At 32.0% G+C, this 115,343-nt stretch carries 101 protein-coding genes, 1 other RNA gene and 1 pseudogene (1 of these 103 running past the window's edge); 75 read left to right on the forward strand and 28 right to left on the reverse strand.

The annotated features are described in order from the left end of the window. Positions 1 to 383: 383 nt before the first annotated feature. Complete coding sequence (gene rpoN, locus BUR17_RS15090; protein WP_074231288.1) at positions 384 to 1,847, forward strand: RNA polymerase factor sigma-54; 1,464 nt, start codon at positions 384 to 386, stop codon at positions 1,845 to 1,847. A gap of 107 nt (positions 1,848 to 1,954) precedes the next feature. Here rpoN and BUR17_RS15095 read toward each other — a convergent pair whose 3' ends face one another. The 3 genes from BUR17_RS15095 to BUR17_RS15105 all read right to left on the reverse strand — a co-directional run bounded on the left by BUR17_RS15095 (position 1,955) and on the right by BUR17_RS15105 (position 4,789). Continuing rightward, positions 1,955 to 3,568, reverse strand: a complete 1,614-nt coding sequence (locus BUR17_RS15095) for an AMP-binding protein (RefSeq protein ID WP_074231290.1) — start codon at positions 3,566 to 3,568, stop codon at positions 1,955 to 1,957. A 62-nt stretch (positions 3,569 to 3,630) separates the two neighbouring features. Next, positions 3,631 to 4,305, reverse strand: a complete 675-nt coding sequence (locus BUR17_RS15100; RefSeq protein ID WP_074231292.1) for a beta-carotene 15,15'-monooxygenase — start codon at positions 4,303 to 4,305, stop codon at positions 3,631 to 3,633. Then, entirely contained in the window at positions 4,298 to 4,789 is a 492-nt protein-coding gene (locus BUR17_RS15105) for an RNA polymerase sigma factor (RefSeq protein ID WP_074231294.1), read from the reverse strand. The genes BUR17_RS15100 and BUR17_RS15105 overlap by 8 nt, the downstream gene beginning before the upstream one ends. Before the next feature lie 160 nt (positions 4,790 to 4,949). Here BUR17_RS15105 and rnpB point away from each other — a divergent pair. Beyond that, an RNA gene (gene rnpB, locus BUR17_RS15110) (RNase P RNA component class A) lies at positions 4,950 to 5,272 on the forward strand. Between the two features lie 3 nt (positions 5,273 to 5,275). Here rnpB and BUR17_RS15115 read toward each other — a convergent pair. The 3 genes from BUR17_RS15115 to BUR17_RS15125 form a co-directional block, all read right to left on the reverse strand. Then, positions 5,276 to 5,917, reverse strand: a complete 642-nt coding sequence (locus BUR17_RS15115) for a hypothetical protein (protein WP_074231297.1) — start codon at positions 5,915 to 5,917, stop codon at positions 5,276 to 5,278. Between the two features lie 14 nt (positions 5,918 to 5,931). Further along, positions 5,932 to 6,801 carry a polyphosphate kinase 2 family protein gene (locus BUR17_RS15120; protein WP_074231299.1) on the reverse strand — a complete coding sequence of 290 codons (870 nt, stop codon included), beginning with the start codon at positions 6,799 to 6,801 and terminating at the stop codon, positions 5,932 to 5,934. A 161-nt stretch (positions 6,802 to 6,962) separates the two neighbouring features. Beyond that, the gene (locus BUR17_RS15125) at positions 6,963 to 7,418 is read right to left on the reverse strand and encodes a DUF1573 domain-containing protein (RefSeq protein WP_074231301.1); all 456 of its coding nucleotides are present in this window, start codon (positions 7,416 to 7,418) and stop codon (positions 6,963 to 6,965) included. Positions 7,419 to 7,547: 129 nt separating this feature from the next. Here BUR17_RS15125 and BUR17_RS15130 point away from each other — a divergent pair, with 129 nt between their 5' ends. The 7 genes from BUR17_RS15130 (at position 7,548) to BUR17_RS15160 (ending at position 14,674) form a co-directional block, all read left to right on the forward strand. Beyond that, on the forward strand, positions 7,548 to 10,163 hold the full coding sequence (locus BUR17_RS15130; RefSeq protein ID WP_074231303.1) for a valine--tRNA ligase: 2,616 nt from the start codon (positions 7,548 to 7,550) through the stop codon (positions 10,161 to 10,163). Positions 10,164 to 10,258: 95 nt separating this feature from the next. After that, complete coding sequence (locus tag BUR17_RS15135; RefSeq protein WP_074231305.1) at positions 10,259 to 10,735, forward strand: hypothetical protein; 477 nt, start codon at positions 10,259 to 10,261, stop codon at positions 10,733 to 10,735. 51 nt (positions 10,736 to 10,786) lie between these two features. Then, positions 10,787 to 11,428 carry a DUF4241 domain-containing protein gene (locus BUR17_RS15140; RefSeq protein WP_074231306.1) on the forward strand — a complete coding sequence of 214 codons (642 nt, stop codon included), beginning with the start codon at positions 10,787 to 10,789 and terminating at the stop codon, positions 11,426 to 11,428. Between the two features lie 55 nt (positions 11,429 to 11,483). Then, positions 11,484 to 12,371, forward strand: a complete 888-nt coding sequence (locus tag BUR17_RS15145) for a ribokinase (RefSeq protein ID WP_074231308.1) — start codon at positions 11,484 to 11,486, stop codon at positions 12,369 to 12,371. A gap of 91 nt (positions 12,372 to 12,462) precedes the next feature. Beyond that, positions 12,463 to 13,305, forward strand: a complete 843-nt coding sequence (locus BUR17_RS15150) for an alpha/beta hydrolase family protein (RefSeq protein WP_074231717.1) — start codon at positions 12,463 to 12,465, stop codon at positions 13,303 to 13,305. Positions 13,306 to 13,398: 93 nt separating this feature from the next. Continuing rightward, complete coding sequence (locus BUR17_RS15155; protein WP_074231718.1) at positions 13,399 to 14,043, forward strand: HD domain-containing protein; 645 nt, start codon at positions 13,399 to 13,401, stop codon at positions 14,041 to 14,043. A gap of 40 nt (positions 14,044 to 14,083) precedes the next feature. Beyond that, positions 14,084 to 14,674 carry a hypothetical protein gene (locus BUR17_RS15160; RefSeq protein ID WP_084550668.1) on the forward strand — a complete coding sequence of 197 codons (591 nt, stop codon included), beginning with the start codon at positions 14,084 to 14,086 and terminating at the stop codon, positions 14,672 to 14,674. A 2-nt stretch (positions 14,675 to 14,676) separates the two neighbouring features. Here the strand turns inward: BUR17_RS15160 and BUR17_RS15165 are convergent, their stop codons facing one another. From BUR17_RS15165 to BUR17_RS15225, 14 genes are all read right to left on the reverse strand, one after another. Further along, complete coding sequence (locus tag BUR17_RS15165; RefSeq protein ID WP_074231310.1) at positions 14,677 to 15,567, reverse strand: DUF72 domain-containing protein; 891 nt, start codon at positions 15,565 to 15,567, stop codon at positions 14,677 to 14,679. 51 nt (positions 15,568 to 15,618) lie between these two features. After that, positions 15,619 to 17,214 (reverse strand): LytTR family transcriptional regulator DNA-binding domain-containing protein, encoded by a 1,596-nt coding sequence (locus BUR17_RS15170; RefSeq protein WP_074231312.1) that lies wholly within the window; start codon positions 17,212 to 17,214, stop codon positions 15,619 to 15,621. 34 nt (positions 17,215 to 17,248) lie between these two features. Then, positions 17,249 to 17,740 (reverse strand): hypothetical protein, encoded by a 492-nt coding sequence (locus tag BUR17_RS15175; RefSeq protein ID WP_074231314.1) that lies wholly within the window; start codon positions 17,738 to 17,740, stop codon positions 17,249 to 17,251. Between the two features lie 136 nt (positions 17,741 to 17,876). Next, positions 17,877 to 18,029 carry a hypothetical protein gene (locus BUR17_RS20765; protein WP_159437608.1) on the reverse strand — a complete coding sequence of 51 codons (153 nt, stop codon included), beginning with the start codon at positions 18,027 to 18,029 and terminating at the stop codon, positions 17,877 to 17,879. 92 nt (positions 18,030 to 18,121) lie between these two features. Further along, positions 18,122 to 18,454 (reverse strand): hypothetical protein, encoded by a 333-nt coding sequence (locus tag BUR17_RS15180; protein WP_074231316.1) that lies wholly within the window; start codon positions 18,452 to 18,454, stop codon positions 18,122 to 18,124. Positions 18,455 to 18,487: 33 nt separating this feature from the next. After that, complete coding sequence (locus BUR17_RS15185; protein ID WP_074231318.1) at positions 18,488 to 18,817, reverse strand: hypothetical protein; 330 nt, start codon at positions 18,815 to 18,817, stop codon at positions 18,488 to 18,490. A 27-nt stretch (positions 18,818 to 18,844) separates the two neighbouring features. Next, positions 18,845 to 19,285: a hypothetical protein gene (locus BUR17_RS15190; RefSeq protein ID WP_074231320.1), complete on the reverse strand. Its 441-nt coding sequence runs from the start codon at positions 19,283 to 19,285 to the stop codon at positions 18,845 to 18,847. Positions 19,286 to 19,291: 6 nt separating this feature from the next. Further along, complete coding sequence (locus BUR17_RS15195) at positions 19,292 to 20,794, reverse strand: hypothetical protein (protein ID WP_074231322.1); 1,503 nt, start codon at positions 20,792 to 20,794, stop codon at positions 19,292 to 19,294. A gap of 381 nt (positions 20,795 to 21,175) precedes the next feature. Then, positions 21,176 to 21,376 carry a helix-turn-helix transcriptional regulator gene (locus tag BUR17_RS15200; RefSeq protein WP_074231323.1) on the reverse strand — a complete coding sequence of 67 codons (201 nt, stop codon included), beginning with the start codon at positions 21,374 to 21,376 and terminating at the stop codon, positions 21,176 to 21,178. Next, a complete protein-coding gene (locus BUR17_RS15205) occupies positions 21,373 to 21,828 on the reverse strand; it encodes a hypothetical protein (RefSeq protein ID WP_074231325.1) in 456 nt (151 codons plus the stop codon). The genes BUR17_RS15200 and BUR17_RS15205 overlap by 4 nt, the downstream gene beginning before the upstream one ends. 158 nt (positions 21,829 to 21,986) lie before the next feature. After that, positions 21,987 to 23,645, reverse strand: coding sequence for a ribonucleoside-diphosphate reductase subunit alpha (locus tag BUR17_RS15210; protein ID WP_074231326.1), 1,659 nt, complete (start codon positions 23,643 to 23,645; stop codon positions 21,987 to 21,989). 499 nt (positions 23,646 to 24,144) lie between these two features. Continuing rightward, complete coding sequence (locus BUR17_RS15215) at positions 24,145 to 24,441, reverse strand: hypothetical protein (protein WP_074231328.1); 297 nt, start codon at positions 24,439 to 24,441, stop codon at positions 24,145 to 24,147. A 46-nt stretch (positions 24,442 to 24,487) separates the two neighbouring features. Then, positions 24,488 to 25,204, reverse strand: coding sequence for a toll/interleukin-1 receptor domain-containing protein (locus BUR17_RS15220; RefSeq protein WP_074231331.1), 717 nt, complete (start codon positions 25,202 to 25,204; stop codon positions 24,488 to 24,490). 18 nt (positions 25,205 to 25,222) lie between these two features. Then, the gene (locus BUR17_RS15225) at positions 25,223 to 26,197 is read right to left on the reverse strand and encodes a ribonucleotide-diphosphate reductase subunit beta (protein ID WP_074231333.1); all 975 of its coding nucleotides are present in this window, start codon (positions 26,195 to 26,197) and stop codon (positions 25,223 to 25,225) included. A 432-nt stretch (positions 26,198 to 26,629) separates the two neighbouring features. Between BUR17_RS15225 and BUR17_RS15230 the strand changes: the two genes are divergently transcribed. The 7 genes from BUR17_RS15230 to BUR17_RS15260 all read left to right on the forward strand — a co-directional run bounded on the left by BUR17_RS15230 (position 26,630) and on the right by BUR17_RS15260 (position 34,510). Beyond that, positions 26,630 to 27,319: an ABC transporter ATP-binding protein gene (locus BUR17_RS15230; protein ID WP_074231334.1), complete on the forward strand. Its 690-nt coding sequence runs from the start codon at positions 26,630 to 26,632 to the stop codon at positions 27,317 to 27,319. 98 nt (positions 27,320 to 27,417) lie between these two features. After that, a complete protein-coding gene (locus tag BUR17_RS15235; RefSeq protein ID WP_074231336.1) occupies positions 27,418 to 27,768 on the forward strand; it encodes a four helix bundle protein in 351 nt (116 codons plus the stop codon). A gap of 124 nt (positions 27,769 to 27,892) precedes the next feature. After that, positions 27,893 to 29,122: an ABC transporter permease gene (locus BUR17_RS15240; RefSeq protein WP_074231338.1), complete on the forward strand. Its 1,230-nt coding sequence runs from the start codon at positions 27,893 to 27,895 to the stop codon at positions 29,120 to 29,122. Between the two features lie 48 nt (positions 29,123 to 29,170). After that, positions 29,171 to 30,439, forward strand: a complete 1,269-nt coding sequence (locus BUR17_RS15245) for an ABC transporter permease (RefSeq protein WP_074231341.1) — start codon at positions 29,171 to 29,173, stop codon at positions 30,437 to 30,439. 117 nt (positions 30,440 to 30,556) lie between these two features. Beyond that, complete coding sequence (locus BUR17_RS15250; RefSeq protein WP_143747601.1) at positions 30,557 to 31,870, forward strand: hypothetical protein; 1,314 nt, start codon at positions 30,557 to 30,559, stop codon at positions 31,868 to 31,870. Between the two features lie 14 nt (positions 31,871 to 31,884). Next, positions 31,885 to 33,081, forward strand: a complete 1,197-nt coding sequence (locus tag BUR17_RS15255; protein WP_074231345.1) for an efflux RND transporter periplasmic adaptor subunit — start codon at positions 31,885 to 31,887, stop codon at positions 33,079 to 33,081. A 28-nt stretch (positions 33,082 to 33,109) separates the two neighbouring features. Then, on the forward strand, positions 33,110 to 34,510 hold the full coding sequence (locus tag BUR17_RS15260; protein ID WP_074231347.1) for a serine hydrolase: 1,401 nt from the start codon (positions 33,110 to 33,112) through the stop codon (positions 34,508 to 34,510). An 86-nt stretch (positions 34,511 to 34,596) separates the two neighbouring features. Here BUR17_RS15260 and BUR17_RS15265 read toward each other — a convergent pair whose 3' ends face one another. Then, positions 34,597 to 34,890 carry a hypothetical protein gene (locus tag BUR17_RS15265; RefSeq protein ID WP_074231349.1) on the reverse strand — a complete coding sequence of 98 codons (294 nt, stop codon included), beginning with the start codon at positions 34,888 to 34,890 and terminating at the stop codon, positions 34,597 to 34,599. A 605-nt stretch (positions 34,891 to 35,495) separates the two neighbouring features. Here BUR17_RS15265 and BUR17_RS15270 point away from each other — a divergent pair. The 50 genes and pseudogenes from BUR17_RS15270 (at position 35,496) to BUR17_RS15515 (ending at position 92,860) form a co-directional block, all read left to right on the forward strand. Then, positions 35,496 to 35,825 carry an ArsR/SmtB family transcription factor gene (locus BUR17_RS15270; RefSeq protein WP_074231352.1) on the forward strand — a complete coding sequence of 110 codons (330 nt, stop codon included), beginning with the start codon at positions 35,496 to 35,498 and terminating at the stop codon, positions 35,823 to 35,825. 71 nt (positions 35,826 to 35,896) lie between these two features. Next, positions 35,897 to 36,370, forward strand: a complete 474-nt coding sequence (locus tag BUR17_RS15275) for a DUF6428 family protein (RefSeq protein WP_074231354.1) — start codon at positions 35,897 to 35,899, stop codon at positions 36,368 to 36,370. A gap of 77 nt (positions 36,371 to 36,447) precedes the next feature. Next, on the forward strand, positions 36,448 to 37,059 hold the full coding sequence (locus BUR17_RS15280) for a low molecular weight phosphatase family protein (RefSeq protein ID WP_074231356.1): 612 nt from the start codon (positions 36,448 to 36,450) through the stop codon (positions 37,057 to 37,059). 4 nt (positions 37,060 to 37,063) lie between these two features. Continuing rightward, positions 37,064 to 38,092: an ACR3 family arsenite efflux transporter gene (gene arsB / locus BUR17_RS15285; RefSeq protein ID WP_074231358.1), complete on the forward strand. Its 1,029-nt coding sequence runs from the start codon at positions 37,064 to 37,066 to the stop codon at positions 38,090 to 38,092. 110 nt (positions 38,093 to 38,202) lie between these two features. Beyond that, a complete protein-coding gene (glyA, locus tag BUR17_RS15290; RefSeq protein WP_074231360.1) occupies positions 38,203 to 39,468 on the forward strand; it encodes a serine hydroxymethyltransferase in 1,266 nt (421 codons plus the stop codon). 143 nt (positions 39,469 to 39,611) lie between these two features. Continuing rightward, positions 39,612 to 40,079 carry a regulatory protein RecX gene (locus BUR17_RS15295; protein ID WP_074231362.1) on the forward strand — a complete coding sequence of 156 codons (468 nt, stop codon included), beginning with the start codon at positions 39,612 to 39,614 and terminating at the stop codon, positions 40,077 to 40,079. A gap of 75 nt (positions 40,080 to 40,154) precedes the next feature. Then, positions 40,155 to 43,238 (forward strand): putative Ig domain-containing protein, encoded by a 3,084-nt coding sequence (locus tag BUR17_RS15300; RefSeq protein ID WP_084550675.1) that lies wholly within the window; start codon positions 40,155 to 40,157, stop codon positions 43,236 to 43,238. Positions 43,239 to 43,247: 9 nt separating this feature from the next. Next, the gene (locus BUR17_RS15305; RefSeq protein ID WP_143747602.1) at positions 43,248 to 43,475 is read left to right on the forward strand and encodes a hypothetical protein; all 228 of its coding nucleotides are present in this window, start codon (positions 43,248 to 43,250) and stop codon (positions 43,473 to 43,475) included. Positions 43,476 to 43,777: 302 nt separating this feature from the next. Beyond that, positions 43,778 to 45,733 (forward strand): polysaccharide biosynthesis protein, encoded by a 1,956-nt coding sequence (locus BUR17_RS15310; protein ID WP_074231368.1) that lies wholly within the window; start codon positions 43,778 to 43,780, stop codon positions 45,731 to 45,733. Between the two features lie 116 nt (positions 45,734 to 45,849). After that, complete coding sequence (locus BUR17_RS15315; protein WP_074231370.1) at positions 45,850 to 46,659, forward strand: polysaccharide biosynthesis/export family protein; 810 nt, start codon at positions 45,850 to 45,852, stop codon at positions 46,657 to 46,659. Between the two features lie 21 nt (positions 46,660 to 46,680). Then, the gene (locus BUR17_RS15320) at positions 46,681 to 49,059 is read left to right on the forward strand and encodes a GumC family protein (RefSeq protein WP_074231372.1); all 2,379 of its coding nucleotides are present in this window, start codon (positions 46,681 to 46,683) and stop codon (positions 49,057 to 49,059) included. Positions 49,060 to 49,148: 89 nt separating this feature from the next. Then, positions 49,149 to 50,468 carry a nucleotide sugar dehydrogenase gene (locus BUR17_RS15325; RefSeq protein ID WP_074231374.1) on the forward strand — a complete coding sequence of 440 codons (1,320 nt, stop codon included), beginning with the start codon at positions 49,149 to 49,151 and terminating at the stop codon, positions 50,466 to 50,468. A gap of 69 nt (positions 50,469 to 50,537) precedes the next feature. Beyond that, a complete protein-coding gene (locus BUR17_RS15330; RefSeq protein ID WP_074231376.1) occupies positions 50,538 to 50,882 on the forward strand; it encodes a phosphomannose isomerase type II C-terminal cupin domain in 345 nt (114 codons plus the stop codon). Further along, positions 50,879 to 51,868, forward strand: a complete 990-nt coding sequence (locus BUR17_RS15335) for a mannose-1-phosphate guanylyltransferase (RefSeq protein ID WP_074231378.1) — start codon at positions 50,879 to 50,881, stop codon at positions 51,866 to 51,868. Before BUR17_RS15330 ends, BUR17_RS15335 begins: the two co-directional genes overlap by 4 nt. A 33-nt stretch (positions 51,869 to 51,901) precedes the next feature. Continuing rightward, complete coding sequence (gene wecB / locus BUR17_RS15340; RefSeq protein ID WP_074231380.1) at positions 51,902 to 53,023, forward strand: non-hydrolyzing UDP-N-acetylglucosamine 2-epimerase; 1,122 nt, start codon at positions 51,902 to 51,904, stop codon at positions 53,021 to 53,023. A 9-nt stretch (positions 53,024 to 53,032) separates the two neighbouring features. Beyond that, on the forward strand, positions 53,033 to 54,253 hold the full coding sequence (gene wecC / locus BUR17_RS15345) for a UDP-N-acetyl-D-mannosamine dehydrogenase (protein WP_074231382.1): 1,221 nt from the start codon (positions 53,033 to 53,035) through the stop codon (positions 54,251 to 54,253). Between the two features lie 48 nt (positions 54,254 to 54,301). Next, the gene (locus tag BUR17_RS15350; protein WP_143747604.1) at positions 54,302 to 54,901 is read left to right on the forward strand and encodes an acyltransferase; all 600 of its coding nucleotides are present in this window, start codon (positions 54,302 to 54,304) and stop codon (positions 54,899 to 54,901) included. A 48-nt stretch (positions 54,902 to 54,949) separates the two neighbouring features. After that, a complete protein-coding gene (locus BUR17_RS15355; RefSeq protein WP_143747605.1) occupies positions 54,950 to 56,179 on the forward strand; it encodes a lipopolysaccharide biosynthesis protein in 1,230 nt (409 codons plus the stop codon). After that, positions 56,176 to 57,480 carry an O-antigen polymerase gene (locus BUR17_RS15360; protein WP_074231389.1) on the forward strand — a complete coding sequence of 435 codons (1,305 nt, stop codon included), beginning with the start codon at positions 56,176 to 56,178 and terminating at the stop codon, positions 57,478 to 57,480. Before BUR17_RS15355 ends, BUR17_RS15360 begins: the two co-directional genes overlap by 4 nt. A 9-nt stretch (positions 57,481 to 57,489) precedes the next feature. Continuing rightward, positions 57,490 to 58,497: a glycosyltransferase family 4 protein gene (locus tag BUR17_RS15365; protein ID WP_074231391.1), complete on the forward strand. Its 1,008-nt coding sequence runs from the start codon at positions 57,490 to 57,492 to the stop codon at positions 58,495 to 58,497. A 26-nt stretch (positions 58,498 to 58,523) separates the two neighbouring features. After that, complete coding sequence (locus BUR17_RS15370) at positions 58,524 to 59,657, forward strand: N-acetyl sugar amidotransferase (RefSeq protein WP_074231393.1); 1,134 nt, start codon at positions 58,524 to 58,526, stop codon at positions 59,655 to 59,657. After that, complete coding sequence (hisH, locus tag BUR17_RS15375) at positions 59,654 to 60,268, forward strand: imidazole glycerol phosphate synthase subunit HisH (protein ID WP_074231394.1); 615 nt, start codon at positions 59,654 to 59,656, stop codon at positions 60,266 to 60,268. Before BUR17_RS15370 ends, hisH begins: the two co-directional genes overlap by 4 nt. Further along, positions 60,268 to 61,041 (forward strand): AglZ/HisF2 family acetamidino modification protein, encoded by a 774-nt coding sequence (locus tag BUR17_RS15380; protein WP_074231396.1) that lies wholly within the window; start codon positions 60,268 to 60,270, stop codon positions 61,039 to 61,041. The genes hisH and BUR17_RS15380 overlap by 1 nt, the downstream gene beginning before the upstream one ends. A 17-nt stretch (positions 61,042 to 61,058) precedes the next feature. Next, entirely contained in the window at positions 61,059 to 63,176 is a 2,118-nt protein-coding gene (locus BUR17_RS15385; protein ID WP_074231398.1) for a bi-domain-containing oxidoreductase, read from the forward strand. 3 nt (positions 63,177 to 63,179) lie between these two features. Further along, on the forward strand, positions 63,180 to 65,048 hold the full coding sequence (locus BUR17_RS15390; protein ID WP_074231400.1) for a heparinase II/III domain-containing protein: 1,869 nt from the start codon (positions 63,180 to 63,182) through the stop codon (positions 65,046 to 65,048). After that, on the forward strand, positions 65,045 to 66,280 hold the full coding sequence (locus BUR17_RS15395; protein ID WP_074231402.1) for a glycosyltransferase family 4 protein: 1,236 nt from the start codon (positions 65,045 to 65,047) through the stop codon (positions 66,278 to 66,280). Before BUR17_RS15390 ends, BUR17_RS15395 begins: the two co-directional genes overlap by 4 nt. Positions 66,281 to 66,305: 25 nt before the next feature. Then, positions 66,306 to 66,911 (forward strand): sugar transferase, encoded by a 606-nt coding sequence (locus BUR17_RS15400; protein ID WP_074231404.1) that lies wholly within the window; start codon positions 66,306 to 66,308, stop codon positions 66,909 to 66,911. 6 nt (positions 66,912 to 66,917) lie between these two features. Beyond that, complete coding sequence (locus BUR17_RS15405; protein ID WP_074231405.1) at positions 66,918 to 67,565, forward strand: acetyltransferase; 648 nt, start codon at positions 66,918 to 66,920, stop codon at positions 67,563 to 67,565. 9 nt (positions 67,566 to 67,574) lie between these two features. Then, a complete protein-coding gene (locus tag BUR17_RS15410; RefSeq protein ID WP_074231407.1) occupies positions 67,575 to 68,723 on the forward strand; it encodes an aminotransferase class I/II-fold pyridoxal phosphate-dependent enzyme in 1,149 nt (382 codons plus the stop codon). 424 nt (positions 68,724 to 69,147) lie between these two features. Further along, positions 69,148 to 70,584, forward strand: coding sequence for a lipopolysaccharide biosynthesis protein (locus BUR17_RS15415; RefSeq protein WP_074231409.1), 1,437 nt, complete (start codon positions 69,148 to 69,150; stop codon positions 70,582 to 70,584). Next, positions 70,581 to 71,663, forward strand: a complete 1,083-nt coding sequence (locus BUR17_RS15420) for a DegT/DnrJ/EryC1/StrS family aminotransferase (RefSeq protein WP_074231411.1) — start codon at positions 70,581 to 70,583, stop codon at positions 71,661 to 71,663. The genes BUR17_RS15415 and BUR17_RS15420 overlap by 4 nt, the downstream gene beginning before the upstream one ends. Positions 71,664 to 71,669: 6 nt before the next feature. Beyond that, a complete protein-coding gene (locus tag BUR17_RS15425) occupies positions 71,670 to 72,302 on the forward strand; it encodes an acetyltransferase (protein ID WP_074231413.1) in 633 nt (210 codons plus the stop codon). 113 nt (positions 72,303 to 72,415) lie between these two features. Next, a complete protein-coding gene (locus BUR17_RS15430) occupies positions 72,416 to 73,369 on the forward strand; it encodes a GDP-L-fucose synthase family protein (RefSeq protein ID WP_074231720.1) in 954 nt (317 codons plus the stop codon). 51 nt (positions 73,370 to 73,420) lie between these two features. Beyond that, positions 73,421 to 74,494 carry a GDP-mannose 4,6-dehydratase gene (gmd, locus tag BUR17_RS15435; protein ID WP_074231415.1) on the forward strand — a complete coding sequence of 358 codons (1,074 nt, stop codon included), beginning with the start codon at positions 73,421 to 73,423 and terminating at the stop codon, positions 74,492 to 74,494. 170 nt (positions 74,495 to 74,664) lie between these two features. Next, positions 74,665 to 75,672 carry a glycosyltransferase family 2 protein gene (locus BUR17_RS15440; protein ID WP_074231417.1) on the forward strand — a complete coding sequence of 336 codons (1,008 nt, stop codon included), beginning with the start codon at positions 74,665 to 74,667 and terminating at the stop codon, positions 75,670 to 75,672. After that, positions 75,657 to 76,779, forward strand: a pseudogene (gene wecB / locus BUR17_RS15445) (non-hydrolyzing UDP-N-acetylglucosamine 2-epimerase). Before BUR17_RS15440 ends, wecB (BUR17_RS15445) begins: the two are co-directional and overlap by 16 nt. A 181-nt stretch (positions 76,780 to 76,960) precedes the next feature. Next, positions 76,961 to 77,530, forward strand: coding sequence for a sugar transferase (locus BUR17_RS15450; RefSeq protein WP_317043318.1), 570 nt, complete (start codon positions 76,961 to 76,963; stop codon positions 77,528 to 77,530). Between the two features lie 15 nt (positions 77,531 to 77,545). Further along, positions 77,546 to 78,181, forward strand: coding sequence for a DUF3575 domain-containing protein (locus BUR17_RS15455; protein ID WP_074231420.1), 636 nt, complete (start codon positions 77,546 to 77,548; stop codon positions 78,179 to 78,181). Between the two features lie 225 nt (positions 78,182 to 78,406). Further along, positions 78,407 to 80,752 carry a GumC family protein gene (locus BUR17_RS15460; protein ID WP_074231421.1) on the forward strand — a complete coding sequence of 782 codons (2,346 nt, stop codon included), beginning with the start codon at positions 78,407 to 78,409 and terminating at the stop codon, positions 80,750 to 80,752. A 104-nt stretch (positions 80,753 to 80,856) separates the two neighbouring features. Then, positions 80,857 to 81,921 (forward strand): glycosyltransferase family protein, encoded by a 1,065-nt coding sequence (locus tag BUR17_RS15465; protein ID WP_074231423.1) that lies wholly within the window; start codon positions 80,857 to 80,859, stop codon positions 81,919 to 81,921. A gap of 51 nt (positions 81,922 to 81,972) precedes the next feature. After that, a complete protein-coding gene (locus BUR17_RS15470; protein ID WP_074231424.1) occupies positions 81,973 to 83,013 on the forward strand; it encodes an EpsG family protein in 1,041 nt (346 codons plus the stop codon). 1 nt (position 83,014) lies between these two features. Continuing rightward, entirely contained in the window at positions 83,015 to 83,872 is an 858-nt protein-coding gene (locus BUR17_RS15475; protein ID WP_074231426.1) for a glycosyltransferase family 2 protein, read from the forward strand. Positions 83,873 to 83,889: 17 nt separating this feature from the next. Next, entirely contained in the window at positions 83,890 to 84,642 is a 753-nt protein-coding gene (locus tag BUR17_RS15480) for a glycosyltransferase (RefSeq protein ID WP_074231428.1), read from the forward strand. A 66-nt stretch (positions 84,643 to 84,708) separates the two neighbouring features. Then, positions 84,709 to 85,470, forward strand: a complete 762-nt coding sequence (locus BUR17_RS15485; RefSeq protein WP_074231430.1) for a glycosyltransferase family 2 protein — start codon at positions 84,709 to 84,711, stop codon at positions 85,468 to 85,470. Between the two features lie 8 nt (positions 85,471 to 85,478). Further along, a complete protein-coding gene (locus BUR17_RS15490) occupies positions 85,479 to 87,410 on the forward strand; it encodes a right-handed parallel beta-helix repeat-containing protein (protein ID WP_074231432.1) in 1,932 nt (643 codons plus the stop codon). A gap of 84 nt (positions 87,411 to 87,494) precedes the next feature. Beyond that, complete coding sequence (gene rfbC / locus BUR17_RS15495; RefSeq protein ID WP_074231433.1) at positions 87,495 to 88,040, forward strand: dTDP-4-dehydrorhamnose 3,5-epimerase; 546 nt, start codon at positions 87,495 to 87,497, stop codon at positions 88,038 to 88,040. Between the two features lie 93 nt (positions 88,041 to 88,133). Continuing rightward, positions 88,134 to 89,522: an exopolysaccharide biosynthesis polyprenyl glycosylphosphotransferase gene (locus BUR17_RS15500; RefSeq protein WP_084550685.1), complete on the forward strand. Its 1,389-nt coding sequence runs from the start codon at positions 88,134 to 88,136 to the stop codon at positions 89,520 to 89,522. 128 nt (positions 89,523 to 89,650) lie between these two features. Continuing rightward, positions 89,651 to 90,952 carry a 30S ribosomal protein S12 methylthiotransferase RimO gene (gene rimO, locus BUR17_RS15505; protein WP_074231437.1) on the forward strand — a complete coding sequence of 434 codons (1,302 nt, stop codon included), beginning with the start codon at positions 89,651 to 89,653 and terminating at the stop codon, positions 90,950 to 90,952. A 518-nt stretch (positions 90,953 to 91,470) separates the two neighbouring features. Beyond that, entirely contained in the window at positions 91,471 to 91,842 is a 372-nt protein-coding gene (locus BUR17_RS15510; protein WP_074231439.1) for a septal ring lytic transglycosylase RlpA family protein, read from the forward strand. 646 nt (positions 91,843 to 92,488) lie between these two features. Further along, on the forward strand, positions 92,489 to 92,860 hold the full coding sequence (locus tag BUR17_RS15515) for a septal ring lytic transglycosylase RlpA family protein (RefSeq protein ID WP_074231441.1): 372 nt from the start codon (positions 92,489 to 92,491) through the stop codon (positions 92,858 to 92,860). Between the two features lie 51 nt (positions 92,861 to 92,911). Here the strand turns inward: BUR17_RS15515 and BUR17_RS15520 are convergent, their stop codons facing one another. Together BUR17_RS15520 and BUR17_RS15525 are read right to left on the reverse strand one after the other, a co-directional pair. Next, complete coding sequence (locus BUR17_RS15520; RefSeq protein ID WP_074231443.1) at positions 92,912 to 93,676, reverse strand: exodeoxyribonuclease III; 765 nt, start codon at positions 93,674 to 93,676, stop codon at positions 92,912 to 92,914. A 67-nt stretch (positions 93,677 to 93,743) separates the two neighbouring features. Then, positions 93,744 to 94,154: an MliC family protein gene (locus tag BUR17_RS15525; protein WP_074231445.1), complete on the reverse strand. Its 411-nt coding sequence runs from the start codon at positions 94,152 to 94,154 to the stop codon at positions 93,744 to 93,746. Between the two features lie 230 nt (positions 94,155 to 94,384). On the opposite strand from BUR17_RS15525, the gene BUR17_RS15530 reads away from it, so the two are divergent. Together BUR17_RS15530 and BUR17_RS15535 are read left to right on the forward strand one after the other, a co-directional pair. Beyond that, complete coding sequence (locus BUR17_RS15530; RefSeq protein ID WP_159437609.1) at positions 94,385 to 98,188, forward strand: hybrid sensor histidine kinase/response regulator transcription factor; 3,804 nt, start codon at positions 94,385 to 94,387, stop codon at positions 98,186 to 98,188. A gap of 96 nt (positions 98,189 to 98,284) precedes the next feature. After that, positions 98,285 to 99,532 (forward strand): LamG-like jellyroll fold domain-containing protein, encoded by a 1,248-nt coding sequence (locus BUR17_RS15535; RefSeq protein WP_074231449.1) that lies wholly within the window; start codon positions 98,285 to 98,287, stop codon positions 99,530 to 99,532. Between the two features lie 96 nt (positions 99,533 to 99,628). Here BUR17_RS15535 and porX read toward each other — a convergent pair whose 3' ends face one another. Further along, entirely contained in the window at positions 99,629 to 101,173 is a 1,545-nt protein-coding gene (gene porX, locus BUR17_RS15540; RefSeq protein ID WP_074231451.1) for a T9SS response regulator signal transducer PorX, read from the reverse strand. A gap of 247 nt (positions 101,174 to 101,420) precedes the next feature. On the opposite strand from porX, the gene BUR17_RS15545 reads away from it, so the two are divergent. From BUR17_RS15545 to BUR17_RS15575, 7 genes are all read left to right on the forward strand, one after another. Further along, positions 101,421 to 102,626 (forward strand): HD domain-containing protein, encoded by a 1,206-nt coding sequence (locus BUR17_RS15545; protein WP_074231453.1) that lies wholly within the window; start codon positions 101,421 to 101,423, stop codon positions 102,624 to 102,626. An 88-nt stretch (positions 102,627 to 102,714) separates the two neighbouring features. Continuing rightward, positions 102,715 to 103,746 carry a UDP-3-O-(3-hydroxymyristoyl)glucosamine N-acyltransferase gene (gene lpxD, locus BUR17_RS15550; RefSeq protein ID WP_074231455.1) on the forward strand — a complete coding sequence of 344 codons (1,032 nt, stop codon included), beginning with the start codon at positions 102,715 to 102,717 and terminating at the stop codon, positions 103,744 to 103,746. Then, positions 103,739 to 105,136 carry a bifunctional UDP-3-O-[3-hydroxymyristoyl] N-acetylglucosamine deacetylase/3-hydroxyacyl-ACP dehydratase gene (locus BUR17_RS15555; RefSeq protein ID WP_074231457.1) on the forward strand — a complete coding sequence of 466 codons (1,398 nt, stop codon included), beginning with the start codon at positions 103,739 to 103,741 and terminating at the stop codon, positions 105,134 to 105,136. The genes lpxD and BUR17_RS15555 overlap by 8 nt, the downstream gene beginning before the upstream one ends. Beyond that, positions 105,137 to 105,925 carry an acyl-ACP--UDP-N-acetylglucosamine O-acyltransferase gene (gene lpxA, locus BUR17_RS15560; RefSeq protein ID WP_074231459.1) on the forward strand — a complete coding sequence of 263 codons (789 nt, stop codon included), beginning with the start codon at positions 105,137 to 105,139 and terminating at the stop codon, positions 105,923 to 105,925. A gap of 16 nt (positions 105,926 to 105,941) precedes the next feature. Continuing rightward, a complete protein-coding gene (locus BUR17_RS15565) occupies positions 105,942 to 106,286 on the forward strand; it encodes a hypothetical protein (RefSeq protein WP_074231461.1) in 345 nt (114 codons plus the stop codon). 20 nt (positions 106,287 to 106,306) lie between these two features. Then, the gene (gene efp / locus BUR17_RS15570; protein ID WP_066678330.1) at positions 106,307 to 106,870 is read left to right on the forward strand and encodes an elongation factor P; all 564 of its coding nucleotides are present in this window, start codon (positions 106,307 to 106,309) and stop codon (positions 106,868 to 106,870) included. A gap of 267 nt (positions 106,871 to 107,137) precedes the next feature. Further along, on the forward strand, positions 107,138 to 108,040 hold the full coding sequence (locus tag BUR17_RS15575; protein WP_074231463.1) for an LpxD N-terminal domain-containing protein: 903 nt from the start codon (positions 107,138 to 107,140) through the stop codon (positions 108,038 to 108,040). Positions 108,041 to 108,755: 715 nt separating this feature from the next. On the opposite strand, the gene BUR17_RS15580 is transcribed toward BUR17_RS15575, so the two are convergent. The 4 genes from BUR17_RS15580 to BUR17_RS15595 all read right to left on the reverse strand — a co-directional run. Next, positions 108,756 to 110,216 carry a 5-methylcytosine restriction system specificity protein McrC gene (locus tag BUR17_RS15580; protein WP_074231466.1) on the reverse strand — a complete coding sequence of 487 codons (1,461 nt, stop codon included), beginning with the start codon at positions 110,214 to 110,216 and terminating at the stop codon, positions 108,756 to 108,758. A 2-nt stretch (positions 110,217 to 110,218) separates the two neighbouring features. Next, positions 110,219 to 112,063, reverse strand: a complete 1,845-nt coding sequence (locus BUR17_RS15585) for an AAA family ATPase (protein ID WP_074231468.1) — start codon at positions 112,061 to 112,063, stop codon at positions 110,219 to 110,221. A gap of 28 nt (positions 112,064 to 112,091) precedes the next feature. Further along, complete coding sequence (locus BUR17_RS15590; protein WP_074231470.1) at positions 112,092 to 112,784, reverse strand: hypothetical protein; 693 nt, start codon at positions 112,782 to 112,784, stop codon at positions 112,092 to 112,094. Positions 112,785 to 112,894: 110 nt separating this feature from the next. Beyond that, positions 112,895 to 115,343 carry the 3' portion of a type I restriction endonuclease subunit R gene (locus BUR17_RS15595; RefSeq protein WP_074231472.1) on the reverse strand. It continues 659 nt past the right edge of the window, so 2,449 of the gene's 3,108 nt are visible here — the last part of the coding sequence; the start codon falls outside the window, past its right edge — the gene reads right to left on this strand; it ends in the stop codon at positions 112,895 to 112,897.

Raw genomic sequence — 115,343 nt, forward strand, 5'->3', positions numbered from 1 at the left:
GATTGAGTGAGTATTCGTATGAAATAATTGCTAAAAATTCTGTTAATCATCAATCTTTATACGCTGAATTTTCTAGCCCGGATAGCAGCGATTACTCCGCAACATGAGATGGAGAGTTGGAGGAATTTAGAAATGGAAAAGCAACCGCGTGAGGAGTAATAGCGAATAGCCGGAACAAGCTTCTGAAATATTTAAAGTAAAATAAGGAGGATTTTTTGAATTATTTAGACAAAATATAAAGGTTATATTTTGTGCGAAAATAACCCAAAACATAATTGTATTGGCTTTATAAATTTTATACTACAAAAATCGTGCTAATGATGATTTTTCCAAAAAAAAATATTAAATTCGTAGATGTTATGTTAACAAACACAAAGTAGAATATGCTAAAACAACATTTACAACTTAAATTAGGACAGAAACTTGCTCCTCAGCAGATTCAGCTGATGAAGTTGATTCAGCTTCATACTTTGGAGTTTGAGGAAGAACTCGAAAGAGAACTTGAAGAAAATCCTGCACTGGAAGTAGCCAAGGAAGAGTCTAAAGAAGATGAATACTCAACTCTAGATGAAAGCTATGAAAGTGAAGGTACGGAAAGTATAGAAACTGATTTCGACGTCAATGAATATCTGTATGATGATGAACCAAGCTATAAAACGGCTTCAAGTAATTATTCTGCCGATGATGAAGATTTTGATAATGAAAGCCTCCTTACTGAAGGACAGTCGTTGTATGACTATCTAATGGAGCAAATCAACCTTGTCAACATCAATGATGAAGATCTGAAAATTGCTGAATACATTATTGGTAATTTAGACACTGATGGCTATTTGAGAAGAGAGATAAAGGCGATTGTTGATGATTTGGCTTTTTCACAAGGGATTTATACGACCAAAGAGAAAGTTGAAGATATACTTGAAAACTATATTCAGAAATTAGATCCATCGGGTGTTGGAGCAAGAGGTTTGCAGGAGTGTCTTTTACTTCAGATTGAGAAAAAAATCAGTTCTGATAAGGCGGTTTCTTTGGCTGCAAATATTTTGAGATATCAATTTGATGCGCTTACCAACAAGCATTACAATAAGATTATTCAGAAATATGATATTGAGGAAGAAGATTTGAAGGATGCTTTAGAGGAAATTTCAAAATTATCTCCAAAAGTAGGTGGAAACTTCGATACTCAAACCATTACAATCAATCAGGAGATTATTCCAGATTTTGTAATACAGGTGAAAGATGGGCAGGTTATCCCAATGCTTAACAGCAAAAATGCACCTACTTTAAGGGTTTCTGAAGAATACAAAGATATTTTAACTACTTATTCTCACGATAAAAAATCATCTGAACATAAGCAGGCTGCATTATTTATTAAGCAAAAATTAGATGCTGCAAAATGGTATATCGATGCTATTAATCAACGTCAGAATACTTTGCTTCAGACGATTAATGCTATTGTGAAGTTTCAGCACAATTATTTTATCACAGGTGATGAGAAGTCATTAAAACCTATGATTTTAAAGGATATTGCGGATATTACAGGTTTTGATATCTCAACGATTTCAAGAGTGGTTAAAAGTAAGTATGCAGATACGCCAAACGGAATTCTTTACCTTAAAGATTTGTTTTCTGACAGCTTAACCAATGACGATGGTGAAGAAGTGTCTACAAAAGAAATTAAAAATCATCTTCAGGAAGTAATCAGCAAAGAAAATAAGAGAAAACCTTTAACGGATGATGCTTTAGTCGTAATTCTTAAAGAACAGGGGTACAATATTGCAAGAAGAACAATTGCTAAGTACCGTGAACAGCTCAATATTCCGGTTGCAAGACTTAGAAAAGAACTTTAAAATAGAAAAAAGCATTTCAAAATCTGAAATGCTTTTTTTTTGTTTATTATAATTTTAATAAAATAGCCTAAAGCAAAGTGTTTTCTATGAATTTATTACCCACTATCTTATTTTTCTAAACCTAATTCTTTCATAGAAATTTCTCTCATTTCTACTTTTCTAATTTTTCCTGAAATAGTCATTGGGAATTCATCCACAAACTTCCAATACTTTGGGATCTTATAATGTGCAATTCTGCCTTTGCAGTATTCATTTAATTCTTCTTCTGTTACCGTAAATCCTGAGCGGATTTTTACCCAAGCCATTACTTCTTCTCCAAATTTTTCACTAGGCACTCCGATAATCTGAACATCTAAAATATTAGGATAAACATAAAGAAAATCTTCAATTTCTTTTGGCGAAATATTTTCCCCACCACGGATGATTAAGTCTTTTATTCTTCCGGAAATTGTGATGTAACCGTCATTGTCCATTACAGCCAAATCTCCGGTGTGCATCCATCTTCCGTCGTCGATTACTTTTTTGGTATTTTCCGGGTCGTTCCAGTACTTCAACATTACAGAATAACCTCTTGTAGAGAGTTCTCCATGTTCACCGCGATTTAAAACTTTACCATTTTCATCGATAATTTTTATTTCTAAATGATTCTGAACAGTTCCAACTGTACTTACTTGCTTTTCTAAAGGTGTTCCAATCAAAGTTTGCGTAGAAACAGGCGATGTTTCGGTCATTCCGTAGCAAATACTCATTTCCTTAATGTTCATTAAATTTTCGACCTTTTTCATGATCTCTGGCGGACAAACAGAACCAGCCATCACTCCGGTTCTCAAATTTGAAAAATCGTACTTATCAAAATCTTTCACAGCCAATTCAGCAATAAACATTGTAGGAACTCCGTATAAAGAAGTACATTTTTCATCTGAGACTGCTTTTAGTGTAATTTCTGGATCAAAACTATCATTTGGAATCACCATACAAGCTCCGTGAGAGGTACAGCAAAGATTTCCGATAACCATTCCAAAGCAATGATAAAAAGGAACGGGAATGCAGACTCTGTCTTTTTCTGTGTATTTTAAACGGATTCCGATAAAATAACCGTTGTTCAGAATATTATGATGGGAAAGCGTAACTCCTTTGGGGAAACCTGTAGTTCCTGATGTATATTGAATGTTTACAGGATCATCAAATTCAACTTTATTTTCAAAATCTTCAAGCGTTTCGTCTGAAATATCTTTTGAATTATTGAGGAAATTTTCCCAGGTCTCATCGAAAAATGTTTCTGATTTTAGAGTGGTGCAAAACTCTCTTGCATCAGCAATCATTTTTTTATAATTACTTGATTTAAAAGTCAGCGACGAAAAAATATGAGACATTTCCGACTGATTGATGACAAAAATTAATTCACTCGTTCTGTAAGCAGGATTAATATTGACTAAAATAATTCCAATTCTTGCCGTTGCATATTGAAGCAAGACCCATTCGTAGCGGTTTGCAGCCCAAACTCCAACTCTGTCACCAGATTTTACTCCTAGACTAATTAAGGCTTTGGCAACCTGAGTGGTTTGATTATAAAATTCTTGATAAGTAGCTCGATAATTTTGATGTACACAAATCAAGGCATCCTGGTCCGGAAATTTTTCAACAGTATTTCTAAGATTTTTCCCAATGGTTTCTCCCAACAATGGTATGTGGGAAGCTCCGTGAACATAAGATAAAGACATAAAATGCTAATTTGATAGAATAAAATTAGACATTATATCTTTAAAATAAGTCTTAAAAAGGCTTAATTTTCCTGAGATTCTATTTCTTTTAATTGATTTAAATTTTTATCGAGTCTGCTCATAATAATTCCATAAACCAATCTGTAGTATACCCAAATCAGAATAACGCACAATATTGTACTTACTATAATCCCAACAATAAATCCAGTAAAAGTCGAACTGTTAATTTCTATGTTTTGAACATTTAAAATATAAAAAGTAAAGCCGATTAACGCACTTATTAAGATTAATAATAATCCGATATTCGTTAAAATAAAAGCATTCACTGTTCTCTTAAAGGTAATTATTCTGATAATAAAAAGCTTAAGGTCTTCTTCAACTCTAATTTTCCGATAGTTTTGATAAAACTTAAATACGAAAAATCCGGTAACTACTAAACTCAAGATTTTTACAATTAAATAAATATTATCAAGTTTGGTAATAAGTTGGCTGTCTCTGTGAACTCCCATTTTCTCTAAAATACTCAAGAAACTATCTGATTCATTATTTTGTATAAGGTAAAATACACCCAAAACACTGAAAAGTAAAAACTCTACCACGCTAATCCAGAAAATATATTTCATGTAATTGCGTGATTTATTATTGAGCATTTTCAGAATCTCATTATTGTCGTATTTCTGTTTCACAGGCTGTTCTTGCCAGGTTTTCTTAAAGCTGTCTAAATCAAATTCAGGCATGTTTTTCCATTTTTTCTTTAAGGATTTTCTTTAATCTGTTCATTTTCACACGTGCATTTACTTCCGTAATACCCAAGTTTTCGGCTATATCCTTATAAGGCAAGTCGTCGAGATACATCATTACAATTGCCCTTTCTACATTTGGAAGGGTTTTTATTACGGTGTAAAGAAGTGAAATTTGCTGCTGTTTGTCATCATCATCTTCAACGAAATCTCTGTGATTGATGTCTAGCTCGTTAGTCTGTAAACTTTTACTTTTTTTTCTGAAAAGAGTGATGGCTGTGTTGAGTGCAACACGATACATCCAGGTAGAAATTTTTGAATTTCCTTTAAAAGAATCATAGCTTCGCCAAAGCTGTAAAACAATTTCCTGGAAAAGATCTTCCTCATCTTCCAGCGAATTGGTGTACAGACGCGATACTTTAATAATCAATCCCTGATTATCTTTTACAAGCTGTGCAAACTCTTTCTCTTTAGAAATCAAAATAAATGTATAACTGCACGAAGATAATAATTTTAATGTAACAATCTAACAATCTAACAATGTAACAGTCTAACAATTTTAAAATAAAATATAACTTCTTTTTAGATTGGTAAATTGGTACACTGCTACATTGTTAGATTAAATTGTATCTTTGCAGCCACGAGAAAATCGGCTTGTTGATTCTTGTTTCGGCAAGGGTAGGAAAGTCCGGACACCATAGAGCAGCAAAGCGGATAACATCCGTCATCCGTGAGGATAGGACAAGTGCAACAGAAAGCAGGTACAGTTCGGCTGTAGTGAAACCAGGTAAACTCTTTGCGGTGCAATGATAAGTATATCGGTTCTTTTCAGTAATGAAAATAGGGGCGGCTCGCTCTGAAAGCCGAGGGGTAATCAGCTCAAGTTTTGCAGCAATGTAAAACGTAGATAAATAACAGGCACTTTTTTAAAGTACAAAATCCGGCTTATAGATTTTCTCGTGTTTTTTTAATTGTTAAAATTCAGTTTTGCAGGCAAAATCATCTGAATATTTACTGGTCCTGAATTTATTGTCTTGTGATCAATAATATTATCTTTTCTGTAGAATGTTAACTGATTAGTAATTTTAAATTTTTCTTTATTTCCTATTTCTTTTTCTAGGATTTCTTTTATTTTACATCTTCTCTTTTCTCCGATGTCAGAAGAAATAGCACCGAGCAAATTTATATCAGATTTTTCTAACTCAACTATAATCTTAAAAGTTATAATTTTTCGTTTATGATTTTTGTATTCTATAATTTCATATTTTTTATCACCAATTTTTTTTATTTCATAATCATATTTATCTTTATCTTCATTGGAACTTAATTTAAAGGATTTTTTGTAAATAAAAGAGTATTTATCTTTGGTTGTCATATTTAAAAAAGAATGACCAACATTTCTTTTATTATCATAAACAGTAAATGTTAAATCTGAGTGACTAAAAGCAGTAATACTTTCATCAGAAGTATTCAACAATAAAGTCTGACTGCCTTTATATTTAATTTGTGGTACTTCATGATAAATTTCAACAAATGCATCAAACTTATACGTCTGTGAAAATCCTATTTTGTATAGAAAGAAAACAAATATTAGAATATATTTTTTCATCATTTTAAATTTTATTATTCACTTTCCAATTGTTTTTTAGCCTCATCCAGACCTTTTCTATCTTCTTTTGAAAGCTCAGGGAATTTCAAATCCATTTTTTCTAAAGTATCAATAATAATTTGCAAAGCCGAAAGTCTTGCAAACCATTTATTGTCCGCCGGAATTACATACCAAGGTGCTTCATCTTTTGAAGTTTCATTAATGGCAGTTTCGTAGCATTCCATATATTGGTCAAACAAAGCTCTTTCGGGTAAGTCTGCAGCCGAAAATTTCCAGTTTTTTTCCTGTTCGTTGATACGGTCTAAAAGCCTTTTCTTTTGCTCGTCCTTAGAAACATTCAAGAAAATTTTAATAATTGTCGTTCCATTTTGAGCGAGATGTTTTTCAAAATTTCTGATGCTTTCATATCTGTTTTCCCAGAATTTTTTATCAAAATCCTTTACAGAATCCCAGGTTTTTTCGCTTAAATTATATTCAGGATGTACTTTACAGACCAAAACACTTTCGTAATGTGAGCGGTTAAAAATACCAATCATCCCTTTCTGAGGTAAAGCTAGATAATGCCTCCACAGAAAATCATGTGAGTATTCTCTAGAACTTGGAGTTTTAAAACTTGTAACATTGCAACCTTGAGGATTTACACCTCCAAAAACATGCTCTATTAAACTGTCTTTTCCTGCGGCATCCATCGCCTGTAAAACTACTAACAATGATTTACTTCCGTCAGCATAAAGTTTTTCCTGAAGCTCTCTAAGCTTTTCTTTTTCCTGAATTAATAATTGTACACCTTCTTCTTTAGTGAGTTTTCCTTTATATTCTGTTGAAGATTTTTTTATTGAAAATTTTCCTTTAATTAAAAAGTCGCCTGAGAAATTATTATCCATGTTTTTTTATATGATTTAATGATTTAATGATTTAATGATTTAATTCAATAGATAAATGATGATGAGATTTCAATATATCTTAACTTTCTAACATCTAACAATATAAATGTAACAAAAAAACCGCCTCAATTGAGACGGTTTAAGAATTTTTTAAGTAAAAATTATTTTTTTGCAGCCATTTTAGCCGCTTTTTTCTCAGCTTTAGCCGCTGCTTTTTGTTCTGCAGCAGTTAATGGTTTTGGTTCAGGAGCATTAGGAGTTACTTCACCTTTAATGTAAATTACGCTTCTGCTATTTACAGGGTCATTAGAAAATACTTCAATCATTTTGTTGAATGGAGAAACACTTGCAGTGTTGTATCCAACTTTAATTTTTGCTGATTTTCCAGGTGCAATAGGAGCTTGGCTAAATTCTGGTGTAGTACATCCACAAGCTGGCTTTACATTAGAAATAATAAGTGGCTTATCTCCTGTATTGGTTACAGTAAAGAATCTTGTACCATCAGAATTTGGTTTAATTTGACCATATTCATAAGTAGTTTTGTCGAATGTAATTGTTTGTGCAGATGCTAATGCAAATGTTCCGAATAATGCAATTCCTGCTAATAAGTTTTTCATATTCTTGAAAGTTAATATGTTTGTTAGATAAATTTTGAGAAACAAAGTTAAAAATTATTTTAATTAGTGCTTACATTTTTTTACTTTAAACTATTTTTGCAAATTATAAGTTATAAGAAACCAGAATTTATGCAGATTTCAGAAAAGTATAATCCACAGGAAACAGAACAGAAATGGTACAATTACTGGCTGGAAAACAAATATTTCCACTCAGAGCCCAACGAAAAGCCACCTTATACGATTGTAATTCCGCCGCCAAACGTCACAGGAATTCTTCACATGGGGCATATGTTGAATAATACCATTCAGGATGTTTTGGCCCGTCGTGCAAGAATGCAGGGCTTTAATGCTTGTTGGGTTCCGGGAACAGATCACGCTTCAATTGCTACTGAAGCGAAGGTTGTTGCTAAACTGAAGTCTGAAGGAATTAATAAATCTGATATTACCAGAGAAGAATTTTTGAAACACGCTTGGGAATGGACCGACAAATACGGCGGAACAATTCTTGAGCAGCTGAAGAAACTTGGTTGTTCTTGTGATTGGGACAGAACCCGATTCACAATGGAAGAGTCTCTTTCTAAGCAGGTAATCAAATCTTTTGTTGATTTATACAATAAAGGATTGATTTATCGTGGCTATAGAATGGTCAACTGGGATCCGGAAGCGAAAACCAATATTTCTGACGAAGAAGTAATCTTTAAAGAGCAAAACGGAAAATTATATTTCCTTAAATATAAAATCGAAGGTACAGAAGAATTCCTTTCGGTGGCTACAACGCGTCCTGAAACTATTTTCGGGGATACAGCAATCTGTATCAATCCTAATGATGAGAGATATGCTCATTTGAAGGGTAAAAATGTAATTGTGCCAATTGTAAACAGAGTTATTCCGATTATTGAAGACGAATATGTTGACATCGAATTCGGAACAGGTGCTTTGAAAATTACTCCTGCACACGACATTAATGACTACGAAATCGGACAAAAACATCAGTTACCAATGATTGATGCTTTAGATGATGACGGAAATCTGAATGAGCACGGATTACATTACGCTGGAAAAAACAGATTTGATGTTAGAAAACAAATCGCGAAAGAATTAGAAGAAAATGATCTTTTGTTGAAAGCAGAAGATTATGTAAATAAAGTAGGAACTTCAGAAAGAACGGGTGCGGTTATCGAACCTAAAGTTTCTGTTCAGTGGTTCTTAAAAATGTCTGAAATTGGAAAGCCGGCTTTAGATGTTGTAATGGATGATGAAGTAAAATTCTATCCTGAGAAATTTAAAAATACCTACAAACACTGGATGGAAAACATCCGTGACTGGAATATTTCTCGCCAGCTTTGGTGGGGACAGCAAATTCCTGCTTTCTATTATGGTGATGGTGAAAATGACTTCGTAGTTGCCGAGACAATCGAAGACGCTTTGGCTTTAGCCAAAGAAAAAACTCGAAACCCAGAACTCGAAACTCGAAACTTGAGACAAGACGAAGACGCTCTTGATACATGGTTCTCATCTTGGTTGTGGCCAATGTCTGTTTTTGACGGGTTGAATAATCCTGATAATAAAGACATCAATTATTATTACCCGACTTCAGATTTGGTAACAGGTCCGGATATTATTTTCTTCTGGGTTGCAAGAATGATTATGGCAGGATTGGAATACAGAAAAGAAGTTCCATTCAAAAATGTTTATTTCACAGGGATTGTAAGAGATAAGCAGAGAAGAAAAATGTCAAAATCTTTAGGAAATTCACCTGATCCTTTAGAATTAATGGATAAATATGGTGCAGATGGCGTTCGTGTTGGAATTTTATTAAGCTCTGCGGCTGGAAATGATCTTCTTTTTGATGAAGATTTAATGCTTCAGGGAAGAAATTTCATGACAAAAATCTGGAGTGCTTTCCGTTTGATCAACATGTGGAATCATGAAGATAAGCCTGCAAATGCAACAGAAACTCAAACGATCGAATGGTTTGAAAATAAATTAAATAAAACGATTATTGAAATTGACGATCAGTTTGAGAAATTCAGAATTTCTGATGCTTTACATTTAATTTATAAATTAATTTGGGATGATTTCTGTGGTTCTTATTTAGAAGCAATTAAACCAAATTATGGGGAAGGAATTTCTAAAGAAGTTTACAATAAAACAGTTTCTCTTTTTGAAGAATTGATGAAATTAGTTCATCCGTTCATGCCTTTCCAGTCAGAAGAAATCTGGCAATTGATTTCGGAGAGAAGCATCGATGAGGCTTTGGTTATTGCTCAACAGAAAAAAGCAGAAGGATTTAATGAAGATATTATTAAAAACTTCGAAACAGCATCAGAAATTATTTCAGGTGTTAGAAATTATCGTCAGACAAAAGGAATTTCGCCAAGAGAAGCCGCTGAAATTTATACCAATGCTTCAGAATTTGCAAATGAACCTGTAATTAAGAAATTAGCCAATATTTCTGAAATTCATTTCGGAGCCAAAACAGATAAGCCAAGTTTCACGTTCCTTGTAGGATCTACCGAAGTTTCAATTCCATTAAGTGAAAACTTAGATTTAGGAGAAGAAAAAATTAAGACAGAAGAAGAATTAAAATATTTAAAAGGATTCTTGATTTCTGTTGATAAAAAACTTTCTAACGAAAAATTTGTTGCTAACGCAAAACCTGAAGTTGTAGAAAGCGAGCGTAAGAAACAAAAAGATGCGCAAGATAAGATTGCGATTTTAGAAGAAAAATTAAAAACACTCTAATATTTTATTTTTCTAACGTGTGTAGATATGCTCTTAAAACATATAAATTCCACTATGTTTGTTTTAAATGTAGAAAAACATTTAAACAAACTCCTGTGGATGATATTTTGTTGAGAATAAAAAAGGATAAAGTATATCAAGAACTGAACGGAAAGTCTATTAGAAAGGTAGGGCAAGTATTTACAAAAAAAGAAACAAACAGCTTAAAAGAATTATGTGATGAAATTGAAAGTAGAATTATAAAATGCCCTGAATGTACTGAGGCAATGGTTAATTTGGGGCATGATTTTAAAGCTCCAAAAGTATCTGCCAAAAAAGAATGGGAAATTATAGAGGGACTTTATAGAATAGGTAAAACTTTTTTCAGTTGTGGATGTGATGGAATTGGATACATTCCACAAAATGAAAAAGACTACAAAGATTACTTAGAAAAAGTTTTGACAGATTATGAAAATTCTATTAAATTTTATCAAAATGCTACTCCTGAAGAATATCCAGACAGAATTGAAAGGATGAATTATTGGAGTGAGAAAAAGCTGAAAATAGAAACAGAATTAAAAACACTAAAATAAAAATTCAGGTTAAGTCTCAAACTTAACCTGAATTTTAGCCTAATAATATAAATGACACATCTAGAAAACATACAAAAACTTTTCTCAAAAGACTTTGTAGAAAGTCCGTTATTGGAAAGTTTTGAAGTGGGAAAAATATACCTTTCCACCGGAAAATTGGTTGCTTGTGATCCTTTGATTACGAATGATATGCAACCTTTTTCTACTGAGTTTCCAAAAGGAGATTTTCAGGTTTTAATTCATAAAGAAAGAGAAAGTAACTGTGTTGCTTATGCAGAAATTGTATTTAGTGATGCAAAAATTTCATCATGGAAACTTGCCACAACCAAAGAACAAAATATAAAAGATTTAGCGGAAGGTGAAGTTTTTGGTTATCCTGTAGAAAGCGGAATGGGCTGTTTTATGGATGTACAGACTCAGGAACATCTTAATCTTCATGAGCAGAAACTTTTTCAGAGAAAAGGTGATGATTTTATGGGAATTTACGAAGAGTTTTTCCATGAGCATTTCTTTGATGAAAACGGTGCTATCGATCAGTTTGCATTTTTAAAACCTACTGAAGAAAATCCGGGAAATATTTTTGCTTTTGAAACTGGTTATGGTGAAGGCTTTTATGCAAGTTATATAGCTCTTGATAAAGAAAATAAACCGGTAAAAATTATTACTGAATTTATTGAGATATTAGTTAGCTAAAATTGCTTACATTTAAATAGTAGTTTTTAATTCAAAAGACTATCAATATATTATTATGAACTTTTCATCAGAGCATCCAAAGATTGTCGTTGTTGGCAGTTGTTCACTAGATTTGATATTGTATACTGATAAAATCCCGTCTCGTAATGAAACGGTGATGGCTCGTCATTCTGAAAATTATTTTGGTGGAAAAGGAGCTAATCAGGCAGTTGGTACCGCAAGATTGGGCGCTGCTGTTCATTTTGTTGGCTGTGTAGGGATTGATCCTTTAGGACAGCAGATCATGCGAAATCTTGTTAACGAAAATGTGAATGTAGGTTTTGTTTACGAAACAGATCAGGAATCTACAGGCATTGCTTATGTAACGAGTTGTAACGGGGACTTTTCTGTTGTGGTAGATTCTGCGGCCAATAAAAATGTGAAGGTAAAGCAAATTGATGATGCTGAAAGATATATTCACTCATCATCTCTTGTTCTTTTACAGCTGGAAATTCCAATGGAAGTTATTGAGTATACTGTAAAAAAAGCAAAAAGTCTTGGCAAAATGGTAGGTTTGTATGCATCTCCTGGGACAAGATTAAATGAACAGATTTTAGATGATGTTGATTTTATCATAGCCCGAAGCAATGAGCTTTCTATTATTTTTGGAGAAGACAAAAGAGAAGAAATTCTTAAAAAATATTTTAATAAACTTTTCGTAAGAGACGAAACCAATTCTACGATTTATTATGACGGAGCCGAAATGAAATATTTCCGCAACGAAAATGAAAGCATGGTCTACAAAATGGGAATGGGAGATGCCTTTACCTCTGGTTTTGCAGTGGCATTATGTCATAAAAATACCATTGAAGATTGTGTAAAATTCGGTAATCTGGTTTCTTCAAAAGTTTCTTTGGGAAAAGGTGCACAAATGGCGCTTCCTTACCTAAAAGATTTGATATAGATTTTATTTAATGCATATTGAAAAGTCTTTTAAATAGAGATTTATAAAACAAAAATTTCCACATTTGATGTGGATTTTTTTATTACGTCCCATGGAAAAACTGATACTTACCACAAAAGATCAATGTCAACTGACCACCCATCTCTTTAAACCTGAAAAATCTAATGATAAAATTATTCTGATCAATTCTGCAACTGGAGTGAAGCAACAGGTTTACTTTTCTTTTGCCCAATTTTTTGCAGAAAAAGGTTTTACCGTCATTACTTATGATTACCGTGGAATAGGGCTTTCAAAGCCTGAAAAAATGAAGGGTTTCAAAGCTTCAATGCGAACTTGGGGAAATGAAGATTTTAAAACTGTCACAGAATTTATTATTAAAACTTTTCCAGGTTATCAGAAGTTTTGTTTGGGACATTCGGTAGGTGCTTTAATCGTTGGAATGAATGAAAATTCTAAAATATTTGAACGGTTTATCTTCGTTGCCACCCAAAATGCTTTTATTGGAAACCTAAAATGGAATACAAAATTGGAAGCTTTTTTCGGTTTCGGATTTGCGCAGCCTTTTTTTACTGAGCTATTTGGTTATTTTCCAGCACATTGGTTTGGATTGGGAGAAAGTCTTCCAAAAAATTGCGCTTATGACTGGAGAACCTTAATTTTGAACAGAAAATCTACCGGAAAATTATTGCTTAAAACTCAAGATTATTCAAAAGAATTAAACCAAAAAGTGTTGGTTTTGTATGCTGAAGACGATGCATGGTTAACTGATAAAGGAGTGAAAAGTCTTCTAAATGATGTTTATTTTAATTTGAAGCCTGATTATAGAATTTTAAAGGCTTCAGAATCAGAAAAAGGTGAAATCGGACATGTCAATTTTTTCAGAAGTTATAATAAAAAACTTTGGAATATTATTTTGAATGAAATTAAAAATTAAGCAATGAAAATTCCCCTCCTTTGGAGGGGTGGCGAAAATTCGAAAGAATTTTTGACGGGGTGGTTTAAAAATAAATTATATCAAAATTCAAACATGAGCAACATCATACAAAACACAATACAATTTGTAAAAGAAAAACTAGAAGGAGCAGAAGCTGGTCACGACTGGTTTCACATTGAAAGAGTCTGGAAACTTTCTAAAAAAATTGCTCAGACCGAAGATTGTAATCTTGAAGTTGTAGAACTTTCTGCTTTATTGCATGATATTGCCGACCCAAAATTTCATAATGGAGACGAAACTTTAGCTCTGAAAATTTCAAGAGAATTTTTAGAAAGTCAGAATGTTGAAGAAAAAATTATTCAACAGGTTTTATTTGTTATTCAGAATATTTCATTTAAAAATAGGGGAGAAGCTCCCAAAGATTTACCTATCGAGCTTAAAGTCGTTCAAGATGCTGATAGAATCGATGCGATTGGTGCGATTGGTGTGGCAAGAACTTTTAATTTCGGTGGTTTTAAAAATAATCTGATGTATCATCCCGATATTCAGCCAAAATTGAATATGTCTAAAGAAGAGTATAAAAAATCGAACGGAACAACAATTAATCATTTCTACGAAAAACTGTTGCTTTTGAAAGACTTAATGAATACCAATGAAGGCAAAAAAATAGCCGAAGAAAGACATCAGTTTATGCTGACTTTCCTCGACCAGTTTATGAAAGAATGGAATGTAGATTAAGAATCTCATCAACAATCTTTAAATAAGTATCTTTGCACTTATGGGATTTATCATTTTTGTTATTTTTCTTTCACTTGTTTTCTCGCTCTTTTTTTCTAAACTGAAAAAAGGAAAGTTGGGTCAGTTGGCAAAACTTTTCAGGATTGCAAGTGTGGTTTTTGCGGTTTCCGTTTTTACGTATTGGTTTATCAAAAAATCTGTGATAGGAGTTGTAAGCAATTCTTTGTCATTACAGGTGATTAATAAACTTCCGCAACCTTTGGATTTTTATGTCATTAATGTCAATAATCTTGATAAAAATACGCCTTTAGAAACCAAGCATATCGGAAAAATCCGTCCCGAATATTACAGAGTTGAATATTTAAAAATGACTAAGTCTGATGAATATTGGGTTGCAGGATATTTAGGCAAAAAAAATCTCGTTTATTTTTCCCAACATTCTGTTCCCAATAAAAATATGGATCAGATGATTGAAGTTCAAAATTATATCAACCAAAGCGAAAAACTTTCTGCAATAGCTAAAAAAGAGATAGAAGAAGACAATTACCAAAATATGCTGATGGGAATTTGGGTAACGCTTTGTTTTCTTTTACTGTTCCTGAATTTTGTTCTTTTGGTAAGAAAGAAATAATTCTAAAATAAACTAGGCATATTTTCCTGTCCCATTTTTGGAACCTGAAGATCCGTTTTCCAAGCTTCATTCATCTTTTCAATAAAATAGGCTGAAAGAAGCGGAGATGCTTTTTCGATATTTTGATGCACGAAAAAATACAAATTCTGAAGACCTTCTTTTTTCCACGTCGTCAATCGGTCTAGCCAATCTTCCAATCGGGCATAATCTGATTCATGATTAGCACCGACATAACGGATAAAAGCATTTGGAGTCGTCAATCTCATGTGAAGCATATCTCGTCTTCCTGCTGTATCTACAATAATGTTCGTAATATTATTTTGCTCGAAAAGTTCGCAGGTTTTATCTAAAATTTCTTCATCAGTAAACCATTCTGTATTTCTGAGTTCGATGGCTAAAGGAACTTCTTTAGGCCATTTATTCACAAACTGTTCAAGCCTTTCGTAATCTTTTGGTTTAAAATTATCATGAAGCTGTAAGAAAACCATTCCTAATTTATCATCAAAATTAAGAACTGCCGTTGCAAACTGCGTTACCACATCATCAATATTCAAAAGTCTTCTGAAATGAGAAACGGTATTAGTGATTTTGGGAAAAAACTTGAAATTTTCCGGTGTTTTTTCTTTCCACGTTAAAACCTGTTCAGAACTCGGCATTCCATAGAAAGTCGCATTCAATTCAATCGAATTAAATTGTGTAGAGTAATAAGCCAATTCGTCTTTTGTACCTTTAGGATAAAAGCCTTTCAAATCAGTTTTATTCCATTTTGCGCAGCCAATCGAAATGTTTTCCAGTCCTTTTTTGTTTTGCTTTAAAATTTCTTTGGTTTTGGAATGATCTTTTGGTAAGGTAAAATCTATTTGTGAAGGATCTTCTACTTGTCCGAATTTCATATAAGCTCGAGGTTTTTGGTTTAAGGTTTAAAGTTATAGAAAAAACCTGAATTACATTTTAAAATTACGCGAAATAGGAATTTCTGAATTGTCTGACATCGTTATAAATTTTGACTGCGATTGTTTGATATAATTTTTATTGATGATATAAGAACGGTGACATTTTACAAAATTGGCGGGAAGTTCTTCTATAATATCGGCAAGTTTACCTCTTACAAAATGGTTTTTATTTTCAATGGTATGTACATTGAGATAATGGTCATCAGCTTTTATATAAACGAGCTGATCAAGGTTTATTTTGGTTTTATCTTTTAGAATAATGTTTTCTTTTTCGATAATTTTTTTCAGATTTTTTAGCTCATCGATTGTTTGAGTATGTTCTTTTTCAAGAGACTCTTTTTCAATAGACAGTTCTTTTTCCCGCATAATAAAAGAAATGAAGAAAAAACAAAAGTTGAGATTATCACAAATCTGCAGCAGAAGATAGGATGAATCTGAGATTTTTATCCAATTAGGATCGAGATTAATTAAATTGAGAAATCTTGGAAGTGCTACTTCAAACGAACTGATCATTGCAATAAAAACTCCAATAAAAAGATATTTTCGGTAACCATTTCTATGAAAATATGCAAAATAAAATACACAAGTTAAGGTAATGAAATCTACAATTGCAGCCGTATTAAGTATAAATCTGAAAACGGAGATTACTGTAGGATTATTAACGAAGGGTAAAGCTTCCACGAAAAACAGAATAACCCAAAAGATAGTAATCCCAACTAAAAAGCGGTATAAGAATGATTTTTTATCTAAATCAAAAAAACTGATAATCAAAAAATTAAATACAACAATAAATAAGTCTCCTAAAGCTTCATAAACCATTTTGTTGTTAATGAAAGATAGAAACCTAGTTTCAAAAACGATAATATGAATTTCATTCAGATAAAATAAAATGAACAAAAGACATTGCAACGAAAAGAAGAAATAAATTCTCTTGAATCCCAAAACATAAATTTTGAAAATCCCAAATATGAGCAGAGCAAACTGAAATCCTGCAATAAAAATGGTGAACAAAAAGTATAAGCTTAGAGGTTTGCTTTGTTTTTTTTCAATTCCTTTCAGGTATTTCGTTTCACTTTGAAGTTCAATTTCAGGAATCGGGAGAATGTATTTGTATTTTTTAAGATAGACAATATATTGAGAAATAGTATTTTTTTCAGGACTCAAAATAAGCTGTCTGTCATTATTCTTAATCGAGAAATCAGAAACTCTATTGGCATAACCTGTTTTTGCAATGAGCTGATAACGATTGTCTTTAAGCTCATAAGCCTGCATGTAAGCAATGTCTTCTTTGGCAGAAAGATAAAGATGCGTGTTTTTATCCTGGGTATTTAGAACACTGAATTTTATCACGGCATATTGCAAAGTATCCGGAATTGGATATTGTTTTAAACTAAGTTGATTAAAGGTTTTGAAATCTAACTGATTGATAAATTTTGGCGATAAATTTTCTTGATTGGTATATGCAATCTGAGCATTTTGATACAACGAAATACTATCTGTCTCTGCCGAAAATACAATGCTCTTCTGCTGCGAAAATAAAAACGTCTGGAATAATAATACTCCAAATAAGAACAAAAGTTTTGACATTTTTATGAGGCAGATTTTCGGTGACATTTTAACGTTATTTGTATTTCCAGGCGGTTGAAATGTTCAGAATACCATGAAAATCTAAATCTTCATCTCCGTTGATGTTTCTTACGATTTCAAAAACTCCGGCTTCATTTCCCACAACCACATTAAATTCAAACGCAGGAAAGTCTCCATTTTCATCAGGTTCTCCCAATGCGATAGAAACGTGACCATGAGGTCCGGTTTTGAATCTCCAGAACACAATATTTCCTTTTTCGAAAAGATCAGTTCTGTATTTTGTTTTTGTTCGTTCATAAAAATCAATTGCACCGGGATGTTTTGGTAAATCAAATTGAATGAGATATTTTTCTTCTAAAAGATGCAAAGTGTAACAAATTCCTGTCATACAATAAGGATCTCCCAGTTCTGCAAGCGGCATCCAAATATTAATTTTATCAATAAATGGTGAACGGTTTTGTCCGTCGGTTTCGGTTTCACCCTCAAACTGTCTGGCTTGAGTGATGATTTCTTGTATGATATCCATCACTTTATTAGTTTTATTAAATTTACATTTTTCTGATAAAAGCCCCGCAAATTTTTTGAAAATATACGAGGCTTGGGAAATGGTTATTGGGTTTTTGCTTAAATCTGTACTTATATTTCACTATTTAGAATAGATCTTACAGACTGCAAGATGATGTGGTTTTATTCTCGGAACTCGTACTTACACTTTGTCTCCCGTTGCAGTTAACGTATCCGTTTTTTCGGCAATCTAATCCTTCAAAACAGACTTCAGAAACCTCTATCCTGAATTGATCCGAATCGTTATTCACAATAATTGCTTTTGTAAGTCCAAAATCATTGGTATAAGATGCACCGGGATCAATATAATAAGTGAGAGTACCGTTTTGATTATTGTCATTACCTATACGATAAGCTTGTATCTCAACTGAACTGCTTTAGAATAATTATTTTTAAGTCTTACACCCCAAGAATAAAATTTTCCGTCTTTATTGTAGCCATAGTTTTTCACTGTAAAACCAAGGCTTCGGTAGCATTCATTTTCATATGCTCTTTCCTCCAAGTTAATCTTTTGTTTTGGTGGAGCTTCCTGTCTGTTGGGCTTATAACCTCCCGTTGCCAAACCGTATCCTTTTTTGTTCTCTGTTTTCGTCTGTGACAAAGCAATAAAAGGTACGAATGAAAAACATATTAATGTTATTAAAACATAGTTTTTTATAATTGTTTTATTTTTCATGAGATAAGATTTTAAATTATTTATGAATGGATTTTAGAAATCTGTTAAAGCGATAATCTCTTCAAATTTTTTAGGATTATCGATGTTTTTTATAGCATCGCGTAATGCTATTTTTTCAATCTTTTTTTTATCTGTAGCCAGATAAGTTTCATAAAGATCTCCATAACAAACTAGCATAATCTCTTCTTTCTGTGAGGTTGTATTTAGCTTGGTGAAAAGACAAGCTTCATTCTTGTCGTAGACATAGTAAGAAATTCCTTCTTTTTCTACTAATGCTCTTTTCAGCGTAATTGTATCTTGCAGATTTTGAGCACTGAATAACAAAATACCAAAGAGCAGTATTGAAGTGAATATTGTTTTCATTTTTTTTCATTTTTAAGGATTAAATATTTACCGTTGTCCACATCCATATCCAGGTCTGTTTACGCAATCTCTTGTTGTGGTAGATCCTGAAGATTTTTTTTGATAAGAATTTTGCTGTGCCTGGTTCTGAAGATTTTGGGTCACGTTATCCATCATAGAATTAAAGCTTTGCTTTCTTATTTCTGTAGCCTGTTGTTTTTGGCTTTCCAATAAATCAAGCTCTTGTTGGAGTTGTTCTTTCGAGTTTTGGGTAATCTGGCTCATCCAGCCGTTATATTGTTCCACATAGTTACCTCCTTTCATGGCAAGCGATACCAGACAATTGGTAAGGTTGTCATTTTGGGTATTGTTTTTCAAAAGATCGATCGTGTATCTTTTACATTCATTAAGTTTCGCAGTACCATCATCTTGTTGTGCATAGATAAAAGTGGTTGCAAAAACAGTTAAAAAAATTAGAATAGTTTTCATGATATTTTATTTTTGTAAAAGTTTTAAAAGTTCATTAGTGGTTTGGTTGATGGTATTGGTAAGCTCAGCATTTCTGCGGGCTTTTTCCTGTTCTCTCAATATATCTCGTTGTTTTTGTTCGGCAGCTGCTCTTTGATCTGCTAAAAGCTGTGCACTTTCTTTGGCTTGCTCACTTAATACATTTGCGGTATAAATTGTTTTGTCATAAAATTGAGTACGATGGGGTAATTTATTTTTCCCAATGGTTAATGCAAAATTTTGACTGGTAAGTGAAGGGAAATTTTCTATCACATTTTGGTAATATAGATCTGCAATTGCAGGGTTGTCATTATCTACACTATATTTCAGTCCTGCATATTCTTTAGATGTTTTATCATCATAGAAAATATACCGTATGGTTGCGCCTTTTTTCTTAATGATGAAAGTTGGGGTGTCATATACGTCACTTACTGCAAAATGATCATTCATATAGGCAATTCGATCTTCAAAAGTGAAACCGCTGTAGATTTCTTCCAGTTCATCGAGATACAATAAGCTTCCGTATACCAGTTTGTTTTCATTATCATTCGGAGATGCTACAGAATATAACTGGATTTGATTTAAACTTGGAGCAATACTCATCATCCTGTTATTTTTTCTGAAATAAGTAGTATTATAAACCGAATTGGTGTATTTCTGATTCCAGGTATTGTCTGTGAGTTTTGTTTTTATACTGCTAAATATGATAGCGTTTGGATTGGAGATGGTAATGGTGCTTTTTTTGTTTTCATTCATCATTATCGTCACTTCGGTACCCTGATTGTAATATAAAGTTTGATAATAGCTTATAAAATCATAAGCCGGAGTGTCTGTTTTATTGTAAACAGCTCGTTTTTTTGCAGACAAAAGTTTATATCCCATCTTGTTCATAAGTTCTGTTGCAAAATTTCTGTTTTCTGCAAACGAAGAGCGTAAAGTAAGTGAGTCTACAGGTGGGCTTGTAAGCAAAACAACAGGAACAAAAATTTCACAGCTGAAATATTCTCCGGAATTGATAGTGGCAAAAAGCTTCCCTTTTTTGTACAGAGAATGTTCTCCTTTTGTTTCCACAAGACTCCAGTTTTTAATACCTAATTTCTGAACGATTTTTGAAAGTAAATCATCGTTTGCAGGATAATTACTGAGTGAAAAACCTATAACCGCATTGTTTTTATCTCCAATTAAAGTAAACCTATAGCTGTTATCGGTAATCAAATGTTTAAAAATAGAATTTATAGTATCTGTTTTTTTAAGTTCTTGATCGTAGATATAATCTTTTTCATCTTCTACTTTTTTAAAAACAACTCCTATTTCTGATAGCTCTTCATCTAAAAGTAGAGTAGCTTCATCCAAATTTGTTTTAAAAATTTTTTCAATAAATGTGGTGGCTTCTTTTGGTGCAAGAGCTTTCTTTTTTGCTTGTGCATAGAATGTTTGTATCATTACGAAGAATACAAAACATATAATCGGAATTTTTGCTAAATTTTTCATGTTTTTGGTTTTTAAGGATTATGTAAAAATCAATAAATCTTCACACAAATGTCTGTCAAAAAACAAGCATTTCACGAAAAATGTCGTGAAATGAGTAATAAGTAGCGTGAATGGTAGTATGGAAATTTTATCTTTATTTAATGAAAAGCTTCTATGCTAAAATGGATTTTATTTTTAAAAATTGCAACAAGCTTAAAAGGGTTATTGGCTTTAGTAAATTGTATTTTACTTTATTTTTTAAGCAAAAAAAATCTTCGATAACTTTTTTAATTGAAATCGAAGATTAGAAGTAGTCAAAATATTTTTGACTTATATTTTGTTTGATTTTTTAAATGGATTTCTTGGAAGTCTAGAATTAAATAGGATCATTTTTTTTATAAGTTAATCCCCATCTTCCAGCTCAAAAATATCTTCCACTTTTTTGTCGAAATATTTTGCAATTTTCAATGCTAAAACTGTTGAGGGAACATACCTACCGGCTTCCATGGCATTGATGGTCTGTCGTGAAACCCCGATTTTTTTTGCCAAATCTTCCTGAGTTATATTCTTTAAAGCTCTTTCTATTTTAATGGTGTTTTTCATTTTTTAAGTAATAAATAATTAAATCTGAAAACATAAAGTACCAAAGGTAAAAACATAATCAAAATCATGGCGGTGAAGAATAATGTTCCAAATATGGTTAAAAATAAAATAAGAATGATAGAGTAGGTGACTATTAAGCTCCAAAATACAGATTTTAATCTTACACTTGAGATGTACTCATCTTCAATTTTTTCTTTTGAAAATCCTACCAATATTCCGCCGATGATAATTAAAATTCCAAAAAGATTTGGGAAAAAATCTATTGTTGTGGTCGTAAATAATGCCGAATCTTCATTACTCAAAGAAAATCCTGAGCTATAAAATACGGGTAACGAAATTTCAGTAGAATCGATAATTCCTGTCAATGAAATTATTCCTAAAATTAATGATGGAATAAAAATAAACCAGCCTATTTTTTTATAGCGGTTTGACAAAAGTTGTGATGTATTCATAATTGTATTTTTTTCATTAAAACAAATGTAAAGAATATTTTACATATTGTAAAGTTTATTTTACATTTTATTTAAAATAAAAACCGCAGAAAAAATTCTACGGTTTAAATATATTCACAGCCTAACTTGGCTCTTTAAACTTTTTACTTGGCTCTTTTTTAAGCTTCACACGCCGAACAGCTCACAAAATTCACCATCATTTCCTTAGAAACAGACGAACTTCTTTGGTAATATAAAGTTTTTACTCCTTTTTTCCAAGCTTCGATGTAAAGATAGTTAACATCTTTTACAGGCATTGTTGAAGGAATCTGTAAATTCAGAGACTGCGCCTGATCGATGTACTGTTGTCTTTGTGCAGCCTGAGAAATAATCTCCATTGGAGAAATTTCTTTGAATGTTTTAAATACTGCTTTTTCTTCGTCAGTCAATTCATTTAAATGCTGTACCGAACCGTGATTTAGCATAATTGTTCTCCAAGTATCTTCGTTGTCAAGACCTTTTTCTTCCAACAATTTAGCAAGATATTTATTCTTACGCATAAAGTTTCCTTTTGCTAAACCTGCTTTGTAGTAATTTGAAGCAAAAGGCTCGATTCCAGGAGAAGTTTGTCCCAAAATTGCTGAACTAGAAGTTGTAGGAGCAATCGCCATTGTGGTGGTATTACGGATTCCGTAACCTTTTAACAAGTCTGGTTCTCCGTAAATGTTTGCTAATTCTCTTGTCGCGATATCTGCCTGTTCTTTAATTCTTTTGAAAGCTCTTGCATTGAACTGAGTCGCCTCAAAACTTTCAAACGGAATCATGTTTTTCTGAAGGTAAGAATGGTAACCTAAAACTCCCAAACCAAGCGCTCTGTGACGCATTGCGAAGTTTCTTGCTCCTTGAAGATAGTAATTCCCTTCCGTTTTTTCGATAAATTCAGATAAAACAGCGTCAAGGAAATAGATTGCTAATTTTACAGCGTCAGTATCTTTCCACTCGTCATACAATTCTAAGTTCATTGAAGAAAGACAGCAGATGAAAGATTCTTCTCTTGTTGACGGAAGCATAATTTCCGAACAAAGATTACTTGCATTTACTGTTAATCCTAAGTCTTTATAAACCTGTGGCTTATTTCTGTTAACGTTATCGGTAAAGAAAATATAGGGTAAACCTTTTTGCTGACGGCTTTCCAAAACTCTTGCCCAGATTTTACGTTTATCCATATCACCGTCAATCATATCCTGCATCCAGTAATCAGGAACACAAATTCCGGTAAATAAGTTCTGAATCGGGCTTCCGATATCTTTAATAGATAAAAATTCTTCAATATCTCCGTGGTCAATATCCAGATAAGCTGCAAAAGCACCTCTTCTTACACCACCTTGAGAAACCACATCCATTGCGGTATCAAAAAGCTTCATAAAAGAAACAGCTCCTGAAGATTTTCCGTTGTCGGTTACGGCAGTTCCTCTATTACGAAGTTCCCCGAAGTACCCTGAAGTTCCGCCTCCGATTTTCGTTTGCATGATGACTTCACCCATTTTGTGGGTAATTCCTTCAATGCTGTCAGGAATATGTACGTTGAAACATGAGATTGGAAGACCTCTCTGTGTTCCCATATTTGCCCAAACCGGAGAAGAAAAGCTGATCCATCCTTTGGTGATCATTTCCTTGAAAGCAGGCTGTAATTCGGGTTTGTATAATCTTTTTGCAGCGGCAGTGGTGATTCTGTCAATCGCTCCGTCTACGGTTTCTCCTTTCAGAAGGTAACCTCTGTTCAACATTTGCTCAGATTCTTCGTTGAGCCACCAGATATTTGTATTTTGTTCTTCCATGTTCATTTATATTGTAAAATGTACGTTGTACATTGATTTTTTATTTTTTTAGGAGCATCACATTTTGTGCTTCTCCTCAATTTCCTACCTGTTTTCGCTACTCGCTTTTTTGTTATTGCGAACAACGTGAAGCCATCTGTTGAATGAGTTGTCCGTCGCAATAACAAAAAGAGCTCAGACACGCCGCTCAATCAGGGCTAAGACAACGGTTTGTTTTCTTTATTTCTGAACTTCGTCATTGCGAGGAACGAATCTTTTTTAAGTTTTGGCTAAAGCCAAATGCATTTTATCTTTTTGAAAATGGGCTAAAGCCCGTTTCTATTGATATTTTAACCAAACCTCACAGGTTTTTAAAACCTGTGAGGTTTTTTTGATGTAAAATTCTTTTCGTCATTACAAGTGCAAAGTAATTTTACTTAACAAATGCTTCGACAAGCTCAGCATGACATCGCTAATACTAACTGTTTCGGCGCTCGCTTCGCTCGCGCCTCTATTTTATTTATTCAACTCCAACAGACTTTAAAAACTCTACTTTATGAGAATCATTAAGTCCGCTTTCGTCTCTTACTCTTTGAAATTCTTTGAAGGACGGAATATTTAAAACCATATTCTGCACTTCTTCGTTTTCATAATTTGAAAAATGAACAAATGTAACGCCGTCTTCTTTTACAAAAACTTTATACTCAAATTTTGATTGATCCAAATTTTTAAAATCATTCAAAAACTTCTGAATATTGTTTTTGTTTTCAGAAACAAACTCAGGTTTTACAGTATAAGTTACGATTACATTGATCATATTTTATTTTTTTAGTCATTGCGAGGAACGAAGCAATCTTATGTTTTTACGCTTTAATTAATGTATCTTCAGGAGTGACCAATTCTGCTAATTTAGCGGCTATTTCTTCCATTGTATCCTCTGTAGTACTTAAACCACTTCTTGATCCAAGTAAAGGACTAACGTCACGTAAATTGTCATAAGTTGTATTGTGTACAATTGGAATTAGCAAATCACGCGCTAATAAAGCAGATAGTTCTTTATCTGCAATTCCAGCATTGTTAATGCGTTCAAGAAATGATGGTGTAACCAACACGATACCTACTTTAGACTTTGCTAATCCTCTATCAATTTCACGCATTAAAGGAGAACCTAATAAAACATCTTTTTCGCTAAACCACACAGAAACACCTTTAGATTCCAATAAATCGTGTAAATCTTTCGCTGGTCCTTTACGATCGTCCCAAGCATGACAAAGAAAAACATCACGTAAGTCGGGTAAAATAGAACGTTTTACAACATTTTCACGAACAGGTGTTAGAGTTCGTATTTCTTCTGGCGTGTATAATATTGTTGAGTTAGATGAAGACCATCGAGCTTTTACACTTCTTGATCTATTACCACTACTGCTTCCTGAGCTACCTGAAGGAGAGGAATATGAATAAGACGGTGACGAGTAAGATGGTGAGTAATAACTACGGTTGTAACGACTACTACACGCAGGACAGTTTTCTGCTGCGCTTGCGGAACGGTGTCCATAACGGGGAGCTGTACATCTTGCCATTTTGATAATTTTTATAAATTAAAATAAATCGTTCGCCGTAATACTCTTATCGTGCTTTGTATAATCTACCGGTCTTTTTGCAAAGAAATCATCCATAGAGTTCGCAAAAACTTCCTCTTCGAACCAAACCATCGGTCTGTATTGTTCCGGAGTGATGTTGTAACGAGTTGCCATATTGATTTTCTTTAAACTGTCGTCAACACGGTATTTCATAAAGTTTAACAAGTCTTCTTTTGTGAAAAAATTAAATTCACCCATTTCAAAAATCCATTCGATGATTTCACCTTCCAATTCGATAGATTGGTCAACCAAAGTGTAAATATCTTCAATATCAGAATCAGTCAAAAGATCAGGTTGCTCTTCACGGATTTTATTGATCAGATAAATACCTGCATTGGCGTGAATCTGCTCATCAATAGAAGTCCAAGCGATGATATTGGAAACATTTTTCATGTATCCTTTGAATCTTGTGAAAGAAAGAATGATTGCAAATTGTGAGAAAAGCGAAACGTTTTCTATCAAAATACTGAATAACAAAAGAGAAGACACATACTCTTTTGGAGTGGTAGAATTGGCGTGCTTCAAAACATTTGATAGGAAGTCGATTCTCTTTTTAAGAGCCGGAACTTCTACAACGTGAGTAAATGCTTCATTGTAACCCAGAACTTCAAGCAAACGAGAGTATGCTTCAGAATGACGGAATTCGCACTCTGCAAAAGTAGCTCCAAGACCGTTAAGCTCAGGTTTTGGCATGTGGTTGTAAAGATTTCCCCAAAAAGTTTTTACCGAAACTTCAATCTGGGCGATCGCTAAAAGTGCATTTTTTACAGCATTTTTTTCGTGCGGCTCAAGCTGCGACTGAAAATCCTGAACGTCTGCCGTGAAATCTACTTCCGAGTGTACCCAAAACGATTTGTTGATAGCTTCTGTAAACTGAAGAACTTCAGGGTACTCAAATGGCTTGTAACTAATTCTTTTATCGAAAATTCCCATATTATAAATTTTATGTCTTTTGTTTTGTCAAAAATAAAATTCTACAAATACAACCGTTGAAATGATAAGTATTTGATTTTTTGAAAGTTAATAAAGTGATTTTTTTATCTTGATCAGCAATTACTTTCTTTCAGAATCTACCTACAAAGTTAGAAAACAGAAGCCTATTTTAAAAGGGGTAAAGAGTAATTGGCTGACTTTTAACCTTAAAAGTTTTCCACATTTACATGAAACACCCTTTACCATTGGGTTAGAGGAACTTAAGTGCCGGAAACAAATTGTTGACGTTGATTTCGATTAAACAATATTTTTTAATAAACTGATATTTAATAATTTATGTATTAAACAGGCGTAAAATGAAAAGAATTTTTTAATCTTGTAACAAAATGAGAATAGTGGCTACTTATTAAGACATAAAACATCCAAAGCTTAATGTTAGTAATTCAGGATCTCAATAAATCATACGACACGGGCAAGAGTAAACTGCACGTTCTCAAAGGAATTAACCTCAATATCTCTGAAGGTGAATTTGTCTCTATTATGGGAAGTTCAGGTTCCGGAAAATCAACTTTGCTGAATATTATCGGAATTTTGGATGAAAAAGATTCAGGTACTTATGAGCTGGATGGAATTCCTATCGAACACCTAAATGAAGTGAAAGCTGCAGAATACCGGTCAAAATTTCTGGGATTTGTATTTCAGTCTTTCAATTTGATTGGGTACAAAACGGCTATAGAAAATGTAGCGCTTCCTTTATACTATCAAAATGTTTCAAGAAAAGAAAGAAACCAAAAGGCTTTAGAATATTTGGAGAAAGTAGGATTGGCACAATGGGCAAATCACTTACCGAATGAACTTTCTGGTGGACAAAAACAGAGAGTTGCCATTGCAAGAGCATTAATTACAGATCCAAAAGTAATTCTTGCCGATGAACCAACCGGAGCATTAGATTCAAAAACCACGCATGATATTATGAAGCTTCTTCAGGATATCAACAACGAAGGAAAAACAATCATCGTTGTAACCCACGAACCTGATGTTGCCGCTCAAACCAAAAGAAATGTCATCTTACGAGACGGAATTATAGAAAGTGATGAGTTTATAAAGCAGATTGTGCTTTAAAGGTGAATTGTGAATAGTCAATTTTGCTTCGCAAGTGAATTTACAAGCAATTTTAATAATTATAAAATAAGCACAAATGAATTTTAAAATGAGAAAAAATGTTTTTAAATCTCAATCATTATAAAATTGATGTTTACAAATCGGCACGAGAGTTAAGATTTGAATGTTATAAAATATTAAATAGACTTCCAATTGAAGAAAAATTTAATTTAAAAGATCAGATACGAAGAGCCTCAACATCTGTAGTACTGAATATCACAGAAGGGTGTTCAAGAAAATCTGAGACGGAAAGAAAAAGGTATTTTGAAATAGCAAGAGGTTCTGTTATAGAATTAGATTCTTGTTTTGATATTATTTTTGAATCCGAATATCTTACTTTAAATGATATGGAAAAGGCTGGAAGTAAATTAAAAACATCATTTATTCTTTTGAGTGGAATGTTGAAATAGTGAATGGTCAATTTTGCTTCGCTAGTGAATTTTTGAAGAGTTAAAATTAAAAATTGACTTGAAGAAATTGACAATTGACATTAAAAAATAATTGACTTTTTTACAAAGTAAAAAAAACAAAAATATGTTTGACCTAGATCGTTGGCAGGAAATATTCAGTTCAATTCGCAGTAATGTATTGCGAACGGTGCTTTCGGGCTTTACCGTGGCTTTGGGTCTGTTTATTTTTATTGTTCTTTTCGGAATTGGGAAAGGTTTGCAGAATGCTTTCACCGAAGGTTTTGCAAGAGATGCCCAAAACCTGATTTCTATTTTTACAGGAAAAACAACGATTGCTTACAATGGTTTGCAGTCTGACCGACAAGTTACAATGGATAATGATGATTACGATTTCTTGATTAATAACGACAAAGAAAAAGTAGGATATTCTTCGCCAAGATATACAGCAAATTTGATGGTAAAATACGGCAAAGAGAGCGGTAATTATCAGATTAACGGAGCCGATACCGAAGAGAAATATATCGAAAACCGAAAAATGTTGGAAGGTCGCTATCTTTCACCGATGGATTTGCAACGTAAACAAAATGTTGCGGTTATTGGTAGAATGGTACAGCGGGATTTGATTAAAAACGGAAGTCCGGTTGGTAAAGATTTAGATATCAACGGAACGATGTTTAAAATAGTCGGTGTTTTTTCTGACGATGGCGGAGATTGGGATGAAAGACATATTTCTATTCCGATTACCACTTTGCAGCAGATGAAAAAAGGTTCAGATACGGTAAGTACGGTGTATATCGCTTATAATGAAAATTTGAATCCGGAGCAGGCAATAAAATATGGTGATGAACTGAAAAGCCGTTTAAAATCCAGGAAAAATGTTTCTCCTGATGACGAAAATGGAGTTCGCGTCTGGAACAACGCCCAAAACATGAGCGATACTTTTACGTTTATGGCTGTTCTTACCGGAATTGTAGGTTTTATCGGTATCGGAACTTTATTGGCAGGAATTATCGGGATCAGCAACATCATGGTGTATATCGTAAAAGAACGAACCAAAGAAATCGGTGTACGAAAAGCGATCGGCGCAAAACCGGGAAGTATTGTCGCATTGATTGTTCAGGAAAGTGTTGTGATTACTGTTGTTTCAGGATTTGTAGGCGTTGGATTGGGAGTTTTAGCTTTAAATTTAATTGGAGATAATTTAGAAGAATATTTTATTAAAAATCCAAGTGTAGGTTGGTTTGAAATTATTGCCGCGTTTATTGCTTTGGTATTTTCAGGTTTGATTGCCGGATTTGTTCCCGCTTACAGAGCTTCGAAAATTAAACCGATTGAAGCATTAAGAACAGAATAATTAAAAAACTCGAAACACGGAACTCAAACCCCGAAACGAATTAAAAAAATGAACATTTTATTTAAAAAAGATACATGGCAGGAGATTTATTATTCACTCAAGAATAATAAGCTTCGTACGTTTCTTACCATGATTGGCGTGGGTTGGGGAATGTTCCTTTATGTAGTTTTACTGGGTTCTGCAAAAGGAATGGAAAACGGTTTTGATAAATTGTTTTCAGGTTTTGCAACGAATTCTATTTTTCTTTGGGCGCAAAATACTTCGATTCCTTATGAAGGCTTTCCGAAAGGAAGGCAAATGAATCTGAAACTTCAGGATATCGATATGTTGCAGCGAAAAGTGAATGAAATTGAATATATCTCTCCAAAAAACTCAAGAGGTAATTTTGGATCTGCAGGCGAACAAATGTCGAGAAACGGAAAGACTGCAACCTATAATTTAAACGGAGATTATCCGATCGGGAATAAAATTTCAGAGAAAAAACTGATTTACGGAAGATATCTTAACGATGCAGATGTTTCGCAAAATAAAAATGTAGCGGTAATTGGAGAAGAGGTTTACAAGAACTTTTTCGATTCTAAAAAGAAGGAAAATCCGATTGGAAAATCAATCAATGTAAAAGGAATTTTCTTTAATGTAATCGGAGTTTTCAGAGTAAAAAAAGGAGGCGGAATGGATAATGATCAAACTGTTTTTATCCCACTTTCTACATTCACCAAAATATTTAACGACGGAGATAATGTAGATGTTTTTGCGATTGTAAGCAAGCCGAATGCAGATGTAAATTTCGTAGAAGATAAAGTAAAAGACGAGCTGAAAAAGAAAAATCAGGTTTCACCGGAAGATACCAATGCTTTCGGAAGTTTTAATCTTGGAAAAGAATTTAAAAAACTGACCGGATTTTTGAGTGGAATGCAGCTTTTAACCATCATTGTAGGAACATTAACGATTCTTGCAGGAGTTATTGCCATTTCAAACATCTTGTTGATTACGGTAAAAGAAAGAACCAAAGAAATTGGGATCAGAAGAGCTTTAGGCGCAAAACCTTCGGAAGTAAGAAACCAAATTCTTCTGGAAAGTGTTGTGATTACATTAAGTTCAGGTTTACTCGGATTTATTTTTGGAATTTTTGTTTTGATGATTGCAAATTCGTTAACACAAAATCAGGATGATTTTCCGTTTTATAATCCAACAGTAAACTATGGAAATGTTTTCAGTGCAATGGCGGTGATGGTGATTTTAGGTTTAATTATCGGAATGATTCCTGCACAAAGAGCGGTAAAAATACGTCCGATTGAAGCATTGAGAAGTGAATAAAGAATGATAAAAAAAGCTTGTTTAATTCTGATTATTTTTTGCTTTAGTATTGCTAATGCACAGAAAAGCGATTTTTTTATTTTTAAAGAAAGTGAGATATACAGTCTTTTCAATTTTATGGAGACGGCTGCTAAAAAACAAGGGACTTCTTCTAATTACAGAAAATATATTGAATCGAAATTATCTGATAATAAAGACTTTCAAAAGCTTGCCAATGATTTTAAATCTCTTAATTTTAATGAAGGCATCGTAAGGCAAGATTATCCGCAGGGAAGAAACTATAGAAAGAGCTATTTGACATTATTGATTGTACAGTCATTAAAGTCTAAGGATTTAAACGATTTTAATGAAAGAATTACCGGACTTCTTCCTGTAAATGAACAGATGAAAATGTTTAATATTTTAAAAAATGCACAGCCTTATTTTCGAAAATATGTTTGGAATGATGGTGAATTAAAGATGAAAAAACAGGTTGCTGCATTGGAAAAATATCAAGATTTAAGTTCTGAGATGTTTTTAAGGTTTAATAAATTTTATAAATCTTCCTGGAATCAACAAATACCGTTTTATGTGACATTGTATCCTATTCCCGGAAAAAGCGGAAGTACAGTTTCTACACCGCATGGAAATGCTTTATGCATCGGAACTTTAACAGATACTAATGATATTGAAGGAACTTTGAGCGTAACGATGCACGAAATGTGCCATATATTGTACCAAGAACAAGATCGTGAAGTTCAGCTTGAACAGGAGAAGTATTTTAACGAAAATCCTTCAAAATATTCAAAACTGGCGTATTCTTATTTTAATGAAGCGGTTGCAACAGCTTTAGGAAATGGTTATGCATGGAAAGTTCTTAAGAAAGGAGTTTTGGATAAAGGTGATTGGTATAATAATCCTACAATTAATCTTTTTGCGAAAGCCATTTATTCGATAACAGAAAAATATCTTGAAGAAAATAAAACTATTGATAAAGCTTTTATTGATTATTCCATAAAAGTCTTTGGCGAAACTTTCCCAGATTCTATTTATGAGTATAATCAGAATTTTAATACAATTGATATTTTTACGGATGATATCGAGGGCAATTATATCTTCGATAATTTCTTTGAATATTTTAATGCAAACAATGTCGGAGTAAGCAGTCCTATGAAAAACATTTCTAAAAGTCCAAAACTTTTGGAAGGTAACTCATCTTTTATTATCATTTTAGATAAACATCAGAAAGAATATCTGGAAGAATTAAAAATAGTATTTCCTGAAATTAAAAATATTAATTATGATGAGTCTATTCAGAATATCAGTTTTTTAGATTCAAAAGGAAGAATGATTGTGCTGCTTTTCATTAATAAAAAACAAGATTTGAAAGCTGCGATGGAAAAGCTTTCAAAACACAAGAAAATAGAAAAAAATAAATTTATTCAATATTAAAATAAACTAGACATATGAAAAAGAAATTTACCTGGAAAAAAGGCATTTACATCTTTTTGGGGCTTTTGTTTGCAGTAGCATTATTTTCAGGAATCAGTTATGTTGTAAAATCAAATTCCAAGCAAAATGAAGCTTTCCTTACGAGAAAACCTTCTATTCAGAACATGGAAGACAAAGTGATGGCAACAGGAAAAATTGTTCCTAAAGAAGAGATTGAAATTAAGCCAAACATTGCAGGGATTATTGATAAAATTTTAGTTGATGAAGGAGATAGAGTAGAAGCCGGGCAATTGATTGCAACGGTAAGAATTATCCCGAATATTGCCGAAGTAAATAATGCACAACAGGAAGTGGTAAATTCTCAACTTCAGATAAGCAATGCAAAAATGAATGTTGATAATATGCAGAAACAATTTGCGATGCAGGATAAACTTTTCAAACAGGGAGTAATCTCAAAGCAAGAATTTCTAAATTCTCAGCAGCAGTTATATTCAATGCAGCAAAGCGTGAAAAATGCTAATCAGCAACTTCAGACTGCGCAAAAAAGATTGCAGATTGTAAAAACGGGTGCAACTCCTGAATTACAAGGTTTGGCAACAACACAAATCCGTTCTAAAGCTGCAGGAACCGTTCTTGAAGTTCCCGTAAAAGTAGGAAGTCAGGTAATTGAAGCCAACTCTTTCAATGCAGGAACTACAATTTGTTCGATTGCGGATCTGAATTCATTGATCTTCCAGGGAGAAATTGATGAAGCTCAAGCCGGAAAACTAAAGCAGGGAATGGATATGAAAATTGTCATCGGAGCTTTGCAGAATAAAACGTTTCCTGGGAAACTGACAATGATTGCACCAAAAGGAAAAGATACCAATGGAACTATAAAATTCCCGGTTGAAGGTGATGTAAACAATCCAAATAACGAATACATCAGAGCCGGATTTTCTGCCAACGGAGAAATCGTAATGAGCTCTCAGAAAAATGCATTACTTTTGGATGAATCTTTAATTCAGTACGAAAAGAAAAACGGAAAAGACATTCCTTTTGTTGAGGTAAAACAAAAAGACGGGAAGTTTAAGAAAGTCTATGTGAAATTAGGAGCAAGCGACGGAATCAATGTACAGATTCTTTCAGGTATTGATAAAAACTCTGATGTGAAAGTCTGGAATCCTTCAGATAAAGATAAAGAAGAGTTAAAAGAGAAAGCGAAGAAATAATCAGCTTTAAAATATTTGATTGATAAATATGAAAAAGATATTTTCTTTTTTACTTTTAAGCTTAATGACGACTCTGTTTTTTGGTCAGTCCAATAATTATAAAACAGTGGCTGATGTTTTTCAGAATGATTATAATTCCGGAAAATACGAAGCAATTTATAATAGCTTTTCATCTGAAATGAAGGAAGCTTTGCCTTTGGAAGACACCAAACAGTTTTTATCGGGTTTAAAACTTCAGGTTGGTAAAATTGAAGCAAAAGAATTTATTAATTATCAGGAAACATACGCTGTTTATAAAACCAAATTTGAGAGAGCTGTTTTTGCAGTTAATATTTCTTTGGATGGGCAAAATAAAATCAACGGACTTTTTGTAAAACCTTATGAAGAATCTAAAGTTGAGGTAAATACTAAAACTGTAAATGCTTTACATGACTTTCCAAAAAATGTAAGTGAAGCTATATTTTCAAATACGAAAGATTTTCCTAACAACACTCAGGTTTCAATTGCTTTTATTGAAAATGGAAAAACACAGTTCTATGGAATTATCAAACAAAATGATACAGTAAAAAGCAATAAAAATCAAAATAAAGTTTTTGAAATAGGCTCGATTACAAAAGTTTTTACGGCAACAGTTCTAGCTTCGTTGGTTGAGGATAAAAAGATTAATTTGAATGATAATATTAATTCATATTTTTCTTTTCCATTCAAAGGAAATGTTAAACTGAGCTTTCAAAGTTTAGCCAATCATACGTCGGGTTTACCACGTCTTCCTGATAATCTTGATTTATCAAACGAAATCAACCCGTATAAAAGCTATGGCAAAAAAGAAATAGAGGATTATCTTAAAAATAATTTGAAATTGAAAAGTAATCCTAAATATGAATATTCAAATCTGGGAGCAGGATTAGTGGGTTATACACTTGAACTAAGTCAGAAAACTTCGTTTCAACAGTTGTTGCAAAAAAGAATTTTTGACAAATATAAAATGAAAAATTCCTATACAAGTTCTAAAAACCTGAAAGATAAGCTTATAAGTGGATTGAATGCAGATGGCGAAAATGTTTCCAATTGGGATTTCGATGTTTTATTTGGGGGTGGTGGAATTTTATCTACCACGGAAGATTTGGCAAAATTTGTAGATGCACAGTTTAATATTAAAAATACTGATCTTACTTTAACTAGAAAGCCAACTTTCACTATTAATGATAAAATGAAAATTGGATTAGGATGGCATATTTTGAAAAATAAAAACGATAGCGAGTTTTTATGGCACAATGGTGGAACAGGTGGCTATTCTTCGTCTTTGGCTTTTAATGCTGAAAATAGAAATGCAGTTATAGTTTTATCAAATGTTTCGGCTTTTAATCCAAAAATGGAAAATATTGATAAGTTATGTTTTGACTTAATGAATATTGCGATTAAAAATTAATTTGACGTTATTTCTCTGAATTAAAAAAAGTCCCAGAATATATCTGAGACTTTTTTATTTTGATAGTTTAAAGTAATATTTAAAAATTAACTCAAAAACTTAATTTCTTTGTCTTTAAAATCATTTTTTGTCACGAGTTTATTCATGGTGATCAGCATTTCTCTACGAAGTTTAGCCAGTTTTCTGATGTTTTTATCTTCGCTGTAATCAAAAATATTATCTTTAAAACTAAATGTGTCACCGTTTTTAAACTCTATTTTACTTTTCTTTAATTCTCCTTTCAGCATAAGGTCAGTCATGTTTTCAAGGATTAAATGTTCAGATTTACCAAGAGCTTTTAAAGTGTTGAGCAATTGTTTTTTATACTTTTTCTTTCCCATAATTTTCAGACAATTTTTTCTTTTACGATATGCAAATATATCATTTTACATTATAACTCATTTTCGATATTAAATTTTTAAACTTTTATTAACTACAAAAGAGGCAAAAGATTTAGATATTTCTATTTAAGGTTGAAAAAAGCACACAAAGCCTTTAAAAATCTTTGATTTTTATTCTTTTTAGAACTTTGATTATCTAATAATAGCTTTACAAATGTCTTTTGTTCCTTTTGTGATTAAATCTCAAAAGCAGTCTAAAAGCATGTTTAAACTTTTATAAAATATTATTTTGTTGGAATCGCAAAGGCGCAATTTTTTATCTTTTTTAGTTTTTAAGGCGCAAAGCACTTCGACTTCGCTCAGTGTGACAAAAAAACTTTATAAAGAATCTAGCAATAAAACAGGTGGAATTTTATCGTAGATAAAATCCTTGTGCCTTAAAACATTTTAGACTATAATTTGCGCCTTTGCGATCACCAACTATTAAAGTTTAAACAAGTTTTAAATATATGATTTATCAATTTTGCTTATTCTAAAGATAAAAATTAAAATTTATTTTCTGTAATAAATTTATTATCGTAATATTACAATATTAAAATAAGAATATGGGACTTACAAAGACTGAGATTTTTAGCGACAAGCAAAACAGATTGGCAATGCTTTTCAAAGTTTTAGGACATCCTGCAAGAATTGCAATTTTGCAGCATATTATCAATCAAAAAGCTTGTATTTGTAATGATTTGGTAGAAGAATTGGGGTTGGCACAAGCTACGATTTCACAACATTTAAAAGAGTTGAAAAATATCGGAATTATCAAAGGTTCTATCGAAGGAAAATCGGTTTGTTACTGTATTGATGAGAAAATCTGGAAAACAGTTCAAGATGAATTAGGAATGTTTTTTACTCAGGATATTCAATCAGAATCATGCTGTTAAAGGCATTTTTTTATTTATTATTATCGTTATATAGCAATATTACAATTTAAACTTAATTAAATATACATCATATGAAACTTTCGAAAATTAAAGAAATTTTACCTTCATTAGACAATGTAGAATTTCAGTTGGAAAACGGAACATTTGTACCGGAACATTTTCACGTAACAGAGGTAGGACAAATCACCAAAAACTTTATCGATTGTGGCGGAGTAATTCGTTCAGAAAAAGGAGTGAATTTTCAGTTATGGGATGCCGATGATTTTGAGCATCGCCTGAAACCGGGGAAACTTTTAAACATCATCAAACTTTCCGAAGAAAAATTAGGAATCGAAGATTCGGAAATTGAAGTGGAATATCAAGCTGAAACCATTGGGAAATATGATCTGGAATTCAATGGGAAACATTTTGTATTGGTCAACAAAACGACAGCTTGTTTAGCTCAGGATGCTTGTGGAATTCCTTCAGAAAAACAAAAGAAAAATTTGTCAGAATTAAGTTCAAATTCAGGAAACTCTTGTGAACCTGGAAGTGGATGTTGTTAATTTTTTAGCCACGAATGCACGAATAATAAAATGAATATTTGTGTATTCGTGGCATTAAAACAATTTAAATATTCGAAATGAAACAACAAATTAAAGAGCGTTGCGAAATCATCAGCAAAAATTTTAAAGAAATTAATCCTGAAAGAAAAGTTTTATTGGAAAAATTAGCGAGTCATATTCAGGAAAAATTCAATTCAGGAAAAGAAATCAACTTGGTGTATGTTTGCACGCATAATTCCCGCAGAAGTCATTTGGGACAGGTTTGGACAAAGGTTGCTGCCGATTTTTATGGTTTTAATATCAATACTTTTTCTGCAGGAACTGAAGCGACGGCTTTCAATCAAAATGCCATCAATGCATTGAAATCTCAAGGTTTTGATGTGGAGAAATTAGACGAAACGACCAATCCGAAATATGAAGTTGTTTTTGGAGAGAATAAATCGAGTCACTGTTTTTCAAAAGTTATTGATGATGAAACTTTGCCCAAAGAAAACTTTGTGGCAGTAATGACTTGTGGAGATGCAGACGAAAATTGTCCGTTTATTCCGGGTTGCGATCTGCGAATCGGAACGACTTATTTTGACCCAAAATCTTACGACAATTCTATTCTTCAGGATGAAAAATACACTGAAAGAAGCAATCAAATTGCGATGGAATGTCTGTATGTTTTTTCTTTAGTTAAAAATTAATTTGATGCAGCCCAAACTCAAGTTTCTCGACCGTTATCTTACTCTCTGGATATTTCTTGCAATGGCAATCGGAGTAGGTTTAGGTTTTTTATTTCCAAATATTTCATCAGTTACTAATTCGCTTTCGGTTGGAAGCACCAATATTCCGTTGGCAATTGGTTTAATTTTAATGATGTATCCGCCGCTTGCAAAAGTAGATTATTCTCTGTTGCCAATAGCTTTTAGAGATAAAAAAGTATTATCACTTTCATTGCTTCTCAACTGGGTTGTAGGTCCTGTTTTAATGTTTATTCTGGCAATTATTTTTCTAAAAAATGAACCGGAGTATATGGTTGGATTAATCTTAATTGGTTTGGCAAGATGCATTGCAATGGTAATCGTCTGGAACGATTTAGCCAAAGGAAACCGGGAATACGCAGCATTTTTGGTTGCTTTAAACAGTGTATTTCAAATTTTCTCTTACAGCTTTTTTGTATGGTTGTTCATCAACGTTTTACCACAAAAATTAGGATTGGGAAATTTTAATGTTTCTGTACCGATGAAAGATGTAACAGAAAGTGTTTTAATTTATCTTGGGATTCCTTTTTTAGCAGGATTTTTAACACGTTATTTTTTAGTGAAATTGAAAGGTGTAGAATGGTACAACCGGAAATTTATACCAAAGATCTCTCCGGTTACTTTGTATGCTCTGTTATTCACCATTGTTTTGATGTTTGCTTTAAAAGGTGATAAAATTGTAGAGCTTCTGATGGATGTTTTGAAAGTGGCAATTCCTCTTGTTATCTATTTTGTACTGATGTTTTTCGTGAGTTTTTTCACTAATAAATGGATGAATGTTTCTTATGATAAAAATGCTTCAATATCATTTACGGCTACAGGAAATAATTTTGAATTGGCGATTGCGGTTGCTATTTCTGTCTTCGGAATTCATTCTGCACAAGCTTTCGTTGGCGTTATAGGTCCTTTGGTAGAAGTTCCGGTGTTGATTTTATTGGTAAAAGCCAGTTTATGGTTAAAGCGAAAATTTTATTAAAATTAAATTGAAAAAGTAAAGACTTAAGTGTAAAAATCATTATTAGAAATACTTAAATCTATACTAAATTCCGTATTTTTGGGGTTCAAAATCTAAAAATCTAAGAATAAATGGACATTATTTTTGACCTTATCGAAAAAGAAAGAGAAAGACAATCCCACGGATTAGAGCTTATTGCTTCAGAAAACTTTGTTTCTGAAAATGTAATGAAAGCAATGGGAAGTGTATTGACGAATAAATATGCAGAAGGATATCCGGGAAAAAGATATTACGGAGGTTGTGAAGTAGTAGATGAGGTTGAAACATTGGCTATCGACAGAGCAAAGCAACTTTTCGGTGTTGATTATGTAAACGTTCAGCCGCATTCTGGTTCTCAGGCAAATGCTGCAATTTATTTGGCAGTTTTGAAACCTGGAGATAAAATCATGGGGATGGATCTTTCTATGGGAGGTCACCTTACTCACGGTTCTGCAGTCAACTTTTCAGGAATTCAGTATGATGTAGTTTCTTACGGAGTACAGCAGGAAACTGGTTTGATTGATTACGATCAAATGAGAGAAGTAGCGTTGAGAGAAAGACCAAAAATGTTAATTGCTGGTTTCTCGGCGTATTCAAGAGATTTAGATTATGCAAAATTCAGAGAGGTTGCAGACGAGATCGGAGCGACACTTTGGGCAGATATTGCACATCCTGCAGGTTTGGTTGCAAAAGGATTATTAAATTCTCCATTCGAGCACTGTCATGTAGTAACAACCACGACTCACAAGACTTTGAGAGGTCCAAGAGGAGGGATGATCATGATGGGGAAGGATTTTGAAAATACTTACGGTCACAAAACTCCAAAAGGTGAAATCAAAATGATGAGCCAGGTTCTTGACGGAGCTGTTTTTCCTGGAATTCAAGGTGGACCATTGGAGCATGTAATTGCTGGTAAAGCAATTGCTTTCGGTGAAGCTCTTGATGACCAATTCTTGACGTATGCAAAACAAGTTAAATCTAACGCTCAAGCTTTATCAAAGGCAATGGTAGATTTAGGTTTTGATATTGTAAGTGGCGGTACAGACAATCACTTGATGTTGGTTGACCTTAGAAATAAAGGCGTAAACGGAAAAGAAACTGAAAAAGCTTTAGTAAAAGCAGATATTACTTGTAATAAAAACATGGTTCCGTTTGATGATAAATCTCCGTTCACTACTTCTGGTATCAGATTAGGAACTGCAGCAATCACGACAAGAGGTCTTAAAGAAAATGATATGAATACTATTGCAGAATTAATTTCTGAAGTAGTGGACAATATTAAAAATGAAGAAGTAATTGCAGGTACTAGAAAGAAAGTAAACCAATTAATGGAAGGTAAGGCTTTATTTAATTATTAAGAATTGCTTTTAGCTAATAGCCATTTGCTTTTGGCTTTCAATATAAAATAAAAAGAGGTGCAAATATTTTGCGCCTCTTTTTTGCAAATTGTAATTTTGAACTATCAACTATCAACTATCAACTATCAACTATCAACTAAACTATGCAGCCCGAAAAAAAACTTTTCACCTTTGAAGAAATAAAACAGAAACTGGCCAATTATTGTGTGTATCAGGATCGTTGTCATGCTGAGGTTGAGCAAAAAATGCGGGAGTTTGTTTTGATCCCCGAAGCTAAAGATGAAATTCTTTTGTTTTTAATGAAAGAAAATTATCTGAGCGAAGAAAGATTTACCAGAAGTTATATTCGTGGAAAATTTTATATTAAAAGCTGGGGGAAAACTAAAATTAAAATGCATTTAAAGCAAAAAGGTATTACTGAAAAACTAATCTCTACCTGTTTCGATGAAATTGACGAAAATGATTATTTAAACATAATAAATAAGATATACGAAAATTACGAGAGTAAATTGAAAGGATTGCAGAATTATCAAAAAAAATCAAAAACTATTAAATATCTTCTAAGTAGAGGCTTTGAATACGACTCTATTTTACAAGTAATTGAAAATTAACATACATGTAATTTTAACATTCATTAATATTATTTAGAAAAAGTTTAGATTTGTCAGACGAAAAAAAAATAATTTATGAATTTAAAACTACAAATTAAATCAAGGACGATATATGCGTTTTTGATGGTGCTACTCCCATTTTTGGGATGGTCACAGACGACATTGTACACGACTAATTTTGGTAGTGGCTCTACCTTACCTCAGAATTGGGTAAGCTCTAACACTACTAGTGGGTGGAATGCAAGTTCTTCGAATGCTTCATCAGGATATACAGGTGCTTCAGGTAATACTAATATTCAGTTTAGTGGTATTGGAGCTAATAATGCTACCCATACTCTTACATTAAGCAATGTATCAACTGTTGGTTATACAGGTATTTCTGTATTGTGGGGAGGAAAAGGAACTTCAACATTTAGCAGGGATATTGTTTTCCAATGGTCAACAAATGGAACTACATGGAATGATGTTACTTATATATATTCTAAAAATGGAAATTCATGGGCATTAGTGAATGACGGAAACAGAATAGTACTTCCTCAAGGTGCTGAAAATGTAGCTAATTTAAGACTAAGATTATCTTCTAGTTCGGGAAATTCGGGGAATTATAAGATTGATGACTTTAATGTTGTTGGTACTGTTTCTGCACCAACTGTTGTTCCTACAGTGACAGCTTCAAGCTTATCGGGAACAGTTGGTGTTGCATTTTCTCAAAATATTCAAGCATCAGAAAACCCAACATCTTATAATGTTGCAAGTGGAAGTACATTACCAAATGGATTAACATTGGATTCAGCTTCAGGTTTGATTTCGGGAACACCGACTGTAGCAGGAACTTTCACTACAGATGTTACAGCAACTAATAGTGTAGGTACTTCAAATGTAGCAACAATTACATTTACAATTGGTAAAGGAACTCAGACTTTGACAGGATTTTCTAATACAAATAAATATTTAAGCAGTCCCGCATTTACTTTTCCTTTAAATACAGATAATGGTAATTTAGCAATTACATATTCTAGCTCTAATACTGCGGTAGCTACTGTATCAGGAAATACTATAACTATTACAGGAATTGGAACAACAAATATAACTGCAGCTCAAGCAGGAAATAACGATTGGAATTCTTATAGCCAGCAAATTGTTCTAACAGTTTCAAATGATCCGTACAGTGGAGTTGGAAGATTTGAGAAAATTAATTCTTTATCAGAGTTAGTTGATGGATATTACGTTATAGCTTATGGATCTTCTCAAGCTATGAATAACACATATAGTAGTAGTGTTTTAGGAAATACAGCTATTACAGTGGTTTCTGATGTTATTACTGACCCAAGTACATCAATTGTTTGGAAAATAACAACTAATGGAACAAGTAAAAGTATTTTTAATGAAGCAACTAGTAAATATGTTTCTTATACAGGAGGTAGTAATAATATACAAGTTGTAGACAATGTTACTACTAGCAATCAATTGTGGGATATTTCTTATGCATCTTCATTATTTGTTTTTGCTAACAATGCTGTTACAAATAGAGATTTACAATATAATGCAGCAAGTCCGAGATTTGCTTGTTATACAGGTAGTCAACAAGATTTAACTTTATACAAGCGTATTGAAACCTCAACGTGGAACGGTACTACTTGGTCAAATGGTGTACCTGGAGCGACTGTAGATGCTATCTTTACAGGTATTTATACTACATCTGCTACAACTCCTGCTTTCGCTGCTAAAAATATCACAATCAAAAACGGTGGAGTTTTAGAAATTACTTCAGGTAATACGATTTCAGGTGTAGATGTAACCGTAGAAGATGGCGGTAACCTTATTCAGAAAGACGGTTCTACTTTATCTTACTCAGGAACTTTCAAAACATTGAAAAACGGAACTAGCGAACTTGATAAATATGCATTCTGGTCTTCCCCAGTTGTTGGTCAGATTTTAGCCAATATTTACACAGGGTCTATATCTACTTCTATTACAGAATATGACACTGCTACTGATTCTTATATTAATGCAAGTTCAACTTCTGCATTTGCTAAGGGGTATTCTTTTAAAACTCCGGTTGCCAACGCAACTTTAGTTTTTACAGGAGCTCCAAATAGCGGAACGCAGACTTTTACATTAGTTACTTCAGGAAACGGATTCAACTTAATTGGTAATCCATATCCTTCAAGCTTAAACTTAGGAACTTTCTATACTGCTAACTCAGCAAGAATTTCAAGTACATTCTATTTCTGGGATAACAAAAGCACGAATGTAACGCTTCAGAATGGTGCGAGCACTACAAACTATGGATACGCTACTTTCAATGCTGCCAATGGTGCAAATCCAACTTGGGTTCCTGCTCCTAATGGTAACGGAGGAACGGCTGTTGTTCCAACAGGTGGTGTTGCAAATATTGGTCAAGGATTCATTGTGAAAACTTTAAATACCTCTGTTGATACTTCTTTGACATTTAATAATGAAATGAGAGGTGCTACAAACGGTACATTCTTTAATAAAAATAATCCTTCTACAGAAGGTAAATTCTGGTTGAAATTAAACTCTGAATACAATACCAATAATGTTTTCGCTGTAGATTATACAACTGGAGCTTCAGACTCATTTGATAATTATGATTCTAAAGCAATAGCCATTGGTTCTGATGGATTCTATACTTTAGCTGATGCACAAAAATTAATCATCCAAGGGAAGGCAAGTTTTGATGTTGATGATGTGGTTCCTGTGGGAGCAAAACATTTCCAAAACGGAAATTTTACAATTTCTTTAGTACAGAAAGAAGGATTGTTTAATAACGGACAGGCAATTTATCTACATGATAAAGTGACAGGAACTTATACCGATCTTCAGAACGGAGCTTATACATTTACTGCCAACGCAGGAGAGAGTACTAGTAGATTCGAGATTGTTTACAAGCTTAATGTGTTGGCAACTACTGAAGTTCAAAAAGATAATTTTGAAGTGTACAGAGACGGCCAAGATTTCGTTGTGAGAAACAATAAGAATATCGAAAAAGTAGAAATCTTTGATGTAGCTGGAAGAAAAATTCAGACCATCAATGAGAATTCTAAACTAATTCGTGTACAGCTTGCTTCTAAAGGTGTTTACATCTTGAAAGCACTATCTGAAGGTAAAGAGTACACAAAAAAACTAATTAAATAAGAAGGAATTATGAAAAAGATTATAATAATATTTGTAATGGTATTGTCGGGATTTGCTTTCGCACAAGAATCTTCAGATAATCCATTTGTATATGATAATGGTACTACTGAGTTGCAAGAAGAAGATACTTTTCCTGCAAATCCAGGATTAGTTCCCATCGATGATTATATTCCTGCTCTTTTAGTTGTTGCGGTTGCTTTGGTAATTGCTTATGCAAATAAAAAGAAGGTAGCTTAAGAAGAGTATTGTTATCATTAAAATTAATCTTCTGGAATTATTTCCGGGAGATTTTTTTTGACTATTAATAAATGATTTTTTTTTACTTTAAAATTATAGTTCTTATTTTAGGGAATTAATTTAAGCAAATTCAGTTTTATTTTTTTTATTTTACATTGTGTTGTTAAAGAGTGAGTTATTATTTATAAATATGCTGCTGTTCTTTTTCTTTTTTAATAGAAAATAAGTAAATGAAAATATCGATTTTTTTATAAAAATAATATCATTATATTTGCCGAATAAACGAAATATCAAAATGTTGAATGAAAAAGCTTAATGATGCTTTTACTGCCTTGTATAATGGGGATAATATTGTGAAACTCACAGAGCTGAGATATATACCACGGTGGATAGTTATTATTATAGACTTTTTTATAGTCTTGTTATCCATAATTCTTTCTTATTTTTTCTTAGAAAAACTTAAGGTTACTGTCAATTTTCCTAATTATTTATTTCAACAGAAATTATTACTTATTAGTATTAATGTCTTATTTATGTTCATATTTAAAACGTATGCGGGAATCATAAGACATTCTACATTTTTTGATTTTTTTAAAATTGTTTTATCTTCAGGAAGTACGCTAATTATTATGTTGATAATTAATGTTGGAAGTGAGGTTTTTTTAGAAAAATCATTGTATCTGTATCCTGTATTATTTCTTTATTTTTTTATGTCAGTTTCCATTATGTTTTTCTTCAGAATGGCAACCAAACAGTTTTTTAATATTCTTATTGATTATAAAGGGTCATCATCAAAAACTAGAGTTGCAGTCGTTGGCATAGGTGATGCATCGGTTTCTTTAGCTAGAGCTATACTTCATAATCCTAATTATCCTTATCGTTTAGAAGGTTTTATTACGAAGAGATCAGATTCAAATAAGGCAATTCTTTTAGGTCATAAAATCTATAATATCGATTATTTTTTTAAGAATAAAAATTTAGTCAGTCAGTTTGATGCTCTCTTGATTATCAAAGAAATCATGTCAAAACATGAGATCGAAGAATGGATGACATTGGCATTAGATCATGAACTTAAAGTTTTGAAAGCACCTACATTGAGCAAAATGCGTGATTCTGATTTGGTTGGAGGGATTCGGCAGCTTCAAATTGAGGATTTGTTAAACCGTAGGCCTATTAAAATTGAAAATGAAGAAGTTAAAAAAAGACATTTTGAAAAAAATGTTTTGGTAACAGGGGGAGCCGGTTCTATTGGTAGTGAAATAGTAAGACAGGTTGCTCAATTTAATCCTTCAGTAATCGTTGTATTAGATCAGGCAGAATCTCCTTTGTATGAATTAGAACTCGAATTGCTTGAAAAGTTTCCCGAGCAGAAATTTAAATTTGTCTTGGCAGATATTTCCAATTCATATAGACTTGAAAAAGTTTTCGAGCTTTATCAATTTTCAATGGTTTATCATGCTGCTGCTTATAAGCATGTTCCTTTAATAGAAGAAAATCCGCACGAAGCTATTTTTGTAAATGTATTAGGTACAAAGAACGTGGCTTTGCTTTCAAAAAAATATAAAGTAAACCGTTTTGTAATGGTTTCTACAGATAAAGCGGTGAATCCTACGAATGTAATGGGAGCTTCGAAGAGAACGGCCGAGCTTTTTGTGCAGTCTTTACAGAATTCAGAGGATAATACAACAAAATTCATTACAACTCGTTTTGGAAATGTATTGGGTTCTAATGGTTCTGTAATTCCGCATTTTAGAAAACAAATTGAAAAGGGCGGTCCGGTTACAATCACCCATCCTGATATTATCAGATATTTCATGACAATTCCTGAGGCGTGTGAATTGGTACTTCAGGCAGGAACAATGGGAGCGGGTGGTGAAATCTATGTTTTTGATATGGGTGAACCAGTGAAAATTTTAGATTTAGCGAAAAGAATGATTAAATTATCTGGCTTTACACCAGATGTAGACATTAAGATTAAGTTTATAGGTTTACGACCTGGTGAAAAACTATATGAAGAATTGTTGAGCGATAATGCAACAACCATTCCTACTCACCATGAAAAAATTATGATTTCTAAAGATCCTTTAATTGGTTTTAATGAAATTGAAATTTTGTGTAAGCAGATTATCAAATCAGCAGTGAAAAGAGATAAGTTGCAGGTGGTAAAGCTTTTGAAAGATATTGTACCAGAATTTATCAGTAATAATTCGGAATTTGAAGTTCTGGATAAGAAAAACCTGACAGATGTGTCAGATTAAATACAGAAAAATAAGTATCTGTTATTAAGTATTATTAACACGTAATTATCAATATAATCATCAACAAATTTTGTTTGAGAAATAATAATCCTATTTTTGTGAAAAAATTATCAGAAATGATCCTAAAAAAATATTTTATTTACGGCATTCTTAGCTTAACGATATTTTCTTGTGCACCAAGACAGGAAATTAATTACATGCAGGATATTGAGAATTTAGCATTAGATAATTCCATTAAAAACAGCAGAAGTACTTTGCAACCAGGTGACCAATTAATTATCACTATAACGGCTAAAGATATGGATGTAGTAAAACCATTTAACCAAAGTTATTCTTCAAGTTCTACTATAACGCAATATTCAGTTCCAAGTTCAAATAATCTTCCTCAGCAAATTCCTGTTTCAGGATCTACTTATATTGTAGATACAGACGGAAATATTATGTTTCCACAAATTGGTAGCGTAAGTACAAAGAATGAAAATTTGGAAACAATGAGAAGTAAGTTGACAGGTCTTATTTCAGAATATGTTAAAAATCCTGTGGTTGATATTAAATTGACGAACTTTAAAGTTTCTGTTTTAGGTGAAGTTACGAGACCTGGACAGTATATTATTCCTGATGGAAGTACAACTTTATTGGGGGCTCTAGGTTTGGCGGGTGATTTAACTCCTTTTGGAATTCGAACAAATGTTTTGATTGTTAGAAATGTTGATGGTCAAATTACTAAAGAAAGAGTAGATTTGACAAGTGCGCAATTTATCAATTCTCCGTATTATTATTTAAAACAAAATGATATGGTCTATGTGCAGCCAAATGCTAACCGAGAAAAAGCTGCAAGGGTAGATCCAAACACAGGATTGTATATTTCCGTTGCATCAGTTATTGCTTCTTTGGTTATTGGAGTTTTAGCACTTACAAAAAATTAATATTAAGAATTATTCTTTATAGTGGATTATAATCAAATACAAGATGAGACTCAGGAAGAGTCTTTGAATATCAGAGAAATCATAAAACCTTATATCTATCGATGGTATTGGTTTATTATAGGGGCAATTGTAGCAGTTATTGTTGCATGGTTCTTTTTAAGATATAGTATCCCGATATATAGTACAGAATCAACTTTATTAATAAAAGAAGTTAAAAAGTCGACAGCTGGTCAACCGGAAATGTCCGTTATTTCCGAATTGGGGGGTATTGGTGGAATGGGAACCAATTCTGTTGATAATGAAATTGAGATTTTAAAATCTAAAAAACTAATGCTATCTGTTGTGAGAGAATTAGCATTGGAAACCAATATTTATTCTAAAGGAAAAATAAAAGAAACAGAATTATACAAAGAAACGTCTCCCTTTCTGGTAAGGATTATCAGCGAAAAGAAAAAGACGCAGTATCCTAAAAAAGAAGTTATTGCTAGAATAAAAGGCGATAAGATTATAATTGAATCCGAAAGTTTCAAGAAAGAGATTCAGGCCGACTTCAATAGATCAGTTACAATGCCTTTTGGTGTAGTAATGTTTCAGAAAAATCCAAACTTCAAATATTCTTCTAAAGAAAAATCTAGCGAAGAATATAAATTACAGTTTATGTCGGGGATGGATAGAGCTAGATACTACCTGTCTAAGCTGAATGTAAGCTTGGTACAGAAGGAAGCTACGGTTCTTAAAATTTCAATTACAGATCCTATTCCAGACAAATCAGTAGATATTTTAGATAAGCTTGCCGTAAATTATAACCGTGAAGCTATTTTAGATAAAAATTCAGAAGCACAAAAAACAGCAAGTTTTATTGATGAGCGTATTAATCTTATCAGTAAGGAATTAGGAAATGTAGAGTCTCAAAAAGAAGATTTTAAACTTCGGAATAATATTGCTGATATTCAAACAGAAGCAGAACTTTCTTTAGAAACTGCAATGAGTAGCCGCCAGAAGCAGCTTGAGAATGAATCTCAACTTGAGTTAGTAAACAGCTTGCTTAGCTCTGTTAACCGACAGGGAACGTATCAGGTTTTACCTCTTAATGTTGGTCTTGCAGACGGAAATATTACCTCAAATATCGCCGCATATAATCAGTTGGTCATTGACAGAAATAGATTGCTGGAAAATTCTACGACATCTAATCCTGTTGTACAAGATATTACCAATCAGATCAACAGTATGCGTAGTTCGGTAGTACAAAGTTTGCAGAAAAGCAGATCGGCACTTCAGATTTCAATAGGAACAATTGCGGGAGAACAAAACAGACTGTCTGGTAGAATCTCTAAAATTCCGGTTCAGGAAAAAATGTTCCGTAGTATTGAAAGACAACAAAATATAAAAGAACAGCTTTATCTATTATTGCTTCAAAAACGTGAAGAAGCGGCAATATCTTTGGCTATTGCTGCCCCAAAAGCTAGAATTGTAGATGATGCCTTAACTAATCCTATTCCTGTTTCTCCCAAGAAAATGATTATTTATCTGGGGGCATTAATTATCGGGTTGTTAATTCCTTTTGCAGTTATTTATTTATTAGAATTATTTAATAATAAAGTTAAAACGAAGCAAGAGCTAGAAAAGCTGCTTGATGGGGGAACTGTAGTTGGAGAACTTCCATCACTACAGAAAGGTGATCCGGAAATAGTTCAGCTAAATGATTTATCTCCTTTAGCAGAAGCATTCAGAATTTTGATTACAAACATTAATTTTATGTTGCCGAAAAACAAAAAAGGCAATGTAATTTTTGTTACCTCTACAGTTAAAGGAGAAGGAAAAACATTTACTTCGGTTAATTTAGCTCTTACATTGGCAACGCCAAGAAAAAAAGTAATTATTATTGGTTCAGATATAAGAAATCCACAGTTACAGAGATATAATGAAAGCAGAAGAGGATTGATTGGTCTTTCAGAATTTATGTATGATGACCAGATGAATCCTTCAGAAGTTATTCATCCTACTTCATTCAATCCGTATTGTGATGTGATTTATTCAGGAGCTATTACTCCAAACCCCACAGAATTATTATCCAACGGAAGATATCAGGAGCTGGTAGAAAGTTTAAAACCAATGTATGACTATATAATATTGGATACTGCCCCTATGATGCTGGTTACAGATTCTTTTTTGATAGCTGATGTTGCAGATGTAACGGTATATGTTACTCGTTCCGGTCATACAGAAAAGGAATTGATAGGGTTTATCAATAAGCAGATTAAAGATAAGAAAATCAAAAATGTTGGTTTGGTATTGAATGATGTAAGTAAAATCCATAGCGGATATGGTTATGGTAAATATGGTTACGGATATGTCGCAGATACCAATAAATCTTGGTGGAATAAACTATTTGGAAGATAAACTTTATTGAGTTAATGATATAGAAATTTAAATCTAAGAATTTTTTACAAATTAATTTTCAAGAAGAAACTGTTTAGCAATGATTAAGAATGAATAATAGAGAGCATAAAATTGCAATTATAGGTTTAGGATATGTTGGCTTACCTTTAGCAAGGCTATTTGCGACTCAATATCCTGTCATTGGTTTTGATATTAATCAAAAAAGAATTACCGATTTGCAAAACGGAACCGATACAACTTTAGAATTAGACGATGAAGTTTTACAATCGGTTTTGCTTCAAAAAAATCCTTTAAAGAACAATATAACTAAAGGGTTATTCTGTTCGGCGGATAATAAAGATCTTCAGAATGCCAACGTTTATATCATTACTGTTCCTACACCAGTTGATAAACATAATCGTCCTGATCTTACACCATTATACAAAGCAAGTGAAACAGTAGCCAAAGTTCTAAAGAAACATGATATTGTTATTTATGAATCTACAGTTTATCCTGGGGTAACAGAAGAAGAATGTGTGCCTGTTTTAGAGAAAGTATCAGGTTTAAAATTCAATGAAGATTTTTTTGTAGGATATTCACCTGAAAGAATCAATCCTGGGGATAAAGAACACACAGTAGATAAGATATTAAAAGTTACCTCTGGATCCACTCCTGAAATTGGAAAAATTGTGGATGATTTATATAAATCTGTAATAACTGCTGGAACTCACTTGGCTCCGACAATTAAAGTTGCTGAAGCATCAAAAGTAATTGAAAACTCACAGCGTGACCTCAATATTGCTTTTATGAACGAATTGGCAAAGATTTTTTCACTAATGGATATTGATACCCATGATGTTTTAGAAGCTGCTGGTACTAAATGGAATTTTTTGAAATTTAAACCAGGTTTGGTAGGTGGTCATTGCATTGGGGTTGATCCTTTTTATTTAGCACAAAAAGCACAAGAAATTGGATATTATTCTGAATTAATTTTAGCAGCGAGAAGATTGAATGACTCTATGGGAGCATTTGTCGCCTCACAAGTTGTTAAATTAATGATCAAAAATGATATCAAAGTAAAAGGATCCAAAATTTTAAACTTAGGAATTACTTTTAAAGAAAACTGTCCGGATATAAGAAATTCCAAGGCAATTGATGTTATAACCAATTTGCAGGAATATGGAGCTGAGGTTATAACTTTTGACCCTTGGGCAAATTCATCGGAAGTTGCTGATGAATATGGAATAAATTGTTATTCTGAAATTATAGTAAACAAATTAGAAGAATATCAGAAGTACGATGCTGTGATTCTTACAGTTGCTCATGATGAATTTCTTAGTCTTAATTTAAACCATTTAATCAAAGAAAAAGGAGTTGTTTATGATGTAAAAGGAGTGTTCTCAAAAGAAGATATAGACAAAAGACTATAATTAAATTTTATTAATATAATTCCTGTACAAATCGTAGTATATTTGCAGGTCACATAAATAGGAAAAAGTATGTTAGAACACGATATAAGACCTTGGGGAGAGTATTGGGTTTTAGAAGACGCTGAAACTCATAAAGTAAAAAGAATTTTGGTTAATCCAGGAGAAAGACTTTCTCTTCAATACCATCATCACCGAGCAGAAGTATGGACAATAGTTACCGGTGTAGGAACTATTACTATTAATGATGAAATTAAAGATTTTGCAGCAGGTGAGGTTGCAAAGATTTCTTTAGGAGCACATCATCGTATTGAAAACAAAACTAATGAACCTGTAGTTTTTATAGAAGTACAATACGGAACTTACTTTGGTGAGGATGACATCGTAAGAGTTGAAGACGATTACAATAGAATATGATATACAATGTAATTTTATCAGGAGGTGTAGGAAGTAGGCTTTGGCCTCTTTCTCGTAAGCAACACCCTAAACAGTTTCTTAAATTATTTTCTGGTAAAGCACTATTTGAATTAACAGCTGAGCGTAATCAGGAAGTTGTAGACCAGATTATGGTTGTGGGAAATACAGATCATATTGAATGGAGTAAACAACTATTAAGTGATATTTCTTTACCAAAAACCTTTATTACTGAAACTGCAGCTCGAAATACAGCTGCAGCTATTGCTTTTGCGGCTTTAGCAGTTAATTCAGATGATATATTAATTATTACTCCATCTGATCATTTTATTCAGAATCAGGATGCCTATGAAAAAGCAATAAAAGAGGCTGTCGAATTAGCAAAAAAAGACTTTCTCGTAACTTTTGGAGTGGTACCGTCAAAACCAGAAACAGGCTATGGTTACATTGAATATGAAGGTAAAGATGTGCTTTCATTTAGAGAAAAACCAAATACGGAAACTGCTCAAGAATTTTTAGAAAGAGGTACTTTTCTTTGGAATTCCGGAATGTTTTGTTTTAAAGCAGGAATATTTTTGGAAGAACTAAGAAACTATCAGCCTGAAGTATTTGATAAATGCAAAGAAGTTTGGCAAACATCAGAAAATCAATGTTTAAATATTGATGCGTCTCTTCAGATTCCATCAATAAGCATTGATTATGCAGTTATGGAAAGATCAAAGAAAATTAAAGTGGTTCCTGCACATTTTAGATGGAATGATTTAGGGTCTTTCGAATCTTTATATGATTATTTGCGTTCCACGGGTCATCCTGTGGATGAAAATGGAAATATGGTAATCGGAACGGAAATTTTTACAGCTTTTGTAGGACTTAAAGATTGTATTTTAGTTCACACTCCTGATGCATTACTGATTCTCCATAAAGAAAAATCGCAGGATGTAAAGAAAGTTTATAATCAACTTGAAAAATATAAATCCACTTTAAGATAATGTTAAAGTGTATTTATATTATTATTTAAAAATATGAAAAATAAACACCTTATTATATTCGGAACAAGACCTGAAGCTATTAAAATGGCTCCTCTTGTAAAAGAATTTCAAAAATATTCTGATTTATTTGAAACTAAAGTTTGTGTAACAGCACAGCATAGGGAGATGCTGGATCAGGTGTTAAATTTTTTTGAAATTACACCAGATTATGATCTTAATTTGATGCGTCCAAATCAAAATCTTTACACATTAACTTCTGACATAATTACTGAACTCAAGCCTGTTTTAGAAGATTTTCAACCAGACTTTGTATATGTACATGGTGATACAACGACCACAATGGCAGCAAGTATAGCAGGATTTTATTCTGGAGCAAAAATATGTCACATAGAAGCGGGACTTAGAACTCATGATAAACGTTCACCTTTTCCCGAAGAAATCAACAGACAGGTTGCAGGAAGAATTGCAGATTATCATTTTGCACCTACACAACAGTCAAAAGAAAATCTTTTAAAAGAAAATGTAGATCAAGAATCTGTTATAGTTACTGGCAATACAGTGATTGACGCATTATTAGATAGTTCAAATAAAGTAAAAGTTCTTGAAAATCCTGAGATTAATTTATTGAAAAGTATTACTGATGTTAATAAAAAAATAATTTTAGTAACAGGACATCGTCGTGAAAATCATGGACAAGGATTTATTAATATCTGCGAAGCATTAAAAGAAATTGCTCAGAGTAATAAAGATGTCCAAATTATTTATCCCGTACATTTAAATCCGAATGTTAAAAAACCTGTTTACGAAATTTTATCAAGAGTAGACAATATCAAGTTGATTGATCCATTAGCCTATCCTGCTTTTGTTTGGTTGATGAACAAATCATATATGATCATTACAGATTCAGGAGGAGTCCAAGAAGAAGCCCCAAGTTTAGGGAAACCAGTATTGGTAATGAGAGATACTACAGAAAGACCGGAAGCTGTTGAAGCAGGAACCGTAATCTTAGTAGGAACTGATAAAGAAAAAATTATAAGAGAAACAAATAGCCTTTTAAATAATGCAGAAAGATATGAGAATATGAGTGCTTTACATAATCCTTATGGAGATGGGAAGGCTTGTGAAAGAATTGTAAACTTTATTAAATTAAAATAAAACATAACATTGGAAACAAAAGTTGTTACAATAGGATTAGGTTACATTGGTCTACCAACCTCTGCGTTAATTGCAAATAACGAAATGGCGGTATATGGCGTTGATATTTCACAAAATGTAGTCGACACGATTAATGCAGGTAATATTCATATAGTAGAGCCTGACTTGGATAAAGCAGTTTCAACTGCCGTTAGTAAAGGATATTTAAAAGCTGGTACAACTGCTGTAGTAGCAGATGTATATTTGGTAGTAGTTCCTACTCCATTCAAAGGGAACCACGAACCCGATATATCATATGTTCAGGCGGCTACAGAAGGTATTATTCCTCTTTTAAAGGAAGGAGATTTGTACATTATTGAATCTACATCACCGGTAGGTACTACAGAGAAAATGATGGATCTTATTTGTTCAAAAAGACCGGAATTAAAAGAGAAAATCTATTTTGCTTATTGTCCCGAGAGAGTACTTCCCGGAAATGTAATGTTTGAGCTTGTTCATAATGACCGTGTTATTGGCGGTGTTAATAAAGTCTCTACAGAAAAAGCAATTGAGTTTTACAAACAATTTGTAAAAGGTGAGCTTCATGCTACCAATGCACGTACAGCCGAAATGTGTAAGCTTACGGAAAATTCTTCGAGAGATGTTCAGATAGCTTTTGCAAATGAACTTTCATTGATTTGTGATAAAGCTGGAATCAATGTGTGGGAGCTTATTAAACTTGCCAATAAACACCCAAGAGTAAATATTTTGCAACCAGGTTGTGGAGTAGGAGGACATTGTATAGCTGTTGATCCTTATTTTATCGTTTCAGATTATCCGCTAGAATCAAGAATTATCGGTAAAGCACGAGAAGTCAATAATCATAAAGCTTTTTGGTGTGCCGAGAAAATCAATGATGCTAAAAAAGAGTTTCAGATAAAACATAATAAAGCTCCGAAGATTGCTTTAATGGGAATGGCTTTTAAACCTAATATTGATGATTTAAGAGAGTCTCCTGCGAAATACATTGTTCAAAGAGTTCTACAGGATGCTAATGATGAAGAATATTTTATTGTTGAACCAAATATTAGTGAGCATAATATCTTTAAAATCACACCATATGAAGAAGCAATTGAAAAGGCAGATATTATAGCAATTTTAGTTGGACATAATGAATTTAAAAACCTTTATTTTTCAGATAATCAGGTAGTGCTTGATTTTTGTGGAATAAATAATGTTAAGCTTACTTAAATTTTTTGTATTTAAAAGTTTAATGTTTAACTATTTTAAAAATTAGATTTGAAAAACTATAATATACATTTAACCAAATTTTCTTCGACTTTGTATTCATCAATGAGATTTTTCCCCTTATTTATGTTATATTTTAGAGGACTAATGGTTTTTCTACGAGTTAACGCGTTTGGGGGTATCTGTAAATCAATACCTAGAGTTGATAAAAATTTTAGTTTTAAATATCCTCCACATAGGGGAATTTATATTGGAAAAAAATGTTCCTTTGGCCCTAATGTAATGATTGAGGTACCCTATTATGCAAAATTAAAGATTGGTGATAATGTTAGTTTTGCTTCAAATACTGTAATTTCATCAGAAATTAGTATTAATATCGGAGATAATTGCTTATTTGCTGAATTTATTTCTATTCGTGATGCAGAACACAGTTATCAAAAAAAGATGTTAATTAAAGAACAAGAGTTAATCTCAGATGAAGTAATTATTGAATCAGATGTTTGGATTGGACGTGGTGCTTGTGTTTTAATGGGATGTAAAATTAGTCAAGGTTCAATTATTGGGGCTAATTCACTAATTAAGAATAAAATAACAAAACCTTACGCGATATATGTTGGAATACCTGCGAAGGAAATTGGTATGCGAGATTAGATTTTTTTGTTTGTGTATTTAAATAGTTATGACTTATAAGTTTTGGTTTTGAAAACATATAATATTTTTTTTAAAATTATTTTTTCTGGTATCTGGGCTCAATTGCTTATGGTTATCAGTTCAGTATTGTTTGCAAGACTTTATAGTCCTGATGATTTTGGGGTGTTGGCTTATGTTTCTGGTTTTGCTTCAATTATTGCTATAGTATCAGGGTTGAGATTTGATTACATTGCATTTTCCAAGAAAGAAGAAGAAAAACATATGTTTAATGTTCTTACTCTTTTTTTAATGTTTGTAGTACATATAACTTTAATATTTTTTGTAATAATATCTAATTTTTTTTCGGATCTCTTTTCTGGCAGAAGTTATTGGCTCGTTTTTTTTAGTTTTTCTTCCAGTATCTTTTATTTAAGTACACAGTTACTTGTTTCTATTGGAAACTACAAATATTTTTCGAGAGTAAGAATACTTCAAGCTTTATTGCAGCTTATTTTTGGTTTTCTTTTCTTTTATTTTAATTGGAATAATGGGCTGGTTATTGCTTATTCACTATCTCAATTATTAATTGGTTTAATTGTTTACAACTCTTATTTCAAAAAAATTTCTAATTTAAAGATAAATAATCTTAAAGAATGCTTTCTAGCAGACTATAAGCACGCATCTTACAATACGATTATTGTATTAATTCAGTATGCAACACCTTTTGCACCAATTTTATTCGGACAATACTTATTTAATTCGAAAGAAGTTGGCGCTTTTTATTTGATTTCTTCCGCAGTTGCTTCGCCAATGTCGATTTTAAGGAGATCTTTATTGAATTTGTTTAACGGTGAAGTCACATCAATTCAGAAAGCTAAAGATTTAATAACTAATTTTAAAAAGAAGAATTTGGTATTTCTTAGCCTGATATTTTCATTTGTTTTTTGTGTTTTATTTTTATTTTTTTATTCTGAAGATGTTGTTCTACTATTTTTTGGAAAGCAATGGCTTAGATATTCCTATTATGTGATTCCTATATTTGTTTTCTTTTTTTTAGATATGATTTTTCAACCATTTACAACCTTATTACCACTATGGGGGAAACAAAAATTCTCAATGTTTTTCGAATGTTTAAGGTTTTTATTGGTCTTTTTAGTGGTTCCACTTGTGGCCTATTTAATGTCGTTCAGTTATTTTAGTTTTTTTAACTTTTATTTTTTTGCTACAACTTTAGTATACGTATTAGTAATATTTAAAGTATATAGGTCGATTTATCCAACATCAAACACAGCTGTATGATTATTTTTTTGTTGTTTTTGCAATTTCTATTAACATCGTTAATTCTGTATAAAGAAATATTTGTTAACAAACTTAGATATTTAGCTTCGGGCATTTTTTTTTCAATTTATTTATTACTGTTTGTATTGGTTCCAATTATATTACATTGTTTTTATGGCGGTGCTAGATCAATAATAGCAGGTAAGGATAATTTGATATTAAATTTTGAGGTGTATATTATTTACAATCTTTTAGGATTAGTATTACTAAGTACTAGTGTATTTATTATATACAAAAGGAGATTACTTAAGCCGAAATTCAATGGTGTTAGTTTTTATCCAACTTTAGCTAACAAAACAGGTATTATAATTGTTTTAGGATTATTTATTTTCATATATTCTACTGGTTTAAGTTTGAGTGAATTATTTTCAATATCTCGATTTGGATGGATAGAGACTGGCGATTATAATGTTATTTTGTCTGTTTTGTCAACTTATCTTATTGCATTAACTCCAGTATATATATATTTATTCTTTTTTTCAAAGAAAAGTAAATTGACAAAAGTAATTTTCCTAATGTGCTTAGTTTCTTTGATTGTTTATTCCATCATAACGAAAGATCGAAAGTCTTTTTTCTATATATTTTCTGGATTTTTGGCGGCAAAATATCACAAAAATTATTGTAGTTTTAGTGTTAACAAAAAGCACCTTATTATAGGATTTGCATTATTTTTAGTTTTTGTTTTTTCACAATTCATTCGTGATTTTGCTCCGAGATATTTTTTAAATGAAGACATAGATTTTGTGGAGGAATTTTATTTGAGCAGTTCACGTATTATCGAATATAGTGATTTATCGTATTTTTACAGGGCCAGTGTAGAAGCAATATATCAAAATTATGAAAATGATTTTTATATACCTCTTGGGATTATTAGGCGAACATTATTTTTTTATTTACCTGCAAATTTGTCAGGCGGGCTTAAAATTGAAGATATGTCTGCTGTTTTTTCAGATGTTGTAGGAGGGGGTACTTCAAGCAGAAGAGGAAGTATGCCACCAGGTTTTTTTGGAATCTTTGTCTTGAGTTTTGGATGGCTTTTTAGTATTTTTTTAATGCCTTTGATCTCATATTTTATTCACAAAATTGATATTTTATTTATCAAAAAGATAACTATCTTACAAATAGTTGCTATAACTTTGTATTTTACAGGTGTTGTATTTGTTTTTAGAGGTGATGAGTCTACTTCTTTCTATTTTTTTATTTCAAATTTAGTTTTTTTAAAAATTATTATATCAACAAGAATTTTTAAAAATATTCAATAATTATATTATATGTCGAAAATTGTATTTTTTTGCAAGGATAGTAAATCAAATATTAATTTATTTGAATATTATACACAAGATATTGATGCTTTAAAAGATTTAGGTCATGAGGTTGTAATAGTAAATAGATTTATAGACATTCCATTTAAATTTGATGTTTTATTTGTGTGGTGGTGGACCTATGCATTTTATCCGGTTATTTTAGCTAAGATATTAAGAAAGCCTGTAATAATAACAGGAACTTTTAATTTCAAATTTCCTGATGGCTTTGACGGTATTGATTACTTTGCAAGACCTTTTTGGCAGCGTATTCTTATTAAATTTTCTGTTAAGTCAGCCTCATTGAATTTATTTGTTAATAATCACGAATTAGTTAATTGTACTAATTATTTTAAATTAAAATCCTCAAAATATTTTCCTCATATCATTTCTGCTGATTATCTAAAAGAACCAAATTTTGAAAATAAGAAATTAGAATTATTTAATATTGCATGGAGTGGAAAGAAAAATTTGATTAGGAAAGGAGTTCCTGAATTGCTAGAAGCAATATATATATTAAAGAAAGAAGGTAGAGAAATTAAATTAACGTTAGCGGGTAAAAGAGGTGATGGAATTGATTATCTGCATTCTTTAATTAAAAGATATGATATAAATAGTTTAGTAACAATTGTGGGGGAAATAACTAAGGAAGAAAAAATTAGTATGATGAATAGTTTTGCTATTTTTGTCCAACCATCTCATTATGAAGGTTTCGGTTTAGCAATGGCTGAAGCAATGGGGTGTGGAGCTTGCATTATTACCTGTGATGTCGGTGCTGTCAAAGACGTTGTAGGTGAAACTGGATTATATACAGTTCCAGGTTCGCCGAGAGATTTAGCTGATAAAATTAAAATTGCTATTGAAGATGAGCAATTGAGAATTAAACTACAAAAAATGGCTTTTGATCGTGCAAATAATGTATTCTCTTATAAGAAAAAGTTATACAGTTTAGATAGTTTTTTAAATAAACTAAAATAAATAGATAGTAAATAATAATATATAAAATGAAACCATATCAAATATGTTCAGTAAGTGTGATGGACACTTCAGATTCACGTATTACGTTTGATGAGAACGGAGTCAGTGATCACGTTACTGACTTCTATAAAAATGTAAAACCCAATTGGCATACAGATGAAATTGGAAGGAAGCAATTAGAAGGAACGATTGCAAAAATAAAAAAAGAGGGAGAAGGAAAAGAATTTGATTGTATCCTTGGAATGAGTGGTGGGGTTGATAGTTCTTATATGCTACATTTAGCTGTAAAAGAATTTGGATTACGTCCACTCATATTTCACGTTGATGGAGGGTGGAACTCTGAGCTGGCAGTACACAATATTCAGGTGATGGTGGACAAATTAGGGCTTGACCTTTACACAGAGGTTATCAATTGGGAAGAAATGAAAGACTTCCAGCTCGCATTTTTCAAATCGGGTGTACCACATCTAGATATCCCACAAGATCATGCTTTTATAGCAACACTTTATAATTTTGCGGATAAATACAATATCAAGTATATTCTTAATGGAGGAAATATCTCTACAGAATGTGTGAGAAACCCTATGGAGTGGCTATATTATGGTACTGATATGGCACAATTGAAAGATATTATTAAAAAATTTGGGACTATTAAAATGGAGACCTATCCTTTTAGTCCAATTTTCAGACATAAATTCTACTTGCGTTATATTCGTAATATTCAGGTAGTAAAACCTCTTAACAACATGCCATATATAAAAGAAGATGCTTTGCGGATTCTGGCTGATGAATATGGCTGGAAACCCTATCCTCAAAAACATTTCGAGTCTCGTTTTACAAAATTCTATGAAGGATATTGGATGCCGGAGAGATTTGGTTTCGATACTCGTAGAGTTCAATACTCAAGTTTAATTCTTACCGGACAAATGACAAGAGAAGATGCTCTTGAAAAATTAAAGAAGCCAGCCTATAACCCTGAGACTATTCAGGAAGAGTTTAATTACATTGCAACAAAACTTGGTATAAGCTCTGATGAACTTAGGAAGTACTTTGAGATGCCGAAGAAATTTTATTGGGACTACAAAAATCAGGAATCTTTGTTTAATTTTGGCGCAAAAGTTTTAAAGTTTCTGGGGATAGAAAGATCAATTAAAAGATGATAACAATTATAGATTACGGTTCAGGAAATATCAATGCGATAGCAAATATTTATGAAAAGCTTAGAGTTGCTTATACAATTGCAAAGGATCCTGCACAGGTTATAAATGCTCAGAAGATATTTCTTCCTGGAGTAGGTTCATTTGATGAGACTATTTCAATGCTTGATACAATTGGATTCAGAGAAGTCTTAGATAAAGAAGTTCTGATAAATAAGGTTCCTATTATTGGCATTTGTGTCGGAATGCAGATTCTTGCAGAAAGTAGCGAGGAAGGATCTTTGAAGGGGTTAGGATATATAAAAGGAAAAGTTAGGAAAATTGACTCTTCTACCATTACCCATAAACCAAAACTACCACATTTAGGATGGAATTCCATCAATATTGAGAAAGACCATAAAATTCTTCAGAATATTGATCCGAAATTAGGTTTTTATTTTCTCCATTCTTACTATTTTGAATGTGCGGATGAATCAGACATTCTTACAACTTCCATCTATGGGAAATCGTTTGCTTCATCGGTAACTAGAGAAAATGTATTCGGAATACAATTTCACCCAGAAAAAAGTCATCATAACGGAGTCAATTTACTCCATAATTTTGCATTACTATAATGTTACGATCAAGAATTATCCCATGCCTTTTAGTTCATAAAAGAGGGCTTGTTAAAACAGTGAATTTTAAAGATCCCAAATATGTAGGTGATCCAATAAATGCTGTTAAAATATTTAACGAAAAAGAGGTTGATGAACTGATGGTTATCGATATTGATGCTACAGTTGAAGGAAGAGAGCCAGATTTTGAGATGATTAAAAACATTGCAGTAGAATGTCGAATGCCCTTTTGTTATGGTGGAGGAGTTAAAACGGTAGCTCATGCTAAGAAAATTATTAGTTTGGGTGCTGAAAAAGTAGCCATAAGTACTGCAGCGTTACAAAATATAAATCTACTGAAAGATATTGCTGATGCAGTAGGAATTCAAAGTGTTGTTGTGGTAATAGATATTAAAAAGAAAAAATTCTTTGGAGGTTATGAGATCGTAACGCACAATGGGAAAAAAACTGCGGATGTAAAGCTTGAGCGCTTTCTTAAGGATCTTAATGAAATTGGAATTGGTGAGCTTGTAATCAACTCTGTAGATGAAGATGGAAAAATGGGCGGATATGATTTTAAACTTTTTGATTTGATAAGAAAAGAAACTGAAATGCCAATGACCATTTTAGGAGGAGCCGGCTCTATTGATGATATACGTATTGCAATTGAAAGATATCAAACTATTGGGGTTTCTGCAGGAAGTCTTTTTGTATTTAAAGGAAAGTATAGGGCTGTGCTCATTAGTTATCCTTCTATAGATGAAAGATGGAATTTATATCAATTGAAAAATTAAAACACGTTAAAAAATAAATGAAACAAATAATTCAATCCTTCAAAACAGGAGATACTATATTAGAAGATGTACCCGCACCTCAAATAAAGCGAGGATGTGTATTAATTCAGACAACCCGCTCACTTGTATCATTAGGAACTGAGCGTATGTTGGTTGAGTTTGGGAAATCAAATTTAATTTCCAAAGCACGTCAACAACCAGATAAAGTAAAACAGGTTTTAGATAAAATAAAAACAGACGGGTTAATGCCGACTGTTGAAACTGTATTTAATAAACTGGGAGAACCACTTCCTTTAGGATATTGTAATGTCGGAAAAGTAATTGCAGTGGGTGAAGGAGTTAACGATTTTAAAATTGGCGATCGTGTAGTATCAAATGGTCAACATGCAGAATTTGTTTGTGTACCGAAGAATTTGGTTGCTCATATACCAGATAATGTTTCAGATGAAGAAGCTACTTTCACCGTTATAGGCTCTATTGGTCTTCAGGGAATCCGTTTATTAAACCCTACTTTAGGAGAAACGGTTGTAGTTGTCGGCTTAGGATTAATAGGATTGCTTACAGCACAGTTACTTGTTGCAAACGGATGTAGAGTAATTGGTTCTGATATTGACGAATCTAAACTGGAAATGGCTAAAAAATGGGGAATCATTCCATTTAATCCACTAAAAGGAGATGTCGTAAAATTTGTTGAAGATCTTACTGATGGAATTGGAGCAGATGGAGTAGTAATCACTGCTTCTGCAAAAAATAATGATATTATCTCTCAATCTGCACGTATGAGCAGAAAAAGAGGTCGAATCATTTTAGTAGGTGTAATAGGGTTAGATATCAGCAGAGCAGAGTTTTATGAAAAAGAACTGACTTTTCAGGTTTCCTGTTCATATGGTCCGGGTCGATATGATGAAAATTACGAGCAAAAAGGAGTAGATTATCCTTTACCTTTTGTTCGCTGGACTGAAAAAAGAAATTTTGAAACCATACTTCAGGCAATCAGTACCAAACGTATTTTTGTTGAAGAAATGATAACGGAGGTTGTTGAACTAAATAATTATCTTAAAATTTATGGTGAGATCGGAAGCAGTCATTCTATTGCATCCATATTAAAATATGATGAAAAAACTCAGCTAAATCCAAGTCGCAATATAAAATTAAAAGATACCAATTTTTTAGGCTCAAAAGGAGTAATAGGAATTATAGGTTCTGGTAATTTTACAAAAATGACGATGATGCCTGCTTTGAAGGATAGCGGTGCTAACTATAAATATATTGCAAGTAACGGAGGGGTAACCGGAACAGCAGTTGCTCAAAAATATAATATAGCCAATTCTACAACCGACTATAAACAAATTTTAAGTGATGCTGAAGTAGATCTTGTTTTAATTACGACTCGTCATGATCTTCATGCTCCAATGGTAAAAGAAACATTGGCTGCAGGTAAAAATGTATTTGTTGAAAAGCCTTTAGCATTAAACCTAACTGAATTAAATGAAATAATAGAAATTCAGCAGAAAACTGGTAAAAATATTACTGTAGGTTTTAATCGTAGATTCTCTCCTCATACAATTAAAATCAAACAATTGGTAGGGAATGCTCCAATGAATGTTATTGCTACAATGAATGCAGGATTTATTCCTCCTAATGTTTGGGTACATGATATGAAAGTTGGTGGTGGACGAATCATTGGTGAGGCTTGTCATTACATTGATTTAATTACTTATCTTACAGGAAGCAAAGTAAAATCTGTATGCATGAATTCTATGGGAATAAACCCAGAAGAAAATACAGACAATGCTTCAATTCTTTTAAAATACGAAAATGGTTCTACAGGAGTAATCAATTATTTTGCAAATGGCTCAAAAGCATATTCTAAAGAAAGACTGGAAGTTTTTTCTCAGGAGAGAACATTTATAATGGATAACTTCAGAAAAACAGAAGGATTTGGGCTAAAAGGTTTTTCTAAACTGAAAACAAGCTTAGATAAAGGGCACAAAAACCAATTCCATACGCTAATTAAAAAAATTAAGGAAGGAGGGAGTCCTTTGATCCCGTTGGACGAAATTATCAATACGACAAAAGCATCTTTTGCTGCAGTTGAGAGTTTAAAAAGCAAAAGCTGGATAGATATAGACTAATGTATGAATCTTAAATTAGCCATACAATTATATAAAAACATGGGAACACGGTATGTAGCATACCGTGTTCGTCATGAGTTTGAAAAAAAGACGGGACAACTCAAGAAAAAACACCCATATAACCTTTCTCTTTCTCAACCAATTTCTTTAGCAGATTGGAAAGCATCTAAGAAAGAATTTTTAATTGATGCCAAAGAAAAATTACAAATACAAAAAATAAATTCTCAACAATTAAAAGAAAAGGCTGAAAAAATTATTTCGGGAGAATTATTGTTTTTTAATGCGAATTGGTTATCTCTCGGAAAAGATTATAATTGGATTACGAATCCCTCAAATGGTTATCAATATGATAGCAAAAAGCATTGGTCGGAAATTCCCGATTTGTCCGAAGAAGCAGGTGATATAAAATTTGTGTGGGAAAAGTCAAGATTTTCTTATTTATTGACTTTAATTCGTTATGACTATCATTTCGATCAAGATTTATCAGAATTTATTTTTTCGGAAATCGATTCATGGATAATTGCTAACCCAATTAATCAGGGACCGAACTGGAGATGTAGTCAGGAAATTTCTTTGCGTATATTCAATTGGTGTTTTGCTCTTTATTATTATCAGAATTCAGCGGCATTGACAGAAGAACGTTGGCAAAAAATACAGAATGTTATGTATGCCTCTCTTCATCATGTTTATCATCATATTGATTTTTCAAGGATAGCGGTGCGTAATAATCATGCGATTACAGAAACATTATTTCTGAGTTTATCAAATATTTTATTTCCATTTATTCCTGAAGCAAAAAAATGGTCCGAAAAAGGGTTGAAATGGTTTGAAGAAGAAATCAATTATCAAATCTACAATGATGGTACATTTTTGCAGTTTTCTATGAACTATCATCGCGTAGTTATTCAGTTGTTATCTTTCGGAATAAGTTTGACACACAAGAATAATTTTAAGTTTTCTGATGTTGTTTATGATAAAGCATATAAATCACTGAATTTTCTTTATCAATGCATGCAGGACGAAAACGGAAAACTTCCCAATTATGGTTCAAACGATGGGGCATTATTTTTCCCTTTAGCTGATGCTGATTATAGAGATTATAGACCTCAACTCAATACACTACACTATATTTTAACCGGAAAAAGTATTTTCGAAAATAAAGAAATTGAAGAAGATTTATGTTGGAATGGGAAAACATTTGCTCAAAAAAAATTTAAGCCAATTACCAAATTGAAAGGAACGCTTTCATTTGAGGATGGAGGATATTATTTATGCAGAAATGATGATTTCTTTACTTTTATCAGATGTGGAAACCATAAAGATCGCCCTGCACAGGCGGATAATTTACATTTAGATATATGGTATAAGGAACACAATATATTACGTGATTCCGGTACCTATAAATATAATACAGATGCTGAAAAGCTAAAATATTTCATGGGCTCTCTTTCCCACAATGTGGTGATGGTAAATGATGAATCACAAATGTTGAAAGGTGGACGTTTTATATGGTATTTTTGGTCACAGAAACTTAATGCTGAGTGGAGAGAAACAGAAACTGAGTATTTATTTACCGGAAGAATTAAAGCTTTTGAATTTTTAAATAAAAGTGCATTTCAAGATCGTACCATAAGAGTTTCTAAAATAAATCCTCAGTGGATTGTTGAAGATAATCTTCAAAATTTAGATGATTTTTCAATGAAACAGATTTGGCATCCAAACGATAACAAACTTAATATTGAATCTGATAAAGAAAGACATAAATTCGATTCATTTAATTCAGACTATTACGGAAACTATACGAATGAGAAATCTGTTTATTTTAAATTTAATAAAAATATCAGTACAATAATTACTTATAATCTATCATGAGAATTTTACTATTACATCAGTATTTTTTAGAAGAAGATGATTCGGGAGGATCCAGATGGAATGAAATTACAAAGACTTGGACTTCTCAAGGGCATGAAGTGACTGTAATAGCAGGAATGATGCATTATACAGGAACTGAAAAAAGAGCGGAATATAAAGGAAAATATTTTGTAAAAAAGAAACAGGGAAATGTGACCGTTCACAGAACTCATGTGTCAGAAGCATACAATAAGGGTTTCATAGGTCGTTTATGGGGGTATTTTTCATTTATGTTCTCATCATTTTGGGCAGGTATTTTTCATATAAAAGGAAAATATGATGCAGTTATTGTTACCTCGCCTCCATTATTTGTAGGTGGTTCTGGGTATCTTATTTCAAGATTGAAAAGAATCCCGATGATATTTGAAATCAGAGACTTATGGCCGGAATCTGCTATTGATACAGGAGTGCTTACTAATAAATTGGTCATTAAATTAGCTTACTGGTTTGAAAACTTTATTTATAAAAAAGCAAGACTTATAAATGTTCTTACTCCAGCTTTCTATAAAACCTTAAATGAAAAAAAAGGGGTAAACAAAAATAAATTGATTATGATTCCTAATGCTGCAGATTTCTCTCTTTCAGAAGAGATACTTGCAACATTTAACCGAGAAGATTTCAGAAAAGAACATGATCTTGAAAATCATTTTGTAATTACTTATGTTGGGGCACATGGTGTTGCCAATCATTTAGATCAAATTTTAGATTCAGGGAAAAAACTTGAGGATACAAATGTTTTATTTCTTTTAATTGGTCAGGGAATGGAAAAAGAACGTTTGATTGAAAAGTCAAAAAAAATGAAAAATACAAATGTTCGTTTTTTAGATCCAGTTCCTAAAAAAGAAGTTTTTAAATATATTTTAGCATCGGAAATGGGAGCCTCTGTATTAAAAAAAGTGGATACTTTCAAAACGGTTTATTCTAACAAATCTTTTGACTATTTTTCGTGTAAAAAACCTATTCTGATGGCGATAGACGGAGTGTCAAGAGAATTAGTTGAAGACGCAAAAGCAGGAGTTTATGTAGAGCCGGAAAATGCAGATGAATACAACAAAGCAATTCGTGAATACCTTAGTGATGAAATCAGACTGAAACAGGAGGGTGAAAATGGATACGAATATGCAAAACAAAATTTTGATAGAGAAGTTTTGGCAGATAAATATCTGGAATCTATCAAGCAAATTTTACGTTAATCATGTTATATTTAATAATAAGATGATGTATAAAAATTTTATTAAAAGATTATTCGATTTCTCAATAGCATTGTTGGGGCTAATAATTTTGAGTCCAATTTTCGTTATTATTACTATAGGTTTATATTTTGCAAACAATGGAAAACCGTTTTTCTTTCAGGCTCGTCCAGGATTAAATGAAAAGATTTTTAAAATTATTAAATTTAAAACGATGAATGATAAAAAAGATTCATCGGGAAATTTGTTGTCTGATGCAAAAAGATTAACAAAAATTGGAATGTTTGTCCGTAAAACTTCTTTGGATGAAATTCCACAGTTAATTAATGTTTTAAAAGGGGATATGTCCCTAATTGGTCCACGTCCTTTATTGCCTCAATACCTGCCTTTATATAACGAAATTCAAAAGAAGCGTCATAAAGTTAGACCAGGAATTACAGGATGGGCACAGGTTAATGGAAGAAATGCCATATCTTGGACTAAAAAATTTGAACTTGATGTTTGGTATGTGGATAACGTTTCATTAAGTACCGATTTAAAAGTGTTTTTGACTACTTTTAAAAAAGTATTTAAAAGTGAGGGAATTTCACAAGATGGACAAGTGACGATGGAAGCGTTTAACGGTGAAAATTAAAATAATATGAAAAAAATAGCAATTTTTGGAGCAGGGGGATTTGGTCGAGAAGTTAAAACAATTATTGATGCAATTAATAATAATTGCCCAAATACCTATGAATTTATAGGTTTTTATGATGATGGATTGGAAAAAGGAAGTTTGGCAAATGGTCATCCCATTTTAGGAGGAATAAATGAAATTAATGAATTTTTGGATAATCTTATGTTGGTGATTTCAATCGGAGACCCAAAGATTAAGAAAAAAATTATAACTCAAATTAAGAATGAAAAAATTTCTTACCCAACAATTATTCATCCAAAAGCTTCTATTTCTAATGATTTTGTAAAAATAGGAAATGGATGTATCATCTGTGAGGGAACAATCATAACTTGTAACATTGAAATAAAAGATTTTGTTATTTTAAATTTGATGTGTACAGTAGGACATGATACTATTATTGAGGATTACTGTGCTTTCATGCCATCTGTTAATATCTCAGGTGAAGTGAAAATTGAACAAGGAGTGTACGTTGGAACAGGAGCGAAAATTATTAATCTTCTAGAGATTGGAGAAAATACAATTGTGGGAGCAGGAGCAGTAGTGTCCAAAAGTTTACCAGCTAATTGTACAGCAGTTGGAATACCTGCAAAACCCATTAAATTTCACGAATAAAATTAAATTATGCAAGATAAAATCTGGCTATCATCCCCACACATGGGAGGTAACGAACAAAAATATATCAATGAAGCATTTGATGCCAATTGGGTAGCGCCTTTAGGTCCTAATGTTGATGGTTTTGAAAAAGACATAGAAACATTTTTAGATGCGAATGTAAAAGTAGCAGTACTTTCAGCAGGAACAGCAGCTCTCCATTTAGCATTGATTGAGTGCGGTGTTGAATATAGAGATGAAGTAATTTGTCAGTCAATGACGTTTTCAGCTTCTGCAAATCCAATTGCTTATTGTGGTGCAACTCCTATTTTCATCGACTCAGAGAAAGATACCTGGAATATGTGTCCCATTGCTTTAGAAAAAGCAATTCAAGACAGGATTTCAAAAGGTAAAAAGCCAAAAGCAATCGTTGTCGTTCATTTGTATGGAATGCCTGCAAAAATGAATGAAATCGCTACAATTGCTGAAAAATATGAAATTCCTGTGATTGAAGATGCTGCAGAAGCTTTAGGCTCAACTTACAAAGGAAAAGCTTGCGGAACATTCGGACGCTTTGGTATTTTGTCTTTTAACGGAAACAAGATTATAACAACTTCTGGAGGTGGTGCTTTAGTTTGCCATTCTCAGGAAGATAAAGATAAAGCCGTGTTTTTGTCAACACAAGCGAGAGATAATGCTCCTCATTATCAACATTCGCACATTGGATACAATTATCGTATGAGCAATATTGTAGCGGGTATTGGTCGTGGACAAATGGAAGTTTTAAACGACAGGGTAGAAGCACGCAGAAAAATGCACGATTTCTATGTTGATGTTTTTAAAGATATTAATGGAGTAGAGGTTTTTTCTGAACCTAATGAGGATTATTACTCTAATCATTGGTTATCGGCAATTGTAATTGATGAAAAGATAGCTGGAAAAAATCTTGAAGATTTAAGATTAGCTTTTCTTGAAGACAATATAGAATCAAGACCTCTTTGGAAACCAATGCATTTACAGCCTGTTTTTGCAGATGCACCTTACTATGGGACAAATGTAGCTGAGAAACTATTTGATAATGGTCTATGTTTACCATCAGGATCTAATCTTTCTGATAAAGATAGACTACGAATTAAAGAGGTAATTATAAATTTTTTTCATGATAAAACTTCTCAATGATAAAAAACAAATCCTGAAAGTTGACTAAACTCTCAGGATTTTTTATTTAATATTTTTTCATTCTTATATTTCCGAAATATCTTTCCGCTTAACTAAAATATAGCTGATTTAAAAAAGGCAATAAATTAATTTTATATTAAAATTAGATTAAAACAAGGCTGGATTTTTTATATTTTAATTATCTATTACATAAAAAAAATCCAGCCTCTTGAATAGATTAATATGAAAGTATAAAAGGTTTCCTTAAAATATAATTACTCGTATATTTACACAATAATAGAATTTAGATTATTTAGCGTAATTAAGTATTGATGTCAGAATTTTATAAAGCAATTTATTTTCTAAGTCAAAATTCATATAATGAAAAGAATATTTATGGTCAGTGTGAAAACTATAAATCAATTTAAAATAGAATTGATTTAGTATGACATTGAGAAATCAAGTTATTACTGGTGCAGTTTGGACGTATGGCCAACAGTTTGGAACTCAGATTGTACAGTTTGGGGTGTCAATTATTTTAGCGAGACTTATAGCTCCTTCAGATTTTGGACTTATAGGAATGATTACTATTTTTATTGGTCTTGGAACTGCACTATTTGAAGGAGGCTTAACCAATTCCTTAATTAGGTCTACATCTCTCAATGATGATGATTATTCTACTGTTTTTATTTTTAATGTTTTAGTGAGTTGTATAATTTATGTGATTATTTTTATTACAGCTCCGTTTATTGCTGATTTTTATGATCAGCCTGTTCTAAATAATTTAATTAGAATATACAGCATCTCATTCATCATCAATTCTTTATCTGCTGTACATAATACATTGTTGATCAAAGAAATGAAATTTAAAAAAATTGCAATGATTGCTTTGCCATCATTGATTGTATACAGTATTATTGCAATTTTAATGGCTTTTCAAGATTATGGAGTTTGGAGTTTGGTATATTCCTTTCTGGCGAGTTCATTAGTTTCTACAGTTTCACTTTGGTTTTTTAGCGGTTGGAAACCAAAATTAAGATTCAGCAGAGAAAAATTTAAGCTTCATTTTGGATATGGTAACAAATTAATGCTGTCATCGGTACTGGATATTATTTTTACAAATCTGTATCAGATTGTTATCGGTAAAATGTACAATGCAACGCTCTTAGGATATTATACTAGAGCAAATACTTTAATGATGCTGCCGGTTACTAATATTTCTACAACGTTAAATAAAGTAGCATTTCCTACATTTTCACAGATGCAGAATGATGATGAACGATTAAAATCAGCTTATAAAAGAATTATGTTATCAGTGATTTTTTTAGTAACTCCGGTATTGACGCTTATGATGGTACTGGCAAAATCTCTGATTATATTTTTACTGACAGAAAAATGGCTTGCGATAGTTCCGATGTTTCAGATTTTGTGCTTGTCAGGAATATTATACCCTTTGCATATTTATAATTTGCTGATTTTACAAGTGAAAGGGAAATCGAATTTATTTTTATATTTGGAAGTGGTCAAAAAAATAATTACTGTCATTGTGCTGATTATATCTTTTTATTTTGGCTTTTATGGGTTGTTATGGGGACAGGTGATTTTATCAGTTATATGCCTTTTTATCAATACTCATTATGCCGGAAAATTTTTGAATTACAATGTATTTCAACAGCTTAAAGATATTTTTCCGTTATTTTTACTCTCATTTATAATGGCAATATTATTATACTTTGCTGATAAATATTTATTCATATCATTATCTAATTTTTGGAAGCTTGTTTTTGGAACTTTTATGGGGGGATTTTTTTATATTTCAGCCTCTGTAATTTTTAAACTTTCCAGTTTTCATGAAATTAAAAAAATAGTAATAAAAAGATGATTCCTGTAGTAAAACCTTTTCTTCCTCCAAAGGAAGAGTATCAGAAATATGTAGAAGATATTTGGTCTAGAAATTGGCTTACCAATATGGGGCCTCTTGCCAGTCAATTAGAAATTGAGCTAAAAGATCATCTAAAGGTTAATCATTTACTATTTGTTACCAATGGTACTATCGCTCTGCAGATGGCAATAAAAGCTTTAGAAATAACAGGTGAAATTATTACGACGCCTTTTTCATTTATTGCAACCACGAGTTCTATAGTTTGGGAAGGATGTAAACCTGTGTTTGTAGACATCAATTCAGAATCTCTCAATATTGATGCTTCAAAGATAGAAGCAGCAATTACCAAAGAAACTTCTGCGATATTGGCAACACATGTTTATGGAAATCCGTGTGATGTTATTGCTATCGAAAAAATTGCAAAAAAACATAATCTGAAAGTCATCTACGATGCTGCGCATGCATTTGGTGTAGAGGTAAATGGAAAGTCTATTTTTGAATATGGTGACATCTCTACATGTTCATTACATGCTACTAAATTATACCATTCGGTAGAAGGTGGATTAATAATCTGTTCAGATGCAGCATTACTTAAGAAATTAGCATCCATCAGAAATTTCGGGATTTCCGGATTCGACAGTTTTTCAGATTTAGGTATTAATGGGAAAAATTCAGAATTTCATGCGGCAATGGGAATTGTGAATTTAAAATATATTAATGAAATTCATAAAAAGAGAAAAGCATTATCACAGCTATATGACGAAAAATTGAAAAACTTAAAAGCAGTAAAACCAATTTGGAGTGATAGCTCAAATGAAAATTATGCTTATTATCCAATAATACTTGAAAGCGAAGAATTACTTTTGAAGTTGAAGACAGATTTGGATAAACATGAAATCTTTACGAGAAGATATTTTTATCCAAGTTTAGCTTCTGCGCTTCCTTATTTACCGAAGTTAGAGTTGGCTGTTACCGAAGATATATCAAAAAGAGTTTTATGTCTTCCTTTCTATTATGATTTGGCTTTTGAAGAAGTAGGAATGATTTCTAGAATAATGTTAAGAATACAAAATAATTAAAATAATATGCTGATAATTGGTGCAAAAGGATTTGCTAAAGAGGTTTTAGAAGTTTGTCATCAAACTAAGCAACTGGATGGTTTGGTATTTTACGATGACGTTAATAATGATGTATTGGGACTTTTGTATGATACATTTCCCATTATCAAGTCAATGGAAGAAGCACAAAACTATATTGAAAATACAGATAACCGTTTTAATATAGGTATTGGTGGTCCACACTTAAGAGAAATGTTATACAACAAATTTTTGAATGTTGGTGGTGTATTTGTTTCTTTAATTGCAGAATCATCGGTTATCGGACACTATGCAAACAGTATAGGAATTGGTTGTAATATTATGCAAAAAGTAGTGATAACCAATAATGTAACAATTGGGAAAGGCGTAATCATAAATCAGATGGCGTCGATAGGTCATGATGTAGTTATTGGTGATTTTGTTGAAGTTTGTCCGAATGTATCTATTTCGGGAAATTGTACAATTGGAGAAAAAACATTTATAGGAACAAATGCTGTAGTATTACCTAAAGTAAGTATCGGGAAAAATGTTATAATAGGTGCAGGTAGCGTTGTTACAAAAGATATTCCGGATAATTGTACTGCTGTTGGCATTCCTGCAAAAATTATCAAGCAAAGTTAAGGATTTTTGACATGAACAGTTATTTTATAATAATAACTTAAAAGAAAGCGATTAAACAAATCTGTTGTTATAATTGAATAAAAATAAATTAAATTAAATAAAAAATATATATGATTTCTAAAGAATCAAAAATATATATAGCAGGTCACCGAGGTATGGTAGGATCTGCAATCTGGAGACAGTTATCGGAACAAGGGTATACTAATTTGATTGGTTTAACCAGTGGTGAATTAGATCTTAAAGATCAGAAAGCCGTCGCAGATTTTTTTGTGACTAAAAAACCTGATGTTGTAATTGATGCGGCAGCTAGGGTTGGAGGTATTTTAGCTAACAATACATTTCCTTATCAGTTTTTAATGGAAAATATGCAGATTCAAAATAACTTGATTGATGCAGCATTGAAAAATGATGTTGAAAAATTTATTTTTCTTGGTTCGTCTTGCATCTATCCTAAATTAGCGCCACAACCATTAAAAGAAGAATATCTTTTGACAGACTCTTTGGAACCAACCAACGAATGGTATGCCGTAGCTAAAATTACAGGAATTAAAACCTGCGAAGCCATCAGAAAACAGTTTGGTAAAGATTATGTGTCTATGATGCCTACAAATTTATATGGTACTCACGATAATTTTGATTTAAATACTTCTCACGTACTTCCTGCGATGATTAGAAAGTTTCATGAAGCGAAAGAAAATAATCATGCACCTGTAACTTTATGGGGATCAGGAACTCCTATGAGAGAATTTCTTTTTGTGGATGATATGGCAGCTTCTGTAATATTTGCTTTAGAAAATAAACTTCCTGAGCATTTATATAATGTAGGAACTGGTGTTGACTTGACCATAAAAGAATTGGCAGAATTGATACAAAAAACAATTGGTCATGCTGGTGAAATCGTTTGGGATTCATCAAAACCTGATGGAACACCAAGAAAATTGATGGATGTTTCAAAAATGCATAATCTTGGCTGGAAACATCAAGTAAGTTTAGAAGACGGAATCAGCAAAACTTATCAATGGTTTTTAGAAAATATCAATAATTTTAAAGAAGTTAAAATGTCTTAATCTACTTTTTAATTAGACAATTATCATTTATAAAAAGAATACATCACAAAGATGAAAACAGCATTAATCACGGGAGTTACCGGACAAGACGGTTCATATTTAGCAGAGCTTTTATTAGAAAAAGGATATAGAGTTCATGGTATTAAAAGAAGAGCATCTTCCTTCAATACTCAGAGAATTGATCACTTATATCAAGATCAGCATGAGCAAAATGTAAATTTTACATTGCATTATGGTGATTTAACAGATTCTATGAATATTATAAGAATTATTCAGGAAGTTCAACCTGATGAAATCTATAATTTGGGAGCAATGTCTCATGTAAAAGTATCGTTTGATTCTCCTGAATATGTTGCTAATGTTGATGGAATCGGAACTTTAAGAATTCTTGAAGCTGTTCGTATTCTTGGCTTAGAAAATAAAACTAGAATTTACCAGGCTTCTACCTCCGAATTATATGGTGGTTTGCCAGAAAATAAAAATGCAGCAGGTTTTTATGATGAAGACTCTCCATTTTATCCTCGTTCCCCTTATGGTGCTGCAAAAATCTATGCTTTTTGGATAACTAAAAATTATCGTGAAGCTTACGGAATGTTTGCTTGTAATGGTATTTTATTCAATCATGAATCTCCGAGAAGAGGAGAAACTTTTGTTACCCGTAAAATTACAATGGCTACTGCGGCAATTGCGAAGGGAAAACAGGAATGCCTTTATTTAGGAAATCTAAATGCTCTTCGTGACTGGGGACATGCTAAAGATTATGTTGAAGCAATGTGGAGAATTTTGCAGCAGGATAAACCTGAAGATTTTGTAATTGCGACAGGGATTACTACTTCAGTAAGAGATTTCGTTCGCATGGCTTTTAACGAAATAGGAGTAGAATTAGCTTTTGAAGGAGAAAATGAAAGTGAAGTGGCTAAAGTAGTAGCATGTAATAATGCCTTATATCAGTTAGAAATTGGTAAAACAGTAGTTTCTGTAGATTCTGAATATTATCGTCCTACGGAAGTAGATCTTTTGATTGGTGATCCTACAAAATCTAAAACTCAATTAGGCTGGGAACCAAAATACGATCTTTCACGACTCGTGAAGGAAATGATTGAAAGTGATTTGGAAATCTGTTAGGATTAATTCTGAATATATTTTAAAAGAAAATATTCTCGTATTATTACGATGAGTCTATACAAGAATTTAAAATAGTAATGAGAAACCTTAATTTTAAAAATATTATAAACAATATACCCCAAAATTGGAACTCATTAAAAATAGGGGTCTTAAAAAAATGAAACTCTAAAATGAATAATCCAAGAGTAAGTGTTATAACTATTACATACGGACATGAAAAGTATATAATTGATACAATAGAAGGTATAGTAAAGCAGGAGTATAATGGCGAAATTGAATACATAATATCTAATGACTGTTCGCCTGATGATACAGATAAAATTATAACGGATTATTTGACTAGAATTAATATCCCGGCAAATATTACGATAAAATATACAAAACAAGAAAAAAATATAGGAATAATACCGAATTTTATTTGGGCATTGAAACAAGCAACTGGAAAATATATTTCATTTTGTGAAGGAGATGATTTTTGGACTGACTATCAAAAGTTAGCAAAACAAATCTCATTTTTGGAAGCTAATGATTCTTATGTTTTAAGCAACACAGATTGCGATGCTTATTACCAGGATTCGGGTATGTTAGTAAAAAATATTAATTTTCTTAATAGAAAAAAATACAGATGTATTAACGATTTATTTCCTGCAAAAGATATATTGGACGCTAATTATATAATTAGAACAGCGTCGGTAGTTTTTAAAGCTTCTTTTCTGAATGAATATTACAATAGTGAGTTTTTCAAAGTATATGCTGATAAATTGATGATGGCCGATACTCCACTTTGGACATTTTTATCAACCAAAGGAAAATTCCATTACTTAAACTCATCAACAATGGTTTACCGAGTTTCAGAGTCGGGAGTAAGTAACTCAACAAATGAAAAGAAGAGCCTTCAATTTGATATCAGTGTTTGCGACATGAAATATGCAATTATCTTTGATAATTATTATAGTTTTTCGAAATTTTTAAAATATAAAAATAACTTGATTTATAATCATTTAAATGTCACTGCATTAAGTAAAAAACTAGATTTATATTATCTATTTCCGAGAGAACTAAATAGTGAAAATACTCTATTAGCAAAGTATGCTTCAAAGTCTAATTTATTTAAGGGTTTTCTCGAATATAAATTTAGAATTACTTTAATGTTTTATAATCAATTATGCAAAATCTGATAATCTTTGGAACCAGACCAGAAGCTATTAAAATGGCTCCTTTAGTTAAAGAGTTAAAAAAACACTCCAGTTTTGAAACCAGAGTATGTGTAACTGCACAACATCGAGAAATGTTGGATCAGGTTTTAGATTTTTTTGAAATTATTCCGGATTATGATTTGGATTTAATGAAAGCCAATCAAAATTTATACAGCTTAACAGCAGATATAATAACAGAGCTAAAACCTATTCTCGAAGATTTTAAGCCTAATTATGTTTACGTTCATGGTGACACTTCTACTTCTACAATAGCGGCTTTAGCAGCATTTTATGCAGGAGCAAAATTTGTCATATTGAAGCTGGTTTGCGTACCAACAATAAATGGTCTCCTTTTCCGGAAGAAATGAACAGACAACTTACAGGAAGATTGGCAGATTATCATTTCGCACCTACTCAGCAATCATATGACAATTTGATTGCTGAAAATATTAATGCTGAAAATATTATAATTACCGGTAATACAGTAATTGATGCTTTAATGGAAAGCGCCAAAAAAGTACAAAATTTAAAAATAATGAAATTGATTATTTGAAATCTATTATAAATAAAGGACAAAAAATAATTTTAGTTACTGGACATCGTCGTGAGAATCACGGAAAAGGCTTCGTCAATATCTGTGAAGCATTAAAAGATATAGCCTATGCAAATGACGAAGTCCAAATCATATATCCCGTACATCTGAATCCGAATGTTAAAAAAGTAGTGCATGAGATTTTGTCAGATATATCAAATATCAATCTTATTGACCCGTTGTCATATCCTGCGTTTGTTTGGCTGATGACTCAGTCTTACCTTATTATTACTGATTCTGGTGGAGTGCAGGAAGAGGCACCAAGTTTAGGACAACCTGTTTTGGTGATGAGAGATACTACAGAAAGACCTGAGGCTGTTGCTTCGGGAACAGTAATTTTAGTAGGAACCGATAAAGATATTATCATTAAAGAAACTAATAGCTTACTTCATGATAGCCAGCGTTACGAATCTATGAGTAAGCTTCACAATCCTTATGGCGACGGAAATGCATCAAAAAAAATTGTAGAATTTATCAACAAATTACAGGTTAAGTAATAAGTTATATGAGCAATAAACTAATTGTTTAAAAAAATAATATTCTTCTATAATTTTAAACTTTGTAAAAAGAGATTTTTAGTACTTTGTACATTATATCTAAATTGTAAATTTGATATCATATAAAGATAATGAAAACAACCGACATCTTTCACTATCTTTACAGACCAATAATGAATGAGTGAAAAAATATCCTTGGTGGAAAGCAGCGATGGATTATGGACTGAGTTTTTTAGCAATCCTTATTTTACTGCCTTTGTTTTTTATACTTTTCCTGGTCTCATCTTTAGATACAGGTTTTCCAGGTATTTTTAAACAGCAGCGAATTGGAAGGTTTGGAAACATTTTTGTCATCTATAAATTCAGAACCTATCATCGAAAATATCATACAAAATCAATTCTAGGGATATGGATGAGAAAAACCAAATTAGATGAGCTTCCACAGTTGTTTAATATTCTTAAAGGCGATATGTCTTTGGTGGGACCACGTCCCGATATTTCGGGATATTATGATACCCTAGAAGGTAATGATAGGCTTGTTCTTGAACTGAAACCCGGATTGACAAGTGAAGCAGGAATTAAATTCAGAAATGAGGAAGAAATTTTAAATCAACAAATAGATCCCTTAAAATACAATGATGAAAATATTTTTCCCGAGAAAGTGAAAATGAATTTAGAGTATTATAAACATCTCTCCTTAAAAAAAGATGCACAGATTTTGCTTAGAACATTCTTTGTTTTAAGAAAATAATGCATTAGAAATATTATGAAGTACATTAATCGGTTATTTTTCAAAGTAACCTTTCTTTCAGTTTTCCTTTTATTAGTAAATGTAAAAGCTCAGACTACTTTTAAAGTAAACGCTCCTTTTGCAATATTTGGTATGATTAATTTGGCCATAGAAAAGCCTGTAAGTAAAAAGATTTCTCTTCAGGCAGAAGGGTTTATATCTCCATGGAAATCTTTTCATGGCAAAAATCTTCAAATATACATGGGAACTTTGGAAGGAAGATATTACTTTGATGAAGTATTAAAAAAATGGTATATCGGTGCTTATGGTTCAATAGCAGCGTTTGATTTACAAAAATGGAATTATTATTCTGCACAACCCGTTTTGAATGAAGCGGGTAATCCTCAGCTTTTAGAGGATGGAAATATTCGTATGACAGAGCGTTATCAAAGGGGACTCGCTTTCATCTTCGGGGTTAGCGGTGGATATCATTTTACCATTAATGAGAAGTTAGGATTAGATGTTTTTGTTGGTATTGGTTCAACACAATCTATTTACAAAGGTTATTTGAAAGATACCAACGAACGTTACGATAATGCAAAAAAATGGAACAAAAGTGGAGAGGTCATTCCTACGAGAGCAGGATTGATGTTCACTTATAAGATACAGTAAATTTTTATTCTTACTTAAATTTTTAGTGATAGGCTTAAAGTCTCAATTTAATTAAAATAATGCTTGGAATGATAACAAATTTTAATAATGATTACAAAATGTAATAATTATTGGAATTATCAGAGCATATTACTACAAAGAATTTATAAAATATGGATATATTTGCAGGGTTTCAATAAAATAGTTTTAAACAAAACGTAATTCTTAAAAATAGAGTCCAACGAAATGGATAAAAACAGTAAAGAGATCAATATTAAAGAAATTATTTCTCCATATGTGAAAAAATGGAAGTTTTTCCTAGCTATTATTTTCATTATGGGAGCATTGGCAATTTATTATATAAAAACACAACCAACTATTTATAAAGCACAGACCTCTGTACTTATAAAAGATGCAAAAAAAATGTCTGCTGCTTCAGGGGATATGGGAGTACTTCAAAGTTTGGGAGGCATCGGTGGTATGGGTACAAGCAGCATTGAAAATGAAATTGGAGTTTTCGAATCTAAAACCATTGTTGAAGATGTTTTGAAGGAGCATAACTTCCAAACTCCTCTTTATTCTAAACAAACTTTTAATAATGTTGAACTTTATGGTTCAACAAGTCCGTATATCATTAATGTAATTCAGAGCAAAAATGATGTAGAATTACCTAAAAAACCGATTTCTATTAAGACTAAAGGAAATGAAGTTATTTTATCTTCCGAAGAATGGGATAAAGATATTATTGCTGCTTATGGAAAGACAATAAATCTTCCCTTTGCTTTAATAATGATAAGAAAAAATCAGGATTATAAAGTTCCGAAGAAGAGTAACACGTCTGATCTGTTTTTCTATTATAATGACTTCGACTCTACAGTAAGTGATTTTGAACAGGCATTGATGGTAGATTTGCTTGATAAAGATGGTACGATTATTAACCTTTCCGTTGATTTTGAAAACAAAGAAAAGGCAAAAGACTTTTTAAATAGCCTAGTGAGACAATATAACACTTATGCTGTTAATGATAAAAATATTGAGTCAAAAAAGACCAAAGATTTTATTGATAATAGAATTACACTAATATCTAAAGAATTAGGTGACGTTGAAACTCAGAAAGAAGGATATAAATCTACCAACAATATTGTAGATCTTGCATCAGAAGCCCGAATAAATCTTCAGATGAAAGAGCAGAGCAAAGCCAAATTATTAGAATTAGGAACTCAAATTGAATTGAACAAAATTCTTCAAGGTGCATTAAACAGAAAAGGAGTTTCTGATGTACTGCCACTGAATATAGGACTTGATAATGAAGCTGCTGCTAAAGTTATTCAGGAATACAATGCTCTTGTTTTACAGAGAAATAAGTATCTTGAGAACGCAACACCAGATAATCCGCTTGTAAGGGAAGCTACAAAACAGATTGAGGAGGTTAAATCTTCATTAACTCAGACTCTACAAAGAAATGTTACTTCTTTGGATTTAGCTAAAAGACAAGTAGATGCTCAATTAGGAAGTTCTGAAAGTAGTATTGGAAAAATACCACGTCAGGAAAAGTTATTCAGAAATATTGAAAGACAACAACAGATAAAAGAAAGTCTGTATCTTTTACTTCTACAGAAGAGAGAAGAAGCTGCAATTAGTATGGAAATTACGGCAGAAAAAGCAAGAGTATTAGACAAAGCTTTTGTATTTAAAATACCTGTTGCACCACGAAAAAAAGTTATTTTTGGAATTTTTCTTTTTGTAGGTTTTATTATCCCTTTAGCGTTTATTTATATCCAACAATTATTACAAAGCAGAATTATTACAAGAAAAGATCTTTCTAAGCTTACAAAATTGCCAATTCTTGCTGAAATTCCTAATCTTAAAAATAAGGAAAATACTTTGGTAGCATTTAATGATGTTTCTCCAGTTGCAGAAGCTTTCAGAATTTTTGTCACCAATCTGAAATTTTTATTACCTCCCATAGAAGGTTCACAAACAATTATGGTTACTTCTTCAGTAAAAGGAGAAGGGAAAACATTTATGTCAACAAATCTATCAATTATTCTTGCTTCTTCGAGAAATAAAGTATTGGTAATAGGTGCAGACGTGAGAAACCCTCAGTTGCAGCGTTATAACCCTTCAATGAAGCAAGCTAAAGGTTTGACTGAATTTTTGAGTGGAGAAGAATTGCAATTGAATGATATTATTCATCCAAGTGGATACAATGAAAACTGTGATTTTATTTACTCGGGATCAATTCCTCCAAACCCTACAGATCTTTTGCAAAATGGCAAATTAGATGAGCTTTTAGAAATGGTGAAAAGCCAGAATAAATATAAGTATATTGTCTTGGATACTGCACCTTTATTACTTGTAACAGATTCATTCCTTATTGCAGATAAGAGTGATGCTATTGTATACGTAACTAGATCTGAAGTTACTGAAAACAGTTATATTGAATTTCTGAATAATTCTCTCGATGATAATAAGCTTAAAAATGTAGGAATAGTTATCAACGGTATAAAAGAGTCAAATTTTGGATATGGTAATAAATATGGCTATGGATATCATGCAGATGTTAAGAAAAAATGGTGGCAGTTTAAGTAAATCATTTTATTGTATATATGATTAGCTTTTTAGAGATAAAGAATATTAGGTATAGTTTTCAAATTTTAATTCTGTACACTGTAATATAGAAACATTTTGAAAATATGATTTTATTTTTATCTAAATATCCTCAATCAAGGGAAGATCTACGAGATGGAGCTTACCAAAGGGTAATACATATTGACTCTATATTCAAAGAAAATAGGAAGGTCTATATTACAGTATCTCCCTACAGATATTTTAGAAAAACGTATTTAGAGAATAATGCTGAAAAAAGGATTGTAGTTAGATGCAATTTAATCTTTCATTTAGGATTGATTTTAAGCTTATTTAAAAGTTCAAAATTAATTTACATTCATTCTATACATAATTTGCTGTACCAGTTCTTGTTTATCAAAATTTTTACAAGGAAATATGTTTTAGACTTACATGGACTTGTTCCTGAAGAGTTTTTGATGGAAGGAGACATAAAAAGATCCTTGATTTTTAATAAAATTGAAAAATATATTTACAATAATCTGAAATATGTGATAGGTGTTTCTCATAGATTAATTAATCATTATAAAAAAAAATATCCAAATGCTTCACCTGGATATATTGTTTATCCCATTCTTCCCAATAATTTGGAAGAAATGTCCCAAGAAGAATTAGATAATAATACAAAATCAGAAAAGGTAAACTTTATTTACAGCGGGAATTTACAAGCTTGGCAGAATATCGATTTTATGCTTGATAACATTAAGAAAATAAATAATAATCCGAATTATTTTTTTCAGATCCTAACTGGTGAAGTTGAAGCAATGAAAGAGAAATTCAGTGATAAAAATATCAGTTTGGAAAATGTAGATATACGAGGAGTAAAAGCTGAGGAACTTGCAAATTATTATAAAAAAGCCCATTATGGGTTTGTTTTGAGAGATGATATTCCGGTAAATAATGTAGCTTGCCCAACAAAATTGGTTGAATACATGAATTATGGAATAATCCCAATTGTTTTATCTGATGAGATCGGTGATTTTAAAGATATTGGGTTTGAAAATTTATCTGTAAATGATATAGTGAAAAATTTATCCCCTAAAAAAAGTATACATAACAGAGATCTTATTAAAAATCTATATTTAGAAAGCAAAAAAACTAAAGTATTTATCAAAAACCTAGGAGAGGATTAATTAAAAAATCCGTTACTAAAAGATACAGGAGTACTAAATTAAATAGTAATAATGATTAGCATTTTCTTTGCAATTTTTATCAGTTTTAGTGTTTTATATTTTATTGATATAAAAAATAAAACTATTACCAATATAGTTTTACTGCTTTTGGGTCTTGCTCTCGCTTTGATTGCTGGTTTCAGAGATAAAGGTTTTGATAAAGATTATTATATATACAAAGCTTTTTGGATGACGACTAAATTGAAAGGAAATGTAGAATACTCCTTTTATCTCATTCGGAATTTTATAAAATCAGATTTAGGATTAGGTTTTCAATATTTATTACTTATCTATGCTATAATTGGCGTAACAATTAAGTTTGTAGCAATTAAGAAACTTTCTCCTCTTGTATGGGGCTCTTTCCTCATATATGTTTCAAATTATTATATGCTTCACGAGTTTACACAGATTAGAATTGGTGTAGCTACTGGCTTTTTGTTACTATCGTTGATTTACTTGGCAGATAAAAAATATATTACTTTTTATGTTTTTGCAGGTTTAGCAATTCTATTTCACCAAAGTTGCTTTTTAGTTGTGATGTTCCCTTTGTTTGCAAATTCTGAGAAAAATCTAAAGTTTTACTACTGGATAATCCCTTTTGGATATTTTTTTTATTTTTTTAATACAGTAATGGATATTAAAATCCCAATTCCTAGCATTCAGGAGAAAATTGATTTTTATGAAGTAGCAACTGAGTCAGGATTTATGAAGGAATCGAAAACTAATGTTTTTAATGCTTTATTTTTAATTCGTATTGTGATTTTCTATGGTTTACTGTATTACACAAAGAAAATTTCAGAACATTTTACAAATATTTATCTTCTAATTAAGCTGTATGCTATTTCTTTATTTTTGTTCATTTTTTTATCAAAAATTCCTGTTTTTTCATTTCGTATACAAGAGTTAATAGGAGTAGTTGAGATTATTATTATACCGTGTCTTATTTATATATTTCCTAAACAATTCAAATTTTTAGGTTTAATTTTAGTTTTTTCAATAGCATTGGTTTTTTTCTTGATGAATATTTACTACGTGAAATTAATAGTTAAATAAGATGAGAAAAGATAAGATTGCAATTTTACTATCGACATATAATGGAGAGAAATATGTAGAAGAACAAATAAATTCTATTATAAATCAGGACTATAACGATTGGAAATTATATATAAGAGATGATGGTTCTAATGATTCAACTACGGAAATCATAAGAAAATATTGTGAAAAATACGATAATATAGTTTTTTTAGAAGGTGCAGAGAATGTTGGTGCGGCACTTAGCTTTATGGATTTATTATCAAAAGTGAATTCTGAATATTATATGTTTTGTGATCAGGATGATATATGGTTAAAAAACAAAGTTAGTAGTTTATACAATGTTTTCTTACAAAATGAAAACGCACAGAATAATTTACTAATGGTTTTTTCAGATGCAACAGTTGTTGATCAAGATCTAAATGAAATCGATAGATCTCTATGGAACTATAATAAACTCCCACCATATTTAATTTTGAAAAAAAGCAAATATATTTCTATATTTAATTGTGCACCTGGATGTACAATGATGTTTAATCATCAGTTAAAAATAAAACTAAATGATTATGATACAAATATTTTAATGCATGATTGGTATGCTATTATAAAAGCACTACAGTATGGTACTATTAAATATATTGATACGTCATTAATGCTTTATAGACAACATAGTAATAATGTTTTGGGAGCAAATAGAATTTCATTTAAAGATCGAATAATCAAAATTTTTCTAACTAAGAAATCAATTCAATCACAAATGAATGTTTTTAAATTTGTTACAAAATATACAGAAATTAGTTTTTTTAAATTCTATATACTTAAATTTAAATTTAATATATTAAGATTTTTTAATAATTCTTCAAATAAAACAAATTTTTAATTAATAAACTTACATTAATGTTTAAGGCTGTTAGAAAACCGGTTTCTGTATGTATTGCTTTATTTAATGGCGAAAAATACATAGAAGAACAGATAAATTCAATCTTGCCACAATTAGATAATGATGCGGACGAATTAATAATTATTGATGATTTTTCCACAGATAATTCTATCAAAAAAGTAATGTCATACAATTATCCAAATATTTATTTATATAAAAATGAAGAAAATTTAGGATACATCAAAACTTTTGAAAAACTGATTGGAATAGCAAAAAATGAAATTTTATTTTTAAGTGATCAGGATGATATTTGGGTTGAAGGAAGGCTAATAAACATGTATGAAAAATTAAACGAGAAAGATAATTTATTAGTTTGTTCAAACTTTTTTGCATTCAATAATCAAGGGGAAGAAGTGATAAGATCTAAAACAAAACTTACGCATAGAAATAACGGAGAAACTTATACTAAAAACATTATCGATATTTTTAAAGGAAATATTCCGTACTTTGGTTGCACAATGGCATTTAATTCTAAATTGAAAAGATATATATTACCATTTCCCAGCTATATAAGTGCACATGATTTATGGATTGCTATGGTAGCAAATGTAATTAAAAAAATTGTACATTTAGAAGAGGTAACTTTATATCATAGAATTCACGATAAAAATACCAGTTTTATACAAAGAAAACTGCATGAGAAATTATTCACAAGATTTCTTTTTTTGAAAATGTGGATTGATGCATATAAAAGATCAAAAATTGAATAGATTTGTATAAATTATAATTTTTCTGTAATTAAATAATAATAGTGCAGAAAAAAGTATTTTAAAATTATGAAAGTTTCAATAATAACAGCATGTTATAATCGCGAAAAAACAATAGCTGAGGCGATAGAAAGTGTCATAAGCCAAGATTATAAAAATATAGAGTATATTATAATAGATGGAGCATCCAGTGATAAATCAATAGATGTCATAGAAAAATATAGAAACAAAATTGATTTTCTACTTTCAGAGAAAGATACAGGAATCTATAATGCATTGAATAAAGGAATAATTAATAGTACAGGAGATATTATTGGCCTTTTACATTCTGATGACTTTTTTTACTGTGAAAATACAATAAAACAAATTGTTGATGTATTTAATGCTACAAATGCTGATATTGTTTATGCAAATGGTATGTACGTAGATTCACAAAACAGTAATATTGTTAAACGTATCTATAAATCTAATGTTTTTAAAAATAGATATTTAAACTTTGGATGGATTCCACTGCATACAACAATTTTTGTAAAAAAATCAGTATTTGAAAAGTATGGTCTTTATCGGGAAGATTTTAAAATCGCCTCTGATTATGAAATTTCGTTAAGATGGTTCAAAAATAAAAATATAAAGAAAGTATTTTTTAATGAATGGGTTGTCAAAATGAGAATGGGTGGAAAAAGCACCGATATCAATCAGCAAAAGATGAAATCGATTGAAGACTTGAAGATAATTACTGAAAACAAATTAAGAGGTAAGTTTACTTTGTTTTGTAAAATTATCAAAAAAATCCCACAGTATATATTACCAAGAATTTTAAAGTACAAATAGATTCAACAATGATAAGAATAGTATTTTTATTCTGTTTTTTTGTTTCTTATTTTGCTTTTTCTCAGCATGTAATTTATGTTTCAATTTTAGGAAATGATAAAAATTCTGGAAGCATAAAATCTCCAGTCTATTCTTTACAAGCAGCCTTTAAAATAGCCCAAAATAAGAATAACCAGCCTGTAGATATAAAAGTTTCTGGCGGAAATTATGTTTTTACAAATGAACTGAACCTAAATGAAAATATTTCAAGAACAGAAAATACAAAAATTAGAGTCATTGGCGATCCTAAAAATCGACCTGTGTTATTTGGTGGTAATAGGATTGTTCCTGTAATTAATAAACAGACACAAGAGTGGATATTAAATACCAACAAATCTGAATTTTCTTCACTTAGTGAACCACCACAAATTATAAGTGTTAATGGAAAGCAAAGAATGATTTCTAAATTTCCATCAACTGACTTTTTAACACCATTGGGTGTAAAGTACTATGACAAGAAATTTGTAGTTAAAATTCCCGAATCACTGAATAATCTTTTAAAATCATACAACAAAACAAACATTAAAAATGTTTATGTCACTTTTTTTGTAAAATGGACAAATATTATCAGATATATTGAAGAGCATAATTATGAAGATAGTACTATTACTTTTGTAGGAAATAACTTTCCTGATTATTATAACATTGTGCCACTTAAAACGCACTTTTATGTTAATAATGTTGAGAAAAAGCTAAATAATGGCGAATGGTATTATAAGGATCTTAATGAAATAATATATAAACCTAAAAATGATGAGGTTATAGATGAGGCAGTTATCTATTTAGCATCAACAAATAAGGCAATCACAATAACTGGAAAACCTGATCATAAGGTTAGTTTTTTAGAATTTGAAAATATAGAATTTAATACAATTGGTAAGGGGTTGGAAAAATCAGGTTATTTTCCATATCAATCTGCTGCCAATATTGATGCAGCTATTGAGCTCAATTATTCAAACAATATAGTTTTAAAAAATATTAAAGTAGATAATACAAGTAAAAGTGCAATTTGGATTAAAGATGGATGTAATGATATAAAAATATCAAAATCAAATCTTCAAAATTTAGGTGCAAGTGCTATTAAAATAGGTGTTCCGAAATACGGTTCAGAAGCTAATATAACAAAAAATACTTCCATTATTGATAATAGAATCTTCGGCGGAGGACAGCTTTATCCTGACGCTGCTGGAGTAATTATTTTTGATTCATTTTTAAACACGGTATCTCATAATGAAATCTCTAATTTTACGTATAGTGGAATTTCTCTCGGTTGGGTTTGGGGATACGGTAAGAGTTTCGCACACAGTAACACTGTTTCATATAATCATATTTTTAATATTGGCCAAGGAACTTTGGATGATTTGGGAGGTATTTATACACTTGGTATATCGAATGGAACACTAATTGAAAATAATATTGTTCATGATGTGAAATCAAATGAATATGGAGGATGGGGAATATTTGCAGATGAAGGATCTAGCGGATTAGAAATTAAAAATAATCTAATTTACAATTGTAGTAGTGCAGGATTTCATCAGCACTATGGCAAAAATAATATTATTGAAAATAACATATTTGCTTTTAATAGTTTGGCAGAGTTGGAAGCAACAAGAATAGAAGAGCATTTGTCTCTTACATTTACAAGAAACATTGTGGTTCATAAGAATGATAATATTTTTACCCAAAATTGGAATTCCATTCGTAAAAAGACAGATAATAACATCTATTTTATATTAGACAATAAAAGATCAATTAATTTACTTCAAAATGAATCTAATGTTTTTTTTCTCAATCCGATGCTGAAAAAAAATAAATTTTATTATTTAATAGGTAATAATGATATCTTTAAGTTAACAAAATTTAAAAAAATTGATTTTTCTAAGGTTGGGATCACCCAATAATCTTGTTAGTTTAAAATAATCAGTTTTTATATATTTGTATCTTATAAAAAAGAGATAATTAGAATTATTCTACATAATATATCTATGAAAATAAAATCTACCCCGTTAAAAGATTGTTACATTTTAGAACCTACTGTTTTTGAAGATGACAGGGGATATTTTTATGAAAAATTCAACGAACAAAAGTTTGAAGAATTGACTGGAATGAACGGTCACTTTGTTCAAGATAATATTTCTAAATCTTCATATGGCGTTTTAAGAGGTTTGCACTTACAGAAGGGGGATAAAGCTCAGGCAAAATTAGTTTCTTGCTTAGAGGGAAGTGTTTTAGATGTTGCGGTTGACTTAAGAGAAGATTCTCCAACCTTTGGGCAATGGTTTTCTCTTGAATTGACAGGTGAAAATAAATTACAACTTTATGTTCCAAGAGGTTTTGGGCATGGTTTTTCTGTATTAAGTACTGAGGCCGTTTTTTCTTATAAATGCGATAATTTCTATAATAAAGCTTCAGAAGGAGGAGTTTTATGGAATGATTCTGATCTTAATATTGATTGGAAGCTCCCTTTAGAAGATATTATTTTATCTGATAAAGATCAAGTTTTACCAACATTTGCTTTGAAAAATTTTTAATATATTAGAAACTTATTAAAATCAGAAAATATAAGTATTTAATTTTATTAATTATTAAATATAAGTACTGTCACAAATGGTTGGAAAGATTGTATGTTAGTTTATTTTTTTAAACATCTGCCTAGAATATTTTTGATAATAGATTATATTATTATCAACACATTTATCATTTTTGGGAAACTTTATTTTTTTGAATTTAGTCAAAAAGATTTAGCCCAAGAATATAGAGCTCAGTTACTTCTTCTCAACATATCATGGTTTGTTATAACTATAATAACCAAGCCATATAAAAGTCTTAAAATTAAAGAATCTTCACTACATTTTAATGCTTTAACTAAATCTTTTTTATTATTAATTATTACTTCTATAATTTTCTTACTTTTTATTTTTTCTGTAAAAATCAATTTTAATAATATTATTTTATATTTTTTGTTGGTTGGGTTTTTTATGGTTTTCACTCGTTTTTTACTTTTTCTATATAGAAAGAAAAATAGAGTAAAATTAGGCAGAAAACTGTATACTTTTAATACAGTGTTGGTTGGTGAGAACAAACTATCTGCCACATTGCTATCAAATAATGATTTAAGAAGAGCGCTCGGAATAAGAGGAACGTATACGATTGTAAGCACAGAAACAAAAAATAAATACCTAGGCAGAATTGATAAACTATTTCAGGATTTAGAAACTACCAAAATAAATAGTATCATTTTCTGTGATAATGATATAGATGTTGAGCTTTATAAACAAATTGTTGAAATTGCTGAGCATAAAATGATAAGAATCTATATGGTTCCCGATTTCAAATATGCCAATTTAGGACCTAATTATTTTGATGTAATTCACGAAATCCCATTTCTTAAACTTATAAGGGAACCCCTTTCAAATCCTAAGAAACAGTTGTTAAAAAGAACATTCGATATCGGTTTTTCCCTTTTTGTAATGGTATTTTTATTATCGTGGCTCATACCAATTGTTGCCCTAATTGTAAAAATTGAGAGTAATGAATCTGTTTTTTTTCTACAAAAAAGATCTGGGCTTAATAATGAACCATTCAACTGTATTAAGTTCAGAAGTATGAAAAGCAATACAATTGCTGATATTCAGACGGCAAGAAAGAATGATGCAAGAATAACCAGATTTGGAGCATTTATGCGAAAAACGAGCATTGATGAGTTACCTCAATTTATTAATGTTTTTCTTGGTGAAATGTCAATAGTGGGTCCTAGACCTCATATGCTTTCTCAAACAGAAATGTATTCAAAAATCACAAAAAAATATATGACTAGACACATTGTAAAACCCGGTATTACAGGTTGGGCGCAAGTGATGGGAGCTAGAGGTGAGATATTTTCTCATAGCGATATGGAGAAAAGAATTGAAAAGGATGTTTGGTATATTCAGAACTGGTCTTTCTTTTTAGACATGAAAATCATATTTTTAACCCTATATAATATAGTCAGAGGTGATGAACAGGCATATTAATCTTATTTTAAATGAACATTGTTTATAATCAATATAAATAGAGAACCGAATCATCGGTTCTTTTTTTTATTCTTAAATTTGCACCCACAAAAATTACTGATTACTAATTACTTATTATTCAATATAAAATGCGCACAAAATCTGTAGGTAAGAAAAAGATAAATATCGTCACGTTGGGATGCTCCAAAAACGTGTACGATTCTGAAGTGTTGATGAGCCAGCTGAAAGCCAACGGAAAAGAAGTTGTGCACGAAGATAGAGGAGATATCGTGGTGATCAATACCTGCGGTTTTATCGATAATGCAAAAGAAGAATCGATCAACACGATTCTAGACTTCGTTGAGGCGAAAAACAGAGGAGAAGTTGAGAAGGTTTTCGTTACAGGATGTCTTTCAGAAAGATACAAACCAGATTTGATAAAAGAAATTCCTGATGTTGACCAATATTTTGGGACAAGAGATCTTCCGATTTTGTTGAAACATTTAGGAGCAGACTATAAACATGAATTGATAGGTGAAAGATTAATAACTACGCCAAAACATTACGCATATCTTAAAATTTCTGAAGGTTGCGACAGGCCTTGTTCGTTCTGTGCGATTCCTTTGATGAGAGGTGGTCACGTTTCTACGCCGATTGAGAAGTTGGTAAAAGAAGCTCAGAAATTAGCGAAAGTGGGAGTAAAGGAATTAATTTTGATTGCTCAGGATTTAACGTATTACGGTTTAGATATTTATAAAAAGAGAGCTTTAGGCGAGCTATTAAAAGAATTGGTAAAAGTAGAAGGAATTGAATGGATTCGTCTTCATTATGCTTTTCCAAGTGGTTTCCCGGAAGATGTTTTAGATATTATCCGTGAAGAGCCGAAAGTTTGTAATTATATAGATATTCCGCTTCAGCACATCAATTCAGATTTGTTGAAATCGATGAAGCGTGGTACAACGCACGAAAAAACAAATGCTTTATTAGACAAGTTCAGAGAGAAAGTTCCGGATATGGCAATCAGAACGACTCTAATTGTAGGGTATCCTGGTGAAACGGAAGAAAGATTCCAGGAATTGAAAGAATGGGTAAGAGAGCAGAAATTCGACAGATTAGGATGCTTCACTTATTCGCATGAAGAAAATACAGGAGCTTACGTTTTAGAAGACGATATTCCACAGGAAGTAAAAGAGGCTAGAGTAGAAGAGATTATGGAATTGCAGTCGCAGATTTCTTGGGATAAAAATCAGAAGAGAATCGGGGAGGTTTATAAATGTATCTTCGACAGAAAAGAAGGAAACTATTTCGTGGGTCGTACAGAATACGATTCTCCAGATGTAGATAATACAGTTTTGGTTTCCGCAGAAGACACTTACATTTCTATTGGTGACTTTGCCAATGTGAAAATTACTTCAGCAGAAGAATTTGATTTGTACGGAGAACTTGTTTAAGTTTAAAGATAAAAAAGTAAAAACCAATGAATTTTTCATTGGTTTTTTATTTTCGTTAAAATTAAAGTTTTGTTTTTAGTTAAATTTTTGAAAAAGATACTGTCCAAATTCTTTTCCAGCAGAAAATATTCCTATTAAAAGCACCGCCAAAACTAGAATAAGCAGGATTTTGTTGTTTTTTAATTTTTCCATAGCATTTTATGATTTATCAATAAGTAGATTGTTTTTTTAATTAGTTACAGCGATTTTTATAAGTTTTAAAATTTGTTTAAATTATTGATTTTCAATCATTTAAATATTTGCAAAATACCGAATTATGTATCGATTAGTTAATTATATTAACATTTGAGTCTTTTTTTTAACGTTTTTTAACACCAGGCTTTAAAATCCCTATTTATAGGCACTTACAAGATTAATTATGTTTTATTTAAGTTTTACTTAACGTTTGTTAACATTTAAAATAGGCAGGTAAAAAGTTTAAGTATAGTTTTGCCTCGTCAAACAAGTAAAAGTTCAAAATGATGAAAAGATTCATTCTCGTAATCATAATGATGATTTCAACACTAGGTATTTATTCATTTACGAATAATGCTGTAGATGCGAAGAAAACAAGTTATGCATCGTACTACCACGATAAATTTAACGGTAGAAAAACTGCAAGCGGTGAGATTTTTGATAATTCAAAACTTACTGCGGCACACAGAACGCTTCCTTTTGGTACTGAAATAAGGGTAACCAATCTGAATAATGGAAAAGAGGTAATTGTAACGGTTAATGATAGAGGACCTTTCCATTCATCAAGAGCTTTAGATATGTCTAAAGCCGCGTTCGATGAAATCGGAAATACCGATCGCGGTACCATTCCGGTGGAATTTGAAATTGTCGATTAATTTATGATTTAAATTTGAAAGCCAGCTAAATTTTAGCTGGCTTTTATGTTTTCTGGCATTTGCTCATTAACAGCAGTTATGCAGAGAATTTCCATTTTAATAAACCGTTCTATAAAGAGTAATATTGATATCTGTAATTTGAGCTCAAGATGAGTTCAATATTTTAGATGATTCTAAAATACAAATGGTTTAACAGAGGTCAATTCAATCTAGAAAAATTATCTTAAGTACAAACAATTTCTTTTTTATCTTAAAATATCTTTTTTCAATTTGATGGATTTACCTTACATCTATTGACAGAATTTCATTTGATATTGTATAAAAATTAAAGAAGCGAATTCATGTAAGAAATAAAATATTGGTCAATCGGGTGATTTTTCAAACTGTATTGTTTGATTAAAAATCTGTTTAATAGTATGTTATGTTTCTTTTCGAATTAATATTATGTAATGATTAGTTAATTAAATTATTGTTTACATGTTTTTTTTAACATTTTTTAACGCCCTGCTTCAATTCCACTATTAATAGGAAATTAAAAACTTTTTTAAGTTTTAATTAAGTTTTATTTAATACTTGTTAACCATTAAAATAGACAGGTATAATGTTTAGATATACTTTTGCCCCGTCAAACAAGTAAAAGTTCAACATGATGAAAAGATTCATTCTCGTAATCATAATGATGATTTCAACACTAGGCATTTATTCATTTACGAATAATGCTGTAGATGCGAAGAAAACAAGTTATGCATCGTACTACCACGATAAATTTAACGGTAGAAAAACTGCAAGCGGAGAGATTTTTGATAATTCAAAACTTACTGCAGCGCACAGAACGCTTCCTTTTGGTACCGTAGTTAGGGTTACCAATTTGAACAATGGTAAAGAAGTAATTGTATCGATTAATGATAGAGGTCCTTTCCATTCAGCAAGAGCATTAGATATGTCTAAAGCTGCGTTCGATGAAATCGGAAATACCGACCGCGGTGTTATTCCGGTGGAATATGAAATTGTCGATTAATTTATGATTTAAATTAGAAAGCCAGCTAAATTTTAGCTGGCTTTTATGTTTTTAGAGGTTAAACTCGATTAAGGCAGGACAATGATCAGAATGCACGGCTTCCTTTAAAATAACAGCTCTGCTGAGCTTATCTTTTAAAGAATAAGAAGCAAAGTTGTAATCTAATCTCCAACCTTTGTTATTGGCTCTTGCATTTTGTCTGTAACTCCACCAGGTATAATTGTCGGGTTCGTTATTAAAAAATCTGAAACTGTCAATCAATTCGCATTCTTCGATGAAATTGGTCATCCATTCTCTTTCCATTGGCAAAAAGCCGGAAGTGTTTTTTAAACCAACAGGATTATGAATGTCAATCGCCTGATGACAGATATTAAAATCTCCGGAAATAATCAAATTCGGAATTTCTTTCTTTAAATTTTTAATATACTCTAAAAAGTCATGGCAAAACTGCATTTTAAATTCCAGTCTTTCAATATTGGAAGCAGAAGGAACGTAAACAGAAATTACTGAAAATCCATCAAAATCTGCACGGATGATTCTTCCTTCGTTATCATAGCTTTCAATTCCGCAACCGTATTCTACATGATTGGGTTTTGTTTTAGATGCAATTCCGACTCCGCTGTAGCCTTTTCTCTGTGCAGAATGCCAATAACTGTGATATCCTGCTTTTTCAAGACTTTCGATATCAATCTGATCATTTCCTGCTTTACTTTCCTGAATACAGATGATATCCGGATCAGCAGTTTTCAGCCATCCTAAAAAATCTTTGGTAAAAGCGGCTCTGATGCCGTTGACATTGTAGGTAATTAATCTCATAAAATAAATATACAAGCAAAGTTATAAAAACAAATGCCGGTTTTTGTACCGACATTCATTAACTTGTTTATTTTTCGCTTTTAAAAATTAACTTTCCGTCTTTGTGAAGTTCGTTTTCATTTCCTTTGCCTCGTAATTCGTAATGGTCATTTTTATACCAAATTCCGGATGCTGGTTTTTGACCTTCAAGCTCTATCGTCTCACCATTGAATACTAAAGTAGCTGTGTTTTTTGTATTATTAAATGTCACGTCTAATTTTTTTCCGTCTTTATCAGAAAGAGTAGTTTTGATAATTTCAGAATTAGATTCTGGTTTATTGCTTACCAAAGAATCACTTGCAGGTTGATTGATAGAATCTGTCGGAGAACTCACGATAGAATCTGAGCCCAAAGATGATTCTGTTGTTTTGTTTTCTTTTTTGCAGGCTGCTAAAGTTAAAACTGCAACAAAAGAAGCTGCCAAAATGTTTTTAGTCATAATTATTATATTAAGGGTAAAAACCTACTTCAAATTAAATACCAAAACTCTGTGAATTAAATTAATTAACAGATGTGAATTGATATTTGAGTAGTTGTGTGGAAAAAGCATTTTTTTAATAAGTATATTGCGAATTTAAATAGTGAATGGCTTCTATGTTTAAACTTAATTTTTTTCTTCTCTTTTTTCTTTTTAGTTTACAAATATTTTTTTCTCAAAATATAAGGCATTTGTCTGTAGATGAAGGTTTGCCGCAATCGTTTGTTTCAGCTTTGGAACAAGATAACGAAGGCTTTGTATGGATAGGAACCCGAAACGGACTTTCCCGATACGACGGAAGAAACTTTAAAACATTTCAGCATCATTTTAATGATAATAATTCTTTAGCTTCAAATACAGTAGATTATTTAAGAAAAAGCAGAGAAAATGGACTTTGGATAAAATACGAATCTGCGGGAATAGATTATTTAGATATAAATTCAGGAAAGATTAATCATATTATTAATGCAGAATTTTTAGATAAAAATAACCTTTCTATTCATCGCAAAAGCTGGTTAGTTACTCAAGACCGTTTTTTATGGTTTAAAACTATGAAAAATGAACTTTTTAGTTTTGATATTCAAAAGAAAACTTTGAGCCGTAGAAACCTGAATTTTAATTCTGATGAGATTATTTACAATATTCTGGAAGACAAAAACAAAAATATTTGGGTATTAACGCAGAAAAACCTCAAGATTTTTGATAAAAAAACGAACAGATTTACAAACATTCCCATTCCTTATACGATGTTTGCGAATAAGCTGCAACAAAATAATATAGAAGCTGTATTGTTTCATCAAAGAAAAAATGGGGAATTGATGTGGGCAGATAAAGAACAGTTCTATTTTTTTGATCCTGCGACAAAAAATTTCAGAAACGAAAGACTGCCATTTTCTTCTATTTATAATATCAAACTGCTCAGTACAGATTTTCAGGGTAAAGAATACTTTATTGCAGACAATATTATTTACAGCTATAACGAGACTTTTGGCTTTAGAAAAACTACCGTTCTCAATTTAGAAAAAAACAGGACGCCGCAAGCTTTTCTTGTTGATAATTCTGGTTTGATGTGGATTGGCGGAGATGCCGAAGGAATTTATACGATAGATCCTAAACTCAATTTTCAGTCTTTTACTTTTGAAAAAGATTTCGCTACCGATCTTCTGAAAAATTATTATGGAGTTTCGGGTTCAGATTTTTTTAATTGGCAAAAGCAGAATGGCGTTTTACCGGCTTCCTATTTTCTCAGATCTGTAACATCACAAACAAAAAACTGGATTGCTCTAAATCGTATTGTTTCGTATTATGATAAGCTACAGAAAAAAATCTTCCGCTTACCCGAATTACCAAAATTAAAAGACGAAGGTTTCGCTCCGATAAAAGGAATAAGCCTTTATGGCGAATCGCCGATTGTAATTGATGATCTGAACAATATTTATATGTTTCATCAGGCAAAATGGGAGCTTTTATTTTCATCAGATCAATTTAATTCTAATATAAAATCAACCGATATTTCTTTTGACCGTAAAACCAAAATACTTTGGGTGGCAACAGAATCTCACGGTATTGTTAAGGTAGATTTTGGTACAAAGAAAATTATTAATATTAAAAACAATACAACAGATTTTCCTGTTAACCATTTGATTTCTCTCGTTCCTGATCCTAAAAATGATGATATTTTGTGGATTGGAAGTAACGACGGATTGATTCAATTTAATAAAAAGAATAATAAGGTTAAAATATTTTCCGGAAAAGAAGGGTTTCCCGATAACGTCATATATTCTATTGTTCCCGATAAATCTGGAAATCTGTGGATGGGAACCAATAAAGGGCTTTTAAAATTTAATCCCGAAACGTATCAACTAAGGATTTTTATTCGGTCTCATGGTTTAGAAAATATCGAGTTCAACAGATTTCATCAATTGATGCTTCCCGACGGAAAAATGGCATTTGGTGGTGTAAAAAGCGGAGTGATTTTCAATCCGGAAGATATTAAAAATGATGATTTTTCACCTCCGACAGCTATTACAAGTATTGCTCTTAATAATGAAGAGATTGATCTTGCTGAAAGAAACCTGAATCCTGTAAACCAAATTCAACAACTTTCTGTAGATTATTTTGAAAATACAATTTCTATAAGTTTTGCTGCGCTTCAATATAATGAGCCACAACAAATTCAGTATCGTTATCGTCTGAAAGGTTATCAGGATGAATGGATTTTAGCAGGGAATAATACAGAAGCCGTTTTTACAAAACTTCCGCCCGGAAATTATATTTTTCAGGTCAATGCAACCAATACTACCGGAAACTGGAGCAACCTCATCAAATCTTTAACTATAAAAGTGACGCCGCCTTGGTGGAAAACATGGTGGGCAATAATATTATATTTTATTGTTTTGATTGGAGGTGTTTTTTGGTTTGTGAGATTTAAAATTAATCAGGAAATCATTAAAAACTCAATAAAGCTAAAGCAAAAAGAAGCTCAGGAATTGCGCAGGCTCGATAAAATAAAAACAAAATTTTTCGCCAATATTGCTCACGAATTCCGAACTCCGTTGTCTTTGATCATTGGGCCTGCAGAACAGCTGAAATGTGTAGAGTCTCAAGATGAAAAAGAAAAACTGTTTGGTACAATTAAGAAAAATACAAACAGCCTTATCCATCTTACCGATCAGTTGATTGATGTAGCGAAGCTTGAAGCAGGAGTTTTGAAGCCTCATTTTGTTTGGGGAGATGTGGTTCCTGTCATTTCAAATATTGTGAATGCTTTTATGGAAACCGCTTCAGAAAAGGGAATTACACTTAATTTAGAATCCCCTGAAAAAGCTGAATTTTTATTTTCGATCAATACTTTAGACCGTATTTTATATAATTTGATTTCAAATTCCATTAAATTTTGTGAAAATGGGGATGCAATTACGGTAAAAGTAAATCAAGAAAATAATGGTTTGTCGATTAAGGTTGCTGATTCCGGTACCGGAATTCCCGAAAATGAACAGTCGGAAATTTTTGAAAGATATTTCAAAGGTTCCAATCAGGATCAGTTGCAGGGGAATGGTTTGGGACTTTCGCTTGTGAAAGAGCTTGTAGATCTGCACCACGGAACAATAGATATGAAAAGCTCTACCCAAGATCCTTCCGGAACTACGTTTTCAATTTGGCTTCCTTTTGAATCTCAGAAAGACGAATCGGTTAAAAAATCAGAATATCAGCAAAATTCAGAAGAAAAAGCTACGATACTTATTGTGGAAGATCATAAAGAATTAGCGCAGTTTATTGCCGGAAATTTGTCTGACTCATATCATGTTTTAACCGCTGAAAACGGAAATGAAGCCTTGAAAATTACTTTGGAGAAAATGCCAAATCTTATTGTAAGCGATATTGCAATGAGCGAAATGGATGGTTTTGAGTTTTGCAAAATTTTAAAATCGAATATCGATATCAATCACATTCCTATTATTATGCTCACGGCAAAAGCTGATGCAGAAAGTAAGCTTGAAGGTCTTTCTTACGGCGCCAACGATTATCTAATAAAACCTTTCAGTGTCGAAGAGCTTAAATTGAGAATAGAAAATCTCCTGAATTTACAGAACCATCAATATGAATATTTTCAAAAAAACTTTTTGCAACCCGAAGCAAATATTGCTGAACCTGAAACAAAACAACCTGATCCAATAGAAAACCTTCACCAGGAATTTCTAAATAGAATTTATGAAATCATAGACAAAAATCTAGATGATACTAATTTCAGCGTAGACGAATTGGCTTCTGGATTATCGATGAGCCGAACGAGTCTTCACCGAAAAGTAAAAATGATGTTTAATATTCCGACAGGAGAAATTATTAAAATTTACAGACTTAAGAAAGCAGCAGAATTTTTAAAACAAAATCATAGTGTTTCTGAAGTCGCTTATATGACCGGATTTAATACGCCTTCCTATTTTACCAAATGTTTTAAAGAATATTTTGGCAAAACACCCAATAGATACCACTAAATCGAGGTTTGCAACGAGATTGATAGTTTTTGCAACGAGATTGCTCTTGAGTTTTTGGCTCGAAATGTAATTTAGGCGAAACAAAATTATTTCAGTATGCATAAAAATCTACTTAAGAAAAAATTAAAATTTGCAACATTATTTACTGTTTTATTAGGATCGGTTTCAGGACTGAATGCTCAACAAAATGCAATTAATTTTGATGGAACTAATGATTACATTCAAACGAATTTTCCAGGTATTTTAGGTAATACAGCCCGTACTGTAGAAGCGTGGATAAAATTGCCAACAACGACTTCTGGTGAAAACCTGGTGACGACTTGGGGATCAGATAACGTAAACGGAGGAAGATTTACCGTAAGGATTAATAATGTAAGCGGAAGCTACAAATTGAGAATAGAAAATAAAGGTGGCGGTATCAACGGAAATATTACACTCAATGACGGAAACTGGCATCATATTGCCGTTACTTATGATAATGCTATTTTAGGTAACAGATATAAATTGTATGTAGACGGAAATTTAGATGTACAAGGCGATATCAGTACACTTACAAATACAGTGGCACTTACCAATATGATTATCGGGAGAAGAATTAATCCAAGTTTTGGAGGGTTTTTCAATGGAAGTATAGATGAGGTTCGTGTTTGGGATAAAGCTCTTACACTAGCAGAAATTCAGGCCAACAAAAATGCTGAATTTTGTACTGCTCCCACCAATTTAAAAGCCTATTTTAAAATAAATGAAGGAACCGTAAATTCAAATAATAGTACTGTAACTTCTATCACCAGTTCTGCAGGTACTTATACAGGTACTTTAAACAGTTTTGCTTTAAACGGAACAGCTTCAAACTTTACTGCAGGAGCTTCAGCTCTTACAACGGTAAACATTAATACTGCAGTTACGGTTTCGGGAGCTACATTAACTGCTGCACAAGCAGGAGCAACTTATCAGTGGATCAATTGTAATAACGGAAATGCTCCTGTTGGAGTGACTACACAGTCTTTTACACCTACAATTGCCGGAAATTATGCAGTTATTGTTACGCTTTCAGGTTGTTCACAAACCTCTTCTTGTCAGTCAGTAACTTTAGGAGTACATGATGTTGGTGCAATTCCTGAATTGACTTTATCACCCAATCCTACAAGCGGAATTCTGAAAATCACTGCTAAAAATGAAATCGAAAAAGTAGAAATCACAAACGTTGCAGGTCAGAGATTAATGAATTTTCAACCCAATTCTGCAAATACAGAACTCAACATATCTCAGTTGACTAACGGTGTTTATTTGGTAAAAGTAACTTCAAAACAACAAAGCCAAGTTTACAAAATAATCAAAAAGTAGTTTTTTTTTCATAAATCATTATTACCTAATCCATATTAATGATTAAGCCTCTTCAAATATCTGAAGAGGCTTTTGTTATTTTATTTTGCTTAAAAATTATTTCGGTTCCAGAATACTGATCGGGATAATGCATTCTTCTAAAGAAATTCCACCGTGTTGATAAGTTTCCTTATAATAGTTTACAAAGTGATTGTAGTTTTTAGGATAGGCTAAAAATGTATTGTTTTTTGCAAAAATATATTTTGAGCTCAGATTTCCTTTCGGTAAAAACAGTTTTTCAGGATTGCTCACTGCCCAAACATCTTTATCATCATAGGTTAAGCTTTTTCCTGTTTTATAACGGATGTTGGTTGAGGTTTCTCTGTCTCCAACAACTCTGCTTGGTTTTTTAACGTAAACCGTTCCGTGATCGGTTGTAATAACCAATTTAAACCCGCTTTCTGCAGCAAGCTTTATAATTTTTATTAAAGATGAGTTCTCAAACCAGTTTGATGTTAAAGATCTGAAAGTTTTATCATCTCTGATTAGCTGATCAACAATATGATTGTCGGTTTTTGCGTGTGATAGAATATCGATAAAGTTGTAAACAATCACCAAAAGATCATTGTTTTTGTGCTGATTAAAATCCTCATAGATTTTTCTTTCAAAATCGGCATTCAAAACTTTTAGATATTTCATTGATTTAGAACTTAAACCAACTCTTTTCATCTGATCTTCTAAGAAATCGCGTTCAAACTCATTCTTGTTTCCTTCTTCATTGTCGTTAAACCATTTTTCAGGGAAACGTTTTTCAATTTCTGAAGGCAAAAGTCCTGCGAAAAAAGAATTTCTTGCATATTGTGTGGCAGTCGGAAGAATACTGTAATAATAATCTTCAGAAACTTTATTGTAGTATTTGGTGAAAAGAGGCTCTATTACTTTCCATTGGTCATATCTCAAATTATCGACCATCAAAAGAAGAACCTTTTCTTTTTCAACTTCCGGTTTTACTTTATCTTTAAATAGAGTATGGCTCATCATTGGTTTATCTAAACCGTTCAGCCAGTCTTCGTAATTGTTTTCGATAAATTTTGCAAACTGAATATTCGCTTCCTCTTTCTGTGACTGTAGAAGATCTGCAAACTCGTTATCGGTTACTTTATCAAATTTAAGCTCCCAATTCACGATTTTTTTATAGTATTCTGCCCAATCCTGGTACGTTCTCAGATAAGAAAGTTCCATCGAAAGGTTTCTGAATTCCTGCTGATATTGAAGAATTGTTTTCTGCTCTACCAAATTTTCTTCCTGAAGATTCTTTTTTAATGAAAGTAAAATCTGGTTTGGGTTTACAGGCTTTAAAATATAATCTGCAATCTGCGAACCGATCGCTTCTTCCATGATGTGCTCTTCTTCGCTTTTGGTTACCATCACGATTTTCAAAGCATTGTCTTTTTCTTTAATCATCGGAATTGCTTCCAGACCGGAAATTCCCGGCATATTTTCGTCGATTAACGTTAAATCAAATTTTTCAGAATCAATAAGTTCTAAAGCCTCATTCACGTTGTTCACCGGAGTTACAACGTAACCTTTCTTTTCAAGAAAAACGATATGGGGTTTTAGTAAATCTATTTCATCATCAATCCATAATATTTTGTTTGACATATAAGTTTATTTTTTATGCGGAATATAGTATCAAAACTGCGACCAAAACTTTATAAAACCTCACAAAATAAGGGGGCTAAAAGTTAAATCTTAGTTAAAGATTTTTATCTCAAATTATTGCATGAAGATAAGATAAATACTGCGATTTGTAAACAAATTTTAATGTTTATATTCTAAAATAATAATCGGCTGTTTTCTTTGAATTGACTTTAAAAACTTAATTTTGCAATAGTCTCAGAATATTTCCATGCAGAACAAGCTTAAAATCATCAACGATCCGGTACACGGTTTCATCAAAATTCCTCACGAAATCTTATTTGATGTTATCGAACATCCTTATTTTCAAAGATTAAGAAGAATTTCGCAGACCGGGCTTTTAAATTTAATTTTTCCGGGAGCAACACATACAAGATTTCATCATGCAATTGGCGCGATGCATTTAATGTTTACCGCTTTGGAAACTTTAAAGCAAAAAGGAGTTGCCATTTCTGTTGAAGAGGAGAAAGGGGCGATGTTGGCAATTCTGATGCACGATATTGGTCACGGTCCGTTTTCTCATGCTCTGGAAAGTATGTTGATGGATGATTGGCATCACGAAAATCTTTCATTATTATTAATGAACAGGCTGAATGTTGAATTTGACGGACAGTTATCGACGGCGATAGAAATGTTTCAGGGAAAATACCATAGAAAATTCTTTAATCAGTTGATCAGCTCGCAATTAGATGTTGATCGTTTAGATTATTTAAACAGGGACAGCTTTTTCACGGGAGTTTCAGAAGGAAATATCAATACACAAAGGATTATTTCAATGATGAATGTTTGCGAAGAAGAATTAGTGATTGATGCAAAAGGTGTTTATTCTATCGAAAATTTTTTGACGGCAAGAATGTTTATGTATTGGCAGGTTTATTACCATAAAACTTCCGCATTGGCAGAATTTATTTTGGTGAAAATCCTCGAAAGAGCAAAATATCTGGTTTCGGAAGGAATCGACTTACCCGCAACTGAAAATTTGAAATATTTTTTAAACAGAGGAAAAAGTGCTGCAACCGATGAAGATGTAGAGCGTTTTACACAACTTGACGATAATGATATTGTTCAGGCGATGAAACTATGGCAAAAATCAGAAGATTTTGTTTTGGCTTATTGGTGTAAATGTGTGATTCAGCGTAATTTTCCAAAAACAATTATCTCTTCGCATCCTTTTGATGAGAAATTTATTGAAGAAAAAATAAATAACACAAACGAATTTTTTGGAATTGATAACGGGGGTGAATTAGTTCACCAAATTACAAGAAGTTTACTTCCTTATGATACAGAAAAACAACCTATTTATCTTCTTCAGAAAAGCGGAAAGGTTTTGAAATTAGATGAGTCGGAAGATCAGCTTTTGTCTGGTCTCATCGTACATAAGACGAAAAGATACATCCTTGCATTTCCAAGAATGTGATGCTTAATTTTCTTAAATATTATTAAAATCGATATTCCATAAACTAAAAAATGTTTGCGAATAAGAGAATTTCTTATCTTTGCAGAATATGGAATTTACAGCTTCGCAAATTGCAAGTTTTATTGACGGAAAAATTATAGGTGACGAAAACGCACTTATTACCGGAGTTTCCCCTATTGAGAGCGGAGAATCCGGCCATCTTTCTTTTGTTGCGCAAGATCGTTTTGCGCATCACTTAGAGACTTCGCAATGTTCGGTACTTATTGTTACCGAGACCCTTATCAATAAAGATCAATATAATCCTACCATTATAGCTGTAAAAGATGCTTATCTTTCTTTTCAGATTTTAATGAATCTGTATCAGGAAATGCAGGGCAGAAAAGAAGGTGTTGAAGATGGTTCTTCCATTCACGATACTGCCGTTATAGGAGATAGAGTTTATATTGGTACGTTTACCTATGTTTCAGAAAAGGCTAAAATTGGTGAAGGTACACAGATTTTTCCTCAAGTCTACATTGGTAAAGGAGTGAAGATTGGTAAAAACTGTAAAATAGACAGTGGTGCAAGAATCTATGATTACTGCATTATTGGTGATAACTGTGTGATACATTCTAATACCGTAATTGGTGGTGACGGATTTGGTTTTCAGCCTACTCCGGAAGGTTTCCAAAAAATTCCTCAGTTAGGAAACGTTATTATCGAAGATAATGTGGAAATTGGTTCTAACTGTAGTATCGACAGAGCTACAATTGGTTCTACGACCATTGGGAAAGGCACAAAAATCGATAACTTGATTCAGATTGCACACAATGTAAAAATCGGTGCAAACAATGTAATTGCTGCGCAAGCGGGAATTGCAGGTTCTACTACGATTGGAGATTGGAACCAGATTGGCGGTCAGGTTGGAATTGTAGGTCATATAAAAATAGGAAACCAGGTAAAAATTCAGGCGCAAAGTGGAGTGAACTCCAGCGTTAATGATAAAGATACCGTTTATGGTTCTCCTGCGATCAGCTATAATGACTATCTTAGAAGCTACGTGCATTTCAGGAACCTTCCTGAATTGGCGAAAAGAATAAATAATCTTGAGAATAACTCAAAAGATCATACTAATGAGTGATATGCAAAAAACCCTTCAGGAAGAGGTTACTCTTTCTGGAATAGGTCTTCATACTGGTAAAGAAGTAAAATTAACCATTAAACCTGCAAAAGAAAATACAGGTTTTGTTTTCGTACGAACAGATCTTGAAGGAAGACCTCATGTAGAAGCAGACGTAAATTACGTTGTGGCTACAGAAAGAGGAACTACTTTGGAAAAACTTGGCGTTAAAATCAATACTTGCGAACATCTTTTAGCTGCTTTGGTTGGTTGTGATATCGACAATGCTGTTATGGAAATGGATGCTTCAGAACCTCCAATTTTAGATGGTTCTTCGAAGTTTTTTGTTGAAGCAATCGAAAGTGTAGGTATTGTAGAACAGGCAGTTGCAAGAGAATATCTTGTTGTAAAAGAGGTATTGAGCTACAGCGACCCGGCAACAGGTTCGGAAATTACAATTATCCCTTCAGATCATTACGAAGTGACTACTATGGTAGATTTTGGGACTAAAGTTTTAGGAACTCAGAATGCTACTCTTAAAAATATTTCAGAATTTAAAGAAGAAATTTCTTCTGCAAGAACATTCAGCTTTTTGCATGAATTAGAAATGCTTCTTGATCACGGTTTAATCAAAGGCGGAGATATTTCTAACGCTATTGTTTACGTTGACAAAGATCTTACTGTAGAAACTACAGAAAAACTAAAGAAAGCTTTTGGTAAAGATCACGTATCGATTAGACCCAATGGTATTTTAGATAATTTAACTTTAAACTATCCAAACGAAGCGGCAAGACACAAATTATTAGATGTAATTGGTGATTTAGCTTTAACAGGTGTTAAAATTAAAGGAAAAGTTATTGCCAATAAACCTGGACATTTTGTAAATACTCAGTTTGCTAAAAAGTTAAACCGTCAGTGGAAGTTACAGAAAAAGAAAAACGTTCCTGAGTTTGATTTAACAAAAGAGCCTGTTTTCGACATCAACGGAATTATGAAGTTGATGCCTCACAGACCTCCTTTCTTATTGATTGATAAGATTCTTGAACTTTCTGATTCTCATGTGGTTGGTTTGAAAAATGTAACAATGAATGAGCCTTTCTTCGTTGGACATTTTCCTAAAGAACCTGTAATGCCTGGAGTTTTACAAGTAGAAGCTTTAGCACAAACCGGAGGTATTTTGGTTTTGGCAAGCGTACCGGATCCTGAAAATTATTCAACTTATTTCATTAAAATTGATAAAGTGAAATTTAAGAGAAAAGTTGTACCAGGTGATACAATGATTTTCAAAATTGAATTAATAGAGCCTATCAGAAGAGGTATTGTTCACATGCAGGGTTACGGATATGTTGGTGATACTGTAGCAGTAGAAGCAGAATTGATGGCTCAAGTTGCAAAAAATAAAATTGACTAAATGATTCATCAATTAGCGGCCGTAGATAAACGTGCAAAAATTGGCAGAAATGTAGTAGTAGAACCTTTCACAACAATTGCTGCAGATGTGGAGATTGGTGAAGGTACATGGATAGGATCTAATGTAACCATCATGGATGGTGCGAGAATCGGAAAAAACTGTAAAATTTTCCCAGGAACGGTAATTTCTGCAATTCCGCAGGATTTAAAGTTTGACGGAGAAGACACACAGACCATCATCGGAGATAACACTACTTTGAGAGAATGTGTGACAGTAAATAAAGGAACAAAAGCTTTAGGATACACCAAAGTAGGAGATAACTGTCTGATTATGGCGACTTCTCACGTAGCCCACGATTGCATCATCGGGAACAATGTAATTATTGCAAACGGTTGTGGTATTGCAGGTCACGTAGAAATAGGTGATTTTACGGTAATGGGTGGTCTTTCTGCGGTTCAGCAATTCGGTAAGATTGGGAAACATACTATGGTTTCCGGAGGATCATTAATCAGAAAAGATATTCCGCCTTACATTAAAGTTGCAAGAGAGCCAATTTCTTATGCCGGAATTAATTCTGTAGGTTTAAGAAGAAGAGGATTTACCAACGATAAGATTTTCGAAATTCAGAAAATTTACAGATATATCTTTCAGATGAAAATGAATGTTACACAGGCATTGGTTTACATCGAAAAAGAAATGCTTCCAACGGCTGAAAGAGATGAGATTTTAGAATTCATCAAAAACTCTCCGGGAGGTATTGTAAAAGGATACGGAACAAGCAAAGAATAATTTTAAGTTTGAAATAATGAAGACTTTAGTTTTGGTTTTTACAGTTTTATCAACATTTGTTTTTGCTCAGCAAAAAAGAAATTTATCTTCAGATAATGATTCTTTGGCGGTAAAAAATGTAAATTCTATTCTAACCCATTCAAAAAAATCTTTTTCAAGTTTAAATTCAGATCTAAAGAGTTCATCAGAAGTGAATAAAAATTTAGACCAGCTTTTAATCAACACGATCAATTTCAATACGGTTATTAATAATCGTTCTGTAACTTCTACGGATGCAGGAACATTTTATAAACCGAGAGTTGATGCAATGGATATGCTAGGAAGAAAAGTTTTGAGTCTTCAGGTCTACAAATCAAAATAAAGAAAATAATATAAAAATTAATGGCAACAAGTAACGATATCAGAAAAGGTCTTTGCATCGAATTCAGCAATGATATTTTCAAAATTATTGAGTTTCTTCACGTAAAACCAGGGAAAGGTCCTGCTTTCGTAAGAACAAAAATGAAATCTGTAACGAACGGAAAAGTTCTTGATAACACTTTTTCTGCAGGTCACAAAATTGACGAAGTAAAAGTAATCACGAGAAAATTCCAGTATCTTTATGATGACGAGAATGGTTTCCACTTTATGAATAACGAAGATTTTTCTCAGTTATATTTAAACAAAGAAATGATCGAAAACTCAAACCTGATGAAAGCAGGTGAAGAAGTTACCATCATTTTAAAAGAAGCAGACGAAACTCCGCTTTCTGCTGAATTGCCACAGTCAGTTTATTTAGAAGTTATCGAAGCTGATCCGGGTGTGAAAGGAAATACTGCTACCAATGCCTTGAAAAACGCAATCGTTGAGACAGGAGCAAGAGTAATGGTTCCTTTGTTCATCGAGCCGGGTGACAAAATCAAAGTGAGCACAGAAGACGGTTCTTACTTGGAAAGAGTAAAGTAAGAATCTTACAATATCATGAAGCTGGAAGATAATAACTTTCAGCTTTCATTTTTTTATGGCAGCTTTTTCCGCCCTCCGTTCCCGCTTTTTTGCCTCCGCTTCGCTCCGGCAAAAAGAGCTCCACTCAGGTCGGGCTGCAATGTAGACAGAAAAATAAATTTTGTCAGAATATCAGATTTTGACGAAATTAATTCAAAACATCAAGAAACCTTGTCAAGGTTCAAAACCTTGACAAGGTTGATTTAAACTAAAACATCATTTAAAAATATGACGTTTCATCAGCCACAAAAACTCAAAACAATTGCAGATCTTATCGGAGCAAAATTCATAGGCTCTGAGGATCTTGAAGTATTGGGAACCAACGAAATTCACAGAGTAAGATCTGGCGAAATTGTTTTCGTAAACCACCCAAAATACTACGATAAAGCTTTAAATTCTGCGGCAACGATTATCTTGATCGATAAGGAAGTAGAATGTCCGGAAGGTAAAGCGCTTTTGGTTTCAGACGATCCTTTCAGAGACTTCAACAAAATAAATACCCATTTCATAAGAATTTATAACTTCACCGAAACCCTTCATGATGTAGAAATAGGGGAGGGAACAAAAATTCACCCTTCAGCAGTTCTTGGAAATAATATTACCATCGGAAAAAACACTTTAATTTTTCCAAACGTTGTTATTGGCGATAGAACGGTTATTGGTGATAATGTTGTCATTCAATCTAATACCGTTTTAGGGGGCGATGCATTTTATTACAGAAAACTCAACGGAAATTTCGACCGCTTGATCTCTGTAGGAAATGTAATTATCGAAAACAATGTAGAGATCGGAAACGGTTGTACCATCGATAGGGGAGTTACAGACTCTACGATTATTGGTGAAGGTTCTGTTTTAGATAACCAGATCCAGATAGGGCACGATACCGTAATCGGTAAAAAATGTCTGATTGCTTCTCAAGTCGGTGTTGCTGGATGTTGTATTATTGGTGATGAGGTAACTCTTTGGGGACAAGTTGGTATTGCCTCCGGAAATACGATCGAAAGCGGTTCTGTAATTTTAGGCAAAACGGGAGTCAACAGAGACCTTAAAAAAGGAACCTACATCGGAATGTTTGCCGAAGATTTTAAAACCTATCTTAAAAAAGAAGTGAAATTGAGAAATCTGGAATAAAAAAATTTCAAAAATATTTTTGACGAATAATTACTTTTGTTTATAGAAGAGTCCTATTTTAAAATAGAACTCTTTTTTTATAAAGAACAGATATTTATTTTCTTTATTAATGTAGGTTTGTATTATTAACCTTCAAAAATGATGATTATTTCCCGATACAGTATCTAAAGATGTCTCTATTGATGGTGGTTTACACAATGTAAGGTGTACAAAAGTGGTACATGACTAAGATGCTGGAACATCTTTTTTTTCTACTTTTCCGCAAGAATCTCATCATCGCAAACACCCATGAATAAAGGATTTTATCTATTTTAGAGATGTAATAAAAATTGCATTTGTACTACTTCTGTACACTTTTAATATCATAAGTAACTGTATATTAAATAATTAAAAATTCCCGACTTTAACGATAATAATTTATACATTTCGCCTATACACCTCAATTTTCATCTATTTTTAAGACGAGTATAGGGTTAAAATTATCATATCTATACCTAAAATTTTTATTAAAATGTTAAATAAATATATTTATTCTTGTAAAATCTACTAAATCCAATATTACCGTGGACAAGTATCTTACCAAATTATTACAATTAACTAATTGGTATTATAGAAGATAAATGGGACAATATTTTGAAGTCTATTTTTAGTGCGATGTTAAAGCCTTTCAAAACCTGAATGATGATTAGGTTTAATCTTTCACAGATACTACTAATTACAATATTGGCACCGATACTCCTAATTTAAAAACTTTATGATAAACACAAATTTCTGCTGTCATTAAATTTTCAATTTTTAAGCTATCTTCATCATATTCATTATTCTGAAGTGGCTTTGGATAAATAATCAAACATGGAATTTCTTCATTGTCAGAGTATTTTAATTTTTCTCTAACTTTATTTAATCTTGCGTATCCAGCGACTTGTCTAATGTCTTCATGGATCTGACTGTAATTGTATTTGAGTTTATATTTTGTATCAACCACAATTTTATAATCTTTTGTAGAAATCAAAAAATCAAGAGAATTACCATACGTAGCAAACTGATAATTAAAATTTGTATGGTTGAGCTCTCGATTATCTGCTAATAACTTTGCATAAACATACAATTCAAACATCTTTGGCATATCTATCCAAAATGGTGGCGTAGATATTTTTTCAGCTGTTGTTTTAGTGATATTGTATGAAAATCTTTTCAAAATCTGCTGTCCGATTTTGATTGCATCTTTATATTCTTTGAAAAATGGATTGTATTTTAAATGTTTAATATCTTGCATATCTACCTCTAAACTCACATGTTCAAAAGCCGGCCGAATGAAGTTAACAATCCCCGAAATATCATTTTCCTTTTTGAAATAATACTTATTATTTTCAACATATTGTGTACAGAATAAAAGCACTTTTTTCAAAAAGCGGTTTTCGAGAGAGTCTTCTCCAAAAACCTGATAGTCACAAACTGTATTGGTAAAACGGTTCTTAAAAACATTCTGTTTGATTTGTTGCCCAACTAAAATTTTACCCTTTACTCTGTTCTTAAGATTTTCCTGAATTTTATAATATGATTTTTTAAGGCCCTTTCGTGCAATATCTTGAAGAAGTTTTAAAAACTTAACCACCAAAAATGGCGTTAGCAAATCTTGTTTTTGTTCGATTTCAATTTCAGGAGCTTCCCAATCTATCAGTAATAAAGAATCTGTTTCTTTTGCCACTTCACTGTATGTCATAACTTCCATCAACATCGCAATGACATTGACTTCTTTTACTAAGTCATTTTTACCATCAATAATTACGGAAGCTGTCGTTACTTCTTTCTCCGCTAACTCATCTAATTCTTTTATTTTATTCTCTGAAATTCCCACTTCTTTCTGTGAGATTACTTTTTCGAAGCTGGTTAAAACTGCAAAATTAAGCTTCGGTTCAACGTGAATAAATCTATCTTGTGTAAGCCAATCCAAGCCTACAAAATAGTCAGAATTTAAGGTTATTTCATTTTCTGATGCGCTCCAAGAAAAGCAGTAATATGGTTTACCGCGCTCGGTTTTAAACATGCGGGGTATTATCTCAAGCTTTTCTTCTAAAACGTGGAGGATGTGACTACCTTTTTCTTTACAATAAAGATCGGCATCTTTTGTGATGATAAGTTTTTTTGAGATATGTTCTCTTAAGAAAATTCCCATCTTTAAAAGCTTTCTTCTATTTCCTTAATTTTTTGCAAAGCGTTTTGTTTTAAAACTCCGTCTCTTATATATTCTAAAAGAATTGGTTTTATCTCATATTCCCAACGTACTTTTTGATCACCACCTTGATTAGTTTTATCAATGAAATAAGAATGCCCTAAAGCGACATCTTTCGGTTCAAATTCTTGTGAGATATAATCAGACTTTGTTTTGTAATCATCTGTTGTGAAAAGTGACTTTACATCTTCAAATAAAGTAGTATAAAACTCACCTTCTTTCATTTCATTTGTTAAATCTTTTGGCATAACATCCACAAACGCAAACCTTCTTCTGATTGCATAATCAATATGTCCCACACTTCTGTCGGCAGTATTCATGGTTCCAATAATATAAAGGTTGGGCGGAAGTATCAATTTCTGAGATCCATCAACTTCGTACATACTTTCAACTTCTTCACCACGGTATTCGAGAGCGTAAATAAGTTCCCCTAAAACTGATGAAAGATTAGCTCGGTTGATTTCATCAATTACTAAAATATATTTTTTATGAGTTTCTTCGTTATTTAGAAATTCTTTATTATTTTCACAAAATTCTTTAAACTTAGTAAATAATTCAAAGAAATATGTAGCGTGGCTACGTGTTAAAGATTTCAATGACGTATTCATTACGATTTCTTGTCTATTAGATGGACTAATTTCGATAACTTTTTTAAATTCAGAATAACGAATATTTAGACCTTTAGGATGTCTTTTCCAGTTATCACCTTTGTATTTAAACCTTCTATCATCAATCTCAGAAATGTAAATATTATTTGTCAGCTCGAATTTTTCATCTTCAGCAAGTTTTGAAATAATATGAAGACGAAATTGGTCAAAAATATACTCTACATTGTCAACATTTTTCTCCGATTGTTGTGAAGCTATAAAATTCCTCCATGCATTTTCGGCAAATTTACCTAAGGTTTTATTTTCTGCTTCATACATAATACCTTCACCATCTTCATTTTGCTTTGCAACAATTCCCCTGACAAAATCTTCATAAGTATAACTTGGGTGAAACTGAATAATTTTAAATCGTTCACTCTTTTGTATTTCATCTTCATTTAATTCTAACATACTTTCCGCAATCAATTTTGCTTCTCTAGTTTTTCCTGTTCCTGGAGGACCTTGTAAGATAATTTGATTTTTGTATTGTAAAAGCGTTACAATAGATTCTCTTTTTTCTGGTATTTCACTCATGTCATTATTTTCATCATTTATAAAATATTCATACATCTGCCACGGCAAAGTTATATTTTCGTACAAAGAACTGCTCTTCAAATTCTCTGAAAAAAAATGCCATACGGCATTACTATTTCTAAACCAATCACCAGTAATCGGAATATTACAGTCAACAACATTTTCATTTAATTTTTTTATAAAAACTCTTAAATTATCTTCATTTACGATAGTGCATGAAAGATTCGGTTGTAGACCAGCAATAAGGCGATTAGTGGCGACCTTTCTATTTTGATTTGTATATTTTTTAATAACGTCTTTCAATTCATAATAACTGTCATACAATGGTACATCTTGAGATAAAGCTATTTTTTGCAATATTGGTGATACTTCATGCCAATTTTCTTTAATTCTTTTTTTTTCTTCACCTGTAAAATAGCTACGCTTTACCGAAGAAACACATTGGTCATTTGATTTTTCAAAATATTCCCAAAAAATATCAGCATTCCAATTTTTCCAATCGTTTCCCGTTTTTGCTTCTTCGATGAATAACGGAACGAAGTCTCTGTAATTATCTCTCCAACCTTCCCAAATTACTATTTCATTAGCAATGTTTTGTAATGTTCTCATTGTTAAAAGTTTTTCAGATTATAGTTTCTTATTCTTGTATTTGAAAATCTCGCATCTCTTCTATCGATGGGGTCAGGAGCGCTGGTAGCTTTCCATCCAGTATCATTTGATAATCGACTATCTCCTGTGTCATCACATCAATTACTTTAATGTATTTCGGTTGGATGTTATATTTATCTGAATGATTTAACTGTAAGTAATTGTAGATAGCTTCTGCAAAAATCCCGAGTTCAACGGTCTTATAACCTTTAATTTTAGCAGCAAAGAATACAGATCCCATACTTGGGTGATTGTTATCCTCAAAAGTGTAAATGTTATGAGTTTCTACCTTAATATTAAGTCTATGTAATTCAATGACTCCTTTTTTACCAATCTTGCTTCTAATCTCAATATCTTCCGAAGGAGTGATACTCCTAAAATTAAAATCTTCGTAGTTATGTAAAATCTGAATATTCCTGTCATACTTTAAACGCGTCCCTTTATCCATGGATGGTCTGTAATCAGCTAGGATATCAGAGATCTTTTCAGAAACAAATTGATTATCATTATTTCGGAATGCATTATTCAAAGCACTGATACTACGCACCCAGTAATCTCCACCTGTCGACTCATCTTTCTCTTTAACAACTTTTTTCTTCTGTAAATTGATGTAGAAAGTGCCTCGCCTTTTCTCAGAAAGGTTTCTGAAAATAATTAAGTCTTTAACTCTAATATCTCTCATATTAAGTCAGTTTTTTGTTATCAATCTGTTATTAGTTTAGTTATTATCGTAATATTCTTGTTCAATTTCTCAATCAGTCAAGAATATTTTAATCAGAATTTATATTTTTTTTACATCAAATCTCCCAAATGTTTAAACTTCTCTACAAATGCTGAAATTTTCTGAAAAACACTTTGTTTTTTAGTTAAATATTTAGGGTTTAGAGGACTCATTTTAGGCAAGATAGCATTGAGCTCTGTCCCATTTTCACTTGCGTATTCACGTTTTAAAGAAGCATTGATATATCGCTTTGCAGCATCTTCATTTAGTTGTTCATCAACAATTAAATCCTGTGCTTCCACATTCAGTTTCTCTTGTGCGTATTTATAAAATGCTTCTAAAATATTAGGCTTACTTTCGATAGAATCCAGTTCTGTACTATTAATAAAATCAACAACCAAACCTTCTTTAGACCTGTTCCCGATACTGGCGCGGATAACTCTACGAATTTCTTCGATAAGTACAGCTTTGTCTTTATTTTTTTTGTTGTGCTCAAAAATTAATTCAAGAATGTAGTCAAGATTAATCTCCTGAGATTTCAACAAGTCCACTTCAAAAATCACATCATCCCAATCTACAGTCGATTCTTCAGCTTCTTTTCCTGTTTTTTCACGGCGCAACCAATCACGAATGTCGTTATAAGTTGATTTATAATTTTGTATTGTTCTGTCTGGAACTAATTTTACTTTCTCCAAATCCGAAAATTCTTCGTCTGTTACAAAATTGGTTTCTTTAAAATCCTTCACAGCTTCTTCATCATTTAAATCTACAGTTTGAAGTGCTTTCAAATGCGTAAACTCATCGTAATTCTGAAGAATATTTTCTACACGCAAATATTCTCCAAATAGTTTTGAAAATTCTTTTTTGTCCTTTTCTCTTACAATTTCATCTGGATCTGGAAATTTTTCATTGAGCTCTTTTACAATATCAATAAATCCTCTGCGTGCAGTTCCATTGACTAAATCTGTAAAGCCTTCCAAATATTCTTTGTAACTTTTCTCCAATACAACATTTTTGGTGTTTTTGTCTCCGAATAAAGTTATTGCATCTATGGTGGCGGTTTCCAAATCTCTGAAAGTAACTATATTCCCAAAGGTTTTTGTTGCGTCATAAATACGGTTGGTCCGTGAGAAAGCCTGCATCAAACCGTGATAACGCAAGTTTTTGTCTACAAATAATGTATTCAATTCTGGTGCATCAAAACCTGTTAAAAACATTCCTACCACAATAATGAGGTCAATTTCTTTTTTCTTAACTCTATTTGCAAGATCACGGTAGTAATTCTGAAACTCTTTGCTATCAACACCAAAGGTAGTTTTAAACATCTTGTTATAATTATTGATAGCTTTTGTTAGAAACTCTTTTGCACTACTGTCCATTACAGATGGTTCAAAACTTTCATCTACAATTTCTCCAATAGCACTCTGTTCCTCATTAGCTGCAAAAGAAAATATCGTGGCAATTTTCAAAGGCTTTTCAATGTCTTTTTGCAAATTGTTTAGTTCTTCGTAATAGAATTTAGCAGCATCTACACTGCTAACAGCAAACATAGCATTAAACCCTGTGTTGCTGCCTAACGTTCTGTGTGTTTTATATCTGTAATTTTGTAGAATATATTGTGAAATTTCCTTAATACGACCCGGATGCAAAAGTGCTTTTCTGTTTTCTGCTGCACTTAATTTTTTTTCGTCTTGCTCTGTTTCAAAACTTTTAAACTTAGGACGAACATCGTTATAATCTACCTTGAATTTTAAAACTTTTTCATCTCTAATTGCATCGGTAATTACATAAGAATGCAGCTCACGTCCAAAAACACTTGCTGTAGTTTCTGACCCTAAAGCATTTTGTGGAAATATGGGAGTTCCTGTAAAGCCAAACTGATAAAACCTTTTAAACTTTTTCTTTAGATTTTTTTGAGCTTCTCCAAACTGAGAACGGTGTGCTTCATCAAAAATAAAAACCACCTGTTTCTGATAGATCCCTAGATCATTCTCAGTTTTCATCAGATTGTTAAGCTTCTGTATTGTGGTTATAATAATCCTACTGTCAACCTTGTCAATATTCCGTTTCAATCCTGCTGTACTGTCAGAACCGTTTACACTGTCCGGCGAGAATCGCTGATATTCTTTCATTGTTTGAAAGTCCAAATCTTTTCTGTCGACAACAAAGAATACTTTATCTATAAAATCTAAGTCAGTTGCCAATCGGGCTGCTTTAAAGCTGGTGAGAGTTTTTCCCGAACCTGTCGTATGCCAAATATAACCGCCACCTTCTGTATTCGACCATTTTTTAGCCTCAAAAGAACTTCCTATTTTCCATAATATTCTTTCTGTAGCTGCAATCTGATACGGTCGCATAATGAGCAACGTATCACTAATATCAAGAACAGAATACGTAAGCAAAACATTGAGTATCGTATTTTTTTGAAAAAAGGTAGCTGTAAAATCTTTAAGATCTTTGATTAGCGTATTATCTGCTCTTGCCCAGTTCATTGTAAAATCGAAACTATTCTTGTTTCGT

The organism is Chryseobacterium scophthalmum (assembly GCF_900143185.1).
Taxonomy (GTDB): domain Bacteria; phylum Bacteroidota; class Bacteroidia; order Flavobacteriales; family Weeksellaceae; genus Chryseobacterium; species Chryseobacterium scophthalmum.

What these genes read in the sequence shown, in the direction of transcription:
- rpoN (WP_074231288.1), top strand. Translation starts at nt 384, where the DNA reads ATGCTAAAACAACATTTACAACTTAAATTAGGACAGAAACTTGCTCCT.
- BUR17_RS15095 (WP_074231290.1), bottom strand. Translation starts at nt 3,568, where the DNA reads ATGTCTTTATCTTATGTTCACGGAGCTTCCCACATACCATTGTTGGGA.
- BUR17_RS15100 (WP_074231292.1), bottom strand. Translation starts at nt 4,305, where the DNA reads ATGCCTGAATTTGATTTAGACAGCTTTAAGAAAACCTGGCAAGAACAG.
- BUR17_RS15115 (WP_074231297.1), bottom strand. Translation starts at nt 5,917, where the DNA reads ATGAAAAAATATATTCTAATATTTGTTTTCTTTCTATACAAAATAGGA.
- BUR17_RS15120 (WP_074231299.1), bottom strand. Translation starts at nt 6,801, where the DNA reads ATGGATAATAATTTCTCAGGCGACTTTTTAATTAAAGGAAAATTTTCA.
- BUR17_RS15125 (WP_074231301.1), bottom strand. Translation starts at nt 7,418, where the DNA reads ATGAAAAACTTATTAGCAGGAATTGCATTATTCGGAACATTTGCATTA.
- BUR17_RS15130 (WP_074231303.1), top strand. Translation starts at nt 7,548, where the DNA reads ATGCAGATTTCAGAAAAGTATAATCCACAGGAAACAGAACAGAAATGG.
- BUR17_RS15140 (WP_074231306.1), top strand. Translation starts at nt 10,787, where the DNA reads ATGACACATCTAGAAAACATACAAAAACTTTTCTCAAAAGACTTTGTA.
- BUR17_RS15145 (WP_074231308.1), top strand. Translation starts at nt 11,484, where the DNA reads ATGAACTTTTCATCAGAGCATCCAAAGATTGTCGTTGTTGGCAGTTGT.
- BUR17_RS15150 (WP_074231717.1), top strand. Translation starts at nt 12,463, where the DNA reads ATGGAAAAACTGATACTTACCACAAAAGATCAATGTCAACTGACCACC.
- BUR17_RS15155 (WP_074231718.1), top strand. Translation starts at nt 13,399, where the DNA reads ATGAGCAACATCATACAAAACACAATACAATTTGTAAAAGAAAAACTA.
- BUR17_RS15160 (WP_084550668.1), top strand. Translation starts at nt 14,084, where the DNA reads ATGGGATTTATCATTTTTGTTATTTTTCTTTCACTTGTTTTCTCGCTC.
- BUR17_RS15165 (WP_074231310.1), bottom strand. Translation starts at nt 15,567, where the DNA reads ATGAAATTCGGACAAGTAGAAGATCCTTCACAAATAGATTTTACCTTA.
- BUR17_RS15170 (WP_074231312.1), bottom strand. Translation starts at nt 17,214, where the DNA reads ATGTCAAAACTTTTGTTCTTATTTGGAGTATTATTATTCCAGACGTTT.
- BUR17_RS15175 (WP_074231314.1), bottom strand. Translation starts at nt 17,740, where the DNA reads ATGGATATCATACAAGAAATCATCACTCAAGCCAGACAGTTTGAGGGT.
- BUR17_RS15180 (WP_074231316.1), bottom strand. Translation starts at nt 18,454, where the DNA reads ATGAAAAATAAAACAATTATAAAAAACTATGTTTTAATAACATTAATA.
- BUR17_RS15185 (WP_074231318.1), bottom strand. Translation starts at nt 18,817, where the DNA reads ATGAAAACAATATTCACTTCAATACTGCTCTTTGGTATTTTGTTATTC.
- BUR17_RS15190 (WP_074231320.1), bottom strand. Translation starts at nt 19,285, where the DNA reads ATGAAAACTATTCTAATTTTTTTAACTGTTTTTGCAACCACTTTTATC.
- BUR17_RS15195 (WP_074231322.1), bottom strand. Translation starts at nt 20,794, where the DNA reads ATGAAAAATTTAGCAAAAATTCCGATTATATGTTTTGTATTCTTCGTA.
- BUR17_RS15200 (WP_074231323.1), bottom strand. Translation starts at nt 21,376, where the DNA reads ATGAAAAACACCATTAAAATAGAAAGAGCTTTAAAGAATATAACTCAG.
- BUR17_RS15205 (WP_074231325.1), bottom strand. Translation starts at nt 21,828, where the DNA reads ATGAATACATCACAACTTTTGTCAAACCGCTATAAAAAAATAGGCTGG.
- BUR17_RS15210 (WP_074231326.1), bottom strand. Translation starts at nt 23,645, where the DNA reads ATGGAAGAACAAAATACAAATATCTGGTGGCTCAACGAAGAATCTGAG.
- BUR17_RS15215 (WP_074231328.1), bottom strand. Translation starts at nt 24,441, where the DNA reads ATGATCAATGTAATCGTAACTTATACTGTAAAACCTGAGTTTGTTTCT.
- BUR17_RS15220 (WP_074231331.1), bottom strand. Translation starts at nt 25,204, where the DNA reads ATGGCAAGATGTACAGCTCCCCGTTATGGACACCGTTCCGCAAGCGCA.
- BUR17_RS15225 (WP_074231333.1), bottom strand. Translation starts at nt 26,197, where the DNA reads ATGGGAATTTTCGATAAAAGAATTAGTTACAAGCCATTTGAGTACCCT.
- BUR17_RS15230 (WP_074231334.1), top strand. Translation starts at nt 26,630, where the DNA reads ATGTTAGTAATTCAGGATCTCAATAAATCATACGACACGGGCAAGAGT.
- BUR17_RS15235 (WP_074231336.1), top strand. Translation starts at nt 27,418, where the DNA reads ATGTTTTTAAATCTCAATCATTATAAAATTGATGTTTACAAATCGGCA.
- BUR17_RS15240 (WP_074231338.1), top strand. Translation starts at nt 27,893, where the DNA reads ATGTTTGACCTAGATCGTTGGCAGGAAATATTCAGTTCAATTCGCAGT.
- BUR17_RS15245 (WP_074231341.1), top strand. Translation starts at nt 29,171, where the DNA reads ATGAACATTTTATTTAAAAAAGATACATGGCAGGAGATTTATTATTCA.
- BUR17_RS15250 (WP_143747601.1), top strand. Translation starts at nt 30,557, where the DNA reads ATGGAGACGGCTGCTAAAAAACAAGGGACTTCTTCTAATTACAGAAAA.
- BUR17_RS15255 (WP_074231345.1), top strand. Translation starts at nt 31,885, where the DNA reads ATGAAAAAGAAATTTACCTGGAAAAAAGGCATTTACATCTTTTTGGGG.
- BUR17_RS15260 (WP_074231347.1), top strand. Translation starts at nt 33,110, where the DNA reads ATGAAAAAGATATTTTCTTTTTTACTTTTAAGCTTAATGACGACTCTG.
- BUR17_RS15265 (WP_074231349.1), bottom strand. Translation starts at nt 34,890, where the DNA reads ATGGGAAAGAAAAAGTATAAAAAACAATTGCTCAACACTTTAAAAGCT.
- BUR17_RS15270 (WP_074231352.1), top strand. Translation starts at nt 35,496, where the DNA reads ATGGGACTTACAAAGACTGAGATTTTTAGCGACAAGCAAAACAGATTG.
- BUR17_RS15275 (WP_074231354.1), top strand. Translation starts at nt 35,897, where the DNA reads ATGAAACTTTCGAAAATTAAAGAAATTTTACCTTCATTAGACAATGTA.
- BUR17_RS15280 (WP_074231356.1), top strand. Translation starts at nt 36,448, where the DNA reads ATGAAACAACAAATTAAAGAGCGTTGCGAAATCATCAGCAAAAATTTT.
- arsB (WP_074231358.1), top strand. Translation starts at nt 37,064, where the DNA reads ATGCAGCCCAAACTCAAGTTTCTCGACCGTTATCTTACTCTCTGGATA.
- glyA (WP_074231360.1), top strand. Translation starts at nt 38,203, where the DNA reads ATGGACATTATTTTTGACCTTATCGAAAAAGAAAGAGAAAGACAATCC.
- BUR17_RS15295 (WP_074231362.1), top strand. Translation starts at nt 39,612, where the DNA reads ATGCAGCCCGAAAAAAAACTTTTCACCTTTGAAGAAATAAAACAGAAA.
- BUR17_RS15300 (WP_084550675.1), top strand. Translation starts at nt 40,155, where the DNA reads ATGAATTTAAAACTACAAATTAAATCAAGGACGATATATGCGTTTTTG.
- BUR17_RS15305 (WP_143747602.1), top strand. Translation starts at nt 43,248, where the DNA reads ATGAAAAAGATTATAATAATATTTGTAATGGTATTGTCGGGATTTGCT.
- BUR17_RS15310 (WP_074231368.1), top strand. Translation starts at nt 43,778, where the DNA reads ATGAAAAAGCTTAATGATGCTTTTACTGCCTTGTATAATGGGGATAAT.
- BUR17_RS15315 (WP_074231370.1), top strand. Translation starts at nt 45,850, where the DNA reads ATGATCCTAAAAAAATATTTTATTTACGGCATTCTTAGCTTAACGATA.
- BUR17_RS15325 (WP_074231374.1), top strand. Translation starts at nt 49,149, where the DNA reads ATGAATAATAGAGAGCATAAAATTGCAATTATAGGTTTAGGATATGTT.
- BUR17_RS15330 (WP_074231376.1), top strand. Translation starts at nt 50,538, where the DNA reads ATGTTAGAACACGATATAAGACCTTGGGGAGAGTATTGGGTTTTAGAA.
- BUR17_RS15335 (WP_074231378.1), top strand. Translation starts at nt 50,879, where the DNA reads ATGATATACAATGTAATTTTATCAGGAGGTGTAGGAAGTAGGCTTTGG.
- wecB (WP_074231380.1), top strand. Translation starts at nt 51,902, where the DNA reads ATGAAAAATAAACACCTTATTATATTCGGAACAAGACCTGAAGCTATT.
- BUR17_RS15360 (WP_074231389.1), top strand. Translation starts at nt 56,176, where the DNA reads ATGATTATTTTTTTGTTGTTTTTGCAATTTCTATTAACATCGTTAATT.
- BUR17_RS15365 (WP_074231391.1), top strand. Translation starts at nt 57,490, where the DNA reads ATGTCGAAAATTGTATTTTTTTGCAAGGATAGTAAATCAAATATTAAT.
- BUR17_RS15370 (WP_074231393.1), top strand. Translation starts at nt 58,524, where the DNA reads ATGAAACCATATCAAATATGTTCAGTAAGTGTGATGGACACTTCAGAT.
- hisH (WP_074231394.1), top strand. Translation starts at nt 59,654, where the DNA reads ATGATAACAATTATAGATTACGGTTCAGGAAATATCAATGCGATAGCA.
- BUR17_RS15380 (WP_074231396.1), top strand. Translation starts at nt 60,268, where the DNA reads ATGTTACGATCAAGAATTATCCCATGCCTTTTAGTTCATAAAAGAGGG.
- BUR17_RS15385 (WP_074231398.1), top strand. Translation starts at nt 61,059, where the DNA reads ATGAAACAAATAATTCAATCCTTCAAAACAGGAGATACTATATTAGAA.
- BUR17_RS15390 (WP_074231400.1), top strand. Translation starts at nt 63,180, where the DNA reads ATGAATCTTAAATTAGCCATACAATTATATAAAAACATGGGAACACGG.
- BUR17_RS15395 (WP_074231402.1), top strand. Translation starts at nt 65,045, where the DNA reads ATGAGAATTTTACTATTACATCAGTATTTTTTAGAAGAAGATGATTCG.
- BUR17_RS15400 (WP_074231404.1), top strand. Translation starts at nt 66,306, where the DNA reads ATGTATAAAAATTTTATTAAAAGATTATTCGATTTCTCAATAGCATTG.
- BUR17_RS15405 (WP_074231405.1), top strand. Translation starts at nt 66,918, where the DNA reads ATGAAAAAAATAGCAATTTTTGGAGCAGGGGGATTTGGTCGAGAAGTT.
- BUR17_RS15410 (WP_074231407.1), top strand. Translation starts at nt 67,575, where the DNA reads ATGCAAGATAAAATCTGGCTATCATCCCCACACATGGGAGGTAACGAA.
- BUR17_RS15415 (WP_074231409.1), top strand. Translation starts at nt 69,148, where the DNA reads ATGACATTGAGAAATCAAGTTATTACTGGTGCAGTTTGGACGTATGGC.
- BUR17_RS15420 (WP_074231411.1), top strand. Translation starts at nt 70,581, where the DNA reads ATGATTCCTGTAGTAAAACCTTTTCTTCCTCCAAAGGAAGAGTATCAG.
- BUR17_RS15425 (WP_074231413.1), top strand. Translation starts at nt 71,670, where the DNA reads ATGCTGATAATTGGTGCAAAAGGATTTGCTAAAGAGGTTTTAGAAGTT.
- gmd (WP_074231415.1), top strand. Translation starts at nt 73,421, where the DNA reads ATGAAAACAGCATTAATCACGGGAGTTACCGGACAAGACGGTTCATAT.
- BUR17_RS15440 (WP_074231417.1), top strand. Translation starts at nt 74,665, where the DNA reads ATGAATAATCCAAGAGTAAGTGTTATAACTATTACATACGGACATGAA.
- BUR17_RS15455 (WP_074231420.1), top strand. Translation starts at nt 77,546, where the DNA reads ATGAAGTACATTAATCGGTTATTTTTCAAAGTAACCTTTCTTTCAGTT.
- BUR17_RS15460 (WP_074231421.1), top strand. Translation starts at nt 78,407, where the DNA reads ATGGATAAAAACAGTAAAGAGATCAATATTAAAGAAATTATTTCTCCA.
- BUR17_RS15465 (WP_074231423.1), top strand. Translation starts at nt 80,857, where the DNA reads ATGATTTTATTTTTATCTAAATATCCTCAATCAAGGGAAGATCTACGA.
- BUR17_RS15470 (WP_074231424.1), top strand. Translation starts at nt 81,973, where the DNA reads ATGATTAGCATTTTCTTTGCAATTTTTATCAGTTTTAGTGTTTTATAT.
- BUR17_RS15475 (WP_074231426.1), top strand. Translation starts at nt 83,015, where the DNA reads ATGAGAAAAGATAAGATTGCAATTTTACTATCGACATATAATGGAGAG.
- BUR17_RS15480 (WP_074231428.1), top strand. Translation starts at nt 83,890, where the DNA reads ATGTTTAAGGCTGTTAGAAAACCGGTTTCTGTATGTATTGCTTTATTT.
- BUR17_RS15485 (WP_074231430.1), top strand. Translation starts at nt 84,709, where the DNA reads ATGAAAGTTTCAATAATAACAGCATGTTATAATCGCGAAAAAACAATA.
- BUR17_RS15490 (WP_074231432.1), top strand. Translation starts at nt 85,479, where the DNA reads ATGATAAGAATAGTATTTTTATTCTGTTTTTTTGTTTCTTATTTTGCT.
- rfbC (WP_074231433.1), top strand. Translation starts at nt 87,495, where the DNA reads ATGAAAATAAAATCTACCCCGTTAAAAGATTGTTACATTTTAGAACCT.
- BUR17_RS15500 (WP_084550685.1), top strand. Translation starts at nt 88,134, where the DNA reads ATGTTAGTTTATTTTTTTAAACATCTGCCTAGAATATTTTTGATAATA.
- rimO (WP_074231437.1), top strand. Translation starts at nt 89,651, where the DNA reads ATGCGCACAAAATCTGTAGGTAAGAAAAAGATAAATATCGTCACGTTG.
- BUR17_RS15510 (WP_074231439.1), top strand. Translation starts at nt 91,471, where the DNA reads ATGATGAAAAGATTCATTCTCGTAATCATAATGATGATTTCAACACTA.
- BUR17_RS15515 (WP_074231441.1), top strand. Translation starts at nt 92,489, where the DNA reads ATGATGAAAAGATTCATTCTCGTAATCATAATGATGATTTCAACACTA.
- BUR17_RS15520 (WP_074231443.1), bottom strand. Translation starts at nt 93,676, where the DNA reads ATGAGATTAATTACCTACAATGTCAACGGCATCAGAGCCGCTTTTACC.
- BUR17_RS15525 (WP_074231445.1), bottom strand. Translation starts at nt 94,154, where the DNA reads ATGACTAAAAACATTTTGGCAGCTTCTTTTGTTGCAGTTTTAACTTTA.
- BUR17_RS15535 (WP_074231449.1), top strand. Translation starts at nt 98,285, where the DNA reads ATGCATAAAAATCTACTTAAGAAAAAATTAAAATTTGCAACATTATTT.
- porX (WP_074231451.1), bottom strand. Translation starts at nt 101,173, where the DNA reads ATGTCAAACAAAATATTATGGATTGATGATGAAATAGATTTACTAAAA.
- BUR17_RS15545 (WP_074231453.1), top strand. Translation starts at nt 101,421, where the DNA reads ATGCAGAACAAGCTTAAAATCATCAACGATCCGGTACACGGTTTCATC.
- lpxD (WP_074231455.1), top strand. Translation starts at nt 102,715, where the DNA reads ATGGAATTTACAGCTTCGCAAATTGCAAGTTTTATTGACGGAAAAATT.
- BUR17_RS15555 (WP_074231457.1), top strand. Translation starts at nt 103,739, where the DNA reads ATGAGTGATATGCAAAAAACCCTTCAGGAAGAGGTTACTCTTTCTGGA.
- lpxA (WP_074231459.1), top strand. Translation starts at nt 105,137, where the DNA reads ATGATTCATCAATTAGCGGCCGTAGATAAACGTGCAAAAATTGGCAGA.
- BUR17_RS15565 (WP_074231461.1), top strand. Translation starts at nt 105,942, where the DNA reads ATGAAGACTTTAGTTTTGGTTTTTACAGTTTTATCAACATTTGTTTTT.
- efp (WP_066678330.1), top strand. Translation starts at nt 106,307, where the DNA reads ATGGCAACAAGTAACGATATCAGAAAAGGTCTTTGCATCGAATTCAGC.
- BUR17_RS15575 (WP_074231463.1), top strand. Translation starts at nt 107,138, where the DNA reads ATGACGTTTCATCAGCCACAAAAACTCAAAACAATTGCAGATCTTATC.
- BUR17_RS15580 (WP_074231466.1), bottom strand. Translation starts at nt 110,216, where the DNA reads ATGGGAATTTTCTTAAGAGAACATATCTCAAAAAAACTTATCATCACA.
- BUR17_RS15585 (WP_074231468.1), bottom strand. Translation starts at nt 112,063, where the DNA reads ATGAGAACATTACAAAACATTGCTAATGAAATAGTAATTTGGGAAGGT.
- BUR17_RS15590 (WP_074231470.1), bottom strand. Translation starts at nt 112,784, where the DNA reads ATGAGAGATATTAGAGTTAAAGACTTAATTATTTTCAGAAACCTTTCT.